This is a genomic window from Geodermatophilus siccatus (genome assembly GCF_900103785.1).
In the GTDB taxonomy this organism is placed as follows: domain Bacteria; phylum Actinomycetota; class Actinomycetes; order Mycobacteriales; family Geodermatophilaceae; genus Geodermatophilus; species Geodermatophilus siccatus.
In genome coordinates, this window is the sequence record NZ_FNHE01000006.1 from 223,807 (window position 1) to 311,545 (window position 87,739).

77 protein-coding genes, 4 tRNA genes and 1 other RNA gene (1 of these 82 cut by a window edge) are annotated in these 87,739 nt (G+C 75.7%); 33 read left to right on the forward strand and 49 right to left on the reverse strand.

Annotation, left to right across the window (positions count from 1 at the left end; translation table 11 throughout):
• From BLS21_RS13375 to BLS21_RS13390, 4 genes are all read left to right on the forward strand, one after another.
• Nucleotides 1-949, forward strand: partial view of a phospholipase D family protein gene (locus BLS21_RS13375; RefSeq protein ID WP_091218981.1) — the 3' portion only. It extends 644 nt beyond the left edge of the window; 949 of the gene's 1,593 nt are visible here — the last part of the coding sequence; its start codon lies off the left edge, out of view; it ends in the stop codon at nt 947-949.
• A gap of 313 nt (nt 950-1,262) precedes the next feature.
• The gene (locus tag BLS21_RS13380) at nt 1,263-1,898 is read left to right on the forward strand and encodes a helix-turn-helix domain-containing protein (RefSeq protein ID WP_091218983.1); all 636 of its coding nucleotides are present in this window, start codon (nt 1,263-1,265) and stop codon (nt 1,896-1,898) included.
• A gap of 176 nt (nt 1,899-2,074) precedes the next feature.
• Nucleotides 2,075-3,820 carry a 2-isopropylmalate synthase gene (gene leuA, locus BLS21_RS13385; RefSeq protein WP_245700393.1) on the forward strand — a complete coding sequence of 582 codons (1,746 nt, stop codon included), beginning with the start codon at nt 2,075-2,077 and terminating at the stop codon, nt 3,818-3,820.
• A gap of 54 nt (nt 3,821-3,874) precedes the next feature.
• Nucleotides 3,875-4,612, forward strand: a complete 738-nt coding sequence (locus BLS21_RS13390; protein WP_091218984.1) for a VOC family protein — start codon at nt 3,875-3,877, stop codon at nt 4,610-4,612.
• Here the strand turns inward: BLS21_RS13390 and mnhG are convergent.
• The 7 genes from mnhG to BLS21_RS13425 form a co-directional block, all read right to left on the reverse strand.
• Nucleotides 4,600-5,004, reverse strand: a complete 405-nt coding sequence (mnhG, locus tag BLS21_RS13395) for a monovalent cation/H(+) antiporter subunit G (protein WP_091218987.1) — start codon at nt 5,002-5,004, stop codon at nt 4,600-4,602. The genes BLS21_RS13390 and mnhG overlap by 13 nt on opposite strands.
• Nucleotides 5,001-5,330 carry an MrpF/PhaF family protein gene (locus tag BLS21_RS13400; RefSeq protein WP_091218989.1) on the reverse strand — a complete coding sequence of 110 codons (330 nt, stop codon included), beginning with the start codon at nt 5,328-5,330 and terminating at the stop codon, nt 5,001-5,003. Before BLS21_RS13400 ends, mnhG begins: the two co-directional genes overlap by 4 nt.
• Nucleotides 5,327-5,893 carry a Na+/H+ antiporter subunit E gene (locus BLS21_RS13405; RefSeq protein ID WP_091218992.1) on the reverse strand — a complete coding sequence of 189 codons (567 nt, stop codon included), beginning with the start codon at nt 5,891-5,893 and terminating at the stop codon, nt 5,327-5,329. The genes BLS21_RS13400 and BLS21_RS13405 overlap by 4 nt, the downstream gene beginning before the upstream one ends.
• Nucleotides 5,890-7,611 (reverse strand): Na+/H+ antiporter subunit D, encoded by a 1,722-nt coding sequence (locus tag BLS21_RS13410; RefSeq protein WP_175479561.1) that lies wholly within the window; start codon nt 7,609-7,611, stop codon nt 5,890-5,892. The genes BLS21_RS13405 and BLS21_RS13410 overlap by 4 nt, the downstream gene beginning before the upstream one ends.
• Nucleotides 7,608-8,099 (reverse strand): Na(+)/H(+) antiporter subunit C, encoded by a 492-nt coding sequence (locus BLS21_RS13415; RefSeq protein ID WP_091218994.1) that lies wholly within the window; start codon nt 8,097-8,099, stop codon nt 7,608-7,610. Before BLS21_RS13415 ends, BLS21_RS13410 begins: the two co-directional genes overlap by 4 nt.
• Nucleotides 8,096-10,972: a Na+/H+ antiporter subunit A gene (locus BLS21_RS13420; RefSeq protein ID WP_091218996.1), complete on the reverse strand. Its 2,877-nt coding sequence runs from the start codon at nt 10,970-10,972 to the stop codon at nt 8,096-8,098. The genes BLS21_RS13415 and BLS21_RS13420 overlap by 4 nt, the downstream gene beginning before the upstream one ends.
• A 209-nt stretch (nt 10,973-11,181) precedes the next feature.
• A complete protein-coding gene (locus BLS21_RS13425; protein WP_091218999.1) occupies nt 11,182-12,996 on the reverse strand; it encodes an ABC-F family ATP-binding cassette domain-containing protein in 1,815 nt (604 codons plus the stop codon).
• Nucleotides 12,997-13,257: 261 nt separating this feature from the next.
• On the opposite strand from BLS21_RS13425, the gene BLS21_RS13430 reads away from it, so the two are divergent.
• Nucleotides 13,258-14,784, forward strand: coding sequence for a Mur ligase family protein (locus BLS21_RS13430; protein ID WP_091219001.1), 1,527 nt, complete (start codon nt 13,258-13,260; stop codon nt 14,782-14,784).
• Nucleotides 14,785-14,808: 24 nt separating this feature from the next.
• On the opposite strand, the gene BLS21_RS13435 is transcribed toward BLS21_RS13430, so the two are convergent.
• Together BLS21_RS13435 and BLS21_RS13440 are read right to left on the reverse strand one after the other, a co-directional pair.
• Entirely contained in the window at nt 14,809-15,573 is a 765-nt protein-coding gene (locus BLS21_RS13435; protein WP_245700394.1) for a class I SAM-dependent methyltransferase, read from the reverse strand.
• Nucleotides 15,570-16,589 (reverse strand): methylenetetrahydrofolate reductase C-terminal domain-containing protein, encoded by a 1,020-nt coding sequence (locus BLS21_RS13440; protein ID WP_245700395.1) that lies wholly within the window; start codon nt 16,587-16,589, stop codon nt 15,570-15,572. The genes BLS21_RS13435 and BLS21_RS13440 overlap by 4 nt, the downstream gene beginning before the upstream one ends.
• Nucleotides 16,590-16,707: 118 nt before the next feature.
• On the opposite strand from BLS21_RS13440, the gene BLS21_RS13445 reads away from it, so the two are divergent.
• The 4 genes from BLS21_RS13445 (at nt 16,708) to BLS21_RS13460 (ending at nt 20,293) form a co-directional block, all read left to right on the forward strand.
• Complete coding sequence (locus tag BLS21_RS13445; protein ID WP_091219231.1) at nt 16,708-17,619, forward strand: DUF5996 family protein; 912 nt, start codon at nt 16,708-16,710, stop codon at nt 17,617-17,619.
• A gap of 34 nt (nt 17,620-17,653) precedes the next feature.
• On the forward strand, nt 17,654-18,622 hold the full coding sequence (locus BLS21_RS13450) for a pirin family protein (protein WP_091219004.1): 969 nt from the start codon (nt 17,654-17,656) through the stop codon (nt 18,620-18,622).
• 81 nt (nt 18,623-18,703) lie between these two features.
• Nucleotides 18,704-19,783: a GGDEF domain-containing protein gene (locus BLS21_RS13455; protein ID WP_091219006.1), complete on the forward strand. Its 1,080-nt coding sequence runs from the start codon at nt 18,704-18,706 to the stop codon at nt 19,781-19,783.
• 75 nt (nt 19,784-19,858) lie between these two features.
• On the forward strand, nt 19,859-20,293 hold the full coding sequence (locus tag BLS21_RS13460) for a PPOX class F420-dependent oxidoreductase (RefSeq protein ID WP_091219009.1): 435 nt from the start codon (nt 19,859-19,861) through the stop codon (nt 20,291-20,293).
• Between the two features lie 65 nt (nt 20,294-20,358).
• Here the strand turns inward: BLS21_RS13460 and BLS21_RS13465 are convergent, their stop codons facing one another.
• Nucleotides 20,359-21,120, reverse strand: coding sequence for a VOC family protein (locus BLS21_RS13465; protein WP_091219012.1), 762 nt, complete (start codon nt 21,118-21,120; stop codon nt 20,359-20,361).
• 76 nt (nt 21,121-21,196) lie between these two features.
• Nucleotides 21,197-23,257: a TPM domain-containing protein gene (locus BLS21_RS13470; protein ID WP_091219014.1), complete on the reverse strand. Its 2,061-nt coding sequence runs from the start codon at nt 23,255-23,257 to the stop codon at nt 21,197-21,199.
• A 104-nt stretch (nt 23,258-23,361) separates the two neighbouring features.
• Here BLS21_RS13470 and BLS21_RS13475 point away from each other — a divergent pair, with 104 nt between their 5' ends.
• Entirely contained in the window at nt 23,362-23,718 is a 357-nt protein-coding gene (locus BLS21_RS13475) for a Rieske (2Fe-2S) protein (RefSeq protein WP_091219017.1), read from the forward strand.
• A 105-nt stretch (nt 23,719-23,823) separates the two neighbouring features.
• Here BLS21_RS13475 and BLS21_RS13480 read toward each other — a convergent pair whose 3' ends face one another.
• From BLS21_RS13480 to BLS21_RS13505, 6 genes are all read right to left on the reverse strand, one after another.
• Complete coding sequence (locus BLS21_RS13480) at nt 23,824-25,542, reverse strand: dipeptide ABC transporter ATP-binding protein (RefSeq protein WP_091219020.1); 1,719 nt, start codon at nt 25,540-25,542, stop codon at nt 23,824-23,826.
• The gene (locus tag BLS21_RS13485; protein WP_091219023.1) at nt 25,539-26,597 is read right to left on the reverse strand and encodes an ABC transporter permease; all 1,059 of its coding nucleotides are present in this window, start codon (nt 26,595-26,597) and stop codon (nt 25,539-25,541) included. Before BLS21_RS13485 ends, BLS21_RS13480 begins: the two co-directional genes overlap by 4 nt.
• Nucleotides 26,597-27,697, reverse strand: coding sequence for an ABC transporter permease (locus BLS21_RS13490; RefSeq protein ID WP_091219027.1), 1,101 nt, complete (start codon nt 27,695-27,697; stop codon nt 26,597-26,599). Before BLS21_RS13490 ends, BLS21_RS13485 begins: the two co-directional genes overlap by 1 nt.
• A gap of 93 nt (nt 27,698-27,790) precedes the next feature.
• The gene (locus BLS21_RS13495) at nt 27,791-29,380 is read right to left on the reverse strand and encodes an ABC transporter substrate-binding protein (protein WP_245700396.1); all 1,590 of its coding nucleotides are present in this window, start codon (nt 29,378-29,380) and stop codon (nt 27,791-27,793) included.
• A 314-nt stretch (nt 29,381-29,694) separates the two neighbouring features.
• Entirely contained in the window at nt 29,695-30,294 is a 600-nt protein-coding gene (gene recR, locus BLS21_RS13500) for a recombination mediator RecR (RefSeq protein ID WP_091219032.1), read from the reverse strand.
• 46 nt (nt 30,295-30,340) lie between these two features.
• On the reverse strand, nt 30,341-30,676 hold the full coding sequence (locus tag BLS21_RS13505) for a YbaB/EbfC family nucleoid-associated protein (RefSeq protein ID WP_091219034.1): 336 nt from the start codon (nt 30,674-30,676) through the stop codon (nt 30,341-30,343).
• Between the two features lie 128 nt (nt 30,677-30,804).
• On the opposite strand from BLS21_RS13505, the gene BLS21_RS13510 reads away from it, so the two are divergent.
• Nucleotides 30,805-31,182: an ArsR/SmtB family transcription factor gene (locus tag BLS21_RS13510; RefSeq protein WP_091219036.1), complete on the forward strand. Its 378-nt coding sequence runs from the start codon at nt 30,805-30,807 to the stop codon at nt 31,180-31,182.
• Nucleotides 31,179-31,661, forward strand: a complete 483-nt coding sequence (locus BLS21_RS13515; protein ID WP_091219038.1) for an SRPBCC family protein — start codon at nt 31,179-31,181, stop codon at nt 31,659-31,661. The genes BLS21_RS13510 and BLS21_RS13515 overlap by 4 nt, the downstream gene beginning before the upstream one ends.
• A gap of 10 nt (nt 31,662-31,671) precedes the next feature.
• Here the strand turns inward: BLS21_RS13515 and BLS21_RS13520 are convergent, their stop codons facing one another.
• A complete protein-coding gene (locus tag BLS21_RS13520; protein ID WP_091219039.1) occupies nt 31,672-34,017 on the reverse strand; it encodes a DNA polymerase III subunit gamma and tau in 2,346 nt (781 codons plus the stop codon).
• 206 nt (nt 34,018-34,223) lie between these two features.
• Nucleotides 34,224-34,319: signal recognition particle sRNA small type (gene ffs, locus BLS21_RS13525), an RNA gene on the reverse strand.
• Between the two features lie 204 nt (nt 34,320-34,523).
• Here ffs and BLS21_RS13530 point away from each other — a divergent pair.
• Both BLS21_RS13530 and BLS21_RS13535 read left to right on the forward strand, forming a co-directional pair.
• Entirely contained in the window at nt 34,524-35,456 is a 933-nt protein-coding gene (locus BLS21_RS13530) for a DMT family transporter (RefSeq protein WP_091219042.1), read from the forward strand.
• Nucleotides 35,457-35,598: 142 nt separating this feature from the next.
• On the forward strand, nt 35,599-36,243 hold the full coding sequence (locus BLS21_RS13535; RefSeq protein ID WP_091219044.1) for a DUF1326 domain-containing protein: 645 nt from the start codon (nt 35,599-35,601) through the stop codon (nt 36,241-36,243).
• Nucleotides 36,244-36,376: 133 nt separating this feature from the next.
• Here BLS21_RS13535 and BLS21_RS13540 read toward each other — a convergent pair.
• Nucleotides 36,377-36,461, reverse strand: a tRNA-Ser gene (locus BLS21_RS13540).
• A 165-nt stretch (nt 36,462-36,626) separates the two neighbouring features.
• Here BLS21_RS13540 and BLS21_RS13545 point away from each other — a divergent pair.
• Both BLS21_RS13545 and BLS21_RS13550 read left to right on the forward strand, forming a co-directional pair.
• The gene (locus BLS21_RS13545; protein ID WP_091219046.1) at nt 36,627-36,974 is read left to right on the forward strand and encodes a hypothetical protein; all 348 of its coding nucleotides are present in this window, start codon (nt 36,627-36,629) and stop codon (nt 36,972-36,974) included.
• A gap of 40 nt (nt 36,975-37,014) precedes the next feature.
• Complete coding sequence (locus BLS21_RS13550) at nt 37,015-38,697, forward strand: serine/threonine-protein kinase (RefSeq protein WP_217636120.1); 1,683 nt, start codon at nt 37,015-37,017, stop codon at nt 38,695-38,697.
• 106 nt (nt 38,698-38,803) lie between these two features.
• On the opposite strand, the gene BLS21_RS13555 is transcribed toward BLS21_RS13550, so the two are convergent.
• The 5 genes from BLS21_RS13555 to BLS21_RS13575 form a co-directional block, all read right to left on the reverse strand.
• Nucleotides 38,804-38,888: transfer RNA gene (locus tag BLS21_RS13555), tRNA-Ser, on the reverse strand.
• Nucleotides 38,889-38,898: 10 nt separating this feature from the next.
• Nucleotides 38,899-39,363: a nucleoside deaminase gene (locus tag BLS21_RS13560; RefSeq protein ID WP_217636121.1), complete on the reverse strand. Its 465-nt coding sequence runs from the start codon at nt 39,361-39,363 to the stop codon at nt 38,899-38,901.
• A gap of 118 nt (nt 39,364-39,481) precedes the next feature.
• The gene (locus tag BLS21_RS13565) at nt 39,482-40,141 is read right to left on the reverse strand and encodes an HAD-IA family hydrolase (protein WP_091219049.1); all 660 of its coding nucleotides are present in this window, start codon (nt 40,139-40,141) and stop codon (nt 39,482-39,484) included.
• The gene (locus BLS21_RS13570; RefSeq protein WP_091219051.1) at nt 40,138-40,635 is read right to left on the reverse strand and encodes a tRNA adenosine deaminase-associated protein; all 498 of its coding nucleotides are present in this window, start codon (nt 40,633-40,635) and stop codon (nt 40,138-40,140) included. The genes BLS21_RS13565 and BLS21_RS13570 overlap by 4 nt, the downstream gene beginning before the upstream one ends.
• A complete protein-coding gene (locus tag BLS21_RS13575; RefSeq protein ID WP_245700397.1) occupies nt 40,632-41,342 on the reverse strand; it encodes an O-methyltransferase in 711 nt (236 codons plus the stop codon). The genes BLS21_RS13570 and BLS21_RS13575 overlap by 4 nt, the downstream gene beginning before the upstream one ends.
• Here BLS21_RS13575 and BLS21_RS13580 point away from each other — a divergent pair.
• The 3 genes from BLS21_RS13580 to BLS21_RS13590 are packed head-to-tail and all read left to right on the forward strand — an operon-like array spanning nt 41,341 to nt 42,965.
• Nucleotides 41,341-41,781: a PaaI family thioesterase gene (locus BLS21_RS13580; protein ID WP_091219053.1), complete on the forward strand. Its 441-nt coding sequence runs from the start codon at nt 41,341-41,343 to the stop codon at nt 41,779-41,781. The genes BLS21_RS13575 and BLS21_RS13580 overlap by 2 nt on opposite strands.
• Nucleotides 41,778-42,695, forward strand: coding sequence for a prephenate dehydrogenase (locus BLS21_RS13585; protein WP_091219055.1), 918 nt, complete (start codon nt 41,778-41,780; stop codon nt 42,693-42,695). The genes BLS21_RS13580 and BLS21_RS13585 overlap by 4 nt, the downstream gene beginning before the upstream one ends.
• 36 nt (nt 42,696-42,731) lie before the next feature.
• The gene (locus BLS21_RS13590) at nt 42,732-42,965 is read left to right on the forward strand and encodes a DUF2630 family protein (protein WP_091219058.1); all 234 of its coding nucleotides are present in this window, start codon (nt 42,732-42,734) and stop codon (nt 42,963-42,965) included.
• Between the two features lie 56 nt (nt 42,966-43,021).
• On the opposite strand, the gene BLS21_RS13595 is transcribed toward BLS21_RS13590, so the two are convergent.
• The gene (locus BLS21_RS13595) at nt 43,022-43,237 is read right to left on the reverse strand and encodes a helix-turn-helix domain-containing protein (RefSeq protein WP_245700398.1); all 216 of its coding nucleotides are present in this window, start codon (nt 43,235-43,237) and stop codon (nt 43,022-43,024) included.
• A 75-nt stretch (nt 43,238-43,312) separates the two neighbouring features.
• Between BLS21_RS13595 and BLS21_RS13600 the strand changes: the two genes are divergently transcribed.
• The 3 genes from BLS21_RS13600 to BLS21_RS13610 all read left to right on the forward strand — a co-directional run bounded on the left by BLS21_RS13600 (nt 43,313) and on the right by BLS21_RS13610 (nt 46,606).
• Nucleotides 43,313-43,843: an ABC transporter ATP-binding protein C-terminal domain-containing protein gene (locus BLS21_RS13600; RefSeq protein ID WP_245700399.1), complete on the forward strand. Its 531-nt coding sequence runs from the start codon at nt 43,313-43,315 to the stop codon at nt 43,841-43,843.
• Nucleotides 43,844-43,892: 49 nt separating this feature from the next.
• Nucleotides 43,893-44,870: a UDP-glucuronic acid decarboxylase family protein gene (locus BLS21_RS13605; protein ID WP_091219061.1), complete on the forward strand. Its 978-nt coding sequence runs from the start codon at nt 43,893-43,895 to the stop codon at nt 44,868-44,870.
• A gap of 92 nt (nt 44,871-44,962) precedes the next feature.
• Nucleotides 44,963-46,606, forward strand: coding sequence for a VWA domain-containing protein (locus BLS21_RS13610; protein WP_091219064.1), 1,644 nt, complete (start codon nt 44,963-44,965; stop codon nt 46,604-46,606).
• A 299-nt stretch (nt 46,607-46,905) separates the two neighbouring features.
• Here the strand turns inward: BLS21_RS13610 and BLS21_RS13615 are convergent, their stop codons facing one another.
• From BLS21_RS13615 to BLS21_RS13655, 9 genes are all read right to left on the reverse strand, one after another.
• Nucleotides 46,906-47,835: a glycosyltransferase family 9 protein gene (locus tag BLS21_RS13615; protein ID WP_245700400.1), complete on the reverse strand. Its 930-nt coding sequence runs from the start codon at nt 47,833-47,835 to the stop codon at nt 46,906-46,908.
• A gap of 62 nt (nt 47,836-47,897) precedes the next feature.
• The gene (rfaE2, locus tag BLS21_RS13620) at nt 47,898-49,280 is read right to left on the reverse strand and encodes a D-glycero-beta-D-manno-heptose 1-phosphate adenylyltransferase (protein WP_091219069.1); all 1,383 of its coding nucleotides are present in this window, start codon (nt 49,278-49,280) and stop codon (nt 47,898-47,900) included.
• A complete protein-coding gene (locus BLS21_RS13625) occupies nt 49,277-49,951 on the reverse strand; it encodes a D-sedoheptulose-7-phosphate isomerase (RefSeq protein ID WP_091219072.1) in 675 nt (224 codons plus the stop codon). Before BLS21_RS13625 ends, rfaE2 begins: the two co-directional genes overlap by 4 nt.
• A complete protein-coding gene (locus BLS21_RS13630) occupies nt 49,948-51,174 on the reverse strand; it encodes a glycosyltransferase (RefSeq protein WP_091219074.1) in 1,227 nt (408 codons plus the stop codon). Before BLS21_RS13630 ends, BLS21_RS13625 begins: the two co-directional genes overlap by 4 nt.
• Nucleotides 51,171-52,163 carry a glycosyltransferase gene (locus BLS21_RS13635; protein WP_091219077.1) on the reverse strand — a complete coding sequence of 331 codons (993 nt, stop codon included), beginning with the start codon at nt 52,161-52,163 and terminating at the stop codon, nt 51,171-51,173. Before BLS21_RS13635 ends, BLS21_RS13630 begins: the two co-directional genes overlap by 4 nt.
• Nucleotides 52,160-53,215 (reverse strand): glycosyltransferase family 9 protein, encoded by a 1,056-nt coding sequence (locus BLS21_RS13640; RefSeq protein WP_091219241.1) that lies wholly within the window; start codon nt 53,213-53,215, stop codon nt 52,160-52,162. The genes BLS21_RS13635 and BLS21_RS13640 overlap by 4 nt, the downstream gene beginning before the upstream one ends.
• Nucleotides 53,212-54,711 (reverse strand): HAD-IIIA family hydrolase, encoded by a 1,500-nt coding sequence (locus BLS21_RS13645; RefSeq protein ID WP_091219081.1) that lies wholly within the window; start codon nt 54,709-54,711, stop codon nt 53,212-53,214. Before BLS21_RS13645 ends, BLS21_RS13640 begins: the two co-directional genes overlap by 4 nt.
• 144 nt (nt 54,712-54,855) lie before the next feature.
• Nucleotides 54,856-55,371, reverse strand: a complete 516-nt coding sequence (locus BLS21_RS13650; protein WP_091219084.1) for a MarR family winged helix-turn-helix transcriptional regulator — start codon at nt 55,369-55,371, stop codon at nt 54,856-54,858.
• 25 nt (nt 55,372-55,396) lie between these two features.
• Nucleotides 55,397-56,080: a hypothetical protein gene (locus BLS21_RS13655; protein WP_091219086.1), complete on the reverse strand. Its 684-nt coding sequence runs from the start codon at nt 56,078-56,080 to the stop codon at nt 55,397-55,399.
• A 262-nt stretch (nt 56,081-56,342) separates the two neighbouring features.
• Between BLS21_RS13655 and BLS21_RS13660 the strand changes: the two genes are divergently transcribed.
• The 4 genes from BLS21_RS13660 (at nt 56,343) to BLS21_RS13675 (ending at nt 62,370) form a co-directional block, all read left to right on the forward strand.
• The gene (locus BLS21_RS13660) at nt 56,343-57,665 is read left to right on the forward strand and encodes an alpha-hydroxy-acid oxidizing protein (RefSeq protein ID WP_091219089.1); all 1,323 of its coding nucleotides are present in this window, start codon (nt 56,343-56,345) and stop codon (nt 57,663-57,665) included.
• A 461-nt stretch (nt 57,666-58,126) separates the two neighbouring features.
• Complete coding sequence (locus tag BLS21_RS13665; protein ID WP_139177112.1) at nt 58,127-58,600, forward strand: hypothetical protein; 474 nt, start codon at nt 58,127-58,129, stop codon at nt 58,598-58,600.
• A 56-nt stretch (nt 58,601-58,656) separates the two neighbouring features.
• A complete protein-coding gene (locus BLS21_RS13670) occupies nt 58,657-59,214 on the forward strand; it encodes a DUF6529 family protein (protein ID WP_091219095.1) in 558 nt (185 codons plus the stop codon).
• Nucleotides 59,215-59,256: 42 nt separating this feature from the next.
• On the forward strand, nt 59,257-62,370 hold the full coding sequence (locus BLS21_RS13675; protein WP_091219097.1) for an FAD-dependent oxidoreductase: 3,114 nt from the start codon (nt 59,257-59,259) through the stop codon (nt 62,368-62,370).
• Between the two features lie 42 nt (nt 62,371-62,412).
• Here the strand turns inward: BLS21_RS13675 and BLS21_RS13680 are convergent, their stop codons facing one another.
• Nucleotides 62,413-63,588, reverse strand: coding sequence for an FHA domain-containing protein (locus BLS21_RS13680; protein WP_091219100.1), 1,176 nt, complete (start codon nt 63,586-63,588; stop codon nt 62,413-62,415).
• A gap of 286 nt (nt 63,589-63,874) precedes the next feature.
• Here BLS21_RS13680 and BLS21_RS13685 point away from each other — a divergent pair, with 286 nt between their 5' ends.
• On the forward strand, nt 63,875-65,227 hold the full coding sequence (locus tag BLS21_RS13685; protein ID WP_091219103.1) for a serine/threonine-protein kinase: 1,353 nt from the start codon (nt 63,875-63,877) through the stop codon (nt 65,225-65,227).
• 273 nt (nt 65,228-65,500) lie between these two features.
• Here BLS21_RS13685 and BLS21_RS13690 read toward each other — a convergent pair whose 3' ends face one another.
• A complete protein-coding gene (locus BLS21_RS13690) occupies nt 65,501-65,932 on the reverse strand; it encodes a MarR family winged helix-turn-helix transcriptional regulator (RefSeq protein WP_091219107.1) in 432 nt (143 codons plus the stop codon).
• Between the two features lie 98 nt (nt 65,933-66,030).
• On the opposite strand from BLS21_RS13690, the gene BLS21_RS13695 reads away from it, so the two are divergent.
• Nucleotides 66,031-66,558: a hypothetical protein gene (locus BLS21_RS13695; RefSeq protein ID WP_091219110.1), complete on the forward strand. Its 528-nt coding sequence runs from the start codon at nt 66,031-66,033 to the stop codon at nt 66,556-66,558.
• Nucleotides 66,559-66,774: 216 nt separating this feature from the next.
• Here BLS21_RS13695 and BLS21_RS13700 read toward each other — a convergent pair.
• The 3 genes from BLS21_RS13700 to BLS21_RS13710 all read right to left on the reverse strand — a co-directional run bounded on the left by BLS21_RS13700 (nt 66,775) and on the right by BLS21_RS13710 (nt 68,256).
• Nucleotides 66,775-66,847, reverse strand: a tRNA-Arg gene (locus BLS21_RS13700).
• 21 nt (nt 66,848-66,868) lie between these two features.
• Nucleotides 66,869-66,957, reverse strand: a tRNA-Ser gene (locus BLS21_RS13705).
• Nucleotides 66,958-67,050: 93 nt separating this feature from the next.
• Nucleotides 67,051-68,256 (reverse strand): MFS transporter, encoded by a 1,206-nt coding sequence (locus BLS21_RS13710; protein ID WP_091219113.1) that lies wholly within the window; start codon nt 68,254-68,256, stop codon nt 67,051-67,053.
• Between the two features lie 149 nt (nt 68,257-68,405).
• On the opposite strand from BLS21_RS13710, the gene BLS21_RS13715 reads away from it, so the two are divergent.
• The 4 genes from BLS21_RS13715 (at nt 68,406) to BLS21_RS13730 (ending at nt 72,179) form a co-directional block, all read left to right on the forward strand.
• Entirely contained in the window at nt 68,406-68,939 is a 534-nt protein-coding gene (locus BLS21_RS13715; protein ID WP_091219115.1) for a CGNR zinc finger domain-containing protein, read from the forward strand.
• A gap of 101 nt (nt 68,940-69,040) precedes the next feature.
• Nucleotides 69,041-70,477, forward strand: a complete 1,437-nt coding sequence (locus tag BLS21_RS13720; RefSeq protein WP_091219118.1) for a bifunctional phosphatase PAP2/diacylglycerol kinase family protein — start codon at nt 69,041-69,043, stop codon at nt 70,475-70,477.
• Nucleotides 70,478-70,581: 104 nt separating this feature from the next.
• Entirely contained in the window at nt 70,582-71,130 is a 549-nt protein-coding gene (locus BLS21_RS13725; protein WP_091219121.1) for a DoxX family protein, read from the forward strand.
• Entirely contained in the window at nt 71,127-72,179 is a 1,053-nt protein-coding gene (locus tag BLS21_RS13730) for a PHP domain-containing protein (protein WP_091219243.1), read from the forward strand. Before BLS21_RS13725 ends, BLS21_RS13730 begins: the two co-directional genes overlap by 4 nt.
• A 102-nt stretch (nt 72,180-72,281) precedes the next feature.
• On the opposite strand, the gene BLS21_RS13735 is transcribed toward BLS21_RS13730, so the two are convergent.
• From BLS21_RS13735 to BLS21_RS13775, 9 genes are all read right to left on the reverse strand, one after another.
• Nucleotides 72,282-73,541, reverse strand: a complete 1,260-nt coding sequence (locus BLS21_RS13735) for a hypothetical protein (protein WP_091219124.1) — start codon at nt 73,539-73,541, stop codon at nt 72,282-72,284.
• A gap of 2 nt (nt 73,542-73,543) precedes the next feature.
• Nucleotides 73,544-74,599: a glycosyl hydrolase family 18 protein gene (locus BLS21_RS13740; RefSeq protein WP_139177113.1), complete on the reverse strand. Its 1,056-nt coding sequence runs from the start codon at nt 74,597-74,599 to the stop codon at nt 73,544-73,546.
• Nucleotides 74,596-76,920 (reverse strand): bifunctional polysaccharide deacetylase/glycosyltransferase family 2 protein, encoded by a 2,325-nt coding sequence (locus BLS21_RS13745; protein WP_091219127.1) that lies wholly within the window; start codon nt 76,918-76,920, stop codon nt 74,596-74,598. The genes BLS21_RS13740 and BLS21_RS13745 overlap by 4 nt, the downstream gene beginning before the upstream one ends.
• Nucleotides 76,921-77,853: 933 nt before the next feature.
• Nucleotides 77,854-78,837, reverse strand: coding sequence for a UDP-glucose 4-epimerase GalE (galE, locus tag BLS21_RS13750; RefSeq protein ID WP_091219128.1), 984 nt, complete (start codon nt 78,835-78,837; stop codon nt 77,854-77,856).
• A 321-nt stretch (nt 78,838-79,158) separates the two neighbouring features.
• The gene (locus BLS21_RS13755) at nt 79,159-80,517 is read right to left on the reverse strand and encodes a heparan-alpha-glucosaminide N-acetyltransferase domain-containing protein (RefSeq protein ID WP_091219131.1); all 1,359 of its coding nucleotides are present in this window, start codon (nt 80,515-80,517) and stop codon (nt 79,159-79,161) included.
• Nucleotides 80,514-84,677, reverse strand: a complete 4,164-nt coding sequence (locus tag BLS21_RS13760; protein WP_091219134.1) for a Pls/PosA family non-ribosomal peptide synthetase — start codon at nt 84,675-84,677, stop codon at nt 80,514-80,516. The genes BLS21_RS13755 and BLS21_RS13760 overlap by 4 nt, the downstream gene beginning before the upstream one ends.
• Nucleotides 84,678-84,681: 4 nt before the next feature.
• The gene (locus BLS21_RS13765; protein ID WP_139177115.1) at nt 84,682-84,918 is read right to left on the reverse strand and encodes a hypothetical protein; all 237 of its coding nucleotides are present in this window, start codon (nt 84,916-84,918) and stop codon (nt 84,682-84,684) included.
• Nucleotides 84,915-85,904: an acetylglutamate kinase gene (gene argB, locus BLS21_RS13770; protein WP_245700402.1), complete on the reverse strand. Its 990-nt coding sequence runs from the start codon at nt 85,902-85,904 to the stop codon at nt 84,915-84,917. The genes BLS21_RS13765 and argB overlap by 4 nt, the downstream gene beginning before the upstream one ends.
• A 158-nt stretch (nt 85,905-86,062) precedes the next feature.
• Nucleotides 86,063-86,788: a GNAT family N-acetyltransferase gene (locus BLS21_RS13775; protein ID WP_217636123.1), complete on the reverse strand. Its 726-nt coding sequence runs from the start codon at nt 86,786-86,788 to the stop codon at nt 86,063-86,065.
• A gap of 655 nt (nt 86,789-87,443) precedes the next feature.
• Between BLS21_RS13775 and BLS21_RS25165 the strand changes: the two genes are divergently transcribed.
• Nucleotides 87,444-87,739: hypothetical protein (locus tag BLS21_RS25165; protein ID WP_217636124.1), on the forward strand; the 296-nt coding region annotated here is incomplete at its 3' end.

An 87,739-nucleotide genomic window follows, 5' to 3' on the forward strand; every position in this document is an offset into this window, starting at 1 on the left:
GACCAACGCCGACTCGGGCAACCCGATCGCCTGGGTGCTCGACCGGCTGCGCGGCGCACGCCTGGAGCCCGACCCGCTGCCGCCACAGCTGCCGCCCCCACCTCCCTGCGGCCCGCACGTGGTGCAGAACCTGCGCACCTACCCGGCGATCCGCCCGCCGTACGACTTCGCGCCGCGCGGCGAGCGGTCGGTGGCCCGCGGGTACTCCAAGGCGATCGAGCGGGCCCGCCGGCTGGTGTACCTGGAGGACCAGTACATGTGGTCGGCCGACGTCGCCCGCCTCTTCGCCCGGGCGCTGGCCGGGAACCCGGAGCTGCACCTGGTCGTCGTGGTGCCGCGAGTGCCCGACCAGGACGGCGCGGTCGCGGAGCGGTCGCAGTACGTCGGCCGGTGGCAGGCGCTGGAGATGTGCCGGCGGGCGGGGCGCGGCCGGGTGCACGCGTTCGACGTGGAGAACCACGAGGGGACGCCGGTCTACGTGCACGCCAAGGTCTGCGTGGTCGACGACGTCTGGGCCAGCGTCGGCAGCGACAACTTCAACCGGCGCTCCTGGACCCACGACAGCGAGCTGTCCTCCGCCGTCCTGGACGCGACCCGGGACCCGCGCGAGCCCCGCGACCCGGCCGGCACCGGCGACGGCGCCCGCACCTTCGCCCGCGACCTGCGCCTGGAGCTGGCCCGCGAGCACCTCGACCGGGCCGCTGACGGCAGCGAGGACGACGACCTGCTCGACCCCGAGGCGTTCGTGCGGACGCTGGAGTCCTCGGCGGCCGAGCTCGACGCCTGGTACGCCGGTGGCCGCCGCGGCCCGCGCCCGCGCGGTCGGTTGCGCGAGCACCGGCCCCCGCGGCTGTCGCTGCCGACGCGGCTGTGGGCGACGCCGGTCTACCGCCTGGTCGACGACCCCGACGGCCGCCCGCTGAGCATGCGGCTGCGCAAGGCGTTCTGACTCGCGGCAACCGGATCGGCGGCGGCGCAGGGCCCCCTGCACCTCGTCCTCCCACGACCTCCACCCTTGCTCCGCCCTGGGAGCAGGAGTTGATCACCTCCACCCTTGCTCCGCCCTGGAAGCAGGGGCTGATCACCTCCACCCTTGCTCCGCCCTGGAAGCAGGGGCTGATCACCTCAACCCCTGCTTCCGTGTGCAAGCAACGCCCGAGGTTGCCGGAGGACACCTCGGGCCCGGATCGAGGGGACGAGGGCTCGTCCACAGGTGCGGCCGGCCGGACCCACGCAGGGGCCTCCCACCGCACCATGGCCCGGTGGCGACCGGCTTCGACCTGTGCGGGGTGCTCCGGCGCATCCGGCGTACCGCCGACCTGTCACAACGCGAACTGGCCTCGGCAGCCGGGCTCAGCGTGTCGGCCGTGGCCCACGCCGAGGCGGGAACCCGGGACCTGCCGTCGTGCGCCCTGGCGCGGGCCGCCGAGCTGGCCGGGTTGCGCCTGGTCCTGCTCGACGCGGAGGGACGCGAGGTCCGCGGCATGCACCCCGACGGTCCACGGGACTCGACCCGGCGCCGGTTGCCCGCTCACCTGGACACCCAGCACACCGACGAGGTCGCCGACCGGTGGGCGCACCGCCTCGACCGGCCACAGCCCTGGTTCACCTTCGGTCTCGACCGAGCCGCGCGGAACCGCCAGAGGGCACGGGTCGGGACACCCGAGGACCACGACGTCCCCGTGCCGGGTGACTCGCCGGCCGAGCGGCGCGCCCGGCGACAGGAGGCGGCACGCCGGCGTGCCGCCGAGGACCGGGAGCGCCGACGCGCGACCGTCGGGTGGTCCGCCGACGAGGGCCTGACCTGCACGTGTCCCCCGGAGTGCGACGAGGTCGACGACGGCTCGGGCCCGCCGAGGCACGCCGCGGCCTGCGCCTGTCGCTGCGACGCCGGCTGACCCGCTGCTACCGTGGCGGTGTGCGCGGCAGCCTCCTGCTTACCCGCCGCGGCGAGGCCCTCTCCTAGGTCGGCCCCCTCGCCGCGGAGACCCTGCCGTGACCGAGTGCGTCCCCGGCGCCCGCTGACCGCCCCACCGGAGCTGCGTCCAGCCCGCGCCCAGAGGAGCGAGAACCCGTGAGCAGGAACCTGAGCGAGAACCACCCGCACGTCCGTCACCCCCAGCAGCCGTCGGGGATGCCGATCTCCCGCTACGCCCCCTTCACGCCGATCGTGCTGCCCGACCGCACGTGGCCGGAGAAGGTCACCACCGAGGCCCCGCGCTGGTGCGCCGTCGACCTGCGCGACGGCAACCAGGCACTGATCGACCCGATGACGCCCGACCGCAAGCGGCGGATGTTCGAGCTGCTGGTCCGGATGGGCTACAAGGAGATCGAGGTCGGGTTCCCGGCCGCCAGCCAGACCGACTTCGACTTCGTCCGCCAGCTCATCGAGGACGACCTGGTACCCGACGACGTCACCATCCAGGTGCTGACCCAGGCCCGCGACGAGCTGATCGAGCGCACCTTCGAGTCCCTGCGCGGCGCGGAGCAGGCGATCGTCCACCTGTACAACTCCACCTCCACGCTGCAGCGGCGGGTGGTGTTCGGCTCCGACCGCGCGGGGATCATCGACATCGCCGTCCACGGCGCGCAGGTGGTGCGCAAGCTGGCCGAGCAGATGACCGGGACCGACGTCCGGTTCGAGTACTCCCCCGAGTCCTTCACCGGCACCGAGCTCGACTTCGCCGTCGAGGTCTGCAACGCGGTCACCGACGTGTGGGAGCCCACCCCGGACCGGCCGACGATCGTCAACCTGCCGGCGACGGTCGAGATGGCCGAGCCGACCGTCTACGCCGACCAGATCGAGTGGATGCACCGCAACCTGGGCCGGCGCGACGCCGTCGTCCTGTCGCTGCACCCGCACAACGACCGCGGCACCGCCGTCGCCGCCGCCGAGCTGGGCTACCGCGCCGGCGCCGACCGCATCGAGGGCTGCCTGTTCGGCAACGGCGAGCGCACCGGCAACGTCGACCTGGTCACCCTGGGGCTGAACCTGTTCAGCCAGGGCATCGACCCGCAGATCGACTTCTCCGACATCGACGAGATCCGCCGCACCGTCGAGTACTGCAACCAGCTGGGCGTGCACGAGCGCCACCCCTACGGCGGCGACCTGGTCTACACCGCCTTCTCCGGCTCCCACCAGGACGCCATCAACAAGGGGTTCAAGGCGCTCGAGGTCGACGCGGAGGCCGCCGGCAGGCCGGTCGCGGAGATGCCGTGGGCGGTGCCGTACCTGCCCATCGACCCCAAGGACGTCGGCCGCACCTACGAGGCCGTCATCCGGGTGAACAGCCAGTCCGGCAAGGGCGGCGTCGCCTACATCATGAAGACCGAGAACCAGCTGGACCTGCCGCGCCGCCTGCAGATCGAGTTCAGCGCGGTCGTCCAGCGGCACACCGACGACGAGGGCGGCGAGGTGACCGCCCAGCAGATGTGGACGGCCTTCTCCAACGAGTACCTGCCCGACCCCGACGCCCCGTGGGGCCGCTTCTCCCTGACCGGTCACCGGCACCGCGCCCACGGCGACCAGCTCGACGAGATGGTGGTCGAGCTGGTCGACGACGGCGTCCCCACGACGATCGAGGGCCGGGGCAACGGGCCGATCGCCGCGTTCGTCGACGCGCTGCGGTCGGTGGACGTCGACGTCCGGGTGCTCGACTACGCCGAGCACGCCATGTCCGCCGGCGGCGACGCCCGCGCTGCGGCGTACGTCGAGTGCGCCGTCGGCGACCGCGTGCTGTGGGGCGTGGGCATCGACCCGAACATCGTCACCGCGTCGCTGCGCGCGGTCGTCTCGGCGGTGAACCGGGCTCAGCGGTAAGAAGTCGGTGCGGGTGCCGGTGCCGGCGCCCGCACCGACCGCCGGAGGCCCGCGATGCCGCAGCTCACCCCCTACCTCACCGTGCGGGACGCCCGGTCGGCGACGGCCTGGTACGCCGAGGCGCTGGGCGCCCACGTCGTCGGCGAGCCGCACGTGATGGACGACGACCGCATCGGGCACGCCGAGCTCGACCTCGGCGGGGCGCGGCTCTACCTCGCCGACGAGTACCCCGAGCTGGGGCTGGCCGCGCCGGACCCCGGCCGGGTCAGCGTGACGCTGCACCTCGCGGTGCCCGACGCCGACGCGGCGGTCGACCGGGCCGCCGCGGCCGGCGCCACCGTGGAGCGGTCGCCGGCCGACGGCCCGGGTGGGCGCACCGGCGTCGTCGTCGACCCCTTCGGCCACCGCTGGATGCTGCAGACCCCGGCGTCGGCCGACCCGGAGCCGCGTCCGCCGGTGCGCCCCGGTGACGCGGTGTACCTGACGCTGCGCGTGCCCGACGGCGCCCGTGCCCGCGACTTCTACGAGTCGGTGCTCGGCTGGACGTCGGTGCCCGGGCGGGTCCCCGACGGCTGGCAGGTGGACGGCGCCGTGCCGATGGTCGGCATCGGCGGCGGGGACGGCGAGGTCGGCACCGTGCCGGTGTACGCGGTCGACGACATCGAGGTGGCCGTGGCCGCGGTCCGGACGGCGGGCGGGCGGGCGGGCGAGGTCACCGACCAGCCGTACGGCCGGACGGCGGAGTGCCGGGACGACCAGGGGCTGCCGTTCTGGCTGGCTCAGCTGGGCTGAGGGGCCGGCTGCTCGGGCGGGGCGTCGCCGGGCTCGTCCCCGTGGTACCGCGCGTCCTGCCGGCCGGGCCCGCCGTACTCGTCGACCAGCAGCAGGTCGCGGCGCACGTGCCGGCGGCGGTAGGCGACCCGGCTGATCAGGTGGGCGCTGACCGGGGCGGTGAGCAGCTGGAAGGCCGCCACGAGCAGCAGCATCCAGACGTTGGTCCAGCCGTCGAGCCGGATGGCGCCTCCGACCATGACCAGCAGCACGCCGAGCACCTGGGGCTTGGTGCCGGCGTGCATCCGGGACAGCACGTCGGGGAAGCGGACCAGCCCCAGCCCGGCGGTCAGGCACAGCGCGGCGCCGGCCAGCAGGCAGGCGAAGGCGACGACGTCGGACGAGCCCGTCACGAGCCGGCCTCCCGCTCCTCGGCGGCGACCGGCAGTCCGAGGTCCCGGCCGTCGCCGGTGCCCGAGCGCAGCAGCATCCCGCCGACGTAGCGGGCCACCGACACCGAGCCGACGAAGGCCAGCAGCGCCACCACCACCAGCACCGGCACGACGGTCGGGTCCTGCGTGAGCGCGGCGTGCACCGCCAGGCCGGCCGCGATGATGACCAGCAGCGTGTCGGTCGCGACCACTCGGTCCAGCAGCGAGGGTCCGCGAGCCAGGCGGACGAGGGCCAGCAGCGCTCCCCCGCCGATCATCGCGTACAGCGCGACCTGCACGATCGTCATGACGTCGGCACCTCGTCCCTCCGGTCCGCCTCGAGGGCCGCGACGTCCGCGGTCGAGCCGAACGCCCGCACCAGACGCCGCTCCACCACCAGGACGTGCGCCTTCTTCCGCTCCACGTCCTCGAGGTCGCGCACGGGCAGCAGGTGGAGGGTCATCACCCGCTGCTCGCGGTCCAGGTCGAGCACCAGGGAGCCGGGCACGAGGGAGGTCGCCTCGGCGACCATCGTCAGGAGCAGGTCGGAGTCGGCGCGCAGTCGCACCCGCACGATCGCTGTCCGGCGCACCCCGCCCGGACGCAGGGCCTGCCAGGCGACCTCGGCTCCGGACGAGAACAGGTCCAGGACGAAGTGGCCGAGGAAGGCCAGCAGCGGCACCGGCCGCACCCGGGTGCCGCCGACCACGTGCGGGAGCGGCAGCAGCGTCAGCACGGCCAGCGCGACGAGCAGGCCGGACAACAGGTTCGCCCAGGACCAGGTGCCCCACAGCAGCATCCAGACCAGCACCAGCCACACGACCAGCGGGCCCTGGTGGCGCAGCCGGGTGGCAGCGGGCTCGACGCTCACGGGACCTCATCCACCCCGAACACCGAGGAGACGTAGGGCGTGCGCTCGAGCAGGTCCACCGACGCCCGGTCGGCCAGGCCGTAGAGCGGTCCGGCCAGCCCGGTGAGGGCCACGGTGAGCGCGACCAGCGCCGCCGTGGCACCCACCATCGTGCGCGGCAGCGGGCGCAGCGCCCGGACCGCGCCCGCGGCGGGCGGCAGGCCCGGCTCGGTCGCCGTCGCGACCGCCGTGTGCCGCCGCCACGCGTCCTGCAGCGCGGTCCGCGCCGAGCCGTCGGGGGACGCCGTCCCGTCCGGCGACCCGGCACCGTCCGGCGACCCGGCACCGTCGCCGGACGGCCGGTGGCGCTGCACGGAGTCGGCGGCCGCCGCCGCGGCGGTCTCCTCGGCCGGCGACTGGTTGGGAGACCGCCAGAACGCGCGGGTCCAGACGCGGGCGACCGCGAGCAGGGTGAGCAGGCTGGTGGCCACCCCGCCGGCGACCAGCGTCAACGCCGCGGCGGTGCCCTCGGCGACCCCGGCCTGCAGCAGGCCCAGCTTGCCGATGAACCCCGACAGCGGCGGGATCCCGGCCAGGTTCATCGCGGGCACGAAGAACAGCACGGCCAGCAGCGGCGAGCGCCGGGCCAGGCCGCCGAGCTTGTCGATCGAGGTGGTGCCGCCCTGGCGCTCGACCAGCCCCGCGACCAGGAACAACGTCGTCTGGATGGCGATGTGGTGGGCGACGTAGAAGACCGCGCCGGCCAGCCCGGCCGCCGTGCCCAGGGCGATCCCGAACACCATGTAGCCGATGTGGCTGACCAGGGTGAACGACAGCATCCGGCGCAGGTCGCTCTGGGCGACCGCGCCGAGGATGCCGACCAGCATCGTGGCCAGCGCCGCCCACAGCAGCAGGTCGTCGAGCGCGCCGCCGGGGAACAGCAGCGTCTGGGTGCGGATGATCGCGTAGACGCCGACCTTGGTGAGCAGGCCGGCGAACACCGCGGTGACCGGCGCGGGGGCGGTCGGGTAGCTGTCGGGCAGCCACGCCGAGAGCGGGAAGACGGCGGCCTTGATGCCGAACGCGATGAGCAGCATCGACTGCAGCAGCACCTGGGTGCCCTCGGGCAGCTCGCCGAGCCGCACCGCCAGCTGGGCCATGTTCACCGTGCCGGTCGCGGCGTAGACCAGCCCGATCGCGGCGAGGAACACCAGCGAGCTGGTGAGGCTGACGATGATGTAGGTGATGCCGCCGCGGATGCGCGCCGCCGTCCCGCCGAGGGTGAGCAGCACGTACGAGGCCATCAGCAGGATCTCGAAGCCCACGTAGAGGTTGAACAGGTCGCCGGCGAGGAAGGCGTTGCCCACGCCCGCCACCAGCACCAGGAACGTCGGGTGGAAGATCGACAGCGGCGTCTCCTCCGACCCGTCGGCCGCGCCCTGGCCGACGGCGAACACGAGGACACCGAGCGCCACGGTCGAGGCGACGACCAGCATCAGCGCCGACAGCCGGTCGACGACCAGCACGATGCCCAGCGGCACCGGCCAGCCGCCGACGGAGACCGAGCTCGCGCCCTCGGCATCGGCCACGAACAGCAGCACCACCGAGACGGCGAGCACCGCGCTGAGCACGGTCGTGCTGAGGGTGCGCTGGAACGCCGGGTGCCCGGAGACCAGCAGCGCGCCGGCCGCCCCGAGCAACGGGAGCAGCACCGGCAGCGGGGCGAGGACCTCGATCACCGGGTGCCGCTCCCCGCGGGCAGGTCGACGTCGTCCGCCAGCTCCTCGAGGTCCTCGGCGAGGCTGTCGGCGTGGCCGGCGGCGCGGTCGTCGGGGGCCAGCTCGTCGGGGTCGAGCTCGTCGGCGTCGAGAGCCCTCCGGGCGGCGACCCGGCGGTCCTCCTCGTCGGTGCCGACCGCCTCGTTGCGGGCCAGCCGCCAGGAGCGGTGGATGATCGCCAGCAGGAACGCCGCGACGCCGAAGGTGATCACGATCGCGGTCAGGATCAGCGCCTGCGGCAGCGGGTCGTTGAACGCCTCCGGGTCGGAGTAGCCGAGGATCGGCGCCAGCCCCGAGGGGCCGCCGGCCGACAGCACCAGCAGGTTGGTGGCGTTGCCCAGCAGCAGGAAGCCCAGCAGCACGCGGGTGAGGCTGCGGTCCAGCAGCAGGTACACCCCCGCCGCGTAGAGCCCGCCGATCATCACCGGCAGCACGATCGTGGGGGTCATCGCAGCACCACCTCCCCGGGTGACAGCTCGATCTCGTCCTCCTGGTCCTCCTGGCGGTCGAGCTCCGCGCCCAGGCTGCGCAGCACGTCGAGGACCAGCCCCACGACGATCAGGTAGACGCCGATGTCGAAGAAGAGCGAGGTCACGAGCTTGACGTCGCCGAGCACCGGCAGCGTGGCCTGCACGATCGCCGTCTGCAGCACCCCGGCACCCAGCAGCAGACCGGCCACGCCGGTGCCACCGGCGAACAGCAGCCCGCCGCCGAGCAGCAGGCCCGGCGCGACCGGCGCGGCCTCCCCCAGCTCGTAGCGCCCGCCGGCCAGGTAGCGCAGCACCAGGGCCAGGCCGGCGACCAGGCCGCCGGCGAACCCGCCGCCGGGCTCGTTGTGCCCGGAGAACAGCAGGTACAGCGAGAAGACCACGATCGTGTGGAAGAGGATCCGGGTGACCACCTCGAGCACGACCGAGCGCCGCGCCGGGTCGAGCGTCGCGGTCGCGGCCAGCCAACGGTCCCGCGGCGCCCGACGGCTGCGCTCCCGCCGCTGCGCCAGGTCCGCCCGGGTCACGCGGTCGACGCCGCCGGTGCGCCCGCGGAGGAAGACCAGGCTGGCCACGCCGGTGGCGGCGACGACCAGCAGCGAGATCTCGCCGAGGGTGTCCCAGGCGCGGATGTCGACCAGGGTCACGTTGACGACGTTCTTGCCGCCGCCGAAGTCGTACGCCGGCCCGGGCCAGGCCTCCGACACCGGCGTCGCGGTGCGGGCCGACAGCGCCACCGCGCCGACGGCGGCCATGAAGGCGCCCACGGCGACGGCGATCACGCCGCGGACGGCGCGCTCGCGCGGCCGGTGCCGCTCGGAGATGTCCTTGGGCAGCTTGCGCAGCACCAGCACGAAGACGACGAGGGTGAGGGTCTCGACGAGGAACTGGGTGAGCGCGAGGTCGGGGGCGCCCTGCAGGGCGAAGACGACGGCGATGCCGTAGCCGGTGACACCGACGACGAGCACGGCCGAGAGCCGCTGGCGGATCCGCAGGGTCAGCGCGGCGGCGGTCACGACCACGACGCCGACCATCGCCTGCACCGGGGTGTCCCAGGCCCGCCACTCGCCCGGCCACGGGGCGCGGGTGAGCAGCAGCGTCCCGGGCAGCGCGAGCACCGCCACCAGGATGGTGCCGAGGTAGGCCGGCAGCGAGCCGCGCTGGGTGGTCCCGGTGACCAGCACCGAGAGCCGGTCGACCGCCTGGACGACGTTCCAGTAGCCCTCGTCGGCCGAGGCGCCGACGGCCACCCGCCGCTGCAGGCGCGTGACCCGCCCGCGGACGACGAACAGCGCGGCACCGCCGGCGATCGACAGCGCCGACAGCGCCAGCGCCGGCTGCCAGCCGTGCCACAGGCCCAGGTGCGCGGGGTAGGGGGCCAGCAGCGGCAGCGTGTCGGCGTAGCCGGCGACCAGCGGCTCCAGCAGCGGGCTGGCCGGCCCGAGGACCAGCCCGGTCAGCGCCAGGACGGCGGGGGCGGCGAGGAACAGCGGCTCCGGCGGGTGCTCGACCTCGGTGTCCTCGACGCCGGGCTTGCGGGCGAAGGCCCCCCACACGAAGCGCGCGGTGTAGGCGGCGGTGAGCACCGAGCCCGCCACCAGCCCGGTCAGGACGACGGCCGCGGCGGTCCGGTCGGGCAGGCCGGCGTCCCACAGCGCGGCGAAGGCCGCCTCCTTGCCGACGAACCCCAGCAGCGGCGGCAGCCCGGCCATGGACGCCGCCGCGGCGGTGCCGATGGCGGCGAGCAGCGGCAGCCGCCGGCCGAGCCCGGACAGTCGGCGCAGGTCGCGGGTGCCGGTGGCGTGGTCGATGACACCGACGGTGAGGAACAGCGTGGACTTGAACAGCGCGTGCGCCAGGGTCATCACCAGACCCGCGGCGGCCAGCTCGCGGCTGCCGCCGCCGACCAGCGTCACGAGGAACCCGAGCTGGCTGACGGTGCCGAAGGCCAGCAGCAGCTTGAGGTCCTTCTGGCGCAGCGCGCGGTAGCCGCCGAGGAGCATCGTGGCCACGCCCAGGCCGAGCACGACCGGCCGCCAGCCGGGGACGTCGGCCAGCCCGGGGGCCAGCCGGGCGACGAGGTAGACGCCGGCCTTCACCATCGCCGCGGCGTGCAGGTAGGCGCTGACCGGCGTCGGCGCCTCCATGGCCGCGGGCAGCCAGAAGTGGAAGGGCACCAGGGCGGACTTGGTGACCGCACCGACCAGCACCAGCGCCGCGCCGGCGGTCATGGCCGGGCCGCTGCCGGGGTCGGCGACCACCTCCGACAGCAGGGACGAGCCGCTGGCCTGGCCGATGAGGATCAGCCCGACCAGCATCGCCAGCCCGCCGGCGGTGGTCAGGATGAGCGCCTGCGACGCCGCCCGCCGCGCGGCCAGCCGCCGTCCCGAGCCCCCGATCAGGAGGAAGGAGAAGACGGTGGTGAGCTCCCAGAACACGTAGAGCAGGAAGAGGTCGTCGGCGACGACGAGGCCGAGCATGGAACCGGCGAAGGCGGTGAGGCAGCCGGCGAAGCGGCCGGTGCCCTCCTCGTCCGGGGCGAAGTAGCGGGCGCAGTACACGAGCACCAGCGCCCCGACGCCGGTGACCAGTGCGGCGAAGGCGAGCGCCAGGGCGTCCAGCCGCAGCGCGACGTCCAGCTGCAGGGCGGGGATCCACGGCACCGTCTCGCGCAGTTCCTCGCCGGCGAGCACCGGGCCCAGGCGCGACAGCACCCAGACGAAGCCGGCGGCGGGCACGAGCGCCAGGGCGAGGAAGGCCTGCCGCCCCCACCACCGCACGAGGACGGGCGCCAGCACGCCGGCGAGCAGGTGGAGGAGCAGTAGTACGAGCACGTGTCTCCGGGAGTCGTGGGGCGGCTCGGGGACACCAAGACGTCGGTCGACGACGGCCGGCGGTACCCCGAGTCTACCGGGGCGCGCCGATCGAGCGCCTCGGAGGCGGACGGGCCCGGCTGGCCCGGTGCTGCTCTACCCGCGGGGACGGGACCCGACCCCCGGAACAGGGGCACCTGTCCGGCGTCTCGGCCCCACGCGGTCCCCTCTCAGCCCTCGGCGACCTCGGCGGCCTCCAGCCAGTCGGTCTCGACCTGCTCCTTCTCCGCGAGGACGGCGCGCAGCCGCTCGTCGAGCTCGAGCACCCGCGCGTGGTCGGTCGCCGCCGCGGCGAGCTCGCCGTGCAGCCGCTCCTCCTCGGCGGTGAGCTTCTCCAGCCGCCGCTCCAGCCGCGCGGCCTCCTTGCGGGCGGCCCGCACCTCCCCGGCCGGGCGGGCCACGGGGGCCGCCGGCGCGGGAGCGGCCGCGGCGGCCGAGGGCAGCGCCGCCTCCCCCGCCGCTCTGCGCTGCAGGTACTCCTCGACCCCGCCGGGCAGGGCGGCCAGCGAGCCGTCGCCCATGAGCGCGACCACCGAGTCGCAGACCCGGTCGATGAAGTACCGGTCGTGGCTGACCACCAGCACGGTGCCGGGGAAGCCGTCGAGCAGGTCCTCCAGCGCGGTGAGCGTGTCGATGTCGAGGTCGTTGGTCGGCTCGTCGAGCAGCAGCACGTTCGGCTCGGCCATGAGCAGCCGCAGCAGCTGCAGGCGGCGCCGCTCTCCACCGGAGAGGTCACCGACCGGCGTCCACTGGCGGGAGGCCGGGAAGCCGAACCGCTCGGCCAGGGACGACGCGGAGATCTCCTGGTCGCCCACCCTGGCCACTCGCTTGATCTCCTGCACCGCCTCGAGCAGACGCAGCCGGCCGGGCAGCTCGGTGACGTGCTGGGACAGGTAGGCCGGGGCGACCGTCCGCCCGCGCACCACCCGGCCGCGGTCGGGCTCGGTCTCCCCGACCAGCAGCCGCAGCAGCGTCGTCTTGCCCGCCCCGTTGACGCCCACGACGCCGATCCGGTCACCGGGGCCGACGTGCCAGGTGAGGTCGTCGAGGAGGGTGCGCGGGGGCGTGCCGGTCACCGGGTCGCCCGGGACGGCGTAGTCGACGTCCTCCACGTCGTAGACGGTCTTGCCGAGCCGGCGGCTGGCGAAGCCCTTGAGCGCCATCGAGTCGCGCGGCGGCGGCTCGTCCTCGATCAGCGCCTGGGCCGCCTCGATGCGGAACCGCGGCTTGCTGGTGCGCGCGGGCGGCCCGCGGCGCAGCCAGGCCAGCTCCTTGCGGACCAGGTTGAGCCGGCGTTCCTCGGTGACCGCCGCGATCCGGGCGCGCTCGGCCCGGGCGAGGGTGTAGGCCGCGTAGCCGCCCTCGTAGGCGTGCACGCGGCCGTCGGCGACCTCCCAGGTCTGGCTGCAGACCTCGTCGAGGAACCACCGGTCGTGGGTGACCACCACCAGTGCGCCGACCCGGTCCCTGACGTAGCCGGCCAGCCAGGCGACGCCCTCGACGTCGAGGTGGTTGGTCGGCTCGTCGAGCACCAGCAGGTCCAGCGGGCGGACCAGCTGCGCGGCCAGCGCCACCCGCCGCCGCTCGCCGCCGGACATCGGCGCGACCGGGGAGTCCAGCCCCAGCCGGTCGAGTTCCAGGCCCGTGAGCACGCTGCGCACGGCCGGGTCGGCGGCCCACTCGTGCTCGGCGGCGAAGAGGCTCTCGGGCAGGACGACGTCGCGCACGGTCGCGCCGGGCGGCAGCGTGCCGGACTGGTCGAGGACGCCGACGGCGAGGTCGCCGCGGCGGGTCACCCGGCCGGAGTCGGGCTCCTCGCGCCCGGTGAGGACGCCGAGCAGCGTGGACTTGCCGCTGCCGTTGCGCCCGACCACGCCGATCCGCTCGCCGGCGGCGATGCCCAGCGAGACGTCGTCGAGCAGGACGGTGGTGCCGTGTGCCTTGTGCACCCGCTCGAGGTTGACCAGGTTGAGGGGCGCGCTCATCGCCCTCCAGTATCCGCGGCGGCGCCAGCGGCCGAGGAGCCGACCACCGCGCGCACGGACGCCGCCGGGGTCGTCCTGCCGGCGGTGGTGGCCGGCGGCGGGTCGGACGACCGGCCGGCCGCCGGGGCCGGTCGGTCACGGCGGCCGGGCCGGTTCCGGCGTGTGGCCCACCCGTTCCGTGAGGTCAGCGGCGCGCCGGGTCGGTGGAGTGCCTACAGTCTCGGTCTGCGTGGTCGCGGGGGCGCACCTACCGTCGGGCCGGTGCGTCTCCCCCCGGTCCCCTGGTCGGAGGTCGAGCGCCGCGCCCGGTCCGTGTCCGGTGGGCCGGTCACGCGGGCCGGTGGCGCCGACGACCTGACCGTGCGCGGCCTGGTGACCGACTCGCGGCTCGTCGTCCCCGGTGCGCTGTTCGCCTGCGTCCGCGGGGCCACGAGTGACGGGCACCGGCACGCCTCCGCCGCCGCGGCCCGCGGTGCCGCCGCCCTGCTGGTCGACCGGCCGGTCGACACCGACCTGCCGGCGCTGTGCGTGCCGTCGGTGCGTGCCCAGCTCGGCCCGCTCGGCGCGCTGCTGACCGGCGACCCGGCGCGGGCGCTGCGGCTGGTCGGGGTGACCGGCAGCAACGGCAAGACGACGACCAGCGTCCTCGTGCGCGGGGTGCTGGACGCGGACGGCGACTGCACCGGCGTCGTCGGCACGCTCGGAGCCGAGGTCGGTGACCGCTCGCGCAGCACGGCGCTGACCACGCCGGAGGCGCCCGAGCTGCACGAGCTCCTGCGCTGGATGGTCGACGCCGGGGCGCGGCGGGCGGTCGTGGAGACCTCCTCCATCGCGCTGGACATGGGCCGCATGGACGGGCTGACCTTCGAGGTCTCGGTCTTCACCGGATTCGAGGAGGACCACCTCGACCACCACGGCACCCTCGAGCAGTACTGGGCCAGCAAGGCGCGGCTGTTCGAGGCCGGGCGGACCGCCGCCGGGGTGGTCGTCACCGACGACCCGTGGGGACGGCGGCTGGCCGACCAGGCCGCGGTGCCGGTGACCCGGGTCGGGTCCGACGGGGACGCCGACGTCCGGGTGCTCGGCTGGCGGACCGGGCGCGGTGGCACCGAGGTGCTGCTGGGCGACGACACGGGCGGGCACCGGGTGCACAGCCCGCTGGTCGGGCGGGTGCACGTGACCAACCTGGCGGCCGCCTGGGCCGCCGGCCGGGTGCTCGGCGTGGCGCCGGACCGGATCGCCGCCGGGCTGGCCGCGGTGGCCCCGCCGCGGGGACGCAACACCGTCCTCGGCGGGTCGGGCCGGCCGCTGGTCGTCGTCGACTACGCGCACACGCCACGCGCGCTGGCCGCTGCCCTCGGCACCGCCCGCGACCTCACCGGCCGCGGCGGCCGGGTGCACCTGGTGCTCGGCGCCCGCGGCCGGCGCGACCGGTACAAGCGCCAGGGGCTGGGTGGGTCCGCCCGGGCCGCCGACTGCGTGTGGCTGACCGACGAGGGCAGCCACGGCGAGGACCCGGCGGCGATCCGGGCCGAGCTGCGCGTCGGCCTGCTCGGCTCGTCGGCGCGGGTGCGCGAGGTGCCCGACCGGCGGGCGGCGATCACCGCCGCGGTGGGCGCCGCCGGGCCGGCCGACGTCGTCCTGGTGGTGGGCCGCGGCCACGAGACGCGGCTGCTGGACACCACCGACCCGCGGGACGCGGTCCACCTGGACGACGCCGAGGTCGCCGCCACGGCACTGGCGACCCTGCACGCGAGCGAGGAGGACCTGCGCGGACGCGCGTCCTGAGCACGCTCCCGGCCGGTCGGGTCGTCAGTCGGCGGTCGCGACCCCGAGCCACGGCCGCAGCGCCCCGTCGGCGAGCAGCCGGCCGACCCGGCCGGACTGCTCCTGCGCCTGCTGCCAGCGCGGGTCGTCCCCGTGCCTCCGGGAGACCTCGGCGTCGACCGCGTCGGCGCGCTCGCTCCACTCCGGCGGGCTGTCCCCGAGGTCCGCGGTCGCGGTCTCCCCGAGTCGGAGAGCCGCCGCGTCGAGCAGCCCCCGCAGCTCCTCCTCGGTCGGGAAGTCGTTGCCCTCCGGCAGGGGCGGGGGCAACGGGCGGTCGGCCACGAAGACCAGCAGCCCGAGCCGGCCGCCGTCGGCCAGCACCCGCCGCAGCTCGGCCAGCGCCGGGGCCTTGTCGGAGGTGGTGCAGAGGACGCCGAGGCACCAGGCGGCGTCGAAGGCGGCGTCGGCGAACGGCAGCCGTTGCGCCAGCGCGGTCACCGACGGCAGCCCGAACAGCCGGTGCGCGGCGCGTGCCGCCTCGTGCATCGGCTCGGCGCAGACGGCGCGCACGCCCCGCTCGGCCGCGAGCCACCCGGCCGGCCCGCCGACGCCGGCGCCGTCGTCGAGCACCCGGCTGCCGGCCGTCAGCCCCAGCCGGTCGGCCAGCCAGCGCAGCGCCCCCTCGCTGCCGCTCCCCCGGCACCCGGCCGGGACGGCGTGCTCGGGGCCCAGTGCCCGCACCGCCTCCTCGGTCCACCCGGCGACGGTGCCGAACTCGGCCTCCATCGCCTCGCTCTCCAGCTCGGTCATGCTGCCTCCCTGATCGCGGCGGCGACCTCGGCCTTGACCCGGGCGCCGTCGTCCTCCCCGCCGCCCGAGGCCAGACCGGACAGGTTGACCCCCACGACCCCGGGGACGCCCAGCAGCGCGCGGGCCTCCGCCACGGCGGCCGCGATGCCGGCCGACCGCGGGTCCGGCGCGGCCAGCACCTCCTCGACCGTGGCGTCGTCCACGTGCAGGCCGGGGAAGCGCTGCAGCACCCGCGCCGAGCGCTCGTCGGTGTAGACGGCGACCGCGGCGACGAACGGCAACGTCGCCCCGGCGCTCCGCGCGGCGGCGACGAAGGCCGCCACCTCCGCCGGGGTGCGGACGTGGTTGAGGACGCACACCTGCGCCCCGGCCCGCTGCTTGTCCGCGACCCGGGCCGGCCGGCGGTCGACCGGCGGGGCCGCGGGCGACTCGGGGACGGCGACCGGCAGCCCCGCCGCTCCGGCGAGCGCCGCCAGCCGGGTGCCGTCGAGGTCGAACACCTGGGTGACGCCGGGCCGGACGCCGGGGCCGCGGGCGTCGCCGGTCACGCACAGCACGCCGTCGACGCCCACCGCGGCCAGGCCCGCCAGCTCCTGCTCCAGGACGACGCGGTTGCGGTCCCGGCAGGCCAGCGTCGTCCACGGCCGGCCGCCGGCGTCCCGGACCTCGGCGGCGAACAGCGTGGGCGGGAAGTCGGGCCGGTTGGCGTGCTCGCCGACCAGCAGCCCGTCGGACACCGGGGCCAGCACGCCCACCACCCGGCGCAGGGAGGCCGGGTCGAACGGCGCCACGGTGAGGTCGGTGAGCACGACCGGCCCCGTGCGGGCGCGGTCGAGGAGGCTGCCCGGCGGGGGCGCGACCGGGGGCGCTGCCGGCGCGTCCCAGGCGGGGGCCGGGTCGTCGAGGAAGACGCAGCGGTGCTCGGCCACCTCGCAGCGGCCGTCGTCCCGGACGCCGCCGCACGGGCCGAACACCATCCGCTTGGGGCAGTCCGGCCGCCGGCGGTCGTCGTCCACGGTCGGGGCCTGACCCGTCCGGTCCCCGCCCAAACCGGCGTCCCCGGGCGGCGGCTACCGCCCGGCCGCCGGGATCGTCATGCTGGCCGCGACCGGTCCCGCGACGGAGGAGCCGCCCGTGTCCGTCTTCCCGCCCATGCCGCTGGCCGAGTGGGCCGACACCAAGGAGACCCTGCACCGGTTCCTGCAGGTCGTCGGCAAGCTGCGGTTGGCCAACGCCCCGCGGCGCAACCACTGGTGGCACATCCCCTTCCACCTCACCGGCCGGGGGCTGACCACCCGCCCGATGGGCTTCGACCCGGTCTTCGCCGTCGACCTCGACCTGGTCGACCACCGGCTGGAGGTGGCCGTCGCCGACGGACGGCGGGCGTCGTTCCCGCTGCCCGGGCTGAGCGTGGCGGCGTTCTACCGGCAGCTGCTCGACACCCTCGCGACGCTCGGCCTGCCCGCCACCGTGGACATCCCGGTCCCGTTCGACCTGGCCGACCGCACCCCGTTCGCCGAGGACGAGCACCACGCCTCCTACGACCGCGACCGGGTGACCCGCTACTGGGTGGTGCTGGGCCAGGTGGCGCAGGTGCTCGAGGAGTTCGCCGGGCGCAGCTACGCCAAGACCAGCCCGGTGCACCACTTCTGGCACACCTTCGACCTCGCCGTCACCCGCTTCTCCGACCGCCGGGTGGAGCAGCCGGACACCGTCGACCCGGTCACCCGCGAGGCCTACTCGCACGAGGTCATCAGCGCCGGCTTCTGGTTCGGCGACGACCAGGTGCCCGAGCCCGCCTTCTACTCCTACACCGCCCCCGAACCGCCGGGCCTGGTCGAGGAGCCGCTGCGGCCGGCCGCGGCGCGCTGGATCGACAGCCGCGGCGCGCACCTGGCGCTGCTGCCCTACGACGACGTGCGGACCGCGGCCGACCCGCGGGGCGTCGTCCTGGACTTCCTGGAGAGCGCCTACGCCGCCGGCGCCCGCCGCGCCGGGTGGGACCTCGCGGCGCTGCGCTGCCCGACCGCCCCGGAGCCCCGATGACCCCCATCCCACCCACCGTCCGGAGGCCTGCGCCATGAGCAACCTCGACCGCCGCCCACCCGCCCGTGAGCTCGGCGGACTGGAGGGCACCGCCGCCGGCCCCGTGCTGGACCTGCTGCCGGGCAAGGAGGTGCTGCTGGGCGAGAGCACCCGGGTGCGCCGGCTGCTGCCCACCCTGGGGCGCCGGCTGGTCGGGGCGTGGGCGTTCGTCGACCACTACGGCCCCGACGACATCACCGCCTCCCCCGGCATGCAGGTGCCCCCGCACCCGCACACGGGCCTGCAGACGGTGTCCTGGCTGCTCGACGGCGAGGTGCACCACCGCGACTCGCTCGGCAGCGACGCGCGCATCCGCCCCGGCGACCTCGCCCTGATGACCGCCGGGCACGGCATCGCGCACTCCGAGCAGTCCCCGGCGGAGCACCCGCGGTACCTGCACGGCGCGCAGCTGTGGGTGGCGCTGCCGGAGACCGCCCGCGACACCGCGCCGGCCTTCGCCCACCACACCTCGCTGCCCGGCTTCACCTCCGACGGGCTGACCGCCACCGTGCTCATGGGCAGCCTCGGCGGGGCCACCTCGCCGGGCACCGCGCACACCCCGCTGGTCGGCGCCGACCTGGCACTGACCGCCGGCACGGACGTCGAGCTGCCACTGGAGCCGGACTTCGAGTACGCCCTGCTGGCCTCGTCCGGGTCGGCCGAGGTGGAGGAGGCGCCGCTGGAGGTCGGCGCGATGCTGTACCTCGGCACCGGCCGGCGCACGGTGCGGGTGCGCGCTGCCGGGCCGACCCGGCTGCTGCTGCTCGGCGGCGAGCCGTTCGAGGAGCGGATCGTCATGTGGTGGAACTTCGTCGGCCGCTCCGGTGAGGAGATCGCCGAGTACGCCGAGCGGTGGAACGAAGAGGACGGGCGCTTCGGCGCCGTGGTCGGCTACGACGGCGACCGGCTCGAGGCCCCGCCGCTGCCCCCGGTCCCGCTCAAGGCCCGCGGCCGCGAACGCTAGGGACGGCGCGCCTCCCCCCGAGGAGGTAGAGGAACCGCCGGGTCTCTGTGGAACCCGGACGGCCGGGGCGATGACAGGACCATGAGAGCGCTGGCCCAGGACGAGGAGCGGGTCGCCTTCTGGCGACGGCACACCGTCAGCGGGATCGTGCTGTGCGGGGTCCTGCCGGCGATCATCGCCGTGCGCACGCTGGCCACCGACCCGCCTCGTGGCGGGGCCATCCTCGCCCTGGCCGCGGTGGTGGCCGGGGCGGCTCCGCTGCTGGCGCTGGTCCCGGTCGAGCGGCTGGTCCGTTCCCCGTGGGGCCGGCTGTTCTACGATGCCTGGGAGGCCGCCGGCATCGCCCTGGTCACCACCGTCTGCCTGCTCGACACGGGGGCCGACAGCCCCTACGTGCTGTTCCTGTTCGTCCTGCTGGCGCACGCGGCACTGGCCTACCCGCCGGTCGGTGTGGCGCTGGCCGGCGGCACCATCCTCGTCGGGTACCTGGGCATGGGGCTGGGGGTCGGCGGTGTACCGGCGGACCACGTCCTCGTGGGTGCCCTCGCCCTCGCGGCCGCCACCGCCACCTGCGCCTTCGCGTCCGCGAACCACCAGCGGGCCTACCAGCGCACCGCCGCCTACGCCCAGCAGCTCGCCCTCCTCGCCGAGCGCGACGGGCTGACCGGTGCGCTCAACCACCGCGCCTTCCACCAGCGACTCCGCGCCGAGGCGGCCCGCGCGACGACCGACCGGCCGCTCAGCCTGCTCCTGGTCGACGTCGACGAGTTCAAGACCGTGAACGACACCCTGGGTCACCTGGCCGGGGACGCGGTGCTCCGCCTGGTCGCCGGCTCGATGCAGGAGCTGACCCGCAGCGAGGGCGTCGTCGGGCGCCTGGGCGGGGACGAGTTCGCCCTCCTGCTGCCGGACACCGACCTGCCGGAGGCGACCGGGATCGCCGAGCGGCTCGTGACCCACGTCCGCACCACCGCCGCCCCCTTCGCGGCCACCGTGAGCGTCGGCGCGGCGGCGGTCACGTGGAGCGACCCCGTCGGGCTGCAGGCCACGGCGGACGCGGCCGTGTACCGCGCGAAGCACAGTGGCCGGGACCGTGCCTGTGTGCCCCCCACGGCACTCGACGGCCCGCGGACCGTGCCCGCGACCCCGTCGGGACGCTGACCCCGGCCCCGGTCCGACCCCGCCCCGACGAGGGTCGGCGGGCACAGGACGGCGCCGGAGGGCGTTGCTGCCGGCATGAGCGCCGCCGTGGACCCCCGCATGCTCGCCTTCGTCGCCACCCAGCACGCCGGTGTGCTGGCCACCATCAAGCGCGACGGGCGGCCGCAGCTGTCGAACCTCTTCTACGCGTGGGACGACGAGCAGCAGCTGGCCCGCATCTCGGTGACCGCCGACCGCGCGAAGACCCGCAACCTGCAGGCCGACCCCCGGGCGACCCTGCACGTGACCTCGGCGGACTTCTGGACGTGGGTCGCCGTCGAGGGCACCGCCGAGCTCAGCCCGGTCGCGGCCGACCCGCACGACGCCACGGTCGAGGAGCTCGTCGGCTACTACCGCGCGCTCAGCGGCGAGCACGACGACTGGGACGCCTACCGCGCGGCCATGGTCGCCGACCGCCGGCTCGTGATCCGGCTGCGCCCCGAGCACACCTACGGGCAGGTCCGGGGTTGATGCGCTGAGCCGCGGCCGGCGGGTGGTCGGGGTCGGTCCACCGCACCGGCTCGCGGCTGCGTCCGTCAGCTGCCCGACGGCGGCTGCATCACCGAGAGCGGGGCACCCCACGGGTCCTCCACCACGGCGAAGCGGCCGTACTCGGTGTCCATCGGCGCCATCGTCACCTTGCCGCCGCCGGACTCCACCGTGGCGACGGCCTCGTCGGTGGAGTCGACCGCGAAGCACGCCGTCCAGCCCTTCGGGGAGCCCGGCTGGTGGCCGCCGAGGCCACCGAGCATGCGGTCCCCGATCGCGAAGGTCTGGTAGCCCTCCGCGCCGGGCACCTCGGCCCAGGTGAAGCCGAAGACCGCCGTGTAGAACCCGCGCGCGGCGGCCGGGTCGTCGACCGCGGCCTCGTTCCACACCAGCGACCCGTGCTCGTTGAAGACGCGGTACCCGGTGTGCTGGCCGGACTGCCACAGGCCGAACGCGTTGCCCTGCGGGTCGGCGGCGATGACCATCGTGCCCATCGGCCCGACCTCCATGGGCTCCACGACGACGGCGCCGCCGGCCTCCCGGATGCGGGCGGCCGTGGCCGCGGCGTCGTCGGTCGCGAAGTACGTCGTCCAGCCCGGGGAGTCCCCCGGGTCCATCAGCGGGCCCAGGCCGGCGGCCGGCTCGCCGTTGCGCGTGGCGTTGAGGTACCCGCCGTACTCCGGGTCACCGCCCTCGAACTCCCAGCCGAACAGCCGGCCGTAGAAGTCCTTCGCGGCGTCGATCTCCGAGGCGCCGTAGTCGATCCAGCAGGGGGTGCCGGCCGGCCACGGGGTGTTCCGAGTGGGCATCGCTCCTCCTCGTCGGGTGGGGGGAGGACACCGTGGCACCGGGGACCGACAGTTCCCGGGGGTGCGGGGACGCCGGTCAGAACCGCCCGCCACCGGAGCGGCCGCGGCTGCGCGAGCCGCCGAAGCTGCCCGGACCGCGCCCGCCGCCGCGGGACCCGCCCCCGCCGCCGAAGGAGCCGCCGCCGACGCCACCTCCGTAGGAGCCGCCGTAGCCGCCCGCGCCGCGCCCGCCGCCGAAGAGGATCCCGCCGAGCACCAGGCTGCCGAGGTCCACGCCGCCGCGGCCACCGCCGTATCCGCCGCCGTAGCCGCCGCCGAAGCCACCCGGCCCGTACCCACCGCCGAAGCCGCCGGGCCCGTACCCACCGCCGCCCCAGCCGGCCACGTCGGACTGCGCCCGCTGCAGCGCCTCCTGGGCCAGCGTGTCGGCCAGCTGGGCCTCGCGCACCGCGCCGACCGGGTCGGTGCGGCCCTGCGCGACCGCGAGGTCCAGGTGCCGCTGCGCCTCGGCCAGCCGGGTGCGGGCCTCGGGGCCGACGGCACCGCGGCGGGTGCTGATGAAGTCGCCGGCCGCCGCGATGCCGGAGCGGGCCGTGAGCAGCGCCTGGTCCAGCGACGCCGCGGCCCGCCGCGCCCGCTGCTCGGCGTCCCGCGCCACGGCGAGCGCCTGCTCCAGCGCGATGTCGGCCTCCTCCAGCTGGCGGAGGGCCGCCATCGGGTCGGGCAGGCCGCCGTCGGCCGGGCGCAGCGCCGCGTCGGCCGAGGTCAGGGCCTCCTCGGCCCGGGCCACCTGCGGCCGCAGCCCGCTGCCGGTGCCCCCCGCGACCAGCGCGCGGGCCTCGGCGAGGTCCTCCTCGGTCTCGGCCCGCACCTGCGCCACCCGGACCTCGGCCGCCTGCAGGTCGGTGCCCAGGCGGGCGACGGCGTCCATCAGCGTGCCGGTCTGGGCGAGCGCGTCCTCGGCGACCCGGATGTCCCCGACAGCGGCGCCCGAGCGCCCGGCCGCGATCTCGTCGCGTGCCTCGGCGATCTCCTGCTCGGCGGCGTCCAGCCGCGCCCGCGCCTGCACCAGGTTGTCGGCGACCGGCGCCAGCGCGGTGGCGGCGTAGCGGCGCTGCAGCGCGGCGAAGCGCTCCTCCTCGGCGGGCAGCCGGCCGCGCAGCGCCGTGGCGCGGGAGGACAGCGCCTCGAGGGCCTGCGGCGCGGTGCGCTCCAGGTCGCGCAGCCGGTCGAAGGCCTCCGCCTGCTCGTCGAGGCGGGCGTCGGCCGCGGCGGTCAGCTGCAGCATCTCGGCCAACACCCGCCGCTTCGTCGGCTCGTCCTCCGGGTGCTCGTCGTCGAGCTGCTGGCGCAGCGAGAAGGCCCGGGCCAGGTCCTGCTCCGAGGCGGTCAGCGCCTCGGCGAAGCCGGCGACCGCCTCCTGGCCGTACTGCAGCCGGGCGTAGTCCAGGTCGAGCCGGGAGGTCTTGACCGCCTCGTCCAGCTCGAGCAGCGCCGTGCTGGCCTGCGCCTCCAGCTGCTCGGTGGGGACGCCGGCGTGCGGGTCGGGCCGCTCCAGCCGCTGGGTGGGCGGTGGCCCCTGCCGGCGCCGGCGGGACCGCGAGACCAGGTAGGCCCCGCCCGCGGCCGCCGCGATGCCGCCCACGACCGCCACCGTGCCCAGCCCGCTGCCGCCGTCGCCGCCACCGCTGCCCAGCCCCTCGGCGAAGGCGACGGCCGCCCCGTCGAAGTCCCCGGCGGTGAGCTCCGGCTCGACGTCGGAGGCGATCAGTTCCTCGATCTCCTGGTCGGAGAGCCGGAAGTCCGCGGGCGGGTTGTACGCGTAGCGCCGGTCCTCGACGGCGACCGCGAACAGGACGTCGTTGCCGCCCAGCCCGGACAGCTCGGCGGTCCGGGTGCCCCACTCGGCCGGATCGAGCCCGTCGAAGGAGTCGACGTAGACGACGAACAGCTGCAGCTGCTCCTCGGCCTGCAGCTCGGCGACCGCGGCCTCGACCGCCGACTCGTCGCCGACGAGCACGCCGGCGCGGTCGGTGACCTGGTCCGGCACGTCGAACGGTGGCTCGGCCAGCGCCGGGCCTCCGCCGAGGAGGACCAGGGCGGCCAGCGGGACGAGGACGGCGGGCAGCCGGCGCACGGGAGGACCTCCGGGGTTCGGGTGCGGCGACCCTACCCGCGCCGGCCGGTCTGACCCGTCGCTCCCGGGGGTAGGGCTGCGGGCCCGAGACCGTTGGAGGACGCATGACCGAGCCCGACCGGATCCCCGCCGCCGACCTGCCGCCGGGTGCGGTCCGCCGCGTCGGCGACTGGGCCGTCGGCAACCGGGACGGCCGGTACTTCGCCGTCTCCCGGCGCTGCCGCCACCAGCTCGCCGACCTCTCCGAGGGCAGCATCGACGCCGAGGGCTGCCTGGTCTGCCCGTGGCACCAGAGCCGCTACGACGTCCGGACCGGCGAGATGGTCGAGGGCCCGCACGGCTTCCTCGGCTACCACGGGCCGACCCCCGGCTACACGCAGTTCGTCCGCGCCTACGCCCGGGTCCTGCGGCTGCGGGTCCGCCGGGCGCTGCGCCGTGGGGACGACGTCGTCCTGGAATAGCCCCGTCCCGGGACCCCGGCCCCGTCCGGGGGCTCGCGCCGAGCGTGCGCGGCGCGAGGGGGACGGGGCCTTCCACTGCGGAGGGTGAGAGGACGCGGCCCTCCCTCAGGACGCGGGGAGAACTCCCTCCACCTGGGCGAGGGCCTGCCAGGTCGCCCGGCGGCGGGCCTGCTCCTCGGGGTCGGGCACCGGCAGCGAGGCCAGCAGCCGCTGGGTGTAGGGGTGCCCGGGCGCGCCGAGCACCTCGGCACCGGTCCCCTCCTCGACCAGCCGGCCGCGGTGGAGCACCGCGATCCGGTCGGCGAGCAGGTCGACGACGGCGAGGTCGTGGCTGATGAACAGGCACGCGAACCCGAGCTCGCGCTGCAGCTCGGCGAAGAGCTCGAGCACCCGCGCCTGCACCGACACGTCGAGGGCGGAGGTGGGCTCGTCGGCGATGAGCAGCTCGGGGTCCAGCGCCAGCGACCGGGCGAGGCTGGCCCGCTGCCGCTGCCCGCCGGAGAGCTCGTGCGGGAAGCGGTCGCCGAAGCTCCTCGGCAGCTGGACGGCCTCGAGCAGCTCGTCGACCCGGCCGCGGGCGGCGCGCGGGTCGTCGGCCCGGTCGTTGACCACCAGCGGCTCGGCGACCGCCTCGGCGATGGTGAGCAGCGGGTTGAAGCTCGACGCCGGGTCCTGGAAGACGAAGCCGATCCGCCGGCGCACCGGCCGGAACGCCTTCTCCCGGACCCCGTTCATCTCGGCGCCCAGGACCTGCAGCGACCCGCCGGTGACCTTCGTCAGACCGGCGATGGCGCGCCCGATCGTGGTCTTGCCGCTGCCGCTCTCCCCGACCAGCCCGAGGACCTCCCCCGGCCGGATCGCGAAGCTGACGCCGTCGACGGCGACGAAGTCCGGACGCCGCAGCCGCCCCGGGTACACGATCCGCAGGTCGCGGGCCTCGACGACCGGCGCCGCGTCGGTCCAGCCGGCCGGCCGGCGGGACGCCCGCTCCTCCGCGCGGGCCCGGCCCTCCCCGAGGCGGGGCACCGAGGCCAGCAGCTGCTGGGTGTAGGGCTCCCGCGGCGCGGAGAACAGCGTCCGGACGTCGGCCTGCTCGACGACCCGCCCCTGGTACATGACCGCGACCCGGTCGGCCAGGTCGGCCACCACGCCCATGTTGTGGGTGATCAGCACGATGGCGGCGCCGAACTCGTCGCGGCAGCGGCGCAGCAGGTCGAGGATCTCGGCCTGTACGGTGACGTCGAGGGCGGTGGTCGGCTCGTCGGCGATGATCACGCCGGGGTCGAGCACGAGCGCCTGGGCGATGACGATGCGCTGCTTCTGCCCGCCGGAGAACTGGTGCGGGTAGTGGTCGACCCGCTCCTCGGGGTCGGGGATGCCGACCCGCCGGAGGACGTCGATCGCCCTGGCGCGGGCCTCCTTGCGACTGATCCGCCCGTGCGCGCGCAGCCCCTCGGCGATCTGCCAGCCCACGGGGTAGACCGGGTTGAGCGCGGTCGACGGCTCCTGGAACACCATGGCGGCGTCCCGCCCCCGCACCTCCCCCAGCTGACGGCGGGACAGCGTGACGACGTCGTGCTGCTCGGCGCCGTCCCGGCTGCGCAGCAGCACGGCCCCGCGGGTGGTGGCGGTCTCCGGCAGCAGACCGAGGATGCTGCGCGCGGTCACCGTCTTGCCGCTGCCGCTCTCGCCCACGACGGCGAGCACCTCGCCGGCGGCGACCGACAGGCTCACCCCCTGGACGGCGGCGATGGTCCCGGCGTCGGTGGCGAAGGCGACCGACAGGTCGTCGATGGCGACGACGTCCTCGCGTGCGGTGGTCATCGGTGGGTCTCCTCGATCCCGTCCAGGCCGCCCGGGCCCGCGTCCAGCGCACCGCCGGGCACGACCGGCGTCTCCGCGGTGTCCGCCGACCCCGCGGCGCGGCGGCTGCGCAGCCGGGGGTCGGCCAGGTCGTTGAGGCTCTCGCCGACCAGGGTCAGCCCGAGCACGACCAGCACGATCGCCAGGCCGGGGAAGATCGACGTCCACCAGATGCCGCTGGTGACGTCGGACAGGGCGGCGTTGAGGTCGTAGCCCCACTCCGCGGCCGCCGTCGGCTCGATGCCGAAGCCGAGGAACCCCAGCCCGGCGAGGGTCAGGATCGCCTCGGAGGCGTTGAGCGTGAGGATCAGCGGCAGCGTGCGGGTGGCGTTGCGCAGCACGTGCCGGGTCATGATCCGCCAGTGCCCGGCCCCGACCACGCGGGCGGACTCGACGAAGGCCTCGTTCTTGATCCGCACCGTCTCGGCACGGACCACGCGGAAGTACTGCGGGATGAACACCACGGTGATCGAGATCGCCGCGGCCAGGATGCCGCCGAACAGGCTGGACTGCCCGCCGCTGATCACGATCGCCATGACGATGGCCAGCAGCAGCGAGGGGAAGGCGTAGACCGCGTCGCAGACCACGACCAGCACGCGGTCCAGCCAGCCGCCGAAGTAGCCCGACACCAGGCCGAGCAGGACGCCGGCGAACAGCGAGAGCACGATCGCGACGAGGATCACCAGGATCGCGGTGCGCGAGCCGTGGACCACCCGGGAGAGCACGTCGTAGCCGCCGACGGTGGTGCCCAGCCAGTGCTCGGCCGACGGCGGCTGCTGCGCGCCGAACGGTCCGTCGGCGTCGCGCAGCTGGGCGTGCCCGTAGGGCGCCAGCAGCGGGGCGAACAGCGCGGTCAGCAGGAACAGGCCGGTGAGCATCAGGCCGGCGACGAGCATGCCGCGCTGCAGCCCGACGCTCTGCCGCAGCTGGTGGACGACGGGCAGCCGGCGCCATCCCCGTCGGGACGGGTCGGTGCGGGGCGCGTCCTCGGGAGGAGCGGTCACGGAGGTGGCCATCAGTACCTCACCCGGGGGTCGATGAGCGCGGCGATGACGTCGACGACGAAGTTGGTGACCGCGACGATGACCGCGAGCAGCGCGACGATGCCCTGCACGGCCACGAAGTCGCGGGCCTGCAGGTACTGCGCCAGCTGGAACCCCAGGCCCTTCCACTCGAAGGTCGTCTCGGTGAGCACCGCGCCGCCCATGAGCAGCGCGACCTGCAGGCCGATCACCGTGATGATCGGGATGAGCGCCGGGCGGTAGGCGTGCTTGCGCAGCAGCCGGCGCTCGGCGACCCCGCGGGAGCGGGCGGCCTCGACGTATCCCGTGCCGAGCGTGCCGATGACGTTGGTGCGCACCAGCCGCAGGAACACCCCGGCGGTGAGCAGGCCGAGCGCGACGGCCGGCAGCACCGCGTGCTCCAGGACGTCGAGCACGACCTCGCTGTCGCCCAGGCGCAGGGCGTCGACGAGGTAGATGCCGGTGGGGTCGTCGAGGAACTGCAGTTCGATCTCGGCGCGGGTCGAGGCCCGGCCGGCGACCGGCAGCCAGCCCAGCCCACTGGCGAAGACGAGCTTGAGCACCAGCCCGGCGAAGAAGACCGGGGTGGCGTAGCAGAGGATCGCGAAGACCCGCAGGACGGCGTCGGGCCACCGGTCGCGGGCGTAGGCGGCCAGCCGGCCGAGCGGGATGCCGACGGCGAAGGCCACGACCAGCGCGTAGACCGCCAGCTCGAGGGTCGCCGTCCCGAAGGTGGTGAGCACCTCGGTGACCGGGCGGCGGTCGGACAGCGTCGTCCCGAAGTCGCCGGTGAAGACGTTGCCGAGGTACTCGAGGTACTGCACGAACAGGGGCCGGTCGTACCCGGCCTCGCTCACCCGCTGGGCGAGCTCCTCGGCGGTCAGCCGACCGCCCAGCGCCGCGGTGATCGGGTCACCGGTCGAGCGCATCAGGAAGAAGACCGTCGTCACCAGGATGAACACGGTGGGGATGATCAGCAGGAAGCGGACGAGGACGTAGCTCCCCAGTCCCCCGCTGCCGCGGCGGCTGCGTGCCGCCGGTGCGTCCTCCTGGGCCGGGTCGCCGGCCGCGAGCTCGGTCGCTGCTGTGGTCATGCCATCACTTCCGCACATGGAGGCCCCGGGTGGCCCCGCCGTGGCGGCGGGGTCACCCGGGGCCGGTGTCGCTACCTTCTCAGGCCGGTCCGGTCAGCCCTGGCTCAGGGCCCCGTAGCGGAACTTGAAGGACGGGTCCAGCGTGTCCGCCGCACCCTCCACCCCGGTCCGGACGACCGCGACCTGGGCGCCCTGCAGGTAGGGCAGCGTGGACAGGTCCTGCGCCTCGAGCTGCTGGATCTGCTCGATGAGGGCCTGGCGCGCGGCCGGGTCCGGCGTGGTCGCCTGCTGCAGGATCAGGTCGTTGACCTGCGGGTTGCTGTAGTGGTTGGCGAGGAAGTTCTCCGTCAGGAAGAACGGCGTCAGGTAGTTGTCGGCGTCGGAGTAGTCCGGGAACCAGCCCAGCTGGTAGGCCGGGTAGACGTCGGCGACGCGGTCCTCGGAGTACTGCACCCACTCGGTGGTCTGCAGGTCGACCGTGAACAGCCCGCTGGACTCCAGCTGGTCCTTGATCAGGGCGTACTCGTCACCGGAGGACGGCCCGTAGTGGTCGTTGGAGTACTGCAGGGACAGCTGCACCGGGGTCGTCACGCCCGCGGCCTGCAGCACCTGGGTGGCCTTGTCGGCGTCCGGGCCACCGTTGCCGTCGCCGTAGAGGTCCTGCAGCGGCGTGATCGCGCCGGTGAGGCCGTCGGGCACGTGCGAGTACAGCGGGGTGTAGGTGCCCCGGTAGACCTGGTCGGCGATCTCCTGGCGGTCGATCAGGTGGGCCATGGCCTGGCGGACCGCCTGCGCCTTGGCCGGGTCGGCCTCCGGCGTGGTCGCACCGTAGGGCTGGGTGTTGAAGTTGAAGACGATGTAGCGGATCTCGCCGCCGGGGCCGTCCACGACCTCGACCTGGTCGTTGCCGCGCAGGTCGTCGATGTCGGTCGCCGACAGGCTGCGGAAGGCGACATCGATGTTGCCCTCCTCGATGTCGAGCTTGAGGTTCGAGGAGTCGGCGTAGTAGCGGACGTTGACCTGCGAGGTCGCCGGCTGGCCCAGCAGCCCCTGGTACTCGGGGTTGGCCTCGTACGAGATCAGGTTGTTCTGGTCGTAGTTGGTGATCACGTACGGCCCCGCGAAGGCGTTGCCGTCGACGATCTCCTGGTCCGGGGTCAGCGCGGTCGCCGAGAAGACCTCCTCGTCGACGATCGGGCCGGCCGGGCTGGACAGGATCTGCGGGAACGTCTGGTCGTTGCCGCTGGCCAGGTTGAACACGACCGTGGTGGGGTCCGGGGTGTCAACGCCGGCGAGGTTGGCCAGCAGCGCGGCGGGACCGTTCGGGTCGTTGATGGCGACCATCCGGTCGAAGGTGAACTTCACGTCCGACGAGGTCAGCTCGTGGCCGTTGGCGAAGGTCAGGCCCGGCTTGAGGGTGACCGTGTACTGGGTCGGCGAGGTGAACTCGGCCGACTGGGCGATGTCCGGCTCGACGTCCGGGCTGCCGTAGTTGGTGTTCATCAGGAACGGGAACACCTGGTTCATCACGGCGAACGAGCCGTTGTCGTACGAACCCGCGGGGTCGATCGTGGTGATCTTGTCGCTGGTGCCGATCGTCAGCGCGTCCCCGCCACCGCCGCCGCCGGAACCGCCGCCCTCGTCGCCACCGCCGCCGCACGCGGCCAGGGCCAGTGCGGTCACCGCGAGGCCCGCTGTGGCGACGCGCGTGCGCCGCCCACCCGTCGAAACGGAAGTCATCCGCCTACCTTCACTTCTTCCTGAGGACCCGCGTGGACGCCGAACAGAACGTGCGTCATCCCGGGCCGTGGGTGTCGATCACCCATGCGTAGCACGGGCGCCGCGCCTTCCCGAAGGTCCGCAGGCGACCGTTACGCGCTCGTGACTGCCGCACCCGAGCCGGGGAGGACGGGCGGCCCCCTGCAGGGTCCCGCCGCCGGGCCCCGTCCCGGGCCCCGCCCTGAGCTCGCGGAGGGTGGGGAGGACGGGGTCCTTCTTCAGGCGTCGATGCGGCGACGGCCCTCGAACGCCCGACCCAGCGTGACCTCGTCGGCGTACTCGAGGTCGCCGCCCACGGGCAGGCCGCTGGCCAGCCGGGAGACCGCCAGCCCCAGCGGGCCGACCAGGCGGGCCAGGTAGGCGGCGGTCGCCTCGCCCTCGAGGTTGGGGTCGGTGGCGATGATCAGCTCGGTCACCGTGCCGTTCATCAGCCGGGTCATGAGCTCCTTGACCCGCAGGTCGTCGGGGCCGATGCCCTCGATCGGGCTGATCGCGCCGCCGAGCACGTGGTAGCGGCCGCGGAACTCGCGGGTGCGCTCGATCGCGACGACGTCCTTGGGCTCCTCGACGACGCAGATGACGTCGTCGGCCCGCCGCGGGTCGCGGCAGATGCGGCACTGCTCGCCCTCGGCGACGTTGTAGCAGGTGCTGCAGAACCGGACCTCGGCCTGCACGCGCTGCAGCGCCGCGACCAGCCGGCCGACGTCGGCCGACTCGGCCGCCAGCAGGTGGAACGCGATGCGCTGGGCGCTCTTCGGCCCGACGCCGGGCAGCCGGCCGAGCTCGTCGATGAGGTCCTGGACGGCCCCCTCGTACACGGTGTCCCTCTCGTCGGGGCGGGGTGGGCGGGAAGGGCGCGCGGCCTCAGAGGCCGGGCAGCCCCAGGCCGCCACCGAGGCCGCCGGCGAGCGGCCCCATGCGGCTGGCGGTGAGCTCGTTGACGGCGCGGGAGGCGTCGCGGAAGGCCGCGACGACGAGGTCCTGCAGGCTCTCGACGTCGTCCGGGTCGACGGCGGCGGGCGCGATCGTCACCGCGGTGACCTCGCCCTGGCCGGTCATCGTGACGCTGACCAGGCCGCCGCCGGCCGTGCCGGTGACCTCCTCCTGCGCGAGCTGCTCCTGCGCGGCAGCCAGCTGCTGCTGCATCTGCTGCGCCTGCTCGAGCAGGCGTGCCATGTCGGGCTGGCCTCCGGGGAACATGACCCGAGAGTAGGCCGAGGGACCGACACGTGCGGGGACCTCGGCGTCCTCAACCAACCGGTTGACAACTCCGCCGGACGGGTCCACGCTCTTCCTCAACCGAATGGTTGAGGAAGGGAGGACACCCGATGGCCGCCGATCCGCTCTCCCGGGTCTTCGCGGCCCTGGCCGACCCCACCCGGCGCGACATGGTCGCCCGGCTGGCGGGAGCCGACGCCACCGTCGGCGAGCTCGCCGAGCCCTACGACGTGAGCGTCCAGGCCGTCTCCAAGCACCTGCGGGTGCTCGAGGACGCCGGCCTGGTCAGCCGCAGCCGCGACGCCCAGCGGCGTCCGGTGCACCTCGAGGCCGAGGTCCTCGACCTCATGACGACGTGGATCGAGCGCTACCGGCGGCAGGCCGAGGAGCGCTACCGCCGTCTCGACGACGTCCTGGCGTCCATGCCGGACGACGTCTCCCCCACCCACCCCACCGACGACACCACCCCTGGAGGGAACCCGTCATGAGCACCACCACGCACGAGACCCGGATCGACGTCGACCCCGACGTCCCCCTGGTCCGCATCACCCGCGAGTTCGACGCCCCGCCCGCGAAGGTGTTCCGCGCGCACACCGACCCCGAGCTGGTCGCGCGGTGGCTGGGCCCGCGCGGCCTGGAGATGTCGATCGACCACTACGACTGCCGCACCGGCGGCTCCTACCGGTACGTCCACCGGCGGGGCGACGAGGAGTACGGCTTCCACGGCTCCTTCCACGAGGTGCGGCCCGACGAGCTGATCGTGCAGACGTTCACCTTCGAGGGCGAGCCGGACGGCGTCGCGCTGGAGAAGCTCGTCCTCGAGGACCTCGGCGACGGCCGCACCCGGCTCACCTCGACCTCGCTCGTCGACTCCTTCGCCGCCCGCGACGCGTTCGTGGCCAGCGGCATGGAGGTCGGCGTCCGCGAGGGCTACGAGCGCCTCGACGAGGTCCTCGCCCAGGGCTGAGGCAGCGGCCTCAGCCGTCGAGCGGGCGGGCCCCGAGGTGGGTGCGCAGCAGCGACAGCGCCGCCTGCTCGGGGTCGACCGCCGGCTCGGGCTCCCGGTCGCCCCCGGCCCCCTCGGCGGCCCGTTCGGCCATGAGCTCGCTCGCCTCGGCCGCCTCCGCGGCCCGCGCCGCCTCGCGGGCGGCCTCCGGGGAGACGGTGCGGCCGGGCGCGGGCTGGCCGGCGCCCCCCACCACGACCTGCACCTTCCAGCGGACGCCGAGGAGCTCCTGCAGCGCCTGCCGGACGATGTCCTTGTTCAGGTCGTCGCCGAGCATCTTGGCCAGCGCCGGTGACGTGGCCGCGAGGGTGAGCACCCCGTTGGTGAGGTCCTGCACCTGGGCGCTCCTCAGCAGCGCCTCGGTCGTGCGCTTCTGCCCCCGCACGACCTTCAGCAGCTCGGGCCACACCCGGCGGACGTCGCCGGCGTCCAGGCTCCCGTCGCCGGCCGACTCGGGCGGGTTGGCCGTGACCACCGGCATCGGCTCGCTGCCGCGCGGTGCCGGCGAGGACTCCGCGGCGGCCCGCGGCGCCGACGTCGCGGCCGGGCGGGGCTGCTCGACCCGCGCCGCCGCGGCCGCGGCTGCGGCCGGCTGGGGCGGGTGCGGCCAGTCCTCGTCGTCGGTCGGCTCCGGCGGCAGCGGGATGTCCGGTTCCCCGACGGCGACGCGGGGTGGCCGCCGCTCCTCGGCCGCGGCCGGCGCGGGGGCCGCCGGGGCCGGGGCGCCGGGGCGGGACGGTGCGCCCGAGCCGGGCGGGGTGGTCTCCGGCCAGCCGTCGTCAGCCGGGACGGCGGGACGCGCGGGGGCGCCCGACCCCGGCTCGGCGGTCTGCGGCCAGCCGTCGTCGGCCGGCGGGCGGGCCGCGACCGGCTCGGGCCGGGTGGGCTCGGTACGCGCCGGCCCGGTCGGCTCCTGCTGGGCACGGGCGGGCTCCGGGCGGGCGGGCTCGGCGCGGGGAGGCTCGGGAGCGGGGCGCGGCGCCGGCTGTGCGGGCGTGCCCGGCGCCTGGGCGGCGACCTGCGACCTGCGCACGAACTCGCGCACGGGTCGGGCGGGCTGCTCGGGGGCGGTGTCGGCGGGCTCCGGCCGCGCCTCGCGGACCGGCGCGGCGGGACCGGCGGGCTCGGCCGTCGGCCGGCCGGCGTGCTCGCCGGCGATGGACATCCGCCGCTCGAGGCGCTCCAGCCGCTGCAGGGTGGCCACCTCCGAACCGTCGGTGGCCGGCAGCAGCATCCGGGCGCACACCAGCTCGAGCAGCAGCCGCGGGGCCGTCGTCCCGCGCATCTCGGTCAGGCCGGCGTGCACGGTGTCGGCCATCCGCGACAGCGTGGCCGAACCCAGCGCCTGGGCCTGGGAGCTCATCAGGTCCAGCCGGTCGGGCGGGCAGTCGAGCAGGCCGTTGCCCCCGGCGTCGGGGACGGCGTCGAGCACGATGAGGTCGCGCAGCCGGTCGAGCAGGTCGGTGGCGAAGCGGCGCGGGTCGTGCCCGGCCTCGACGACCCGGTCGACGGCGCGGAAGACGCCGGGCGCGTCGTGCGCGGCGAGGGCGTCGATCGTCTCGTCGAGCAGCGCGTCGTCGGTGACGCCGAGCAGGCCGACGGCGTCCTTGTAGGTGACGCCGTCGGACCCGGCACCGGCGAGCAGCTGGTCGAGGATGGACAGCGAGTCGCGGACCGAGCCGCCGCCGGCGCGCACCACCAGCGGGAAGACGGTCGGCTCGACCTGCACGCCCTCGGCGGCACAGGTCTTCTCCAGCAGGCCGCGCAGCGTCGTCGGCGGCACCAGGCGGAAGGGGTAGTGGTGCGTGCGCGAGCGGATGGTCGGCAGCACCTTGTCCGGCTCGGTGGTCGCGAAGACGAAGACGAGGAACTCCGGCGGCTCCTCGACCACCTTGAGCAGGGCGTTGAAGCCCTGCGTGGTGACCATGTGCGCCTCGTCGACGATGTAGACCTTGTAGCGGCTGTTCACCGGTGCGAAGAAGGCCCGCTCGCGCAGGTCGCGGGCATCGTCGACACCGCCGTGGCTGGCCGCGTCGATCTCGATGACGTCGATCGAGCCGGGGCCGTCGGGCGCCAGCGACACGCAGGACGTGCACACCCCGCAGGGGGTGGACGTCGGCCCCTGCTCGCAGTTCAGCGACCGGGCGAGGATGCGCGCCGAGGAGGTCTTCCCGCAGCCCCGCGGGCCGCTGAACAGGTAGGCGTGGTTGATCCGCCCGCCGTCGACGGCGTTGACCAGCGGGGCGGTCACGTGCTCCTGCCCGACCACCTCGGCGAAGGTCGCCGGGCGGTACTTCCGGTAGAGCGCCAGAGCCACGCAGGCAGGTTACGTGGAGGAGGCGACGGATCGGCGGACGCCGTTGCGGACCGGTCGCGGGGGCCCGGCGGCCCCTCCAGGGCACCGCCCCGAGCGCGCCAGGGGCGGGGAGGAGGGGGTCCCTCCACCGACCCGGACACGGGCAGCGGCTCCACGCAAGCCGGGAACGGCACCTGGCCGCGGTGCCGGCCGGTAGGCCGACAGAAAGCAGGGACCCCCCGCGCACCCGCCAGAGCCCGCTTATCCTTGCTGCCTTCCGGCCCTGGGGAGGTTCACAGGGTGACGCCACACGAGGGGTCTGCACCCACTGTAGAGGAAATCCCGCGCGGGCCGGTCGCCACCCCCGCTACCCTCCGCGCCATGACGCACCGGCACGTCCTCGTGCTGCCCCCGCCGCGCTCCTGACCCGGAGCACCGCGGGCTGACCCGATCCCGGCGCCAGACGCCGGGCCCCTGTGCCGTGCTCCGGACCGCCCCTCCCCGATCCGGACCCGCCCAGGAGCGTCGTGTTCACCACCCCTGCCGCGTCGCGCGGCTTCCCGTTCGTCGTCCTCGCCGCCCTCTTCTGGGGCACCTCCGGTGTGAGCGGCCGCATCGTGGCCGAGCGCACCGGCCTCGGCCCGCTGGACATCGCCTGGCACCGCATGGCCCTCGGCGCCGTCGTCCTGCTGGCCGGGTACCTGCTCACCCGGCGCCGCGACCAGTCGGCCGCCGTCCCGCTGACCCGCCCGCTCGCCGTCCGACTGGCCCTGGTCGCCGCCGGGCTGGCGGTCTACCAGCTGGCCTACTTCGCCGCCGTGGCCACAGCCGGGGTCAGCGTCGCCACGCTCGTCGCGCTCGGCCTGGCGCCGCTGCTCATCGCGCTCGGGGGGACGGCGCTCGGCGCCGGGCGGCCGGACCGCGCCACCGCCACCGCCCTCGCCGTGGCGCTCGTGGGCCTCGTGCTGCTCGTCGGGGTGACCGCCGGCGCCTCGGCCGGGACGGCGGTGCTGCTGGGCGCGCTGCTGGCGTGCGGGTCGGCCCTGGGCTACGCGGTCGTCACGCTGGCCGCCGGGGACGTCCCGGCCGGCGTCCCGGTGACCCTGGTCGGCTTCGGGGGCGGTGCGCTGCTGCTGACGCCGGTCGCCCTGACCGCGGGTCTGGACCTCACCGGCGACCCCGTGGCGCTCGCGACGCTGCTCTACCTCGGGGCCGTGCCGAGCGCCGCGGCCTACGTGCTGTTCTTCCGCGGGCTGCGGACGGTGCCCGGCGCGGTCGCCGGCATCGTCACGCTGCTGGAGCCGGTGACGGCGACGGCGCTGGCCACGGCGATCCTCGGCGAGCTGCTGCCGCTCGGGGCGCTGGCCGGCGGGGTGCTGGTGCTGGCCGCCGTGGCCGGGCTGTACCTGCGGCGTCCGGCAGCAGCCGAGCACGAGGCCGTGGCGGAGCCGCGCGGCTGAACCGCCCGGGGACGACGGAGGCCGGCACGCGGCCGCGGCACGGCGGAGACGGGGCCGGCGCAGGGGTCGGCGGCGGATACTGTCCTCGCCGCATCCGGCATCCGGATCGCGGATCCGGGCGGCGCCGACCCGGGAGGTCGACATGACCGAGGTTCCGCAGTGGCGCCTGGTGGGCGACTGGTTCGACGTCTGCAGCTGCACCGTTCCCTGCCCCTGCACCTTCGCTCAGCCGCCCACGAACGACCACTGCCAGGGGGTGCTGGCCTGGCACATCCGGGACGGCCGGTTCGGGGAAGTGCGGCTGGACGGCCTCAACGTGCTCGGCGTCGCGGAGTTCGAGGGCAACGTCTGGGCCGAGGCCGACGTGGCGATGGGCATGTTCGTCGACGACCGCGCCGACGAGGCCCAGCAGCGTGCACTGCAGGCCGTCTTCGGTGGCGAGGCGGGCGGCTGGCCGGCGGCGTTCGCGCAGCTGGTCAACGACGCGCGGGGCGTGACGCTGGCGCCGATCACCGTCGAGGTGGCCGGGGACCTGAGCACCTTCCGCGCCGAGGTGCCCGGACGCGTGCTGGCCTCGGCCGAGGCGCTCACCGGCCCGACCACCCCACCGGGGGCGCGCGTGCAGCTGCACAACGCGCCGGGCGCCGAGGTCGGCCCCGGGCAGGTCGCCACCTGGGCGGTCGGGACGAGCGAACGGGTGGACGTCCCCGACTTCGGGTTCACCTGGGAGTGGGGGAACCGGTCGTCGAAGCACTTCCCGTTCGACTGGCACGGACCGGACGAGTGACCGTTCGTCGCCACGGCCGTCGACCTGCGGCGGCATGCACCCCCGGATGCGCGTGAGGCCCCGCCGGCACCCTCGATGGGGCCGGCGGGGCCTCTCGTGCTGCGGCCGGTGACCAGCGGTCGGCCCCGGGCGGCGGAGGATGGGAGATTCGAACTCCCGAGGGGTTGCCCCCAACCCGCTTTCCAAGCGAGCGCCATAGGCCACTAGGCGAATCCTCCAACTGCGCCCGCCAGGATACCGGTCCTCGCACGGCCGGTCGCCCGCGGCACCCGGCGTGGCGCACCGACCGAGGCGCGACCGGGGTGGTTACGCCTCGGCCAGGTGGGGCACGCTGCACCGGACGTCGAACCACCGCTACGCGCGACGACAGGAGATCAGCCCCCATGGACGAGACCGACCGGCTCCGGCCCGACGTCGTGGAGGCGATCGTCGCGGTCCTCAAGGGAGCCGACCCCTCCGAGCTGCCGGCCTCGGCGACCAAGGAGGAGAAGGACGCCGCCAAGGACCGGTACCTCTCGGAGTTCGTCGCCGAGCGCAGCAAGCGCGACCGGCAGACGCGCGCCTGGGAGCTGCTGCTGACCCGCAGCTACGACGAGCCCCCGACCTGGCAGCGTCTGTTCGACGACCTGTCCGCCGACGTGGTCGAGGAGCTCGGCGAGCTCTACGACGTCCTGCCCGCGGGTGCTCAGGAGGAGTACGCCCGCCGGTACGGCGTCCCGAGCGGCGTCTGACCGCGGCTCCGGTGCCGGCGGCGGACGAGGGGGACACACCGTGAGCAGACCCGGCCACCTCGTGGCCGGGCGATACCGCCTGGTCGAGCGCGTCGGCGGGGGCGGCATGGGTGCCGTCTGGCGGGCCTCCGACGAGCTGCTCGGGCGCCAGGTCGCCGTCAAGCAGGTGCTGCCGCCCCCGACCGCCGACGAGACCGTCATCGCCCAGCAGCGCCAGCGGGCGCTGCGCGAGGGCCGGATCGCCGCGCGGCTGTCCCACCCGCACGCCGTCGCCGTCTATGACGTCGCCCTCGAGGACGGCGCGCCGTGGCTGGTGATGGAGTACCTGCCCTCCCGCAGCCTGGCCGAGGTGCTGCACGAGGACGGCGTCCTGCCGGTCGACCAGGTGGCGCAGATCGGCGCCCAGGTGGCCGACGCGCTGGCCGCCACGCACGCCGCGGGCATCGTGCACCGCGACGTGAAGCCGGCCAACGTGCTCATCGGGCGCGGACCGCGGGTCGAGGGCCTGGTCAAGATCACCGACTTCGGCATCTCGCACGCCAGCGACGACGTGACGCTCACCCAGACCGGCCAGATCACCGGCACGCCCGCCTTCCTCGCCCCCGAGGTCGCGCGCGGCGGGGAGGTGACGCCGGAGAGCGACGTCTTCTCGCTCGGCGCGACGCTCTACACCTGCCTGGAGGGCCAGCCGCCGTTCGGCATGGACGACAACGCCCTCCGGCTGCTGCACCGCGTCGCGGGCAGCGAGGTCATCCCGCCGCGCCGGGCCGGCTCGATGACCGGCACGCTCACCCGGATGCTGGCCGCCGACCCGGCGGACCGGCCGACGACGACGGAGGTCCGCGACGCGCTCGCCCGCCTCGCCGTCGGCCGGGACGGGGACCCCACCACGGTCCTGCTGGCGCGCACGAAGCTGCGGTCCTCCACGAACCGGGCGCGGACGGAGGAGATGGGCACCGGGGCGCTGCCCGCCGCCGGTGCGGGCGCTGCCGCCGCGGCCGCCGTCGGCGACCCGGGCACCGCCGTCCAGGACGTGCCCGCCGGGCCGCCCACCCCGGCTCCGCCGACGGCGGCACCCGCCGCCGCGGAGCGCCCACGACAGCCGAGGCGGCGGCGCGGGCCGGCGCTGGCCGCGCTCCTGGTGCTCGCCGTCCTGCTGGCCGGCGGCGCCTTCTGGCTGACCACCCGCGGCGACGCCGGGACCAGCGCCGACGCCGGGACCGGCCCCGAGGCCCCCGCCGCGTCGTCCGCGCCCGCCGACGACGCCAGCCCCCCGGCGGAGCGGCCCTCCCCCACGCCGGAGCCCTCCACGCCGGAGCCCTCCACGGCGGAGCCCTCCACGGCGGAACCGACGCCGTCGGCCACCGAGGAGGGCCCGACGAGCGAGCCGTTGTCCGGCGAGCCGGAGCAGGTCGTCGAGCAGACCCTGGACCGGTACTACGGCCTGCTGCCCGACGACCCCGACGCCGCCTACGACCTGACCGGCCCGTACCTGCGGTCCCAGGCCGGCCCCGGCTACTACCGCGGCTTCTGGGAGCCCTGGGCGGAGGTGGAGCTGCGCGACGTGCGGGAGGTGCGGCAGGACGGGGCCGGCGTCATCACCGCGACCACCGAGGTCCGGTTCACCGGGGACGACGGCCACGAGCAGACCGAGACGCACCAGATCCGCCTCGTGCAGGACGACGACGGCGACTGGCTGGTCGACATGGACCTGCTCGCCTGATGGAGGACCCCGTCCTCCCCGCCCCTCGCAGGTCCGGGGCGGTGCCCTGGACGGGGCCAGGACCACGACGGCGGCGCCCCGGAGGCGGGACGCCGCCGTCGATCTGCGGTGGCGGTGGGATTTGAACCCACGGAGGCTTGCACCTCACACGCTTTCGAGGCGTGCTCCTTCGGCCGCTCGGACACGCCACCGTCGAACAGACTACAGGCCCCGCTGACGACGGAAGAACGCGCGTAGGAGCGTGGCGGACTCCTCGGCCCGGACCCCGCCGGTGACCTGCGGTCGGTGGTTGAGCCGGCGGTCGCGGACGACGTCCCACAGCGAGCCGGCCGCACCCGCCTTGGGGTCGTCGGCGCCGTAGACGATCCGCTCCACGCGGGCGAGCACGCCGGCGCCGGCGCACATGGTGCAGGGCTCGAGGGTGACCACGAGCGTCGTCCCGGTCAGGCGCCAGCCGTCGCCGTGCACCCGCGCGGCGGCGCGCAGCGCCAGGACCTCGGCGTGCGCGGTCGGGTCGCCCCGCTTCTCCCGCTCGTTGGCGGCCTCGGCGAGCACGGTGCCGTCCGGCCCGAGGACGACGGCGCCGATGGGCGTGTCGCCCCACTCGACGGCGGCCGCGGCCAGCTCGAGCGCGCGACCCATGGCGGCGTCGACGTCGGTGCTCACCGCGCCTCCCCCGGGGAGACGGCCACCGACCTGGTCCCCGGGGAGTCGGGCGCTGCTTCCCCAGCGAAGCAGCGCCCGACTCTCCGGGGGGAGACCTGGGGCGGGGGCGGGGGCGGGGTCACGAGGCAGCGCCGTCCCGCAGCTCGATGCCGACCAGCGCCGACAGCTCGTCCAGCGCGACGGCGGGGTCGACGACCTTGATCGTGTGCATGCCCATCGCGCGCGCGGGCTTGAGGTTGATGCCGAGGTCGTCGAGGTAGGCGCAGTCGGAGGGGGCGAGGTCGCGGCCGACCGCCTCCGAGAGCCGGGCCAGGGCGCGGCGGTAGATCTCCGGCTCGGGCTTGCGCACGCCCTCCACCGAGGACTCCACCACCGCGTCGAACAGCTCCAGCAGCTCCCCCAGCCGGCCGGTGCGCTCCATCGGGGCCACGTTGTTCGACAGCAGCGCCAGCGGCACACCCGCCGCCCGCAGCCGCCGCACCGCCTCGACCACCTGCGGGCGCAGCTCGCCGGCCAGGGCGGCCAGCACCCGCCGGGCGTCGAGCCGGTGTCCCGCGGCCAGCGCCTCGGCCTCGAAGGCGTCGGTGAAGCCGGCGGCGTCGAGCTCGTTGCGCTCGAAGCGGGCCCAGGCGTTGGTGTCGGGGTCGGTGCTGTTGAGCCGCACGATGAGGCCCTCGGGCAGCCCCGCCTCGGCCTCGTAGGCGGTGAAGGCGGTCATCGGGCTCTCGGTGATCACCCCGCCGAGGTCGAAGACCACAGCGGTCGCCACGGCGGTCACGGGCGCACCGCCGCGGCCAGCTCGTCGGCGAAGCCCAACCGGCCGGCGATCGCGGCGACCATCTCGTCGGCCCACAGGTCGTCGGCGGTGACGATCGGCCGCAGCTCGTCGGCCGGCAGCCCGTCGTCGGCGAAGACGTCGAGGTCCCCGCCGGGCCAGCCGGTCTCGTCGTCGTCGAAGGCGCCCTCGGCGTCGACCCCGATGCCGTAGCGCTCCACCACCTCGGCGGCGAGCAGCCACTCCTGCATGGTGGCGTCGGAGATCAGCGCCCGCACCAGCCCGCCGGGCCCGTGCCGGAGGACGACGAAGTACAGCCGCGAGTCGACGACCACGACGAACGGGCCGGGCCAGTCCTCGGCGCCCGGGTCGCCCAGCGCCCGCTCCAGCGCCGGCAGCTCGTCCCCGGCGTCCGCCGCGAGCAGCTCCACCCGCCAGCCCCCGCCGGGGCGGCTCACCCGCACCGCCCAGCTGGTCGGCGTCCCCGGCGCGCTCATCGCCGCCGCAGCATCGTCAGGCCGTCGGACAGCGGCAGCAGCACGGTCTCCCAGCGGGGGTCGGCGGCCAGCGCGGCGTTGAGCTCGACGAGCGCCCGGTCGTCGTCGTTCTGCGGGTCGAGCACGCGGCCGTTGCGCAGCGTGTTGTCCAGCAGCACGACGCCGCCGTCGGTCATGCGGGGGTGCAGCTGGTCGACGTAGTCGGCGTAGCCGGTCTTGTCCGCGTCGACGAAGGCCAGGTCGAAGGTCTGGACGGCGGGCAGCGCCCGCAGCGACTCGTGCGCGTCGCCCAGCCGCAGCTCGATCCGGTCGGCCAGGCCCGCGCGGGCCCAGTACCGCCGGGCCACCGCCGTCCACTCCTCGCTGGTGTCCAGGCACAGCAGCGAGCCGTCGTCGGGGAGCCCCCGGGCCACGCAGAGCGCGGAGTAGCCGGTGAAGGTGCCGATCTCGACCGCCCGGCGGACGCCGAGGGCCCGGGTGAGCAGCTGCATGAAGGTGCCCTGCTCGGGCGCGATCTGGAAGGTCGGCGGCACCTCGCCGCGGTCGGCCATCGCGGCGGTCTCGGCGAGCAGGTCGGCGGCGACGTCGTCCGGCCGCTCGGAGCTGGCCCGGACGTAGTCGGCGAGTTCGGGCGTGAGGAGGAACGACCGCGGCGTCATGGCGTGGAGCCGCAGGTCGACGAGGGGGCCGTCATAGCCTCCGATCATGGCCGATCCCGCTCCGGACGACGGAGCCGACGTCGCCCCCGCGCTGTTCACCCGGCTGGCCGCCGACCCGCTGGCCGGCCTGCTCGGGATCCGGCTGGAGCAGGTGCGGCCCGGCTACGCCCGCGCGGCGATGACGGTGGGCCCGCAGCTGCTCAACGCGGTCGGCACCGCGCACGGCGGCGCCACGATGGCCCTGCTCGACGTCGTCCACGCGGCGGTCAGCAACAGCCACGGCACGGTCGCGGTGGCCCAGGACGTGCACACCGAGTTCCTCGCCCCGGGCCGGCCGGGCGACCGGCTGGTCGCCGAGGGCACCGAGGTGCACCGCAGCCGGCGCACCGCCGTCTACCGCATCGAGGCCCGCGCCCAGGACGGCCGGCTGGTGGCCACCGCGCTGGCCCGGGTGTTCCGGACCGACACCGCCTGGGAGGACCGGTGACCTCCTTCCCCGTGCCGACGATGCCCGCCCCCCCGGTCGGCGTCGTCGGGCTGGGCCAGCTGGGCGGGTCGCTGGCCGCCGCCCTCGCCGCGGCCGGCCGGGAGGTGACCGGCTGGGACGTCGACCCCGCCGCCCGGGAGGCGGCCGCCGCACGCGGGGTGCGGATCGCCCGCGAGCTGCGCGGCGTCGTCGTCCTGGCCGTCCCGCTGCCGGCGATGGCCGCGGCGCTGGACGGCCTCGACGTGGACCCGGACGCCACCGTCACCGACCTGGGGTCGGTCAAGGCGCCGGTGCTCGCCGAGCTGGGGCCGGCGCTGGGCGGGCGCTACGTCGGCGGGCACCCGATGTGCGGCACCGAGCGCTCCGGGCACGAGGCGACCGACCCGGGCCTGTTCACCGGTGCCCGCTGGGCGCTGTGCCTGGAGCCGGGGACCGAGCTGCCGCGCTGGCTGCGGGTGGCCGAGGTGGCGCTGGCCGTCGGCGCGGAGGTGGTGCCGGCGACGGCGGCCGAGCACGACGACGCCGTCGCCGCGGTCAGCCACGTGCCGCACCTGCTGGCGGCGGCCCTGGCCGCCGCCGCCGGGGAGGCCGGCCCGCTGGCGCTGGCGCTGGCCGCCGGGAGCTTCCGCGACGGCACCCGGGTGATCGGCAGCGACCCGGACTTCGTCACCGCGATGGTGCAGGGCAACGCCGGCCCGACGGCGGCCGCGCTGGCCCGGGTGCTGGAGCAGCTGGCGCGACCGTGGCCGGAGCTCGTGGCCGCCGGGCACGCCGTGCGTGCGGGGAGTCCGGCGGGACGGCGTCCGGTGCGGGTGCCGCTGGAGCGGGCCGCACTGCTGTCGCTGGGCCGGGCCGGCGGCGCGGTCAGCCGGCGGCTGGCGGCGTTCGTCGAGGGCTACGTCCCGGATCGCTGACCGTTTCGGCCGCGCGGCGGCGGGCAGGGAGCGTCCATGGACGACAGCGAGATCCGCGGCCGCATCGAGGCGCTGGTCGAGGAGGAGCGCCGACTGCGGGACAGCGGCGAGCACACCGACGAGCAGCGCGCCCGCCTCCGGCAGATCGAGGAGGACCGCGACCAGCTCTGGGACCTGCTGCGCCAGCGGGACGCCAAGCGCCAGTACGGGGAGGACCCCGACGAGGCCCGGCCCCGGCCCGAGCAGCAGGTCGAGGGCTACCTGCAGTAGCAGGACCCTCCTGCCCCCGCCGCTCGCACGCTCGCGGCGGGCCCTGCAGGAGGGCCTCAGGCCGGGCCGCGGTGGGGGCACAGCGCCCGCGTGCCGAGCAGGGCGAGGTGCCACAGCAGCCGGGCGCGCGGGTCGGTCACCTCGTGCCCGGTCAGCGACTCGATGCGCCGCAGCCGGTGCATGACCGTGTTGCGGTGGCAGCAGAGCTCGTCGGCGGCGCGGGTCGGTGACCCGTCAGCGGCGAGGAACGCGGCCAGGGTGTCCAGCAGCACCGCCCGCTCCTCCGCGGGCAGCTCGAGCAGCCGCCCCAGGGAGCGTTCGACCAGCCGGGAGCTGATCTCCGGGGAGTGGCCGCCCTCGACGAGCTCGACGCCACCGCCTTCGCCGGCCGCTACCCGGACTCGCTGCCCTACCCGGTGCAGAAGCGGGTCGCCCTGGCCCGGGCGCTGGTCGCCGAGCCCGCCCCGCTGCTGCTCGACGAGCCGGCCAGCGGCCTGTCCGAGGACGAGATGCACGAGCTCGGCGACCACATCCAGCAGCTGTCGGCGCGGATGAGCGTGCTGCTCGTCGAGCACCACATGGACCGGGTCATGCGCGTCTGCGACCGGATCACCGTCCTGGACTCCGGCCGGCAGATCGCCGCCGGGACCCCCGCCGAGGTGCAGGCCGACCCGGCCGTCACCGAGGCCTACCTGGGCGAGGAAGGGCCACCCTCCACCCCCCGCCTCGCAGGCTCGGCGCGGGCCCCTGGAGGGTGGCCGTTCCAGCACCTGACCGAGCGGGCCGCCGGTCTCCCCCGCGGAGGCCGGCGGCCCGTCGCTGTGCGCACCGACGAGAACACTCAACCTCCGAAGTGTGCGGCGGTGATCGTCGGGTAGGAGCCGCCGCGGCGCGCACGGTCGCGCGTCCGGTGCGGGAGGAGCAGGCATGGTGCGCGCGGCACGGACGATCCGACGGGCGGTGGTGACCGGGGGTGCCGGTTTCCTCGGCTCCCACCTCTGCGAGCACCTGCTGGACCGCGGCGTCGAGGTCGTCTGCCTCGACAACTTCCTCACCGGCTCGCCGCAGAACGTCGTCCACCTGATGGAGCACCCGGGCTTCCGGCTGGTCCGCTGCGACGTCACCGACTTCGTGCACGTGCCCGGCGAGGTCGACCTGGTGCTGCACTTCGCCTCACCGGCCAGCCCGCTGGACTACCTGAGGATGCCGATCGAGACGCTCAAGGTCGGCAGCCTGGGCACGCTGCACACCCTGGGCCTGGCGCACGAGAAGGGCGCCCGGTACGTGCTGGCCTCCACCTCCGAGGTCTACGGCGACCCGCTGGTGCACCCGCAGGACGAGGAGTACTGGGGCAACGTCAACCCGGTCGGCCCGCGCGGCGTGTACGACGAGGCCAAGCGCTTCAGCGAGGCGATGACGACGGCCTACCGGACGTCGAAGGGCACCGACACCGGCATCGTCCGGATCTTCAACACCTACGGGCCGCGCATGCGCCCGGACGACGGCCGCGCCATCCCGGCCTTCGTCGGGCAGGCGCTCTCCGGCCGGCCGCTGACCGTCGCCGGCGACGGCTCGCAGACCCGGTCCATCTGCTACGTCGACGACACCGTGCGCGGCATCCTCGCGATGGCCTTCTCCGCCGAGCCGGGCCCGGTCAACATCGGCAACCCCGACGAGCTGTCGATGCTGCGGCTGGCCGAGTGGATCGTCGAGCTGACCGGCTCGTCGTCGGAGATCTCCTTCATCGACCTCCCGGTGGACGACCCCAGGGTCCGCCGTCCCGACACCACCCGCGCCGAACAGCTGCTGGGGTGGCGGCCGACGGTGCCCTCGGAGGAGGGGCTGCGGCGCACGGTGGCCTGGTTCGCCGAGCAACTGCAGGCCGCCGACGTCCGCGTCGGGTGAGCCACAGCGGGTCAGCGATCGCATCTACTGTGTAGTCGGCGGTCGCGGGGGTCGCCGGGGACGCTGACCGCCTGGACGGGGGGAGCTGCACGATGGGCCGCCACGCCGCCACCTCAGCCGCGCGCCGGCCGGCGCCGATCACGCCGCAGGTCCTCATCGCCCTGGCGGTGGCCGCGGTGGTGCTGGTCGCCGGCGGCATCACGTGGTGGGCCGTCGGCGCCGGGGAGGGTGACTGCCAGAGCACCGCGGTGGTGCGGGTCGCGGTCGCCCCCGAGCTCGCCCCCGTCGCCGAGCAGGTGCTCGGCGACGCCGACGGGCTGCGCCCGGAGGACTGCGCGTCCGCCGAGGTGACCGCCCAGCAGCCGGTGCAGACCGTCGGTGACCTCGCCGCACTGGACGCCGGCGACCTGCCGCACCTGTGGGTGCCCGACTCCTCGCTGTGGGCGGCCCGCGCGGGGGACGCCGCCCTGGAGACCGTCGGCTCGGTCGCCTCCTCGCCCGTGGTGCTGGCCACCAGCCGGGCCGCGGTCGACGCGCTGGGCTGGCAGGACGGCGCGCCGGGCTGGGCCGCGGCGCTCTCCAGCGGGCAGGCCATCGCCGTCCCGGACCTCGCGAGCAGCGCCGAGGCCCTGGCCACGCTGGGCGCCGTCCGGACCGCGCTGGGCGGCGGCGAGGACGCCGACAACGCCGTGGTGCAGACCGTGCTCGCCGCCGAGCGCGGCCCGTCGGTCTCGCCGGCCGACGCGCTGACCGCCGGCGGGGAGGGCGCGCCCGACGCGCCGCTGGTGCCGGTCAGCGAGCAGGAGGTGTGGGCGACCAACGCCGACGCCGAGGACCCGCAGCTGGTCGCCGTCTACCCGGAGGACGGCTCGCCGGGGCTGGACTACCCGCTGATCCGGGTCGGCACCGCCTCGACCCCGGACGCCGCCGCGGTGGACGCCGCCGTGCGGGCGCTGACCTCGGACGCCGCCCGCACGGCCGCCCTGGAGGCCGGGTTCCGTGGCACGGACGGCACCCCGCCGGCCGGAGCCGAGGCGGCGGGCATCCGGGAGGCGGCCCCGCCGGCGCTGCAGCTCGACCCCGGCCAGGTGCAGGCGCTGCTCGCCCAGCTCTCGGAGCTGGCCGCGCCGTCCCGGATCCTCACCGTCTTCGACGTCTCCACCTCCATGGAGGCCCCGGCCGGCGACGGCACCCGCGCCACGCTCGCCCGGGACGCCGCCAAGAGCACGCTGACGCTGGTGCCGGGCAACTTCGCCCTCGGCCTGTGGTTCTTCGCCGCCGAGCTGGAGGGGGACCGGGACTGGACCGAGGCGGTCCCGACGCGGGCGCTCGAGGCGGAGGTCGACGGCACCGTCCAGCGCGACCTGCTCGACGAGCAGCTCGACACCATCCCCGACCGGCTCAGCCCCGGCGGCACCGGCCTGTACGACACCACCCTGGACGCGGTCCGGGCGGCGCGCTCGGACTTCGACCCCACCGCGGTGAACAGCGTGCTGATGGTCACCGACGGGACCAACGAGGACTCCCGGGGCGTGGAGCTCGACGAGCTGCTGGACACGTTGCGCAGCGAGGCCGACCCCGCGCGGCCGATCAAGGTCATCGGTGTCGCGCTCGGCCCGGACGCCGACCTGGGTGCGCTCGAGCAGATCGCCGACGCGACCGGCGGCGCGGCGTACTCCGCGGTCGACCCGACCGACCTGCAGACCGTCCTGTTCGACGCCCTGCGGCAGCGGTGACGTCGCGGTCCCCCGGACCGCACCACGGCTGAGCCGTCCCCGGCCGGCGACGCGCCGCTGCGCCGGCGCCTGGACATGCCACGCACCAACGTCTCCCCCTGCTCCGTTGTGCAAGCAGGGGGAGAGGTCCGGCGGGGACAGGTCCGGTCCGGTGCCACGGCCGGAACACCACCCTGGACGCTCTCCCGCTGCCCACCACGCGGGACAGGGGCGGAGCGCCGCTGCAACCACATCGACCCCAGCCGCCTCCCGCGGGGCCGTCCTCAGGCGCTGCTCCGCTGGGTGAGCCGGGGTGGAGGTCAGGTGCGGGCCAGCAGGTCGTCGAGCGTCGCGGTGACCTCGTCGACGCCCACCTCCCCCAGCGCCGGGTCGAGCTCGGTGCCCCACGGGTCGCCGGTGCCGTCGCCGTGCCACAGGACGACGTGCAGCGCACCTCCGCCCCGCGCGGCCCGCGGCGGCGGCCCCCACAGCGCCGGTGACACCGGCCCGAACAGCACCACCGAGGGACGGCGGTAGGCGGTCGCCAGGTGCGCCATGCCGGTGTCGCCGCTGACCACGACCCGCGCGCCGGCGACGACCGCGGCCAGCTCGAGCGTCGTCGTCCGCCCGGCGAGCACGGCGCCCTCCCCCAGCCCGGCGCCCTCGGCCACCTCCCGGGCGAGGGACACCTCGGCCGGGCCACCGGTGACCCGGACGTCGAGCCCCGCGGTGGCCAGGTGCCGGGCGACGGCGGCGAACCGGTCGGCCGGCCAGCGCCGGCCGGGGAACGCCGCGCCCGGGTGCACCAGCGCGACGCCCGCCGGCGCCGGGGAGGGCACCGAGGGGGCGGCGAGGTCCAGCGCGTCGGGGTCGGCGTCCACCCCCAGCCCCTCCGACACGAGCCGGCACCAGCGCCGAACCTCGTGCTCGTCGGGGTACCAGGTCGGCCCGGGGTAGCCGGGGCTGTCGAAGGTGAGCAGCCGGTCCGGGCGCAGGTCGGCGACCACGACGTGCGAGGCCGGCCCCTTGCCGTGCAGGTCGACGGCGAGCTCCGGCGGGGGGCCGGACCAGTCCAGCGGCTCCAGCTCGCGGGCCGGCAGCACCTCGTCGACCGCGTCGACCAACGAGGCCAGCGGTTCGAGCGCCGGAGTCGTGGCGAGCACCAGCCGGTGGCCGGGCACCGCGGCGCGCACCGCCCGGATCGCGGGCACGCCGGTCAGCAGGTCCCCCAGCCCCAGCGGCCGAAGCACGACAGCGACCGGCCGGCCGCCGTCCCGGCCATTTCCGCGGGGATGGCCGTGCGCAGGGCCGTTCACACGCGGGAGCGCTCGACCAGGGCCGTCGTGGAGTGCCCGTCGAGGTAGGGCAGCACGACCGCCTGGCCGCCCCAGCGCCGCAGCACCGCGGCCTCGGGCAGGTCGGCGCCGGCGTAGTCCCCGCCCTTGGCCCACACGTCCGGCCGCAGCCGGCCGATCACCTCGGCCGGGGTGTCCTCGTCGAACACGACGACCGCGTCGACGAACTCCAGCGCCTCCAGCACGCGTGCCCGGTCGGCGGCGGTCACCAGCGGCCGGGACGGGCCCTTGAGCCGGCGCACCGAGTCGTCGGAGTTGATGCAGACCACCAGGCAGTCGCCCAGCCCGCGGGCGGCCCGCAGCGTCGCGACGTGGCCCGGGTGCAGCAGGTCGAAGCAGCCGCCGGTGGCGACCACCGTCCCGCCCGCCGCCCGGACCCGCGCGATCACCCCACCGACCCCGGGCTCGGCGGCGACGCCCGGTTCCCCGGAGTCCGGGGCATCCCACGCCGACGCCCCGCCGCGGGCCACGAACGCGCCAGCGGAGGCGACCGCGGCCGCCACGGCCTCGCCGGTCACCGCGCCGTCGGCCAGGGCGAGCGCGGCCGCGGCGGCGAACGAGTCGCCGGCACCGCACGGGTCGCCGCCGGTCACCGGCGTCGCGGGCACGACCATCGGCGCGCCCTCGCCGTAGGAGAGCAGCGCACCGCGGGCGCCGAGGGTCACGACCACCGCGCCGACGCCCCAGTGCCGGATCAGCGCCTCGGCCCGCGCCCCGACCGCGGCCAGCCCGTCGCCCTCGGCGGCCATCCCGGCCGACGAGGCCACGCGGGCGGCCTCAGCGCCGTTGGGCGTGACCAGCCGGGTGTGCGGGACGGGGTCCGCGCCGCGCGGGTGCGGGTCCCAGACGATCGGCCCGCCGGCCTCGGCCAGCACCGCCCGGACGGCGGGGTCGGCCGTCGTCCCCCGGCCGTAGTCGGCGACCAGCACCGCGGCGGCCTCCCGGACGACCCGGGCCGCCTCCGCGGGCAGCTCGCCCAGCCCGGCCACCGGGGCGCCGCTGTCGATGCGCGCCACCGAGTGGTCGCCGACCCGCACGCGGCGCTTCACCGCCGTCCCGCCGGTCGCCGGGATCTCGACGAGCCGCACCCGGCCGGCCAGCAGCGCGCGCAGCCGGTCGGCGTCCGCGTCGTCGGCCATGGGGGTGACCAGCACGACCTCGCGGCGGGTGGCCCGGGCCGCGATCACCGCGGCCAGGGCCGCACCGCCGGGGCGCTCGCGCGTCTCGACGTCCTCGACGACCGGCACCGGCGCGTCGGGGGTGAGCCGCGAGGCGGTCCCGACCAGGTCGACGTCGAGCAGCGCGTCGCCGACGACGACCAGCGGCCCCGTCCCGCTCACCGCGCGACCCCGAGCCGGGTCTCGGGCACGCGGGCGGGCTCGGCGAGCACCGCCGCGTCGAAGGCGGCGCACACCAGGTGCAGCGCGACCAGGTGGCACTCCTGCACGGTCGCCGTCCACGGGGAGTCGATGCAGACCGCGTCGTCGGCGACCGCGGCCAGCGGGTTGGGCGCCGGCCCGGTCATCGCCAGCACGGTGATGCCGCACTCCCGGGCCCGGCGGGCGGCGGCGACGGCGTTGGGGCTGCGGCCGGACGTCGACAGCAGCACCAGCACGTCCCCGGCCCGCCCGTGCGCCTCGACCTGGCGGGCGAACAGCTCGTCCGCCGGGTAGTCGTTGGCGATCGCGGTGAGCGACGAGGTCTCGGCGGTCAGGCAGATCGCCGAGAACGGCGGCCGGTCGGCGCGGTAGCGGCCGACCAGCTCGGCGGTCAGGTGCTGCGCCTGCGCGGCGCTGCCGCCGTTGCCCGCCGCGAGCAGCCGGCCGCGGTGCTCGCCGCACAGCACGTCGGCGAGCAGCCGGCCCCAGCGGTCGAGCGCGTCCAGCTGGCCGTCCAGCGACCCGAGCGCGGTGGTCAGCGAGGCGACGTGGTCGGCGCCGGTCAGGTGCGTGCAGGTGTCCGGCGAGACGACCTCGCTGCTGGAGTGCGGAGCCTCGGACAGCGGGTTCATCGGGCGACCTCCACGGGGCTGTTGTCGCTGCCATCGGTGCGTGCGGGACCGGCCAGGACCTGCCGGTAGACGGTGTCGGTGTCGGCGACCACGCGCGCCCACCGGTAGCGGTTGCGGGCGCGTTGCACCCCGGCCGTGCCGTAGGCGGCGCGGCGGGCGTCGTCGGTCAGCAGCGCGGCGAGCACCGCGCCGAGACGGGCCGGGTCCCTCGGCGGCACCAGGTCGCCGGTGACCCCGTCGGCGACGGAGTCCTGCAGCCCACCGACCGCGGTGGCGACCACCGGGCGGCCGCAGGCCATGGCCTCCAGCGGGGTGATGCCGAAGGGCTCGTACCACGGCACGGCCAGCACGACGTCGGCCGAGCGGATCCACGCCGGGACGTCGGCGCGCGCCACGGCGCCGGTGAACACCAGCCGGTCGGCGACGCCCAGCGAGGCGGCCACCGCGCGCAACCGGCGGACCTCGGCGTCGCCGTCGAGCTGCGCGGCCGGCGGCCCGCCGACGACGACCAGCTCGGCGTCGGGGACGGCGGCCAGCGCGCGGACGGCGTCCTCCTGCCCCTTGCGCTCGACCAGCCGCCCGAGGACGAGCAGCCGCTTGCGCTCGCCGCGGGGGGCGACCGGGCCGCGCGGGGTGAAGACGCCCGTGTCCACCCCGCAGGGCACGACCGAGACCCGGTCGCTGTCGAGGCCCAGCCGGCGCAGCTCGAAGACCTCGTCGGAACAGGTGGCGACGACGTGGCTGACGGTCCGGCACAGCGAGCGCTCCAGCTCGATGCGCTGCGGCGGCGAGGTGTCGGCCGCGCCCTGGTGGCGGCGCTTGACCGAGCCGAGCGCGTGGAAGGTCTGCAGGACCGGGATCGGCCCGGCGGCGGCGACCGAGGCCAGCCCGCTCATCCAGAAGTGCGCGTGCACCAGGTCCGGCGGCCGCCGGGCCCACTCCCGGCGCAGTCCTGCGGCGAACTCGGGCATGTGCCGCAGCAGGTCGTCCTTGGGCAGCACCGCGGCCGGCCCGGCGGTGACGTGCGCGACGTCGTAGCCGTCGGCCGTGGTCACGCGGTCGGGCTGGTCGGGGTCCTCCCGCCGGGTGTGCACGGTCACCGTGTGCCCGCGGCGGGCCAGGCCCGCGGCGAGGGCGGCGACGTGCACGTTCTGCCCGCCGGCGTCCACGCCGCCGATCGCGGCGAGCGGGCTGGCGTGCTCCGACACCAGGTCGACGATCACCGGGTCACCTCCTCGAGAAGGACGTCCCAATCAGCGAGGAAGCGAGGGAGCCCGTACCGCTCCAGCGCGGCGGCGCGTGCCGCCTTGCCGGCCAGTCGGGCGGCGTCCTCGTCGTGCAGGTAGGTGCGGACGGCGTCCCACAGGACGTCGGGACGGGTGGAGAGGACGCCGGCCTCCGCCGGCACCGCCTCCACCACCTCGGTGGTGGCCAGGGCGACCACCGGCAGGCCCAGGTGCATCGCCTCGAGCAGCGAGAGCCCGAGGGAGGTCCACCGGACCGGGTGCACGTAGACCCGGCGGCGGGCCAGCTCGGCGTGCATCGCAGCCTGCGGCGGGTCGTCGTGCAGCGCGACGCGGTCGGGGTCGAGGCCGTAGCGCTGGTGCAGGCCGGTGAGCCCCATGCCGAAGACGTCGACCGGCGCGACCGCGGCCAGCCCGGGCAGCAGGTCGGCGCCGACGGTCCGGCCGCGGCGCACCGGCTCGTTGGTGACGACGGCGGCCCGCGCCAGCTCGCCGGTCCAGCGCTCGCCGGGGTCGACGATGCCGTGCTCGATGACCGTCGTCGGCGCCCGGCCGTTGTCGTAGAAGAGCTGGTTGAAGTACGTGACGTGCGCGACCGGGATGTCGTCGCGGTCGGCCAGCGGGTGCCTGGTGTGCGGGACCGGCCCGTCCCCCGGCTCCAGACCCGGCGCGTTGTGCTCGAGGAAGACGGCGGGCAGGTCGCGGCCGGGCTCGCGGCCCAGCCACTCCCGGACCAGCTCCAGGTCACGGGTGCGCTGCAGGACGACGACGTCGACGTCCGCGTCGCGCAACTGCTCGGGGGTCACCTCGCGGGCCGACGCCGGCCAGTCCCAGGTGCGCGCGCGGCCGAGGCCGTCCGGGCTACGACTCCCCCCGGGGCCGTCCACGACCGGGAGCAGGTACTCGTGGCGGCCCTGGACGAACGCCGTCGTCCACGAACCGTGCACGTGCCAGAGCAGGACCCTCATGAGCTCACCAACTTCTCCACAGCCGCGACGACGTCGTCCGCGGTCACCGACGCGAGGCAGGGGTGGCCGGGCACCGGGCACTCGCGGGCCCGGGTCAGCCGGCAGGGGGCGTCCTGGTCGCCGAGCAGCACGGTGGGGACGCCGTAGGGCGCCCAGCGCGCGGCGGGCACGACCGGGGAGAACAGCGAGACGACCGGTGTCCCGACGGCGGCGGCCAGGTGCGCCGGGCCGGTGTTGCCGACGACGACCGCGGCGGCGCCGTCCAGCACGGCGGCCAGCTCGGCCAGGGTCAGCGCACCGCCCAGGTCGACGCCGCGGGTCCCGGCGACGGCCGCGGTGAGCGCGCGCTCCCCCGCGCCGCCGGTGACCAGCACCCGGTGGCCGGCGTCGGCGAGCGCCTCCACCGCCTCGGCGCAGCGCTGGGCCGGCCAGGCGCGCGCGGGGACGGACGCCCCCGGGTGGACGACGACGTAACCCGGCGCGAGATCTGCACAGTGGTGGCCACCAGGCCCCTGATGGCCACCACTGTGCAGATCTCGCGGGTCGGGCAGGGGACGGCGCACGGTGAGCCGGCCGTCGTCGCCGGCCGGCAGGTCGAAGCCCGCCGCGCGGGCCAGGGACAGCGCCCGCTCGGGCTCGGGCAGGTCGTCGTCCACCCGGTGGCGGACGTCGAGCAGCGACCCGGGGTAGTCGACGCTGAGCGCGGAGATCCGCGGCACGCCGGCGGTGCGCAGCACCAGCGCCAGCGGCAGGGGCGACTGGTGGAAGGACGTCGAGACCAGAGCCTCGTCGGGGGCCAGGGCCCGGACCCGGTCGGTGAGCGCGGCGAGGTCGTCCGCGTCGACCGGCGGCGGGTCGCCGAGGATCCAGGGGCAGGCCCAGGTCCAGACCTCGTCGACGCCGGGCAGTAGCCGGGCCGCCTCGGCGCCCGCGGGGCCGGCGAGGAACACGACGCGGTCGGCGCCTGCGGCCACGGCCCGCACCAGCGGCCCCTGGACCAGGACGTCGCCGACCGAGTCCAGCCGCGCGACCAGGACCGTCCGCCCGCTCACCACTCACCGGCCAGGACCTGCGCGACCGCCTCGGTGATCGTGGCGGCGCGACGCGGGGCCGCCCCGACCTCGGCCCGCCGCGTCACCGGCGTGGGGACGAGGATCCCGGAGGCCCCGGCGGCCGCGGCGGCCTCGACGTCGGCGCCGATGTCGCCGACGACCACGCAGCGGGCGGGATCGACGTCGAGCTCGGCGCAGGCGGCCTTGACCATCCCGGGCGCGGGCTTGCGGCAGGCGCAGCCGTCGTCCGGCCCGTGCGGGCAGACCTGGACGGTGTCGAACGGGCCGAGCAGCTCGTCGAGCCGGGCCATGCAGGCGTCGACCTGAGCGCGGGTGATCAGCCCGCGGGCCACACCGGACTGGTTGCTCACCACGCCGACCCGGACGCCGCGGGCGCGCAGCGCGTCGACGGCCTGCCGCGCGCCGGGCACGGGCTTCACCAGCGCCGGGTCGCCGTTGTACGGGTAGTCGCGCACGAGGGTGCCGTCGCGGTCGAACAGCACCAGGTCGGGCAGCCCGCGCCACGGCCGCACCCGGCGGTGCTGCACGGCGCCGCGCAGGAAGTGCCAGGTGGCCAGCGGCGGGATGAGGGCGCTGGTGGCGAGCATGGTGCCGACCTCGGCGCGGTCGCGCGGGCCGGGGGCGATCCGCGCCCAGGCGAACTCACCGGTGCCGACGGCCCAGGCCGCGGCGGCGGCGAGCGCGGCGCGCGGCCGGCGGGCGGCGGCCAGGCCGACGGCGGCCAGCCCGGCGACGGTGACGGCCAGGTGCCGCGGCCGGCGGCCCAGCGGCGCGTCGGCGCGCTCGCGCCAGTCGGGGCCGTGCAGCCGCCGCATGAGGACGTCGTCGGCGTTGCCGGCCTGCACGCGGACGCTCACCCACCGGTCCACCGGGCGCACCGGGTGGGTGATCCAGCGCCGCCCGCGGACCAGCCGGGCGCCGGTGTCCATCACCCGCAGCGCCAGGTCGGAGTCCTCGCGGAAGGCGCGCGGGAAGCGCTCGTCGAAGCCGCCGACCGCGGCCAGGGCGGCGCGGCGGTAGGCGAGGTCGGCCGTGATCCAGGAGCTGGTCGCCAGGCCGGCGGTGCCGCGCTCCCAGTCGGTGGGCCGGCGGTCCTCCGGCAGCGGCACCCGCACCCGGCCCTGGCTGCCGGCCACGTCGGCCGGCAGGTCGGAGAGGTCCTCGGCCAGCCGCTGGTACCAGTCGGGGTCGGGGACGACGTCGTCGTCGAGGAAGGCCACCCACTCGGTGCGGACGCTGCGCCAGCCCAGGTTGCGGGCGCGGGCCGGGCCACCGCCGCCGGTGCGCACCACCCGCACCGGCGGCAGGCCGGGCCGCTCGGGGCGCAGCGGCTCGCCGGTGGGCCGGTCGTCGACCAGCACCAGCTCGGCCGGGCGCGGTCCCGGGGCCTGCGCGAGGGCGTCGAGCAGCACGTCCAGCGACGGCCGGCCGACGGTCGGCACGACCACAGAGCACTGCTCGATCCCCACCTGCATGTTCGCGTCCTGCCCGCGTGGACTGGAGTGGAAACACTACGGGCTTGAAGTGTCCCCCGGACGTGGAGGAGGACCCCGTCCTCCCCACCCCTCGCACGCTGGGAGCGGTGCCCTGGACGGGGCCGAGGGGCGGCGGGTCCTCCTTCAGCGGCGGGTGCGGGCCGCCGCGGAGACGCGGGCGAGGGCGTCGGTGACGGCGGCGGCGTCGTCCCCCAGGAGGGTGAGCAGGTGCGCCACCAGGTCGTCGTGGGTCGGGCGGGCCTCCTCCACCTTGGCCCGTCCGGCGGGGGTGAGCCGGGCGTGCAGCAGCCGCCTGTCACCCGACGAGCGCTCCCGGACGACGAGGCCCTCGGTGACCAGGCGGGTGACGGTGCTGGTCACCCCGGCGCGGGAGATGCCGAGCGCCTCGGCGAGCTCCCCCATCGAGGCCCGCTCGCCGGGGGCCTCGGCTATCCGGCGCAGCGCCTCGTACCCGGTGAGCGAGAGGTCGTGCCGGCGGTGCAGGGCGGAGTCGACGCGGCGGGTGATGCGGTCGTGCACCTGCACGATGCGCAGCCAGGTCTCGGCCGGCCGGGGTGCCGCACCCGGGACGTCGGCCACGTCCCCGGGCACGTGCTCGGCGGGGAGGTCCGGAGCCAGGGCGTCCTCGGGGCGGGCCACCTGTCCATCGTCGCCGACGGAGCGCTCAGGCGCTCCCGGTGGACGACGGCGTCCGGTGCTCTGCCCCCGGCCGCCGGCTCCCGGCGACGAGGGCGAGGCCGGCGCCCGTGGCGACCAGCGACCCACCGGCGGCCAGCAGCGGCCACGGGATGCCGCCGGTGACCGCGGCCGCCTCCGCTGCTGCGACCGTGACGGCCGGTGCGCCGCCGGCGATGGTCGCGGGGGCCACGCTGCTCGGGTCGGGCAGTCCCGGCACCGCCTCCCCGGCCCGCGGGACCACCGCCGCGCCACCGGGCGGGCTGATGGCCGCGCAGTCCTCGGCGGCCGGCCGGGTGAAGCTGAAGCCGGTCAGGTCGTCGACCCAGCCGTCGCCCGAGCCGTCGAGGGCCGTGTACGCGAGGAACGGGTCGATGGTCTCGCCCCAGTCGACCCCGCCGGTGCTCAGCACGACGACGGCGCCGGGTGCGACGTCGGCGGCGTCCTCCCCCGCGGGACGGCGTCCGGTGCCGAGCGTGACCGCGTAGCCGACGGTGCCGCCGGTGACCTCGACGACCACCCCGCCGGGGCGGCAGCTGGGGCCGTGGGTGACGCGGGCGTCCGGGCGGGCGACGTCGTCGACGGCGGCCGCGGGACCGGCGAGGGCGATGCCGGCGCAGAGCAGGGCGAGCGCCATGACGACGAGTGACGCCGGCCGGGTGGCCACCTGCACGTGCTGTTCCCCCTGGTTCTGCGCCGGCGCACCTGCGGCGCACCGGTGCCGACCATGATGCCGGGCGGGACCGGCCGCGGACCCCGGGTTACCGACGGGTCGCGCGTGTCGCTACGGCGTGTCCGCATAAAGTGCGACCGGGGCCGCGCGCGGGACGTGACCGAGCTCGTGAGGTCGCGCAGAGACGCAGCACGCAGCGGCACGCGGTGGACGAGCGTCGGCGAGGACAGCACGTGACGTACCGCTCACTACGGTGTCCGGCGTGGACTCAGCAGCGGGCACCGGTCGTCGCCGGCAGGACGAGGTCTACCGGGCGGGGGTGTACGGCCACCGGCCCCGGGTGCCCACCGCGGCTGGGGCGCTGCAGCGCCGCGCGCGTGAGCGGCTGGGCGCCCGCGCCTACTCCTACGTCGCGGGCGGCGCCGGGGACGAGGTCACGCAGCGGGCCAACCGCGCGGCGTTCGACCGGTGGGCCGTCGTCCCCCGGGTGCTGCGGGACGTGAGCGTGCGCGACACCTCGGTGGAGTTGTTCGGACGGCGGCTGCCTGCGCCCCTGCTGCTCGGCCCGGTCGGCGCGCTCGAGCTGGTGCACCCCGCGGCCGACCTCGCGGTGGCCCGCGCCGCGGCGTCCCTCGGCGTGCCGATGGTCTTCTCCAACCAGGCCTCGGTGTCGATGGAGGAGTGCGCCGCCGCGATGGATCAGGCCCCCCACCCCGCCCCGCGGTGGTCCCAGCTGTACTGGTCGACGTCCGACGAGCTCGTCGAGAGCCTCGTCGGCCGGGCCGAGGCCGCCGGCTGCGACGCGCTGGTGGTCACCCTGGACACCACGATGCTCGGCTGGCGCCCGCGCGACCTGGACCTGGGCCACCTGCCGTTCGCGCGGGGCAAGGGCCTCGCGCAGTACACCTCCGACCCGGTGTTCCGCCGCCTGGTCGAGGAGCGGGCGGGTGCCGCTCCCGCGCCGGCCCGGGCGGGGGCTGCGGCGAGCCGGGACCGGCAGCCGCGGCCGACGTTGTCCGCCGTCCGGGCCCTGGTCGGCATGGCGCGGGCCTGGCCCGGGCCCCTGCTGGAGAACCTGCGCTCGCCGTTGCCGCGGGCCGCCGTCGAGACGTTCCTGGCCATCTACTCCCGGCCCTCGATCACCTGGGCCGACCTCGCCTGGCTGCGGGCCCGCACCCGCCTGCCGATCGTGCTCAAGGGCGTGCTGCACCCCGACGACGCCCGCCGGGCGCTCGACGAGGGCGTGGACGGCGTGGTGGTCAGCACCCACGGCGGCCGGCAGGTGGACCGCTCCATCTCCGCGCTCGACGCCCTGCCCGACGTGGTGGCCGCGGTGGGCGACCGGGCGCCGGTGCTGCTCGACAGCGGGGTGCGCAGCGGCGCCGACGTCCTCACCGCGGTCGCGCTCGGTGCGCGGGCGGTGCTGCTCGGCCGGCCGTTCGCCTGGGGGCTGGCCCTCGCCGGCGAGGAGGGCGTGCGGCAGGTGGTGTCCGACGTGCTCGGCGAGTTCGACCTGACGCTGGGCCTGAGCGGTCACACGGCGGTCGACCAACTCTCCCCGGAGGTGCTGCGCCGGGTCGGGTGAAGGACCCCCTCCTCCTCACCGCTCGCGAGCTCGCGGTGGGCCTCTGGACGGGGCCACCCGGAAGGCCGCGACGGGGCCCGCTGCCAGAGCGCTCCGTCAGGGACTCAAGGCCCTTCGCGCTCCCCGCGGGTCGTGGGACGGTTCCGGCAGGTCGCCCCCCGCGTCGGTCACCGGTCTGGCCGACGGACGGCCATCGACGTCCGAGGGGACAGGACGGGAACGTGGCGATGAGCACTCGAGGACCGTTGCTGACCCTGGCGTCCGTCGCGGTCCTGACCGGTGCCCTCCTGTTGGTGAACGAGACGGTCGGGCCGCCGACCCCGACGAGCTCGTCGAGTTCGTCGAGCTACAGCGCAGCGGACTACGGCGCACCGGCGTCGTCCTCGCCCTCACCGTCACCGTCGCCATCACCGTCGGAGACCGCCCCGCCGCCGACGGCGGAGCCGACGTCGCTGCAGACCGTGTACTCCGGGAGGACCGGCGGGCGCGAGGCGACCGTGGCGGTCGCCGTCAACGGGGACCGGGCGGCGGCGTACCTCTGCGACGGGAGCAGCGTCGAGACCTGGCTGCAGGGCTCGGTGACCGGCGACCAGGTCGTGCTGACCGGGCGCGACACCGCCGCGCTCATCGGGACGGTCTCCGGTGCGACCCTGTCCGGCACCGTCGTGACGAGCGCCGGGCAGGCGTGGCTGTTCTCCGCGGACGAGGCCAGTCCTCCGGCCGGGATCTACGAGGCCCGGACGACGATCGACGGCCTGGCGACCCGGATCGGCTGGGTGGTGCTCCCGGACGGCACGCAGGTCGGGATCCAGAACGTCGGCGGGGACCGGAGCCCGGCGCCTGCGCTGGACCTGGAGGACGCCACCTTCACGCTCGGAGGGGCCGCCCGCGAGGCCACCCCCATCGACGGGGCCGACACCGTGGTCGGCCAGTGAGGCGGGCCCGGTCCCCCGCAGCCGACACCCCCCGGGCGTGAGGAGCAGCCGCCGTCATGACCGCCACCACCGAACTGGCCGGTGCGACCCGTGACCGGTACCGGCTGCCGCTGCTCGCCTTCGTCCTGGTCGGTTCGGCTGTCGCCGTGGCGCTCGGGGTGTACGGCCGGGAGCACGAGCCGGCGGGGTACGCCCTCAACGTCGTCGGGTTCTCCGGGCCGCTGTACGTCAAGACGTGGCTCACCACGGTCGCGGCCGTCCTCGCCGTGGTCCAGCTGCTGACGGCCGGTCGCATGTACGACGCCGCGGCGAGCGCCCGGGTCCGCGCGGTCCACCGCTGGTCGGGACGGATCGCGATCCTGGCCACCGTGCCGGTGGCCGTCCACTGCCTCTACGCCCTGGGCTTCCAGGGGGGCTCCCCCCGGGTCCTGGTGCACTCCCTGCTGGGCTGCTTCCTCTACGGCGCCTTCGTGGTCAAGATGCTCGTCCTCACCCGCCGCGACCGGCCCCGCTGGGTCGTGCCGGTCGTGGGCGGAGCCCTCTTCGCCGGTGTGATCGGCCTGTGGCTCAGCTCCTCGCTGTGGGTGTTCACCACCACGGGACTCCACCTCTGAGGGACCGAGCCGCGGTCGAGCTGCGTGGGAAGGAACCTCCGGATGGCCGGTCCCCCCGTCATCGAGATCAGGGAACCCGGGCAGCAGCCCCGGCGCGTGGTGCTGACCCGCGCGCTCGAGGTCGGCCGCGAGTCCGAGGGCCTCGCCCTGTCCGACCAGAGCATCTCCCGCCGCCACCTGCGGCTGGTGCCGAGCCCCGTCGCCCTGTCCCTCGTCGATCTCGACAGCCGCAACGGGACGTTCGTCAACGGCAACCGCGTCACCGGCCGCGTGGTCCTCGAGCACGGGGACGTCGTCCGTCTCGGGGCCACCGAGATCGTGGTGGTCGGCCGGCGCGAGCGCGCCCCGGTGCCCGCGGCCATGGCCACCGTGCTGGCGGGTGCGGACGAGGCCGTCCCGGCGCCGCCGCCACCGCCCGCCGCCCCGAGCGCTCCCTCGCGGCTGACGGTGGCGTGGGACCGGGCGCTGGGCAGGACGCCGCGGGCGGGCGAGGCGCTGTTCCCGGTCTACACCGAGATGCGCACCCGGGTCCCGCTCACCGCGTGGCGTGCGGTCCGGGTCGTCAGCGTGCTGGCCTACGTCGCGTTGGTGGTCACGCTGTTCGTCCGGCCTGCGGCCGGGTTGTTCGTCTTCTTCGGGGTGGTCGTCCCGCTGCTGCCGCTGCTGTTCTTCGTGGCGCCGGGGGTGTGGCGCAACAGCTGCCCGCTGGCCGCCGTGAACCAGGCGCCGCGCGTCCTCGGGTTCACCCGCGGGCTGACGGTGCCGCAGTGGTGGCAGCGCCGGGCCTTCCTCGTGGCGATGGTCCTGTTCTTCGGCATCGCCGGTGCCCGGCTGGCGGTCTTCAACGGCAGCGGGCCGGCCACCGGCGTGCTGCTCGCGGTGGTCATCTCCGCGGCCTTCCTCGGCGGCTTCCTGTTCAAGGGCAAGAGCGGCTGGTGCAGCCAGATCTGCCCGCTCCTGCCGCTGCAGCGGGTCTACGGCCAGACGCCGTACGTCCGGGTCCCCAACAGCCACTGCCGGCCCTGCGTCGCCTGCACGAAGAACTGCTACGACTTCCAGCCGATCAGCGCCTACCAGGCCGACCTGCACGAGGACGACCCGGTGTGGACCGCGCCGCGGAAGCTGTTCGTCGCGGCGCTGCCCGGCTTCGTGCTCGGCTTCTTCACGCTGGCCGGTGCAGGCGACCGGCCGCTGACGTCGACCTACGGCCAGCTGGCCCTCTACTTCCTCGGCAGCGTCGGGCTGTTCTACGCGGCGGAGGCGCTCCTGCCGCTCCGGACGGCGGTCACGATCGCGGTGTGGGCCGCGGCGGCCATCAACCTCTTCTACTGGTTCGCCGGCGTCGTCCTGGCCGACTCGTTCGCGACGATCACCGGTATCCAGGCCCCCTGGTCGCGCTGGCCGATCCAGGCCCTGGTGCTGGTCCTGTCCGTCCTCTGGATCGCCCGCACCGCCGTGAAGGCACGCCAGTACGACGAGGAGGCCGCCGCCGACCAGCGCGCGCAGCTCCCCGTCATCCCCGTCAGCCGGCCGTCGCCGGAGGCGGCGCGGGACGAGGGGCCCGCGGACGGGGCCGAGGTGCGGTTCGCCGAGGGCGACGGGCCCGTGAGCGCCGAGGTCGGGACGAGCCTGCTCGAGGTCGCCGAGCGTGCGGGCCTGCCGCTGGAGGCGGGCTGCCGGATGGGGGTGTGCGGCGCCGACCCGGTGGCGGTCCTCGACGGCACGTCCTGCCTGTCGGCGCCCGAGGAGGAGGAGCTCAACACGCTGCGCCGGCTCGGGTTCGCGAAGAACACGCGGATGGCCTGCTCCGCGCGGATCGAGTGCGGACCGGTCACGGTCTCCCTGACCCCCCAGCCGGGGACGCCCGATGAGGGTGCCCTGCCGCGGGAGTTCGACCGGTCGATCGTCAGCGTGGTGGTCCTGGGCAACGGCATCGCGGGCGTCACCGCCGCCGACTTCGTCCGGCGCGGGCACCCCGAGTGCGAGATCCACGTCGTCGGGCAGGAGCCGCACGTCCTCTACAACCGGATGGGGATCTCGCGGCTGGTCTACGGCCGGTCGGCGATGCAGGGCCTCTTCCTGTTGCCGGAGCAGTGGTACGACGAGCACCAGATCACCGCGTGGCTCAACACCGTCGCCACCGACATCGACCTCGAGTCCCACCGGGTGTTCCTCGGTACGGGCGAGGTGCTCCCCTACGACCGCCTGATCCTGGCCATGGGCAGCAGCGGCGTCGCGCCGCCGGTCACCGGGTTCGGCCGGCCCGGCAGCTTCGTCCTGCGGTCGGCGTCGGACGCCCAGCAGGTCCGTGCCTACGCCCAGCAGCACGCGTGCCGGGACGCCGTGGTCTCCGGCGGCGGCCTGCTGGGACTGGAGGCGGCGCACTCCCTGCTCGAACTGGGACTGCGGGTCACGGTGCTCGAACGGGGCGCGAGGTTGCTGTCGCGCCAGATCGACCCGCGCTGCAGCGACCTGGTCCTCACCCACCTCCAGGACATCGGGATGCAGGTCCTCCACGGCGCCGAGGCCGTCGCGCTGGCCGGCGAGGAACGGGTCACCGGGGTCACGCTCCGGGACCGGCGGTCACTGCGGTGCGACCTGTTCCTCGCCGCGGTCGGCATCCGGCCCAACGTGGACCTGGCCGAGCGTGCGGGCATCCCGGTCGGCAAGGGCGTCCTCGTCGACGACCGGATGCAGACGGGGGTCCCGGGCGTGTACGCCGCCGGCGACGTGGCGGAGCACGGCGGCAGGGTGCTGGGCCTGTGGCCGATCGCGGCCAAGCAGGGCGAGGTCGCCGCGGTCAACGCCCTGGGCGGTCACGAGGTGCTCAGCGCCGAGGTGCCGGCCACCATCCTCAAGGGGGTCGGGCTGGACCTGTTCTCGATCGGCCGGGTGCAACCCGAGCCGGAGGACGAGGTGGTCGTCCTGGAGGACGCCTCCCTCCCGTCGTACCGGCGGCTCGTCGTGTCGCAGCACAGGGCCGTCGGGGGGATCGTCCTCGGGCACCACCCCGAGGACGTCGTGGCGGTCACCTCGGCGGTCAAGAAGCAGGTGGAACTCGACGACGCCGTCCTCGCCGACCTGCGGAGCGGGAACTGGCAGGTGCTCAAGGACGTCGGCCGGCGCGCTGCGGTCTCCCAGCCCGCGCGTGCCTGACGGACCGATCCGCCTCCCACCTGCCCCGGCCGGAGCGCGTCCTCAGCCGGGAGCCGCGGTCCCGGTCGGCTCGAAGACGAACACCTGCCGGCCGACGCGCAGGCTCCAGCCCGGCAGGAGCGGGGTGGGCTCCCGCCCGATGCGGGTCCACTCCTCGGCGCCGGGCGCGGCGACGTAGGTGCCGCTCACCGACGGGGCGTCGCGCACGTGCACGGAACCGCCGCCGACCGACACGTGGGCGTGCACCCGCGAGATGAGGTTGTCCGGGTCGTGCAGCACGACGGGGGACGCCGACGCGTCCTGCACGGACGGGTCGTTGTGCGGTTCCCGACCCAGGACGTAGTCGCGATCGAGCAGGATCGTGGGTCCGCCGCCCTCGGCGACCAGCGCCCCCACGGGGGGCGCCGCGAGCAGGGTCGCGGCGGGATCGACCGGTTCGTCCCCCTGCGGTCCGGGGATCGGCTCGGTGCCCCGTCGCCCGGCGTCCGCCCCGGCCGGGCGGTCCGACCGTGCCGGGAGGGTGACCTGGTCCGCGGCCGGTGCAGCCTGCGTCGGCGTCTCCGGGGTCGAGGGCTCCGGCGTCGAGGGCTCCGGCGTCGAGGGCTCCGGCGTCGAGGGCTCCGGCGTCGAGGTCCGGGTCCCCCGGTCCCCCGACCGGTCGGGAGCGGGGTGGGGCTCCGCCGGCCGGGCCGCGCCCTCGTCGACCCGTGCGGCAGGCACAGCGGGGCTCCCGGCGGGCGCCGTGAGGACGAATCCCCGTGCGGGCACCACGCCGGAGCGCAGGTCGGACCGGGGGTGCACCTGCACCGACGGGTCGGCCTCGCTGCCGACCGCCACGCGCTCGACGGGCAGCGGGACGACCTGGTCGACCCAGGTCAGCGCCTGCCGCCCGGAGAGCCGCCTGGTCGTCCCGGAGTCGACGACCTCCGCCCACACCGGGCCGCGCAGGAAGACGACGACGCCGTTCTCGACCGGGGCGACGACACCGAACGCCGAGCCGTCGGACGGGGTGCGGCCACCGACCCAGGCGGCCAGCCGCGCGGCGATCGCGCCCCCGGGGTGCTCGGCCTCGGCGGCGGCCCGGACCAGGTCCAGGAGTTCCCCGGTGGCGGCCTCGTCGGCCGCCGCGTCCGGCGCGATGAGGACCACGGCGTCGCCGAACCGCCCGACCAGACCGGTGCCGGGTCCGATGCCGACCCGGGTCGTCCCGTCGCCCATCTGCGCTCCCTGCAGCGCGCCCGGCCGGGGTCCTCCCCGGCCCGCACACCCGATCGGAGGGGAACAGGCTACGACCCGGTGCCGCGGGCGACCAGGACCGCCGGGAGGTGGGTGGCGGATAGACTGCCCGGGCCGATCGTGAGCTCGTTGGCGCCGTCGACCAGAGGCGCACTGAGGAGTCGACGTGGCACATCCGCGAGCCTCCCGCGCGGTGGTCCCGGGCACCGGTCCGGCCCCCCGGCCCCGGGCCCGCGTCCCCCTCGCCGTCGCGACCCCGGCCTGACGGATGGAGATCGAGCGGCAGCTGATCGCCGACGCGCTCCCGGCCTACGACGTCGGGGGCGTGCTCGGGCAGGGCGGTTTCGGGGTGGTCCTGGCCGGCCGCCACCGCCAGCTCGACCGCAGGGTGGCCATCAAGCAGCTGTCCAGGACGGTGGCGGCCGACGTGGCGGTCCGTCGGCGGTTCGCGGCCGAGGCGCGGGTGCTCGCCTCGCTCGACCACCCGCACGTCGTCCCCGTCTACGACTTCGTCGAGCGGGAGGACCTCTGCCTGCTGGTGATGGAGCTGCTCCCCGGGGGCACGTTGCGGGACCGGTCCACGACCACCGGGTTCACCGCCCCGCACGCCGTCGCGGTCTCCCTGGCCTGCGCCGCCGGGCTCAACGCCGCGCACGAGCGCGGGGTGCTGCACCGGGACGTGAAGCCGGAGAACATGCTCTTCGCCGCGAGCGGCGCCATCAAGGTCACCGACTTCGGGATCGCCAAGGTGGTCGGTGGCACGGAGACGCTCCTGACCCGCGCCGGAGAGGTGGTCGGCACCCCGGCCTACATGGCACCCGAGCAGGTGCGCGGGGGCGAACTGTCGCCGGCGACCGACGTCTACGCGCTGGCCACCATGACCTACGAGCTGCTCTCCGGCGTCCTCCCGTTCACCGCCGACGGCAACGCCATGTCGCTGCTGTTCAAGCACGTCCACGAGCCGCCCATCCCGCTCGGGGACGTGGCCCCCGGGGTGCCCACCCCGGTGGCGGAGGTGGTGATGCACGGGTTGGCCACCGACCCCGCGGAGCGCTTCGCCAGCGCGGTGTCGTTCGGGACGGCGCTGGCCGAGGCGGGCACGGAGGCGTGGGGGTGGGGCTGGCTCTCCGCTGACGGCATGCCGGTCGTGTCGGGCGCGGAGCGCATCGTCGCCCCCACCCGGGGCTCGACCATCCCGTCCGACCGGCCCGCGGGCACCTCCGGTCCTCGGCCACCGGGGGGCGGCGGTGCGGCGCCGACGGTCGCAGGACGGCACGGGCAGGGGCGGGTCCCGGCCGGTGCGGACCCCGCGGAGGCACCCGGCCGCGGCGCGCCCACGGGCGTCCCCGCCGCGACGCCGACACCACCGCCGTCGTCGCCCGTCCCCGGAGCCGCGGGAGGGGAGACCGTCGCGGCAGCCGGGAGCCCGGCACCGGACGCGGAGGCGGCCGGACGCCACCGGCCCCCCAGGAAGCGGTGGGTCGGTGTGGTCATCGCACTCGCCGTGGTCCTGCTGCTGGTCGCGGCGGTCCTGCTGGTCCCGAGGCTGTTCACGGTCTACGTCGCCCCGGCGGGAGGCTGGTTGCCGCTGGTGCTGGACTTGCTGGGCAGGGCGACCTGACGCCGGGCCGCACGTCGGTCGACCAGCTCTCCACCGGAGGTGCTACGCCCGGTCGGGCGCTGGAGGACCCGCTCCTCGCAGGTTCGGGGCGGTGCCCTGACGGGGCCGGTGCGACACGCCGGGGCGGACTTGACCCCGGCGTGTGAGCGGAGTCACAGTGGAGGCCGGGCGGGGGCAGCCGGCAACGAGTGGCCTCCCACTGCTGGGAGGACCGACCAACGCGGCCAGACCGTCAGGACCGGCCCCCCGCCCCTCATCTCGAGCGGCTCCCCGTCAGCCGGTGACGTTGCGGCGCATCCGCTCCAGCGTCGCCGCGACCCGGGCGAGGTCGTCCGCGTCGAGGCCGGCGCGCAGCTGCTCGTCGTGCGCCCGCGCGGCGTCCCGCAACCGGTCGAACAGCTGCAGGCCGGCGGCGGTCAGCGCCACGCGGTGCACCCTCCGGTTGCCGGGGTCGCGGCTCCGGGCGACCAGGCCTGCCGCCTCCATCGCGTCGAGCTGCTGGGTCAGCGTGGCCGCGCGGACGCCGAGCGCATCGGCCAGCTCCCGCTGACTGGCGACCGCCCCGGGGCGCAGCGCCACCAGGACCAGCCAGACGGCGCGCGACCCACCGGCCGCCGTCAGCCGCGCGTCGAACGCCCGGCTGACCTCCCGGGCCACCCGGTCCAGGAGCAGCCCGATCGGCGGGCCGCCGGGAGGCCGCGGCACGGCCGCACCCTACCAAGAACGACAGGGTCCTGACCTTTCGGTACCTAACCTTCTGGCGTAGCGTCGGAGCCGCCCGACCCTCCCCCAGGAGGCGCGCGATGACCGCGATCCCGACAGCTCCCGCCGTCCGGCTGCGGCTGGGCCGCTCCGCCCGCCGCGTGGTCCTGCTGGTCCACCTGACCGCCTCGCTCGGGTGGTTCGGCGCCGACGTCGTCCTCGGGGTGCTCGCGGTGACCGGGTTCGTCTCGGACGACCCCGCGCGCGTGGCGGCCTGCTACACGGCGCTGGACGTCTTCGCCGTCCCGGTCCTGCTGACCCTGGGCCTGACCAGCCTCGCGTCGGGGCTGGTGCTCGGGCTGGCCAGCCGCTGGGGCGTCGTCCGCACCCGCTGGGTGCTGGTCAAGCTGGTGGTCAACCTGGTGCTGGTCGCCCTGGTGCCCGTGCTGCTCCGGCCCCGGCTGGCCGAGGTGGCGCAGCAGGTGCGCCGGGTCGACGTCGGGCTGGTTGAGCGGCTCGGGCGGATCCCCGTGGACCTGCTGTTCCCGGCCTTCGTGTCCGGCACCGCGCTGCTCGTCGCCTCGGTCCTCGCCATCTGGAAGCCGTGGGGGCCGACCCGCCGCCGGTGACCGGCGACGCCGGCCGTGACCATGGAGCTGTTGCCGCTGCCGGCGGCGCGTCCGCGCGGGTCGCCTGCGACAAGCCCATGAGCAACTCGAGGGGGAGGTCGCGGTGGAGCGGCCAGCGGCGGGCGCGCCGTCGGCAGGTCCGCGGCGGCAGGACCCGGGAAGAGAACAGCGGCCCCGTCCCGGAGGACGGAGCCGCTGTGCTGTCTCAACCAGACGTGCACCCGAAGGGATTCGAACCCCTAACCTTCTGATCCGTAGTCAGATGCTCTATCCGTTGAGCTACGGGTGCGTGCTCTTCAGTTGTCGTGCGCGGAGGCTCCGGGATTTGAACCCGGGATGGGGATTAACCCAAACCGCATTAGCAGTGCGGCGCCATAGACCGGACTAGGCGAAGCCTCCCGGGGTCCGAGTCCCCCCGGAACCACCGAGGAGAGAGACTACCAGCGCCACGGGAGGCCGTCCGCCGGGGGTCCCCGCCGCCGGCGGAGAGCCTCAGGCGGCGACGGGCTCGGACACCCGCTCCCCGGCCGGACGGCGGCCCGGCACCAGCGTCACCAGCACCGCGAGGGCGGCCCCGGCGACGGCGAGCAGCAGGCTGCCGCTGACCCCGGCCCGGCTCTCGATCAGCGCACCGCCGAGCGCGGCCCCGACCGCCGAGGCGCCGGTGGCCATCGTCGACAGCCAGGTGAAGGCCTCGGTGGTGGCGTGCGCCGGGGCGATCGCGCCCACCAGCGAGTTCTGCACCGTCAGCGTCGGGGCGATCGCCGTCCCGCCCAGGAACAGCAGCGCGCCGAGCACCCACGGGTCGGACGCCGCGGCCAGCGGGGCCAGGCCGATCGTCACGCCGAGCAGCAGCCAGCGGTACTGCCGCGGCAGCGAGGCGCTGACCACCCGGGCGCCGAACCACAGCCCGCCGGCCACCGACCCCAGCGACCACAGGGCCAGCAGGACGCCGGACATCCCGGGCGCCCCGGCGGCGTCGGCGAACGCGGGGACCGCGACCTCGAGCGCACCGAAGCCGAGCATCAGCGCCGAGCCGCTGCCCAGCACCCGCGGCATGCCGGGGGCGAGCACCGTGGCGAACGGGCTGGCCCGGTGCGCCACCGGCACCGAGACCCAGCCGCGCATGGCGCCCGAGACCGCGATGCCGAGTGCACCGGCCACGGCCAGCGCCCCGGCCACTGCCAGCGCCCACGCCGGGGCGGCCAGCACGGCGAGCGCGGCGACGAGGGTGGGGCCGGCCACGAAGACCAGCTCGGTCGCGGTGGCGTCGAGGGCGTACGCCGTGCCGCGCACCCGCGGGTCGACCCGGGACCACAGCGCGCGCACCGCGCCGGACACCAGCGGCGTCCCGGCGCCCGCGGCGGCCGAGGCGGCGACGATCGCCGCCGTCGGGGCGCCTCCGAGGACGGCGGCCACGAGCAGGGTCAGCAGCAGCGGGTACGCCGCGGCCTGGGCCACCAGCACCGGGCGCGGGCTGCGGCGGTCGGCCAGCCGGCCGAGCACCGGCGCCATCCCGGCCATCGCCAGGCCGTAGGTGGCCGCCGCGAGACCGGCGACGGCGTAGGAGCCGGTCTGCTGCTGCACCATGAGCAGCAGTGCGAGCGGGACCATGGCCGACGGGAGACGGCCGGCGAAACCGGCGACGAGCAGCACCGGAGCGGACGGCAGACGCCAGACGGACAGGTACGCACGCACGACGGACTCACTTCTGGTAGCACGCGGAACGGGAAGAGTAGGGGGTCAAACACCGTTGACTCCCTACACGCTACGGACGACGACGTAGGGGGTCAAGTGCGTTACACCACCTACGGCGTGTCGACGGCACCTCAGCGGTAGGGGATTCCATGGACTACGACACCTACGGGTCCACAGCGGTCGAGCTGGCCATCGACCTGGCCAACGCCGACCGGGACGCCGGGCCGGACTGGGCCACGGCGTTCCTGCGCGCCCACGACGAGTGGTTCTCGCCCGGCAGCGTCCTCGACCTCTCCCCCGACGAGACCGGCCAGGCGGCCACGACCGCCGACCTGGTCCGCGCCGTCGCCGTCGCCCAGTCCGAGGGCGAGGTCATGGACCGGCTCAACGCGCTGCTCGCGCTGGCCCACCCGAAGCCCTACGCCACCGACCACGACGGCGCGTTGCACCTGCACTACGCGCGTCCCGACGCGCCACTGCTCGAGCAGCTGACGACGACGGTGGCGATGGGCCTGTCCCAGGTCGTCGTCCAGCACGGCTGGCAGCGGATCGGCGTCTGCTCGGCCGAGGGCTGCGACGACGTCTACGTCGACACCTCGCGCAACGCCAGCCGCCGGTACTGCTCCAACACCTGCGCCAGCCGCTCGACGGTCGCCGCCTACCGGGCCCGCCGCAAGGCCTGAGGGGAGCCGCGCGTGACGTCCTGGAACGGCCACCCCTCAGAGGCCCCGCCCCGAGCCTGCGAGGCGTGGGGGAAGGGTGGTCCTTCCACTAGCGTCGGTGCATGCGGGGTGCCCGGCACTGGGACGCGCGCCTGCACTCCCTGGTCGGCGGGCTGCCGGACACCCCGGCCGACGTCTGGCTGCGCCGGCTCACCACCGCCGCCGACCACGGCCGCCTGTGGATGGCCGTCGGCACCCTGCTGGCCCTCCGCCGCGGGGCGCTGCGCCGGGGCGCGGTCCGCGGGCTGGCCTCGATGGCGGTCTCCAGCGGGGTGGTCAACTCCGCGCTCAAGCCGGTGTTCGGCCGCCGTCGTCCCGACCTCGGCGCGCACCCGGTGCACCGCCTGCTGCGCGAGGTGCTGACCACGCACTCCTTCCCCAGCGGGCACTCCTCGTCGGCCGGGGCGTTCGTCACCGGCGTCGCGCTGGAGTGCCCGGCGGCGGGGGTCGCGCTCGCGCCGCTGGCGGTCGCCGTGGGCTACTCGCGGGTGCACGTCGGCGTGCACTACCCGGGGGACGTCGTCGTCGGCCTGGCCGTCGGCGCGGCGGTCGCCGTGGGCGGCCGGCACTGGTGGCCGGTGCGGCCGGTGGCCCCCGCCCGGGTGCGCCCGGCGCGCTCGACCCCGGCGCTGCCCGGCGGCGAGGGCCTGGTCGTCGCGGTGAACCCGCGGTCGGGCCCCGCGGACTACCACCCGGCCGGGGAGGTCCGCCGGCTGCTGCCCCGCGCCGAGGTCCTCGAGCAGACCGCGGGGACGACGATCGGCGGTCTGCTGGAGGAGGCGGTCCGCTCCGGCCGGGCACGGGCGCTCGGCGTGGCCGGCGGCGACGGCAGCGTCGCCGCCGCCGCGGCCGTGGCGGTCGCCTCCGGCCTGCCGCTGGCGGTGCTGCCCGCCGGCACGCTCAACCACTTCGCCCGGGACGTCGGCGTGCGCACCCTCGAGGCCGCGGCCGACGCCGTGGTGTCCGGCCAGGCGGTCGAGGTCGACGTCGCCGAGGTCAACGGGACGCCGTTCCTCAACACCGCCAGCATCGGCAGCTACCCGGAGGTGGTCCGCCGCCGCGACGCGCTGGCCGGGCGGCTGGGCCGGTGGACGGCGATGACGGTGGCCGTGGCGCAGACGCTGCGCCGTGGGACGCCGGTGTCGCTGCTGCTCGACGGGCGGCCGTTGTCGGTGTGGATCCTCTTCGTGGGCAACGGCCGCTACACCCCGCGCGGACTGGCCCTCGCCTGGCGGTCGCGCCTGGACGACGGGCTGCTCGACGTCCAGTACCTGCGCGCCGACGTCCCGTTCAGCCGGACCCGCGCCGTCCTCGGCTCCCTCCTGGGCCTGAGCCCTCACGTCTCCGGCTACGCCCAGGGCCAGGCACGGGAGGTGCGGGTGGTGTCCCGGTCGGGCCCGCAGGCGGTGGCCTACGACGGCGAGACCGGGGGGCCGGCCACCGAGTTCGTCTTCGCCAAGCACGGGACGCTGACGGTCTACTGCTGCCGCGACCGTTGACCCAGCGGAGTGGCGGCGATCTCACTACGGTCCGAGCAGGGGTGTCCCGGCGCGCGCCGGGGCACTGAGCCGACCGAAGTCCCCGAGCCGAAACGAGGTCACCCATGTTGGTCCGCCGGATCGCCCGGCCGTTGCTCGCGTCGTCGTTCGTCTACGGCGGCATCGACACCCTGCGCAACCCGCAGAGCCGGGTGCCGGGTGCCGCGCCGGTCGTCGAGCAGATCACCGCCGCGGCCGACCAGCAGCTGCCGGTCCAGGTGCCCCGCGACGTCGAGCAGTGGGTCAAGATCGACGCCGGCGTCAAGGTCGCCGCCGGCTCGCTGCTGGCGCTGGGCAAGCTGCCTCGCCTGTCGGCGCTGGCCCTCTCGGCCAGCATCATCCCGACCACGCTGGCCGGGCACCGCTTCTGGGAGCACGACGACCCCAAGGAGCGCTTCGGGCAGACCTCGCACTTCCTCAAGAACCTGGGCCTGCTCGGCGGGCTGCTGATCGCCGCCGTCGACACCGAGGGCAGGCCGTCGGTCGGCTACCGCGCCCGCCGCGCCGCGACCAAGGCCGCCGACAGCACCGAGAAGAGCCTGGAGAGGGCGCAGAAGCGGGCTGCCAGGGCCCAGCGGAAGGCCGAGAGGCAGTACAAGAAGGCCTCCCGCTGAGCGATCCGCTCCCGCCCGCGGCCGCGCTCCGGAGGATCGCCTTCCTCCTGGAGCGCGCCCGCGAGCCCACGCACCGCGTCTCGGCCTTCCGCACCGCCGCGGCCGTCGTCGACGCCCTCGGGCCCGAGGAGCTCGACCGGCGGATCCGGACCAGGACGCTGACCGACCTGCGCGGCATCGGGCCCAAGACGGGTGCGGCGATCGTGCAGGCGCACGCCGGCGAGGTGCCCGAGTACCTGGCCCGCCTCGAGGAGGCCCACGGCGAGCTACTGCCGCCGGCCGACGACGTCGCGGAGTTCCGGTCGCTGCTGCGCGGCGACCTGCACGTGCACTCGGACTGGTCCGACGGCGGCAGCCCGATCCGCGAGATGGCGGAGGCGGCGATCGGGCTGGGTCACGAGTACATGGCGCTGACCGACCACTCGCCCCGGCTGACCGTCGCCAACGGGCTGTCCGCCGAGCGGCTGGAGCGGCAGCTGGACGTCGTCGCCGCGCTGAACGAGGAGCTCGCCCCCTTCCGGATCCTCACCGGCATCGAGTGCGACATCAACGTCGACGGCAGCCTCGACCAGACCGACGAGCTGCTCGGGCGGCTGGACGTCGTCGTCGCCAGCGTGCACTCCGACCTGCGCGCGGACTCCGCGGCGATGACCGAGCGGATGCTGACCGCGGTCGCCGACCCGCACACCGACGTCCTCGGGCACTGCACCGGCCGGCTGCTGGTCCCCCGCGAGCAGCGGGAGGGTCGACGCCAGCGGCCGCGCCCGGAGAGCGCCTTCGACGCCGAGGCCGTGTTCTCGGCCTGCGTCGAGCACGGCACCGCCGTGGAGATCAACTCCCGGCCCGAACGGCTGGACCCGCCGCTGCGGCTGCTCACCCTCGCCGTCGACCTCGGCTGCGAGTTCGCCGTCGACACCGACGCGCACGCCCCCGGCCAGCTCGACTGGCAGGGCAACGGCTGCGAGCGGGCGGTCGAGTGCGGCGTCCCGCCCGAGCGGGTCGTCAACACCCGCACCGCCGACGACCTCCTCGCCTGGACCGCAGGCTGAGCGAGGTCGCTCACGAGTCGACCGCCCGGTCGGGGCCCACCCCCCCGCTGCCCGACCCGTGCGCGGTACTCCCGGACCAGGACCTGCAGCTCGGTGAGCGACTCACCCGGAGCGGCATCGCCGGCCAGCGCCGCGGTGCCGCGGAGGACGGGTCCCCTCGGCTGCGGACTCGGCCGTCGCGGCACCGGCCCCGCGACGGCCGGAGCGGGCCCACCCGTCGGGAACCGGCGCAGGGCGCGGCTCGGCGACCGGCGCGGGGCGCGGCTGTGGCACGGGGACGGGAGCCGGCGCCGGGGCCGTCCGGCGGCGCGGCACGAGCCGGGGACGGCGGCCGGCGCCCAGGTCCTCGAGCCAGCCCAGCAGCACCACCGCCGCGAGCAGCAGCACCCAGCTCGCGGCGTACTGCAGCAGGGCACCCTGCGTCGTGGCGGTGTGGAACCGGGCCAGGGGCGTGAGCGCCAGCGCGGGCGGGGTGAGCACGATGACGACGTCCACCCACAGCAACGCCGTCAGCGTGCGGCCGTGGAACAGCGACAACACCGGTCGCAGGCCGCGGGCCCGCTCCAGCCACCGCAGCCACGGGTCGAGCCGGAGCAGCACCAGCACGCCGCCCAGGGAGAACAGCGTGGTGGCGAGCGGGTTCGCCACCAGCGCGTAGGTGCCGTGCAGGTCCTGCTGCCACAGCGCGAGGCCGATCCCGGCGGCGACGCACAGCCCTCCGCCGAGGAGCGCGACGTCCCCCGGCACCCGCCGCAGCCGGCCGTCGTGGTGGGCGAAGCCGAGCAGCCAGCACCCGGTGTAGGCGCAGAGACCGAGGACGACGTCGGCGGTGTGCCCGACCGGGTTCGCGATCCCGATGGCGACCAGGACCACGGTCAGCAGCGGCAGCGTCATGAGCCGCAGCAGCCAGCGGCGGGAGAGCCACAGCAGCGGCGGGGTCAGCAGCACCAGCCACAGGGCGACCTGCACGAACCCCAGGGCCCCGACCAGGCCGGAACCCCCCGTGGGCACCGGCGGGTCGACGAGGGGCAGCAGCCACCGCCACCCGGTGCTCCAGGTCAGGGGCTCCGAGCCGGCGTCCGGGTCCCACCGCCAGCCCTCGACGACCATGACCGTGACCGCCGTGGCGGCGAACGCCCAGAACGGGACGAGCAGCGCCGGACCGGCACACCGCAGGTGGGCACGGGTGGAGCCGACCGCGTCCAGCCGGGCTGCGGCGGCGGCGCCACCGGCGGCGAACAGGACGCCGAGGGCGGGGAAGGCCACCGACAGCCACGGTCTGGGGAAGGTCTCGGCCGTGAGGACCCACCCCAGCGCGACGAACACGAGCAGCTTGACGTAGGTGCTCTCCCGACGCCTCACGGCTACCTCTCCCCCCGGGTTGCCTCTGCCACGGACGTCCAGACGTGCGGGTCCTCCCCGCCGAGCTGCCAGACGGCGATCCCGCGCAGCCCCGACGCGACGGCGACGTCCTGCTTGGCGGCGAGCGAGCGCGCGTCCTCGAACCACACGGTGTGCTGCTGACCCGCATCGGCGTAGCCGAAGGTCCAGGCGGCGGCCGCCGGGTCCCACCGGGGTTCGGCACCCACCCGCTCGGCGAGCGCGACGGCGTCGGTGGCCTGCAGGGTGCTGCCCCGGTCCGCGACCCAGTCGTAGCCGTAGGTGGCCACGCCGAGCATCAGCTTGTGCCGGGGGACGCGTTCGACGGCGTAGGCGACGACGTCCTCCACCCAGTCGGTCGGCGCGACCGGGCCGGGCGGGCTGCCGCTCCAGGAGTGGTCGTAGGTCATGACCCGCACCTGGTCGGCGATCTGCCCGATCAGCTGGTAGCTGTACGCGAGGGCGCCGGGCGTCTCCTCCGCGTCCCGGGCCGGGACCGCCACGGTCAGCAGCAGGCCGTGCGCGTGCAGGTCGTCGCGCAGCGCTGCGAGGAACTGCGTGAACGACGGCCCGGCGGTCGGCGGCAGGGCCTCGTAGTCGACGTCGACGCCGTCCCAGCCGTTGGCCAGCGCCACGTCGACCAGGGCGCGCCGGTGGTCGGCGGCAGCCACCGGGTCGGCGAGCACCCGGGCGACCGCCTCCCCCTGCCACTGCTCGTCGGCGAAGTTCTGCACGGCCGGGATGACCACGACGCCGTCGCCGGCGGCGGCCAGCCGGTCGACCACCTCGGCCGGCGGCGGGGTGAGGGCGAGCGTCCCGTCGGGCCGCACGGTGGCCCAGGTCGGGCTCACCTCGGTCAGAGCGCCGGCGTCCAGTGCCGAGTCGAGCGAGGCCGGCGCCCGCTGGTCCCAGACCGGCAGCCACGCCGCGGCCACGAGCCGCTCCGGCCGGTCCGGCGTCCCGGGCCGGAGGACGGCGACGGCGGCCACCGCGACCAGGACGGCGACGACCGCGAGCAGGAGCGCCCGCCGCCGTCTCACGGCCGCACCCCCACCGGCTCCACGGGCGCCGGGACCACGGGCTCGTCCACGTGCGCCGTGCGGGCCAGCTTGTTCCAGCCGAGCCGCACCCCCCGCAGCGCCGTCCCCAGCGACGCGTAGAGCAGGTAGGCCCGCAGCGGCTCGTAGATGAACCGGTACAGCGGCACGATCAGCAGGTGCGCCGGCCGCTCCCGGAGCAGGACGACCGCGACCACGGCCGAGACGCCGTACACCAGCGCGAAGAGGCCGAAGTAGCCGAGGACCGGCAGCGGTCCCTGCTCGGCGAGCATCTGCACGAGGACGACGGCGACCAGCGGGGTGAACACCATCGGTGTCACCACCGCGAGCACCGCCATCGGCATGACCAGCATCCCGAGCCAGCCGTGGCGCGGGCGCAGCAGCATGTTCCGGTGCCGCCAGACGGCCTGCAGCGTGCCGTACATCCAGCGCACCCGCTGACGCAGCAGCGCGTCCACGGTCTCCGGGGCCTCGGTGAGGGCGACCGCCTCGTCGGCCTGCTCCACCCGCCAGCCGTACTGGTGGAGCATCAGGGTCAGGTCGCAGTCCTCGGCCAGGGTGGCGTCGCTGTACCCGCCGACCTCCAGGACGGCGGCGGTGCGCCAGGCGGCACAGGCCCCGGGGATGACCATCACCGCGTTCACCAGCGCGGCGGCGGAGCGGTCGACGCCGATCTGGGTGACGTACTCGAGCGCCTGCCACCGGGTGACGAGGTTGCGGGCGTGGTTGCCGACCTTGACCACGCCGGCCACGGCCCCGACGTCCGGCCGGTGGAAGCGCGCCACGAGGGCGCCCACCGCGCCCGGTGTCAGCAGCGTGTCGGCGTCGATGGTGACGACGAAGGGCTGGTCGGCGGCCGCGAAGCCCTGGTTGAGGGCCGACCACTTGCCGCCGTTGGGCTGCCGGATCAGCCGGACCCGGGGGTCGCGGCGGGCCACCTCGAGGACCCGGTCGGCCGTCGCGTCGGTGCTGCCGTCGTCGACCACGATCACCTGCTCGACCGGGTAGTCCGAGGCGAGGACCGTCCCCAGGGTCCGGCCGATCACCAGCTCCTCGTTGTAGGCCGCGATCAGCACCGCGACCGGCGGTCGCGCCGACGTCGTCCGTCGGCCGACCAGATGTGCCCGCAGCAGCGCGAGCGCGGTGTTGAGCAGACCGAAGCCGAGCATCGTGGCGACGGCCACGACGAACAGGACCGCCAGCAGCGAGTCCGGCCAGACGAACAGCGCCGTGACCAGGTGGGTGGCCAGGTGGTCCCAGGCCGTCGCCTCGACCGCGCCGGTGCGCGCCCGCAGGTCGGCCGACACCTGCGGCATGGAGTGGAACGTGTACCCCGCGGCCCGGGCCTGGCCGATCAGCCGTTCGACGTAGGCCAGCGTGAGGGAGCGGTCGGTCCCGCCCGCGTCGTGCAGCAGGACGGTGATGTCGTCCTGCTCGCCGAGCGGCGGCAGGGGGATCTCGCCGGTCCGCTCCCCGGAGGCGTAGGCCCAGTCGTGCGGGTCGAAGTCGTGCGAGACCACGGCATAGCCCAGTCGCTGGGCCCGCAGGATGCCCGGCACGTCGTCCCGCATGGACTCCTCGTCCTCACCCTCGTAGGGCAGGCGGAAGTAGGACGCGTACCGACCGGTCTGCGCCCGCATGATGCGGTCGGCCAGGGCGATCTCGACCTGCTCGCGGAACGCCGTCGAGGTGTTGACGTCGATGTGGGTCAGCGAGTGGTTGCCGAGCGCGTGACCCTCCCGCACGATCCGCCGCATGATCTCCGGGTGGCGGACCATCTGGTCGCCGGTGACGAAGAAGGTCGCCTGGACCCCGTGCTCGCTGAGCAGGTCGAGCAGGCGCGGGGTGTACACCGGGTGCGGGCCGTCGTCGAAGGTCAGCGAGACCGTCCGCTGGGCGGTCGTGTCGTAGCCGTAGCGCTGGAGCGCGTAGCCCGCCGGCCCGGCCTTCGCGGCGTCCTCGGGCGAGAGCCGGGTGACGACCTGGCCGTCGAACGGGTCCTGCCCGTAGGTCTGCCCGCCGGCCCGGAGCAGCCGGACGACGCGGACGAGCGGGCCCTCGCCGACCACCCGCGGCTCACCGACCTTGAGCACCGTGGGTCCGTCCGGGACGGACGCCCCGGCGAGCGCAGGCACGGCGACGACGTTCGGCACCACGACGGCGGCCGACCCGCCGAGGACGACGAGGAGGGTCAGGAGGACGGCGCGCAGGCGTCGCCAGCGCCGTCCGGAGGGGTTGGCGAAGACGGGGGTCGAGGTGTGTCCGGGCAGGGGCAGACGTCTGGAGGATGAGTGACGACCCATGGCGAGAGTCCCTCGTGTGCGACGGGCAGACAGGGGGCGGCGGACCCGGTGCAGGTGGCCTGGGCGCGGCGGGAGAGCCGGCAGGGCCGTGCGTCAGCCGGGGTGGCCGGGCGTACCGGCGGTGGCGCCGGCGCTTCCGAGGACGGCGGGACCCGCGGGCGGCACCGCCCACGACGGGACCAGGTCCGCGACGACCGACCCACAGGGACGGGGCGTCCTGGAGCGGGTGGAGGACGGGCAGGTGTGCCCGCGTCCGCCTGGCCCGCCCGGAGCGGCCGGCGTCGGCTCGGCAGCCGCGGCCGGGATGCGGCCCAGGAACGGCGGGACGGGGCGCTCCGGACGATGCCGGGACCGCTGGGACGTCTGCGCCGACGGGCTCCGGAGGCGCAGGCTCCCGGGGGTCGTCCGCGGCGGGTCGGGCGCCCGCGTCGCCGCCGGTGTCCCCCGTGGGCGCAGCAGCCCCGTGCCGGAGACCCGCGAGGCGACCGGCAGCACGTGCTGCAGCCACGAGCCCCGGAACCGCGGGACCACCGGAGTGCGCAGGCCGGAGCCTGTCACTGCACGCATGACACACCTGTTCTGCACGTCGCTCCCCCCGTGGCCGCATCCGCCTGAGCGGTGGTGCGGTCAGCGACGGGCACTGGGTCCCGTCAGCAGGAGAGCAAGATCCCGTTCGGGCGTGCAGGGGACAACCGCCTCCCGCGCGACCCGCACCGGCCCTGGGCGTGTGTGACACAGCGTGACCACACATGCGGAACTGAGTCAGGTCATCCGGCAGCCCCGACCGGATCGACGAGCTGCTCGGGCGGCTGCTGGTCCCCCGCGAGCAGCGGGGGGGAACGACGCCAGCGACCCCGTCCGGAGAGCGCCTCCGACGCCGAGCACGGCACCGCGGGGGAGATCGACTCCCGGCGCGCGCGAGTCGCCCCGGCGCTAGACGGTCAGCGCCGCCTGCGCCTGCCAGCCCTCCCACGCCGAGGCCACCATCTCCTCGATCCCGTGGACCGCCGTCCAGCCGAGCTCCCGCCGGATCAGCTCGGCCGAGGCCACCACCCGCGCCGGGTCGCCGGCACGGCGCGGGGCGACCACGGGCTCGGACCACGGCTGGTCCGCGGTGCCGGTGACCCGCCGGATGGTCTCGACCACCTCCCGCACCGAGACCCCGTCGCCGCGGCCGATGTTCGCCGTCAGCGCCTCGATCCGCCCCTCGACCAGCGCGGCCGCGGCCGCGACGTGCGCCGAGGCGACGTCGGCGACGTGCACGAAGTCGCGGACGCAGGTGCCGTCGGGGGTGTCGTAGTCGTCGCCGAACACCTGCGGCGGCCGCCGGGCGACCAGCTGCCGGAACACCAGCGGCACGAGGTTGGCCGTGCCGCGGTCGGCCAGCGCCGGGTCGGCGGCGCCCGCGACGTTGAAGTAGCGCAGGGCGGCGTAGCGCAGTCCGGTGGCCGGGGCGACGTCGGCCAGCATCTGCTCGCCGATCAGCTTGGTCCGCCCGTACGGGTTCACCGGCAGGCACGCGGTGCCCTCGTCGACCAGGTCGACGTCCGGGGCGCCGTAGACCGCGGCGCTGGAGGAGAAGACGAACCGCGTCACGCCCGCGCCCGTGACCGCCTCGAGCAGGGCGCGCAGCCCCTCGACGTTCTCCCGGTAGTACCGCAGCGGCTGCCGGACCGACTCCTCCACCTGCTTCCTCGCCGCGAGGTGCACCACGCCGCGCACCCCGTGCTCGTGCACGGTGCGGACCACGGTCTCGCCGTCGGCGACGTCGGCCGGCACGAGGGGGACGTCACCGACGCGCTCCCGGACACCCGAGGAGAGGTCGTCGAGCACGACGACGTCCTCGCCCGCCGCGCGCATGGCCGCGACGACGTGCGACCCGATGTAGCCGGCTCCGCCGGTGACCAGCCACGTCATGCAGACCCCGGCCTCTCGCTCGTCCTCGGGCGGGCGCAGCCCGGCGTCCCACCCTAGGGCGGCGACGTCCCCGCCCCGGGCCGGTCTCGCGGCCCCGTGTCCGCGAGACCGGCCCCGGCCCACCGCCCGGAGGGGTGCACCGGCACCGGCTCCTCCGGGAGGTCGACCCGTCGTCCGTGGCCGCGCGGCATCGCGGGCCGCGGCACCTCGCCCGCGCCCCGGCGACCACGTCGTCCCCAGGCGGCCGGGGCGACCACGTCGTCCCCAGGCGGCCGGGGCGACCACCGGACAGCGTCCCTCCGGCCACCGCGGGCACCGATCTCAAGCCGGCGGGAGCGCACCGGCGCCACTCGGCCGTCGACCGTTCTCCACCGCTCGCCGCGCCCCGCCCGACAGCCGGGCGACGAGCTCCTCGAGCGGCCCCCGAGCGTGGTGGTGGCTCCACACCAGGGCGAAGGTCACCACCACGGCGGACTGGAGGAGGAACCCCCACGCACCCCCGGGGAGATCAGGGGAGCTCAGCAGCAACAGGTGGAGGCTGTACAGCGTCAGGGTCATGCTCCCCGCAGCTGCCAGCGGCCGGAGGGGAGCCGTGGTGACGCGGCCCACGAGGATGCAGACCCCCACCACCACCAACCCGACGCCGATCGTGTACGCGAGGTCGAACGGGGTGCTGGAGTGCGCCAGGGTCGTCGCCAGCCACCACGGGGTGTCCGGCGGCGTGACCCCGCTCGCGCCCTCCCGCAGGAACCCCGCGAACTCCTCCTGGCTCATGGACTGCAGGGCGACCGACTCCAGACGCGCCCGCCCGCCGAAGACGTCGAGCAGCAACCAGGAGACCGTGCGCGCGGCCACGGCGAGACCGACCCCGACCAGCACGATGATCAGGACGGTGCGGCGCGAGGTCAGCAGTGCACGCCCCACGGCCAGACCGGCGCAGAGGTAGGCCATCCACGGCAACGCGGGATAGACGCCGGTGAGGGCCAGTTCCCGCAGTGCGTGGAGCGGGTCGTCGACCAGTGCGCCGAGGGTCGGGTTCGGCACGGGGTCCACCAGCTCCGTGCCGGCGCGGAGCACGTGGCTCAGCAGGGGCATCGCCACGGCGACCGTCGCGGCCAGCCCCACGAGAGTGCGGGTGGACAGGGACAGCACGGGGACGGCCAGCAGGAACAGCACCGCGTAGTAGGGCAGGATGACCGACGCGAGGTCGGCCGGCACCACGTAGCCCAGCAGGAGGCCCACCGCGCCGATCACGAGGGCGCGGACGAGCAGCGAGGCCGCCTCGGCGGTCCACCGGCGTCCCGTCGGACGGCGTCGGCCACCGCTGGCGAAGGCGATCCCCACACCTGCCAGGAGCGCGAAGAGTGCGGCCGACTTCCCGGCGGCCACGCTCCACGCCAGGGACAACTCCCCGTCCTCGTCCGTGGCCGTGTAGTTGTGCACCGCCATCATGCCGACGAGGGCGACACCCCGGGCGGCGTCGATGCCGACCAGGCGGGCGCGCGGACGCCCGTCCGCCTGCGTGCCCGGGATCGCCGGCGTGCCGGGGACGTCCCCCGAGGCGGCCGGGTCGCAGGCGTGGCGGAGCGGCGTGGCCCCGCGGGTCGCGGCGTCCCCCGGGACGGCCTCGCCGGACGGGGCGGGGGCCTCCCGCTGCGGCACCTGCGGGCCGGCCGTCATCGCTGCGCCCCCGTCACGGCGGAGCCGGTCAGGCCCCGGCGTCCGTTCCGTGCCGGCGGTGGCGGCGACGCACGGTTGACCTTCTGCGCCGGGATGCCGCACCAGGTCGTGCCCGCCGGGAGCACCTCGCCCTTCATCGCCAGCGACATCGCGGACAGGGTGGCGTCCTCCTCCACGACGGAGCCGTAGAGGACGACGGCCTTGTCCCCCACGCTGGCGCGGTCGCGCAGCGTGACGTGGTCCATCTTCATGACGCGGTCCTCAAAGAGGTGGGTCTGCAGCGACGCGTTCGCGCCCACCGAGACGTCGTCCCCGATGGTCACGAGGTCGAACTCGGTGAGGTAGGTGGTGCCGAGCAGGCTCCGTCGGCCCACCCGGGCGCCGAACAGCCTGAGCGCGGCCCCGAGCACCGGGGTGCCGGTGAGGAAGGTGAGCAGGGCCGGCACCGCCGCCGCCTCGTAGATCCCCGTGACGAACTCCGTCCGGCGGACGAAGCCGCTCCACAGCGGTCGCACCCGGGGCCGGTACCGGCCGACGACGAGCCACTTGAGCGCAGCCACGAAGAGGAGGACGCCGACGCTGGACGCCAGCGCCACCACGGGGGCGAGCAGGACGGTCGCCACGGTGCCCCACGAGACGGCCAGCGAGGACAGGCCGTACAGCGTGGCGAACATGGCGACGGCGAGCAGGGAGCTCGGCAGCACGATCCGGAGGAACTCGATCGCGTACCGAGCGCGGACCTGCCGCCGGGACGGGGTGAACGTCTCCGCCTCGGTGAAGTCCTCGAACAGCTCCCGGCGCGGCAGGTAGAAGGGCGGCGAGCCCAGCCACGACGTCCCGGCCTCCACCCCGGAGGGCGGCGGGACGCTGCGGACACCGATCAGCGACCCGTTCCCCATGACCGTGCCCGACGGGACGTACGCGGCGTTCCCGACGAAGGCACGGGACCCGATCTCGGTGGACCGGAAGGCCACGTGGCCGTTGGCGTACGCCGCGCTCCCGACGGTGGCCATGTCGGCGACGAAGCAGCCCTCACCCAGGGTCAGCAGGTCGGGGTCGATGTGGGAGATCGTCGAGACCTCGGCGCCCGTGCCGACCCTGGTCCCCAGCGCTCGCAGCCAGAGGGGTGTGTAGAGCGTGGAGTACATCGTGTTGTTCAGCAGCAGGCTCAGCTCGAGGAGCTTGTCGCCGAGCCACTTCTCGAGGCCGAGCTGGGAACGGAGGTGGTGCACACCCTCCGGGGTCGCCGGCAGGACCAGGCGGCGGGCACCCAGGATCAGCGTGCACGAGGAGGCCACGAACAGCGGGCCCGAGAGTGCGGCGGCGAGCAGCGCGACCGCCGTCCCGGAGGTCAGCAGGGCCCACCAGACGACCGCCACCACCGGCAGCATGATCAGGAACGGCAGCAGCTCGAGCAGCAGGACGCCACCGACGAAGCCGGCCAGGAGCGCGCGCGACCAGGTCCGCGGAGCGGCCGCGCAACTGGCCATCAGCTCGACGACCGGGTCGACGGCCTCCGGTGCCGGTCGAGCCGGGGAGCCGGCCCAGGTCTCCCCCTCCGGGATCGTCTGCCCGGACTGGAGCAGCGACTGCTCGCGGAGGATGGCGGAGGCGCCCACCTCCGACCCGCACTCCAGCACGCACTCGGACCCGACCACCGCTCCGGCGCCGACCGTGACGGGGGCAATGGAGAGGACCCCCTCGGCCACCCGGTGGCCGTGCAGCTGCGTGCCGTAGCCGACGGTGGCCCCGGTGTGCACCCGCAGGAGCGCAGGCAGCGAGATGGCGGCCGTCCCGACGTGGGACTCGTCGTCCACCTGGGCGCCGGCCAGCCGCAGGTAGGTCGCCGCCCACGGGGAGCCGCTGAGCACGGTCAGCGGCGAGATCGTCATGAGCTTCTCGAGCGTCCACACGCGCAGGTGCGCGGCGCCCCAGAGCGGGTGGTCGCCGACCGCCAGTCCGCGGGAGAGCAGCCGGGAGCCGACGACCGGCAGCACCCACCGCGTCAGGAGGTAGACGGTCGGCAGCGCGATCGCCAGCTGGACGACCATGGCGAGCGAGGGCTGACCGTCGTTCAGCCCGTAGACGAGCGCGACCGGCCACAGGAACAGCAGGACGACGGCGACGAGAACGGATGCCTGCGCGAACCCGAACCCGACGACACGCGCGGTGGACGGCGGCGCGGGTCGCGGCGCGTGGAGCGGGAGCCCCTCGGCGTCCGGCTGGGCACTGACACCGGCCTCGAGGAAGGCCGCCAGGGCCCGCACCGTGGGATGCCGGTAGAAGTCCAGGATGGACAGGCCGGCGCCCAGGTCGCTCTCCCGCATCGCGGAGACGACGTTCGCCGCGACGAGGGAGTGCCCGCCCAGCGCGTCGAAGAAGTCGGCGTCCACCGAGACGGAGCCCGGGGGCAGCCGGAGGGTCTCCTCCCACACGCCGGCGATCCACGCCTCCGCCGGCGTGGTCGGCGGCAGGTACTCCTGGTCGGAGCGGATGAGCCGGGGACGACTCGGCTCGGGCAGCCGGCCGCGGTCGGCCTTGCCGCTGGGCAGCATCGGGATGGCGCCGACCACGTCCAGGTAGGCCGGCACCATGTACGGCGGCATCTGGTGGGTCAGGCGCTGGTGGAGCTCGTCGATGACCTCGTCGGCCCGGTCGCCCGACGGGTCCACCGCGGAGCCGTCCCGCAGGACGACGTATCCCGCGAGCTCCCCGCCGGTGTCGGGGGACGGCAGGAGCGTCACCACCGCCCCGGTCACCTCGTCGTGCTCGAGGAGGACGCTCTCGATCTCCTGCAGGTCCACGCGGTGGCCCCGCACCTTGACCTCGCTGTCCGCGCGGCCCAGGTACTCCAGCTCGCCGTCGGGCAGGAAGCGGCCCAGGTCGCCGGTGCGGTAGATGCGCTCGCCGGGGATGCCGCGGGGATCGGGGATGAAGCGGTCGGCGGTCAGGTCGGGCCGGTTCACGTAGCCGACGGCCACCCCGGGCCCGCCGACGCAGATCTCCCCGACGCCTCCAGCCGGGACCGGCTGCCGGTCGTCGTCCAGGAGCACCACCCGGTAGGTCGGCAACGGGCGGCCGATGGTCACCGGCTTCCCCGGCCGGAGCTCGGCCATCGTGCACGTGACGGTGGTCTCGGTGGGCCCGTACGTGTTGAGGATCCGGCGGCCCGGTCCCCAGCGGTCGACCAGCTCGCGGGGGCACGCCTCGCCGCCGACGTTCACCGTGCGGATCCGGGGGAGGAGACGGTCGAGCGTCGCCAGCACGGTGGGGACGCAGTAGATCATCGTGATCTCGTGCTCTTCGAGGAAGTCCGCCAGCCCGGAGCCCACCCGGCGGCCGTCGGTCGGACCGGCCACCACGGTGGCGCCCACGGCCCAGGTGGGCCAGATCTCCTCGATCGAGAAGTCGAAGGCGATGGTCATGCCCTGGTAGACGCGGTCGGAGGACTCCACCCCGTACAGCGAGGGCACGATGCCGATGAAGTTGCAGATGCTCGACTGGCCGACCGCCACGCCCTTGGGGCGGCCACTCGAGCCCGACGTGTAGATGATGTAGCAGACCGGGTCACCGTCGGTCCCGACGGCCGGACGCGTGCTCGGCTGCATCGCCAGCTGCGGCCGCTCCTCGTCGAGGTGGAGGCGGTCGCACGGCAGGGCGGCGGTCGACGCGGCGAAGTCCGTCGTGGTCACCACCAGGTCGAGGGCGGAGTCCTCGGCGATGTACAGCAGCCGGTCGGCCGGCGCCGCCGGGTCGATGGGGACGAAGGTCGCCTCCGTCTTGGTGATCCCGAGCAGGGTCACGTAGGTGTCCACCGAGCGGTTGAGCAGGATGCCGACCCGTGACCCGGCCCGGATGTCCCGGCTCATCAGCAGGTTGGCCAGCCGGTTGGCGCGCTGGTCCAGGTCCGCGTACGAGATCCGCTCGCCGTCGCACTCCAGGGCGACGGCGGCCGGCCGGCGGTCACAGGACAGCTCGAAGTAGCGGCTCAGCCGCGAGCACCGTGCGCCGGGGCCGCCGAGCTCCTCGACGAGGTTGTCGTGGAAGCGGTATGCGGTCGGGCTGCTCTGGGCCCGCTGACCACCCGGCGGAGCGAGGGGCTCCCCGCGGTCTCCCGCGAACAAGGAGAAGAAGTCGAGGTCTTCCTGGCGCGACGTCATCGCTTCACTTCCTGTTGTCGGCGGGGATCGACCCGGGGAGCACGACGAGCTCGTGGGCGCTCGGGGGTCTGCGGTTCGAGCCCGTCCTGGCGTCGGCCGTCGCCGTCGCGGTGTCCAGGACGGCGGGCAGGGCGGCGGGGACGACATCGACGGGCGCGTCGGTCGGCTCCGGGGACGGCTCCGGCGGCACCGGCGGAGTCCGCCCGGGAACCGGGCCGGACAGCTCTCCCGTGCGGCTCACCGTGCGGCCTCCGCGTTGCCGGTCGCAGCCGGGCTCGCGCCGTCGACCGCCGGGAGGACCATCGTGCCGGTGCCCTCGGTGGTGAACATCTCCAGCAGCAGGGCGTGCGGGGTGCGCCCGTCGACGACGGTGGCCCGCTTCACCCCGCCCTCGACCGCCCGCAGGCAGGCGGCCATCTTCGGCACCATCCCCGAGTCCAGCGTCGGCAGGACCCCGGCCAGCTCGCGGGTGTCGATCTTCTGGACCAGGGAGTCGCGGTCGGGCCAGTCGGCGTAGAGCCCCTCGACGTCGGTCAGGACGACGAGCTTCACCGCCCCCAGCGCCACGGCCAGCGCCGCGGCGGCGGTGTCGGCGTTGAGGTTGTGCACCCGCCCGCTCGCATCCGGTCCCACCGTGGAGACCACGGGGATGTGCCCCGCCTCCAGCAGCGTGGTGACCGGCGTGGGGTCGACCGCGACCACGTCGCCGACCAGGCCGACGTCCACCGGCCGGCCCTGCACCATCGCGTGCGTGCGGGCGGCGGTGAACAACCCGCCGTCCTCCCCCGACAGGCCCACCGCGCGCCCGCCGTGCTCGTTGATCAGGCCCACCACCTCAGGGCCCACCTGGCCGACGAGCACCATGCGGACGACCTCGATCGTCTCCTCGGTGGTCACCCGCAGGCCGCCGCGGAACTCGCTGGGGACGCCGAGCCGGTCGAGCATCGCGGTGACCTGCGGGCCGCCGCCGTGCACGACCACGGGCAGGATGCCGCAGGTCCGCAGGAAGACCATGTCCTCGGCGAAGGCCCGGCGGCACTCCTCGTCCACCATCGCGTGGCCGCCGTACTTCACCACCACCACGTTCCCGTGGAACTCCTTGAGCCACGGCAACGCCCCGGTCAGGACCGCGACCTTCCGCCGGTCTCCCTCCGGGTCGTGGGTGCGCATCACCCGCGTGGTGCCGATCCGCCGGCGGGGCCGCGGCGTCGGGAGCGTGCGGTCCATCCGGGGGGTCGTGGCGAGGTTCTCTGTGACGTGTTGTGTCATGTCGAGTACACCGAGTTCTCGTAGACGTCTGCGAGGGGGCGGGTCGCGGGTCCGGGAGGTGTCCTCCAGGAGCCGCGGTCGAGGTCAGCGCACGACCGGTGGTCCGGCATCGGGCATCAACCCCGGCCGTCGCGCAGGCCGACGAGGGATCGCCTCCAGGCGACCTCGTGCTGCATCTGACCGGTGCGCTGGAAGAGCCGGACCTGGTGCGTGCCGGCCAGCACGCGGGCGAGGGCGTCGCGGTCGACGGGCTCGAAGCCCAGCCGTCGCCAGAAGGCCCCGCGGTGGCGGCTGAACAACCACGCCTGACGAGCGCCCTCCTCGGCCGCCCGCTCCAGCGTGAAGGCGGCCAGCCGCAGACCCAGGCCCTCGCCCCGCCGGGACGCATCGACGGCGACACTGCGGATCAGCGCCTGCCGACCGTCCTCCGACAGCTCGTACCCGGCGGAGCCCTGCACCTGTCCCGTTGCGTCGCGCAGCACCCACAGCCGCACGGCCGGGTCCCGGAGGCCGCTGCCCGTGAGGTCGGCGCGGGTCAGGAACCGGAGCAGGTCGGGGACGTCCGTCGGGGTGAGCGGGCGGAGCGCCTCCTCGAACCGGGCGCCGCGGCCGTCGACCGGCAGAGCCCGGTCCGGCAGCGGACCGTGCTCGAGCGCGTCGACCGTGGCGGGGAGCACCGGCTGGCCGGCGGTACCGACGAGGACGGCGCCGCCGGCCGGGGCGTGCCTGGTCGGGGTCCGGAGCTGCGCGCGTCGCCGTCGGCGGTCAGCCGGTGGAGCGCCTGCGGCGTCGGCGGGGTCGGCCGCGACAGCAGCGACCGTCGGGGTCAGGGATGGCCTCATGGCTGGGGTCCTCGGATCACGTGGGCATGCAGGCGTGTGTGGGTTCGTGGCACCGCAGGAGTGGCGGCATGCCAGAGACCGGCTGCCGCTCAGCACGCCCGTGGACGGGCGTGGCGGATCAGCCGGGAGTAAGGGGGATCAGTCGGGGCGGCAGCCCGGGTCGTCAGCACCGCCGACGACCGATCCGGCGACGCCGGAGCACACCAGGACGGCGGCACCGAGGGACGGTGCCGCCAGGGCGGCAGGCAGGACCGCCACCGGGAGGCCGAACGCGTTCTCGCTCCCCGGACCGGACGAGGCCGAGGACGCGTGCGCGCCCGTCACCGGCCCGCTCGGCGCGATCGGTGACGGCGGGGGCGGGGCCAGGGGAGCGGGCATCGGCGGCGCCGGGGCCGACGGCGGAGCGGCCGGGACCTCATCGGCGTCGACGACGGCCGTGGGCGCGGACGCCCCTGGAGCGGGATCGCCCCGGTCGGCCGAGGACGGGAGCCCACGGGGCGAGACGGCGGCACTCCCCTGCACCGGCGCACCACCGGCAGCCTGGTTTCGGAGCGCATCCCGGAGGACCGACGGCGTCGGGGCAGGCGGAGGGGCCGGGGCGGTGACGGTCTCCGGCCCGAGGTCGGCGCCCTCGGCGCCTGTGGCCTCGGGGACCGTGACCTCGGTGTCCGGGGTGGGCGTGGCCGTCGCCGCCGGGGGCGCCACGGCGTGGGCCGTGGGAACCGGCGCACTCCCTGCCGCCGCGGTCACGGAGACGACCGTTGCGGTCGTCGCGGTCCCGGGCGTGGTCGTCGCGGGCGTCGTCGTCCTCGGCTCCGCCGGCGCGGGGGTCGCGGTCCCGGGCGTCGTCGTCCCGGGCGTGGTCGTCGCGGGCGTGGTCGTCCCGGGCGTCGTCGTCCTCGGGTCCGCCGGCGCGGGGGTCGCGGTCCCGGGCGTGGTCGTCCCGGGCGT

Bases quoted from the DNA above. Each gene is read 5' to 3' on its own strand.
- BLS21_RS13390 (WP_091218984.1), top strand. From the start codon at position 3,875: ATGCCGCAGCTCACCCCCTACCTCACCGTGCGGGACGCCCGGTCGGCG.
- BLS21_RS13400 (WP_091218989.1), bottom strand. From the start codon at position 5,330: ATGACGATCGTGCAGGTCGCGCTGTACGCGATGATCGGCGGGGGAGCG.
- BLS21_RS13415 (WP_091218994.1), bottom strand. From the start codon at position 8,099: ATGACCCCCACGATCGTGCTGCCGGTGATGATCGGCGGGCTCTACGCG.
- BLS21_RS13425 (WP_091218999.1), bottom strand. From the start codon at position 12,996: ATGAGCGCGCCCCTCAACCTGGTCAACCTCGAGCGGGTGCACAAGGCA.
- BLS21_RS13435 (WP_245700394.1), bottom strand. From the start codon at position 15,573: ATGACCGAGCTGGAGAGCGAGGCGATGGAGGCCGAGTTCGGCACCGTC.
- BLS21_RS13450 (WP_091219004.1), top strand. From the start codon at position 17,654: ATGAGCAACCTCGACCGCCGCCCACCCGCCCGTGAGCTCGGCGGACTG.
- BLS21_RS13455 (WP_091219006.1), top strand. From the start codon at position 18,704: ATGAGAGCGCTGGCCCAGGACGAGGAGCGGGTCGCCTTCTGGCGACGG.
- BLS21_RS13460 (WP_091219009.1), top strand. From the start codon at position 19,859: ATGAGCGCCGCCGTGGACCCCCGCATGCTCGCCTTCGTCGCCACCCAG.
- BLS21_RS13465 (WP_091219012.1), bottom strand. From the start codon at position 21,120: ATGCCCACTCGGAACACCCCGTGGCCGGCCGGCACCCCCTGCTGGATC.
- BLS21_RS13475 (WP_091219017.1), top strand. From the start codon at position 23,362: ATGACCGAGCCCGACCGGATCCCCGCCGCCGACCTGCCGCCGGGTGCG.
- BLS21_RS13480 (WP_091219020.1), bottom strand. From the start codon at position 25,542: ATGACCACCGCACGCGAGGACGTCGTCGCCATCGACGACCTGTCGGTC.
- BLS21_RS13485 (WP_091219023.1), bottom strand. From the start codon at position 26,597: ATGGCCACCTCCGTGACCGCTCCTCCCGAGGACGCGCCCCGCACCGAC.
- BLS21_RS13490 (WP_091219027.1), bottom strand. From the start codon at position 27,697: ATGACCACAGCAGCGACCGAGCTCGCGGCCGGCGACCCGGCCCAGGAG.
- BLS21_RS13505 (WP_091219034.1), bottom strand. From the start codon at position 30,676: ATGTTCCCCGGAGGCCAGCCCGACATGGCACGCCTGCTCGAGCAGGCG.
- BLS21_RS13510 (WP_091219036.1), top strand. From the start codon at position 30,805: ATGGCCGCCGATCCGCTCTCCCGGGTCTTCGCGGCCCTGGCCGACCCC.
- BLS21_RS13515 (WP_091219038.1), top strand. From the start codon at position 31,179: ATGAGCACCACCACGCACGAGACCCGGATCGACGTCGACCCCGACGTC.
- BLS21_RS13535 (WP_091219044.1), top strand. From the start codon at position 35,599: ATGACCGAGGTTCCGCAGTGGCGCCTGGTGGGCGACTGGTTCGACGTC.
- BLS21_RS13545 (WP_091219046.1), top strand. From the start codon at position 36,627: ATGGACGAGACCGACCGGCTCCGGCCCGACGTCGTGGAGGCGATCGTC.
- BLS21_RS13570 (WP_091219051.1), bottom strand. From the start codon at position 40,635: ATGAGCGCGCCGGGGACGCCGACCAGCTGGGCGGTGCGGGTGAGCCGC.
- BLS21_RS13580 (WP_091219053.1), top strand. From the start codon at position 41,341: ATGGCCGATCCCGCTCCGGACGACGGAGCCGACGTCGCCCCCGCGCTG.
- BLS21_RS13575 (WP_245700397.1), bottom strand. From the start codon at position 41,342: ATGATCGGAGGCTATGACGGCCCCCTCGTCGACCTGCGGCTCCACGCC.
- BLS21_RS13590 (WP_091219058.1), top strand. From the start codon at position 42,732: ATGGACGACAGCGAGATCCGCGGCCGCATCGAGGCGCTGGTCGAGGAG.
- BLS21_RS13605 (WP_091219061.1), top strand. From the start codon at position 43,893: ATGGTGCGCGCGGCACGGACGATCCGACGGGCGGTGGTGACCGGGGGT.
- BLS21_RS13610 (WP_091219064.1), top strand. From the start codon at position 44,963: ATGGGCCGCCACGCCGCCACCTCAGCCGCGCGCCGGCCGGCGCCGATC.
- BLS21_RS13625 (WP_091219072.1), bottom strand. From the start codon at position 49,951: ATGAACCCGCTGTCCGAGGCTCCGCACTCCAGCAGCGAGGTCGTCTCG.
- BLS21_RS13635 (WP_091219077.1), bottom strand. From the start codon at position 52,163: ATGAGGGTCCTGCTCTGGCACGTGCACGGTTCGTGGACGACGGCGTTC.
- BLS21_RS13645 (WP_091219081.1), bottom strand. From the start codon at position 54,711: ATGCAGGTGGGGATCGAGCAGTGCTCTGTGGTCGTGCCGACCGTCGGC.
- BLS21_RS13670 (WP_091219095.1), top strand. From the start codon at position 58,657: ATGACCGCCACCACCGAACTGGCCGGTGCGACCCGTGACCGGTACCGG.
- BLS21_RS13675 (WP_091219097.1), top strand. From the start codon at position 59,257: ATGGCCGGTCCCCCCGTCATCGAGATCAGGGAACCCGGGCAGCAGCCC.
- BLS21_RS13680 (WP_091219100.1), bottom strand. From the start codon at position 63,588: ATGGGCGACGGGACGACCCGGGTCGGCATCGGACCCGGCACCGGTCTG.
- BLS21_RS13685 (WP_091219103.1), top strand. From the start codon at position 63,875: ATGGAGATCGAGCGGCAGCTGATCGCCGACGCGCTCCCGGCCTACGAC.
- BLS21_RS13695 (WP_091219110.1), top strand. From the start codon at position 66,031: ATGACCGCGATCCCGACAGCTCCCGCCGTCCGGCTGCGGCTGGGCCGC.
- BLS21_RS13715 (WP_091219115.1), top strand. From the start codon at position 68,406: ATGGACTACGACACCTACGGGTCCACAGCGGTCGAGCTGGCCATCGAC.
- BLS21_RS13720 (WP_091219118.1), top strand. From the start codon at position 69,041: ATGCGGGGTGCCCGGCACTGGGACGCGCGCCTGCACTCCCTGGTCGGC.
- BLS21_RS13725 (WP_091219121.1), top strand. From the start codon at position 70,582: ATGTTGGTCCGCCGGATCGCCCGGCCGTTGCTCGCGTCGTCGTTCGTC.
- BLS21_RS13745 (WP_091219127.1), bottom strand. From the start codon at position 76,920: ATGGGTCGTCACTCATCCTCCAGACGTCTGCCCCTGCCCGGACACACC.
- galE (WP_091219128.1), bottom strand. From the start codon at position 78,837: ATGACGTGGCTGGTCACCGGCGGAGCCGGCTACATCGGGTCGCACGTC.
- BLS21_RS13755 (WP_091219131.1), bottom strand. From the start codon at position 80,517: ATGACGGCCGGCCCGCAGGTGCCGCAGCGGGAGGCCCCCGCCCCGTCC.
- BLS21_RS13760 (WP_091219134.1), bottom strand. From the start codon at position 84,677: ATGACGTCGCGCCAGGAAGACCTCGACTTCTTCTCCTTGTTCGCGGGA.
- argB (WP_245700402.1), bottom strand. From the start codon at position 85,904: ATGGACCGCACGCTCCCGACGCCGCGGCCCCGCCGGCGGATCGGCACC.
- BLS21_RS13775 (WP_217636123.1), bottom strand. From the start codon at position 86,788: ATGAGGCCATCCCTGACCCCGACGGTCGCTGCTGTCGCGGCCGACCCC.